Below are 115,343 nucleotides of genomic sequence, written 5' to 3'. Positions count from 1 at the left end.
ACTTTTCCATCTTTCACAACGAAAACATTATCTCCAGATCCTTCACAAACATATCCTTGTTGATTTAACATAAGAGCCTCTAGCACTCCTGCTTGTGCCGCTTCAATTTTTACAAGTACGTTATTTAAGTAGTTCATTGACTTAATACGTGGGTCTAAAGCATCTGGCGTATTACGTCTTGATGCAACAGATACAACGCTTAATCCATTATCGTAAAATTCCTGTGGGAATAACTTTAATTGTTCTGCAATGATAATAACGCTCGGTTTCACACAACTTCTCGGATCGAGCCCTAAGTCCCCTTTTCCTCTTGAAACAATTAACCGAATATAAGCATCTGCATACTCATTTTTTTGAAGTGTCTGTAAAACTGCTTCTTCCATTTCGTCAACCGTCAGCGGGATTGTAAGTAAAATAGATTTTGCCGATTCATATAATCGTTTTACATGTTCTTTTAAACAAAATACATTTCCACCGTAACTACGAATCCCTTCAAATACACCGTCTCCGTATAAAAAACCATGATCATATACTGAAACAACTGCCTTTTCTTTTTCTACAAATTCCCCATTCATATAAATGTACTGATTTCCCATCTCACATCGCTCCTCTTTTTTTCTCTCTATTTTTGCAATCTATTTCTATATCGATTGCTGAGATGAGTATTTTTTAACAGAATATTCAGTATATAAACTTTAAAAATATACTCGTCTCAACAATCGATTACATACATACTTATAGCAATCCATTGCTGAGACGAGGGAATCGTGGTACCACTCAGCTTCCTTACACTTCTCACGAAATATAAGCTCTGCAAGTCCAATTAGACTTTTGTTTTTCTATCGGAAACAACTCCGCTACTTTTTACTAGTTTTCAAAAGTAGTGCTCCGAGGTGATCTTCAATGATGACATTGTTACCACCCTCACAGCATCTGGGTAGCTCTCTGAAACAATTTTTATCATTTACTCTCCTCTTCTACGCATTCTCTTATTTTTAAAAATAAAAACTCTCGCCTCAGCAATCAACTACTACAATTTAGTAGCTTTGATTGCTGAGGCGAGAGTTTCGCGTTACCACTCAGCTTCCTTATACTTCTCACGAAATATAAGCTCTGTAGGTCCAATTAGACCCCCGTCCTTTTACCGGAGACGATGCCGTCGCCCTCTACTCAGTTTCCCTTTCGCAAGCGATGCTCCGAGGTGATCTTCAATGACTCGATTGTTACTACTCTCACAGCCTTGGAGTAGCTCTCTGAAACGATCATAATCATCTACTTTCCTCTTCTTTGCATATACAACATATAAAGTTAGAAAATTCTTAATTAACTTTCATTTGTTAAACGTATTATAGGACGTTGTTCTTTTCATTGTCAACATGTTTTTTTGTTTTTTTTTAATACTACATATATTTTCGAATCTTTTTTATTGCGCAATAAAACTTTTTATATAATACTATATAAAACATATATATTTAGGAGGATTACAACAATGTCCGAAAAAACATACGAACTCGCAACCTTCGCAGGCGGTTGCTTTTGGTGCATGGTAAAGCCGTTTGATGAACTTCCTGGTATTCATAAAGTACTTTCTGGCTATGCAGGTGGTCATGTAGAAAACCCAACATATGAACAAGTAAAAGCGGGTACATCTGGTCATTTAGAAGTTGTACAAATTACATTTGATCCTTCTATTTTCCCATATGAAAAATTACTGGATTTATATTGGCCGCAAATCGATCCAACTGATGATGGCGGACAATTTTTTGACCGTGGTCCATCTTATCGCACCGCTATTTTTTATCATACCGAAACACAAAAAGAGCTTGCTGAAAAATCAAAACAAACTCTTGCAGAAAGCGGTATGTTTAAAGAGCCAATCGTAACTGAAATTCGCCCGGCTGCACCTTTTTATGAAGCCGAGGAATACCATCAGCATTTCTATAAAAAGAACCCTGAGAAATATGCTACTGAGCAAAAAGAATCTGGCCGTGCAGACTTTATAAAAGAAAATTGGCAAAAAAAATAATAAAAATGCATCGCGCTCTCTTTTCAAAGTGCGATGCATTTTTATCTTTGAAAAAAGTACCATACAATGATAAAAACAACAGCTGTTAATGTCCAAAGTACTATCTCGTTTTTAGTTTTATTCTTTTTATTAGTCATTTTATTTTCTCCTTATAGCTATTTAACATATTCAAGATTTCCTTTGTTTCATTGTCCACCTTATATACGTGAATACATCCTTACAAATTCTTATAACAAGACCACCAACGATTCCGATTGTAATTGAAATTACTAACATCTGTACAAAACTAAGAGTAGTTGTGTATGTTATGTAGATAACAATACATATAAGTAAAACATCCGGTAAAGAAAGTAAAAACTTTTTAAACATTTCTTTAGCTCTCCTATGTTTTATTTATAAATTATATCTTTTAAAAAAGAAATCTATTACCGTTTCTTAAATAAAAAACCTCCAGTTTAAGCACTAGAGGTTTTCCATTTTATTTCTTCAATCTCTCAATAAAATCCTGCAATTTATCAAGTGATTTCATATTCTGATTACAGGCCACGGCATCTTTGCAAATATAGTTTCCCTTTTTCACGAAAGTTCCTGGTATATCACCTTTAATTTCAACTAAAAACATCCCTACTTCTTCATGTCCGTGACATAAAGAACAAATGCTCTTTTTATTTAAACTTTGAAACGTTCCTTGCAGACCAACAAACTTATTTTTATCATTTTTCGCTATAATAAATTTCCTGCTTGACCCTTTATCAATCCAGCTTAAATAAGATAATTCTTTCATGTCCATTTCTTCCATATCAGGAAGTTTTAATTTTTTCACCTTAGGAAATAATTTTTTTAATGTTTGTGCTGTAACTTCCTGAAACGGAATGACGTACGGATTTATTTTCATTAAAAACGATTCTGCATCTTCTCTATTTTGAACTGTTAATACCGTATCGATTAACTCTTTCTGCTCATCCGTTAAATTCTCAAATACATGTATTATCTTTTCAATTGCTAATGATTTTAACGCTTGAATGACACCTCTATCATTTGCCGTTGCGTGCCCATTCGCTAAAATATAAGCTTGTGATTTTATAAAATTATATTGATCACTTCTAATAAAAGCTTCCATCTTTATCACTCCATACAAATTGTTGATCTAATCTTATTGTATACAATGATTTAGCTTTTTGGTATGTAAAAGATAACTTAGAAACGAATATTACATACATCGATTATATTTTACCGCTCCATTTCCTGACAAAAGAAGCCATCATCTGTTTTCCATTCCGCATATAATACGTCTTCAAATTTAGTAATTCCTTTTTGCTTTATTTGCTTATACAGCCATCCTTCATCAAAGCCCGCTTCTCTCAAATTATCTTTCACTACTTTTCCATCACTAATTAATGAAATTGGTAAGTATACAGGCTTATGTTTTAAACTTAAATCATTTATAGTGGGAGATTCGTATTTACTTTTTTTCAGAACACTTATATTTCCGTTAGGTTCTAATATCATATATTCAACTTCTCGGATTGAAAATATATCTTTTTGTTGCCTAAGCATTTGTTGTAATTGGTTAATGTCCAAATGATTTACACTTAATTGTTCACGATCAATCTTTCCATTACGAATAATAATGGAAGGATATCCTTCAAAAAACCTTCTTGTTCCTCTTATTTTTTGCGTTATCACTTCTATTGTATAAATTAAAATTACCCATACAAATACTGAATATAAAATAGACCACACTTTAATTTTAGGATCATATATTGAATTTCCAACGAGCTCACCAAGAACAATAGCAGAAATAAAATCAAATGGCGTCAGCTGAGATATTTGTGTTTTCCCTAATATTTTTGTAGCAATTAATAGAACAAAGAAACCAATTAAAAGCTCTATCGTTATTTGTCCAATATGATTCATATATGTTCACCTTTCTACTTTTCAAGTGCTCTGTATACCATTTTATAAAAAAACGGCACATTTTTTCTATTATCATGCCCGTTCACATCTCATATATCCAATACATATAAAACAAAAAGAGTCTGATTCAAAGTAACATGAATCAGACTCTTTTCCTCTTATTTAGAATACACAATCTTTTTTATCGTTTCTCCGGAAAGAAAATACTCTTCTGCAAGTTGATGAATAGCAATTCCACTTTTAAACGCTTCTTTAATGGCTTTGTTTCTTTCATCTAACTGTTTTCTTCCTCCAGATCGTGTTCCCCATTTATAATGTTTCGTTTCTTGTTTTGGAATGTAAATTGTTTCACCTTGTATATACTTTTGAATTTCAGTAATTAAACTCTCTGGTAAAACTGCCTTAGCTTTTACGTATTTCATTTCTGCTCGCCCCTTATTTTTTATGGTTCATTTCAATAAGGTGCAAAGCCAAATACAAAAAATGATACAAGCTCATTTTGGCGATGAATTGTATATTACCTGTCTACCTCACGCAAAGTATCGCCATTTCCATACTTGGCTTTGCATGAGACGCTGCAGTGTCTGGCAATTGAATTATAATCGCCATGTAAACACCTCCTAATATACCTTTTTCATTACATTATATGATAAATTCCTTCCCCTTGCATCCACATCCTTTTTAAAGCATGAAATTACTTAGTTTGATATAATACTTTTTAGTCCAATCAAAAACTATAGTGAGGTTGCTTTATGAAAAAGAAAATAATCATTACAATCATTACATTATTCATTATTACTGTAGCATTATTCGGAACATACAAATTGATGAATGCAAGAAGCTTTCAATTATTTGGAGATTTAACAAATCGAGTAGAAACAAATGAAAAGGTGATTGCTTTAACTTTTGATGATGGCCCTACTAACAATGTAAAACAAATATTACCGCTACTAGATACATACAATGCAAAAGCTACTTTCTTTTTAATTGGAAATGAATTAGAGAAAAACCTATCGTTAGGAGAATCTATCGTACAATCTGGACACCAAATTGGAAACCATACATATTCTCATAACAGAATGGTTTTTAAAACACCTTCTTTTATTAAAGAAGAAATAGAAAAAACGAATGCATTAATCCGCCAAACAGGATTTACAGGCGCAATTGATTTTAGACCACCTAACGGGAAAAAGCTAATTGGTCTGCCCTATTATTTAAATAAAAACAATATCGAAACAATCACCTGGGACCTTGAACCTGATACTTTTTATAAATCTGCTGCTGATAAAATTGAATATGTTAATAAAAATGTAAAACCAGGTTCTATCATTTTACTGCACTCTATGTATGATGAGTCTAATGAAAGTTTACAGACCATTGAAGGTATTTTAGACTCTTTATCTAAGAAGGGCTATCAGTTCGTAACAGTAAACGAACTACAAAAAAGAACAAAGTAAGAAAGCTAGCGTATCATACAATGATACGCTACCTTTTTGTTTAAATAATGCCAAGTACATTTAAGAATACGATAATAATCGCAATTGGTGCGATGAAGCGAAGTAAGAATAACCATAATACGAATAATTTATAGCCTTTATTTTTACTTACACCAAGCTCTTTCATTAATACATCTTTCTTCATTTTTAAAGGAACAAAGATAGAAACTAATAAAACACCAAGTGGCATTAATACGTTACTAACTGCATAATCCGCTAAATCAAAGACTGTCTTTCCGAAAATCTTCAGATCGCTTAATATACCAAATGACAATGCTGATGGTACTCCTACAACGAAGATTAATAAACCTACGATTAAAGCCATTTTTTCACGTTTCCCTTTACCTTTTGCAGTTAAAGATGCCACGCTAATTTCTAACATCGAAATCGCTGATGTAATAGTAGCAAAGAAGAATAGTAGTAAGAAAACGATGAAGAAGAATTTTCCGAATGCCATTTTACTAAAAATAGCTGGCAGTACGATAAATAATAGTCCCGGTCCTTGAGATGGTTCCATTCCAAATGCGAACACTACTGGGAAAATTGCAAGTCCTGCAAGTAATGTAATCACAAGCGTTAAAGCTACGATAGAAAATGCTGAACGCGGTAAACTTTCCTCTTTCGGTAAGTATGAGCTATACGTTACCATTACTGCTACTCCGACTGATAGTGAGAAGAACGATTGTCCCATCGCATATAAAATAACTTCTGATGTTACATGTGAGAAATCAGGTTGTAAGAAGAAACGAACCCCTTCTCCTGCACCATCTAACGTAAGTGCACGAACGATTAATACAAAGAATAAAACGAATAGTGCTGGCATGAAATATTTATTTACTTTTTCAACACCATTTTGTACACCTTTACTTACGATAAAAATAGTAATAAGGATGAATAATAGCTGTGATCCTACTGCTAAATACGGATTGGAAATGATTTCACCAAACGTAGCTTCGTATGCGCCATTTCCTTCCCATAGTCTACCTGTAATTGCATTCCATAAATATAATAAAATCCAGCCTCCTACAACACTGTAGAAAGAAAGTAATATGAAACAAGTTACAATCCCTAATTTCCCTAACCATGGCCATAATGTTTTTGGTGCGATTTCTCTATACGCATCAACAGCCTCTTTTTGTGTACTTCTTCCGATAACGAATTCAGCTAATAATAGCGGTAAACCAATTAATAATGTGAAACCGATGAAAATAAGGAAGAACGCGCCGCCCCCTCCAATTCCGGCCATATACGGGAACTTCCAAATAGCCCCTAGACCAATTGCTGAACCTGCCGCAGCTAATACGAAACCTAATTTCGATGTCCATTGCTGTGAATTCATTTGTTAATCTCCTCTCTTTATCTTTTTCTGTTTTACAATTCGGTATTTATATTGTTCTATCCACACTCTTTTCTAATACGTTCACTTCCTCTCTACTAATAAAAAACGCCCCTACGTAAATACGTAGGGACGACAAAAATATCGCGGTACCACCCTAGTTATGAAGATACACCAAAGTTAGGACCTAAATAAAAAACGTCCCTACGCAAATACGTAGGGACGATAAATTATCGCGGTACCACCCTAGTTATGAAGCCACAACAAAGTAAGACCTAAATAAAAAACGTCCCTACGTAAATACGTAGGGACGATAAATATCGCGGTACCACCCTAGTTGTGAAACAATCTTCACCACTTTATTTGATAACGGTATAAACTACCGTCTTTCATTTCCTCATAATGTGAGATTTATGAAAGATGCTCCAGGACGAACTTCATGAATAATCTATATACTGATTCACACCAACCATCAGCTCTCTGTAATAGGGAGATATTCACTACTATACCCTTTCATTGCCCAAATATTATTTTCCGAATTGATTACTATCATTTTTATCACACATTAAAAATAGTGTCAACTTATATTTTGAATTTTTACGTATTACATTCTATTTGAAAATGTAAAATATGACTTTTAAGTGAATAATATTAGAATATTTATGTTCCATACTATATTAACTACTCTAACAGGTTTATAGTAATATACGATAAACGTAAGACAGCACGAGTAGGAGGAAAGAATTTTGTCTACTTCAAAAGTTTTAAAAGGAACTGCTTTATTAAGCGGCGCAACAATGATTTCACGTATATTAGGTTTTATATACTTCTTCCCTTTTCAACTATTAGTCGGAACACAAGGGGTCGCTTTATATGGATATGCATACTCTTGGTACGGAATTTTATTAAGCTTTTCAACTGCCGGTATCCCTATTGCCGTTTCCAAATTCGTTGCAAAGCATAATGCGCTTGGTGATTATAGTACAAGCAAAAAATTATACAACTCTAGCGTAAAATTAATGTTGTTTATGGGATTTTTAGGGTTTTTAGTTTTATTTATTGGAGCACCCTACATATCACAATTTATTATTCGCTCGAAAACGCCAGATCCACAATTTATCTCTGACGTAACACTTACGATGCGAGCATTAAGTTTCGCACTTATTCTCGTACCAGCAATGAGTGTGACACGTGGTTATTTCCAAGGATTTCAACATATGAAACCAAGCGCTGTTTCTCAAGTCGTAGAACAAATTGCACGCGTTGTTTTCATTTTAGTTGGTAGCTTTATCGTCTCAAAACTATTAGGAGGTTCCGTAGCCTCTTCTGTTGCAGTTGCTACGTTTGGAGCTGTTATCGGAGCACTTGCAAGCGTCTCTATTTTAATGATGTACTGGAAAAAATATAATGGGTTAAAACCTCCCGAAGGTGAATTAAAATCAAGAGCATCCAATATTCCATTAAAAAATATTTATATAGAATTACTTCGATATGCCATCCCAATTGTATTTGTCGGCATCGCAATTCCACTCTACACGTTAGTAGATCAATATACTGTAGCTGATGTCCTTAGAGCGATGGGAGAGCCGTTAGAAACAGCAAATGCAGTTTTCGCTTATATAACGAACTATGCCCAAAAGTTAATTATGATTCCAGCTTCACTTGCAACTGGATTCTCCTTAACGATCATTCCGGCTATAACGAAATCTTATACAAGCGGGAAATTAGAAGAATTACAAGAACAAATTTCAAAGATATTTCAAGTCTTGTTATTCTTCACAATCCCGGCTGCGTTTGGTCTTGCTAGCATCGCTTACGATGCATTCCGCATGGTTTATGTAAATCCTGAAATCGCACTTGGTGGATCACAATATTTAATTTCATTCACACCGTCTGCTATATTAAGTGCGATTTTCACAGTTTCAGCAGCTATTTTACAAGGAATCGATTATCAAAGAAAAACAATGATTGCATTCTCAGCCGGAATTCTCGTTAAAGTTGTAGTAAATACACCGCTCTTACATTTATTTGGCGGACACGGTGCTGTACTTGGAACCATTCTTGGATACCTCGTTTCCAATAGTATTATGTTGTACTGCATCGTTAAGTTTGCGAAATTTAAAATTGGTGAGACAGCAAAAACAATATTTCTTATTACAATTTACTCCGCAGCAATGTCTGCTGTTGTGATGGCATTAAAATCAATTTTAACATGGTTAATTCCTGGACAAACTTATATGGAATCACTTCTCATTGTCGTTATATGTGGCGCTGTAGGAGGGCTTGTTTACCTTTTATTCGTATTAACAAGTGGACTTGCTTCACATATTCTCGGTGATAGAATTCAACGCTTATCTATACTGGGGAAATTAGTAAAATAAAAAACAAAGAGATGTAACAAGGGTTACATCTCTTTGTTTTTTATTTCGCATATTGAATACGCTTTTGCTGTTCAGCGATATGTAATTCCGGAGCATGGTGTTCTACTAACTGTAATAGCTCCTCGATTAACACTTCTAACTCCTGTACACTATACTCCGGTTTTCCTATTAAAGCATTCGCCATACGCTCATATAAGTTTTCAGGCTTAATAATCATTCGTTCCACATTATATGGCATCCATTTAAACGCCGGGTGATGTACATACATTTTATTCAAACCAAATAAGACACCAAATATATTCCTTTGTGCTTCACAAATAACATCATATAGCATAAGCCAGTCTTTTCGTTTTAAAAGTGCCTCTCGATTATGCCAGCGATTGCTTAACCAAAGATTTTCTGAAATCATCCGTTTCGCTAGATTTTCTGGATATGCTACCACTCTATCTTTTAATGCATGTACTTTCTCTTCTCCATACAAACTAACACCGTCATGCACGGATGATACAATACATTGTTTTTCATAACTTATATCATATTGATCCACCACATCCGAAATCACTTTCTCTACTGTTTCTGTTAAAAAGTTACTAATCTCTAATTTAATTCCTTCTTTCGTCAAATACGTTTCCGACCATTCTTCTTCCTCATAAGGATGATATGACAAAATTGTTCCACCAATATAGTTAATAGGCCCTTTACGATCCTCATTCTCTGGTGGCATTGACCATAAAATATGTAGTTCTATATCTGAATGTTCATCTTCTAGCTTTCTAGCTACTGAACCGGCTAAAATAATAGCCTCCACTTTTGGGTTCTTCCTATAAATCTCTGACATTTCTATTGCTTTCTCTTTTAATCCCACTTCATTTCCCCCTATAATTGCATTACAGCCTTACTTCTTTTATTTATTTCGATATTACACATTTTATTCCCTTTTCAAAGTTCCACTACATCATATTTCTACCCAATAACGTTGTACAATTTCCCCAGTATGAGAAGAAACTACTTCATTTTCTAACACACCGCCAACCTTTTGAATCGTTTTAGCCGAAGCGATATTAGCTTTATCACAAGTTATTAACACTTTCTGCAATCCTAATTTTTGCGCTTCATCCAATGCAAATTGTAGTTGTTTTGTAGCGTAACCTTGGCGACGTTTATTTGGATGGACACTGTATCCAATATGACCACTTTCCCGCAATAATTCTGAGTTTAGTCGATGTCTAATATTTACAAAACCTATAAGTTCCCCTTTTTCAAAACTTAAAAATTGGCTAGACGGTACTCGATTACCTTGTAAGTTTTCTCCCGCTTCTTGTATACTCACTTTTTCAAACCATTCATCGAGAGAATCAAAATTTTGTAAAGAACTACTGCCGTGTGGTTGTTCATCAGCATGTAAAAACGCATCGCGATACTCCATAATTTGTTTGCTATATTCATATGTTGGTTTTAATAGTTTCATTGTGCTTCTCCTCTCTAAATAACCTACAACAAACCCCTTAATAGCTCTCTTTCACCATTAAGGGGTTTCTATCATTTTCATTCAAATAATCCCATACTCAAATAACGCTCACCTGTATCAGGTGCAATACATAAAACTTTTTTACCAGCACCTAATCGTTTCGCAATCATAATCGCTGCGTAAACAGAAGCACCAGAAGACGGCCCAACTAATAATCCCTCTTGTCTAGCTAAATTTCTCATTGTCGTTAAAGCCTCTTCGTCTGCAATTTGAATAATTTCGTTATACACTTCCGTATTTAAGTTTTTCGGGATAAACCCTGGACTTGTTCCTACTAGTTTATGAGGACCTGGAACACCTCCGGATAAAACAGGAGATCCTTTCGGTTCTACTACTGCAACATATAAATTGGGTAGTTTCTCTTTTAACGTTTCACCAGTCCCAGTAATCGTTCCGCCTGTTCCTGCCGTTGCTACAAATGCATCAAGCTCTCCATCCATTTGTTCATAAATTTCAAGTGCAGTTGTATAACGATGAATATTCGGGTTTGCTGGATTTTCAAATTGCTGCGGAATAAAACTATTTGGAATTTTCTCTTGCAATTCTAACGCCTTCGCAATTGCTCCTGGCATTCTTTGTTCTGCCGGTGTTAAAACTACTTCTGCACCGTATGCTTTCAATAAATTTATACGCTCTTTTGACATATTGTCCGGCATAATTAAAATCGCTTTATATCCTTTCGCAGCCGCGTTCATCGCTAAACCAATTCCTGTATTACCACTTGTTGGCTCAATAATTGTATCTCCTGGTTTGATAAGACCATTCTCTTCTGCAACGTGCAATAAATTATAGGCAGCACGGTCTTTCACACTGCGTGATGGATTAAACATTTCTAGTTTTACATACACATCTGCTGCGTCTTCTGGAATAAATTTAGATAAACGGACGACAGGTGTATCTCCTATTAATTCTGTAACATTTTTACATAATTTCATAGTGCATCCCCTATTCTATCGTTTTCTTATCACTTGGTAATAACCAAGAAGTAAGTCCAATTAATGGTAGACAACTACATAGTAACATAATGAATTGTAGACTATATATGTCAGCCAATTTCCCAAGAACTACAGAGCCTAAAGCGCCGAGTCCAAACGCAAGCCCTACAATTAATCCAGATACCATTCCTACTTTTCCAGGAACAAGCTCTTGCGCATATACAACAATTACACTAAAACTACTTGAACTAATAAAACCGATACATAAAAATAGCGGTATGACCCATACGAGCGAAACGTGGGGTAATAAAAGTGCAAGTGGGGCTGAACCTAGCATTGAAAATACAATAATTGTTTTCTTTCCAAATCGATCTGCTAATGGACCACCAAAGAAGGTTCCTAACACACCAGCAATCATAAATGCGAATACGAAATACTGAGCATTTTTTATCGATAAACCGTAATGCTCAATTAAGTAAAATTGATAAAAGTTCCCAATACCAGCACCGTACCAAGATCGTACAAAAGTAAGAAAAACAAGAAGTAAAATAACAAATTTAATATGTGTACTTACAATCGCATTTTCCGCCTCAAGCGCAGCCCTCTTTTTTCTCCTCACAGCGCCAGTCGCTAATTCATTCCTATACCAATTTGATACGAAAATTAATAATACAATTCCTACCGCCGCAAAGGCCGTAAAACCTAAAGAACCAATTTGTCCAAGCGGAACGAAAATTAACGCTGTAAAAATAGGAGCTAGAGAATTACCTGTATTTCCTCCCACTTGATAAATCGCTTGCGCTAAACCTCGTTTCGTCCCTGCTGCCATATAAGCAACTCGGGCGCCTTCTGGATGAAAGACTGCGGAACCTAATCCGATAAATAAAACAGAAATAATAACAATAATAAAGTTCGGTGCAAACGCGAGTCCAATCATCCCAAGCATACTCGAAAACATACCGAGCGGTAATAAAAATGGTGACGGCTTCTTATCCGAATACATACCAAAAACCGGTTGCATAATCGATGATGTCATATTTAACGCAAACGCAATCCACCCTACTTGCATATAGGATAAATTCATCGTTTTTTCCAAAATAGGAAACAACGCGGGCACAACTGCTTGCATCGAATCATTTAAAAAATGACCGAAACTAATCGCAAATAATATTCGATATATTGTCGGTGTTTCTACTCTGTTTTTTTGCGAAACTGCCTGCATATGTGTATTTCTCCTTCCTGTACAAAATATATATTTATTACAGTAGGTGTAATAAATTCTGACTTTTGAAACATTTCTATTCTATACTGGTTTCATTTCTTTTTCCAGAAATATCACCTTTTAAATAATATATTTTTTCTATATGCTTTATCGGATTTATTTATAGAAATTTTCTATATTTTCTTTTATACTAAGGCAGAGATGAAGGAAAGGATGACAACTATGAAGAAAAAAACAAAGGGAATCGTTGCACTCTCAATCACATTATCTATGTTTTTAACAGCATGTGGTCAAAAACAAGAGGCAACAACTACCGGAGAGAAGAAAAAAGAATCTTCGAAACAAGTATTAAACATTGTAGAAGCTGGGGAAATTTCTACACTTGATTCATCTATCGCAACCGATGGGTTTTCTTACGCTGCATTAAACAACGTAATGGAAGGATTATATATGCCTGGTCCTGACAATAAACCTGTTCCTGCAGCAGCTGAATCATACAAACTGAGCGAAGACGGAAAAACATATACATTTACATTACACGATTCAAAATGGTCAAATGGCGATCCAGTAACTGCCCATGATTTTGAATATGCATGGAAACGGGCCGTTAATCCAGAAACTGCTTCTGAATACGCACATATTATGTTCGATATTAAAAACGCTGAAAAAATAAATAAAAAAGAATTGCCAATTGATTCATTTGGTGTAAAGGCGATTGATAATAAAACTCTTGAAGTACAGTTAGAACACCCTGTTCCATACTTTTTAGGTTTAATGGGATTTGCAACATTTTATCCTCAAAACAAAAAGGTTGTAGAAGCACAAGGGAAAAATTACGGACTTGAAGCTGCAAATGTAGTTTATAACGGACCTTTCCAATTAAGTGAATGGAAACATGATACAAGTTATAAAATGACAAAAAACCCGAACTACTGGGATAATAAAAATGTGAAATTAAATGAAGTTAATGTAAATATCGTAAAAGATACTTCAACAGCCGTTAATTTATTTGAAAGTAAACAAGTAGACCGTATTACGATCAATTCAGAGTTTGTTGATAAATATCAAAAAGATCCGAGCTTAAAGAAAATGGAACGTCCTTCTGTGACATTTTTCCGATTTAGTCAAAAGAACCCTTTATTAGCAAACAAAAATGCTCGTAAAGCTATTTCGCTTGCTTTTGATAAACAAGGAATCGCAACAACGATTTTAAACAATGGTTCTATACCTGCGAATGCATTCGTTCCAAAAGGATTCGTAAAAGGACCTGACAATAAAGATTTTCGCAGTACAAGTCATGTAAAAGTAGAAACAAATGTGAAAGAAGCTAAAACACTATGGGAAACTGCGAAAAAAGAAACAAATTTACAAAACGCTTCTCTTTCAATCATAACAACAGATGAGTCTAACGATAAAAAAATTAGTGAGTTTTTAAAAGGTGAGCTGGAGAAAAACTTACCTGGATTAAAAATCACATTACAACCACTTCCAGTAAAAGCATTTTTAGATCGTGAAGGAAATGGTGATTATGACATTTCACTTTCTACATGGGGACCAGATTATCCTGATCCTACAACATTTTTAAATATGTTCGTTACAGACGGACCGTTTAATAAGATGAGTTACTCAAACAAACAATACGACGAATTAATTGAGAAAACGAGCTCTACTTTAGTAACTGACTTACCAGCACGTTGGAAAGCGTTCCAAGATGCAGAGAAAATCTTACTTGAAGATGATGCAGCTATCGCTCCAATCTTCCAATCAGGACTTGTATATTTAGAACGCCCAACAGTAAAAGGTGTTGTTGTTCGTCCATTTGCAGGAATTTATTCTTATAAGTGGGCCTCTATTACGGAATAAGAAAAAGGCGATCCTAAAACATATTAGGATCGCCTTCTTTATTAAATTGCAAAACGCTTATACTTTTCGTAATCACTCGTCTTACATTCTACTTCTAGTTTCGTACCTTCGTTTTCATAACTCGTAGATAGAACGTGCGCATGAGTATTGAAATAAGAAACTACCTGTCCTTGATCATACGGAATTAGCATTTCACACTTCGTATACTCTTTATAAATGTGTGAGCGAATCATTTCGACAAGTTCTTCAATTCCAACGTGTTTCTTCGCTGATAAATAAACGCGGTCTTCTTGTACTTTCGGAATTTCAACATCTACCATATCTGATTTGTTATAAGCATAAATTGTTGGAATATTTTCTACTCCAATTTTCTTTAACGTTTCATTTGTAATATCAATTAACTGTTCATAATTTGGATTTGCGTAATCTACAACATGAATAAGTAGGTCTGCTTCCGCTACCTCTTCTAATGTTGACCGGAATGCTTTCACAAGATGATGCGGTAATTTACTTACAAATCCAACTGTATCTGTTAATAAGAATGATTTGTTATCTGGTAACTCAATATTTCGCACCGATGTTTCTAACGTTGCAAATAACATATCCTTTTCAAATACTTGTTTTTCTTCTGTACCATTGTAAATTTCAAGCATCGCATTCATCGTCGTTGATTTTCCCGCGTTCGTATAACCTACTAATGCTACAACAGGAATTTCATTTTTCTTACGTTGTTTGCGCTGCGTTTGACGCTGCGCAACAAGAGCTTCTAAATCTTTATTTAAAACTGAAATTTGTTCTTCAATTTTACGACGATCCAACTCTAATTTCTTCTCACCGACACCTTTATTTTTCGTACCAACACCGCCGCTCTGTCTTCCTAACGATTCACGAAGACCAATTAAACGAGGCATCATATACTGAAGGTGGGCCACTTCTACTTGCAACTGCGCTTCTTTCGTTTTCGCACGTTGCGCAAAAATGTCTAAAATTAATATGGTACGGTCAATTACTTTACAATCTAAATCTGCTTCTAAATTTCGAATTTGAGAAGGCGATAATTCGTCATTAAAGATGACCATATTCGCACCTACTTCATTTACATAGGCTGCTACTTCTTCAATCTTTCCTTTTCCAATATAATGGGATGGATTTACACGTTGTAAATTTTGCGTCACTTGTCCAATTACCTCTACATCACAAGCTTCTGCAAGATTCGTTAGCTCTTCCATCGAATATGCAAAATCATCCTCATTACCTAAATTTACTCCAACTAAAACTGCTCTTTGTAATAATTCTTCCATATATTTATTCCTCCATTTCGATTACGTAAAATAAAAAACACAGGTCGCTGCCTGTGTTTTCGTAAACGGATAAGGGTTCACCAAAGAAATAGAAGAAAGTTGTGCTTTCATCCTATCTCATAGTTAAAAAGTCCCAAGATCGTATGCGTATCCACTATAAGTGTTCACCTATACAATCCCATTCTATTTATAAAGGCAAAACAAAAAGAGGGCGTATTCGTCCCTCCCTCTTTTTCACATATAAGCTTAATAAAGGGTTCCTTTAAAATAGGCAGACCAATCCCGTTCACTCTGCACACAGACAGAGCCTTTGAGCGCTATTCAATTATTGGCACAAAGTATTGAGACGTAATCTGATTAAGATCAAAGGAAGCCCCTCCGTTCATTTTAAGTTACATAAAGTGTAGCATAAGTAATTCGCTTTCACAAGATTAAACCACCTATAGAAACAGAAAGAAAATCTTTATATATTTACTTTAATCGTCATTTTTTGCGAGTTCTTCTCACAACAAAAACAATGATTAATAATAGACAAATGGAAATGATAGCAACTTGCCACCAACTGAAACCGCTCACCATCTCCCCTTTTAAATCCACTTTCTTCGTTGGAACAGACTCTTTTGCAATTTGACGTAAAGCCACTTTGTCCGCCCCTGCCTCATCTAATCTCTTCGTTCCACTACAACTATTTGTGTGTAATTGTTTTTCAGATCCTCTTTGAGAAGAATATATTAAGTACTCTCCTCCTTCCACAAAATGAAACACACAATCACCACCATTTGTATATACAATAATTTGCGAAGAATTTGTCCCTTTCCAAATTTTCTTCACTTCAAATAATACTTCAATTCCACCTCCTTCTTTCCTTCCAACCTCAATTACTTGTCCCTCAAACACTACATCGTTTTTTTGAAAAGCCTCTTCTGCTGATACGTTAATACAATCACAAGCATAAGATTTCTCTGGAAAAATAATAAAAATAAAGCTACAAATAATGACAAAAGGCAACATACGTAAAATTCTTTTCAAGGAGCCCAACTCCCTTCATTATCAATTTTAGAAACTTCTCGTATATTATTTTTACAACACTCGCTAAATTCCTCCATAGTAAGCTAAGTCGTTCAATACACTAAAAATCTATATTGACATTTTTATAACCTGATATTAGTATCAGGTTATAAAATAAAGTTAGGAGCTGTTCCTATGAATTCTAAATCCCGTATTACTGCAATTGGTACTCATGTTCCAGAACAAATATTATCAAATCATGATTTAGAAAAAATGATCGATACGAATGATGAATGGATTGTACAAAGAACAGGAATGAAGGAAAGAAGAATCGCTAGCGAAGATGAATACGCCTCAAACTTAGCCATTAAAGCAGTTGAAAATTTATGTACAACATATAAGAAAAACTTAGAAGATGTCGACTGTATCATTGTCGCTACTACTACTGCTGATTACGTTTTCCCTAGTGTTGCTTGCCAAATACAACAATACTTCAACATACCTCATACAATGGCATTTGATTTAAATGCCACTTGCGCTGGTTTCACATATGGCTTGCACGTCGGTAATAGCTTGATTACTTCTGGATCACATAAAAAAGTACTTGTCATAGCGACAGAGACATTATCAAAAGTTACTGATTACACCGATAGAACGACCTGCATTTTATTTGGCGATGGTGCTGGCGCTATTTTATTAGAAAGAGATGAAAGCAAACCAAGCTTTATTGCCGCACACATGGGAACAAATGGGGACGGTGGTATTCATCTATACAGAACAAACTTATCTACAACTATGAATGGTACACCACTGCAAGCAAATGAAAAAATCGTGCAAAATGGAAGAGAAGTATATAAATGGGCAACACGCACGGTGCCAACAGGGATAAAAGAACTATTACATACCGCAAATATGCAAAAGGATGATATAGACTGGTTCATACCACACAGTGTTAACTTACGAATGATTGAATCTATTTGTGAGAAAACCGAAATTCCAATCCAAAAAACTTTAACGAGTGTAAAATACATGGGAAATACATCTTCAGCTTCTATTCCAATCGCTCTAGATTTAGCTAGAAAAGAAGGAAAATTAAATAATGGAGACACACTTTTACTATACGGGTTCGGTGGTGGTCTTACGCATTTAGGGCTTATTGTGGAATGGGATTTAAGCTAAACATATAAAAAAGAGGTTCTAGTTAGTAACTAGAACCTCTTCTTTAATTTCTTTCTCCTTTTCGAGACCATATCACAACAGGAATAAGCATGAAAGCTAACACTCCTCCAGCTAATGACAATGCCGCATAACTTGAATTCGCTACTACCATTCCTGACATCGCTCCACCAGAAGCTCCTGCTAGTGCAATAAATACATCTATCTTTCCTTGTGTTTTTGCACGTGTCGAAGGTATAGTTGCATCAACAATTTGAGCCGTACCACTTATTAAACCAAGGTTCCAGCCTAATCCAAGTAAAGACAAAGCAACAATTAATAGTATTAAAGAATCGCTCGGTGCTAGCGCAGCTATGACACCTGCTGCTAGTAAAATTACTCCGCCAGCTATACTCATCGTAGTTCTACCAATTTTATCAATTAATATTCCTGTAACGAGAGATGGAAGGTACATTGCACCAACATGAAAACCAATTACAAGTCCTACAGCACTTAAACCGTGACCGTGGTGCCCCATATGAACTGGCGTCATCGTCATAATTGCAACCATCACGATTTGCGTAAGTATCATTACGATAGCTCCAACTGTAATACCTCTTTTATTTTCTTTCGCTTCTTCTATTACCGCTTGCCCTTTATATGTATGTTCTTGTTTATATGATTCTATCATATTAGCAATAAGTAACGGATCTGGACGTAGCATAACAAAAAGGACAAGACCCGCCAGTATAAACGCCGCTGCTGATAATATGAACGGACCAGCCAGTTCAGGAATTCCAATTGAATGAGCAAATCTTCCCATTACACCTACTAAATTTGGACCTGCGACTGCACCAAAAGTCGTCATTACCATCGTAATACTAATGGCAGTTGCTCTTTGCTTCTTATTCGCTAAATCCGTTCCAGCATAACGCGCTTGTAAATTTGTAGCTGTGCCCGCGCCATATATGAGTAAAGAAACTAGTAAAAGAATAATACTATTTGTTAAAGCTGCCATCACAACTCCAATAGCCCCTAACCCACCTACTATAAAACCCGCTGCAAGTCCTATGCGACGACCATATTTTTGCGATAACTTCCCGACAAAGAAAGCCGCTATCGCAGATCCCATCGTAAACATAGCAGCCGGTAAACCTGCAAATGCATCTGTCCCAAGCATTTGCTGCGCAAGAAGTGCACCTACTGTAATGCCAGCAGCTAACCCAGCTCCGCCAAACATTTGTGAAAAGCTTACGATTATTAATGTTCTTTTGTATAATTTTTGTTGTTCTTCTTCTGTATACATTCGATTACTTTTTAAAGCCCCCGCCCTATCTAACAATTCCTCATCCTCCCTTTAAAATTAAACCCTCTTGTTAATGTACTATGTTTAACGTTACATATTCAATGCCATTTTCCATTCTTCTCTTTCATTCTAAAAAACTTTCTAACCGAACTCGACTTCTCTCATGCTATATTAAAAATACTACCATTCACAATATGTAATCAAAAAACAAAAAACAGGCTGCTATTAGCCCGTTTTCTTTACACTTCCTCTACTACTCTTCCACTTTTCTTTTTACTCAAAACCTTTCTTTCCGAAAATAACAAACTTACTAAAGCACAAATTAAAATAATTGGCACACTCGCTTTATATAAATCTGTAAAACTCATCGCCATCTGATTCTTAGCATAATGGTTTACATCATTCGAAAATGCGAGTACTTCTTTCTTTATACTTTCCTCTTGTTTTTCAACTTCATTTGTCACTTGATTCATAACTTCTTCTCTTTTTATATCTCTATATTCTACTGGAACAGCATTTAACACTTCATCTACTTTTTGGTGAATTAATTCGTCTTTTTTCTCTTTATGTAACCCTACAAATTTTTCATTTTGATGCTTTTCTACATTCGTTTCTATACTTTGATTCTCTATTTTTTCTTTTGTCATTTGTAATATCTCCGCTTGCTGAGTATTACCTACATGAATATTACGCACCTTTTCTTCTGCATAACGATATACATTCTCTTTATTTACAGTTAAGTTGTGAGTTAAATTAGATACAAATATTGCGACCGCTAAAACAATACCTACTTGCCGCAACATTGACACGACACTTTGAGAAGCAGTTAATAATTCCCCTTCAAACGAAGAAGCACTTAAAACTGTAATTGGACCTACTACTAAACCATACCCAACACCTAGTATCATACATGGAATAATAATTTCTATATTTGTTGAATTAACATCAATCATTTGCAACCAATAATAAGATAAGCCCATCACAAGAAAGCCTGATAAAATAATAGTTACTTTTCCGAGTTTTTTAATTAAAGTTGCTGCAGCTGGTGAGACAAAAAATATCATTGCTGAAATAGGTGTCACTAAAAAAGCTGCTTCAATTTCCGTTCGACCTTGTATTTTCGTCAAGAACGTCGGAAGCAATACAGTAACTCCAATTAAAAATACATTACTTAATATGACAACGATAGATGCTCCGACAAACATTCGATCTTTAAATAAATTTAAATTCACCATGGGGTTATGAATCTTTCGCTCTACTAAAACAAATAGAATAAGAGAAATAGTGCTAATTGCATAACAAAACAAAGCTATATTACTTTGCCATCCCCATGTATTACCTTTTACTAATATGAGAGTAAAAGAAAAAATTGCTGTGCTACTTAATAGCAATCCTATCCAATCTATTTTTGAGGTAATACGTTCTTCATTTTTTATTTGTAGCATAAAGCAGCATAAAATGATTCCAAGAATACAAATTGGAACATTAACGAAGAACACCCATCTCCAACCGAAATTTTGTGTAATAATTCCGCCTATTACTGGTCCCATTGCAGCTGACAGTCCTTGTGTTACGCCTAAAATTGCTAGTGCAACATGCCTCTTAGCTAACGGCATAGCTGATACACCAATTACCATACTAGTTGGAAATAAAATCGCTGCCCCTACACTTTGTATAAAACGAGAAAAGATAAGAAAATCCCCTGTATTAGCAAAAGCACAAAGTACCGATCCACCACCAAAAATCACCAGACCAAGAATATACATCTTTGCTTTTCCAAAGATATCAGCTATCCGCCCTAGCGGGATAGCAAGTACTGCTATTGTCATTGTATAAACATTTAATACCCAAGACATTTTTTCCAATGAAGTATTTACACTCGTTTGTATCGCTGGTAAAGCTATATTCATAATTGTTGTATCAATCATACAAAGAAAAATACCTAAGCACATTAAAAAGACAATCTTAATACCCTTTGATTGCTCCATGTTCATCTACCCCTTTATTTATAATGAACGTGTTTTTCATTCTTCCATTTTATCGTGTTCTTTTGCTTCTAGTTGTTCTAGTTTTCTTTTCAATGTCTCTACTTGAGCACTATAAGATGCAATACCTACATCGAGTGAAATTTCCTCGACAAAAGTAATACCGTTTCTCCACTTTTCATATTTCAAACGAAGATCCGCAATGTATGCTTCTTTCCTTTCAATTTCATCCTCAATCCATTTTTTAATTGCCTTATCATCACTATAATTACCGAAATACATCCTCATTAAAAAATCTGAACGCAAAACATCTTTCTCTACATCCGTTTGCATGTATTGATAAAACTCTTCACGCCCTGCATCTGTAATAAAGTACATTTTCTTATTCGGTTTCCCTTCTTGCATAACAACTTCTTTTTTTATTTTCCCCTCTTTTTCCAACTGACGTAACGTTGGATAGATCATCCCAAAACTTCCATCAAAGAAATGAGTAAATACATCTTCAAACACAATTTTAATATCATAACCAGACAATTCTTTTCCCATTAACAAACCTAAAACAACATCTCTTCCTTTCAAAATAAGACCCCCACATAGTATATAATCAATAATCATATTAACATTGTTAATATGATTATTGATTATATACCTTATTCTGTTATTTGTAAAATGTTTCTAAATAAAAAACACCCTGTAATTTTATTGTTCAAAATTACAGGGTATTTCTACTTTATATTTCATAAACAAACTTTGTACTATTTTACAACTTCATCTTGGCCCGTTTCAAAGCCTTCTGTCTTTCCCTCTTTTATTTCATAATAATACGAAGGTAATTCTATATTATGTTCTAAAAGGTAATCTTCAATTAACGAAATAATCACTTTCAACGTTTTCAAACGAGCGAATAATTTATCGTTACTCGCGATAATTTGCCATTTCGCATTTGGTCTATTTGTTTTTTCAAACATTTCTTCCATCGCTTCAACATACTCGTCCCATTTTTCACGGTTACGCCAATCTTCATCTGTAATTTTCCATCTTTTTAAAGGATTGTTCTCTCTATCCTTAAACCTCTTTAACTGTTCATCTTTACTAATATGATAGAAAAACTTCCCGATTATATAATGATCATCTGTTAGTAGTTTTTCAAAATCATTAATCTCATCATATGCTCTCGTCCACTCTTCCTTTGTAGCAAAACCTTCAACCCGCTCAACTAACACACGGCCATACCATGAGCGATCAAAAATAGTAATTTGCCCGTACTGAGGAAGTTTCCGCCAGAAACGTTGCAAATAATGGTACCGTTTTTCATGAGGTGCAGGTGCTCCGATTGGAGTTACTTGAAACCCGCGCGGATCAAGATGTTCCGTCACTCGCTTAATCGCCCCGCCTTTTCCAGCCGCATCCCAGCCTTCCATAACGAGCATAACTGCAATTTTTTCCTCTTTTACAATTTGCTGAAGTGCTAATAAACGTCTTTGGTATTTTTCAAGTTTCTTATTATACTTAGATTTTGATTCAATTTTTTTCTTTAAATCTACTTTAGCAAGATGTCCATTTTCCATAAAACAAATCCCCCTTGTTGTATGACAATGTTATTTTAACATATCCATTGGGATTTTTTTCAAATTAAAAATTTTTTCGAAAAACAATCTCTACTTTTTTTATATCGATAAATTAACTTCACCAATATATTTTTAAGCACACCTATTATTAATTACAAAAACAAAAAAGGAGACTATGCAAAAAAATCTCTACACAGTTTCCTTTTTTAAGATGTATGTCGCTTACTTAGAAAGACTAACAATAAAAATAGAAACTCCATCGATTCACTCATACTACAAACGAATGACAGGCGGAATACCTCCTTCTGGTAAAAAATAAGCAAATACTGTAAATCCAATGATTAACATTGAAAATAATGTTATTATAATTCCACCTGGTAATGTTAGAAAAAGAGTATTCGGCCTTCTCTTCATAGAGAAAATCATCGAGTATACCCCCAGAAGAAGACTTATTATAGCAATAGTCACATAAACAACTACTGCATACCATGGATTGAGTTCTAATAAAACACCAGAAATAAATATATACAAAAATAATAATTGTAGAAAAATACTGCTTCCCATACTTACAAGTTCTTTCAATATATCCTCCCCCCTAAATCGCATGGTATATTATCTCAAAAAGAGAAGAAAATAACAAAAAATTCATTAAAGAATGGGAGCTCTCAAAAAATGAAACGAAAAATATTAACTCTCTTTACGCTTATATGCTTAGCACTACCAATACAAGCTAGTGCATACACATTTCAATCACTACCAATTGCATCAAAGTCTAAACAATGGTATATCGAAATTGATAAATCTCATAACGTAAACAAGCAAGCAATCCAGCCAAAACAAGGTGTATTTGATACATATAGTTTACTCGTAAAAAACATCGGTCATGATGTATCAAACGTATCCGTGGAAATACTTAATAACAATCCTACCTCTAAAGCTACCTTTAAACCTACTACCCCTAATGAAAATATTTCTAAAAGTCATACAAGCTTTGACTACATGGTATTCCCATTAGACTTTAATAGCCATAATTTTAAAGTTGTGATTACTTGGGAAGAAAAGAACTTTTCTTACAACGGCCATCCAGTAAATGAAAGTAAAAAAATGAAACAAACATTTGTATTTAATGAAGAGTAAGCCCTAATTTAATTAGGGCTTACTCTTCATTTACAAAACCAGTTTGAATGGCTTCTGTCACTTCTTTTGTTATGTCCAGTTTTGTTGCATCGGTGCTAATTTTCTTATGCCAAATATGCACGGAAGGCTTTTCGTTACAAAAATGTTTTATTAATACTAGTTGATTATATGCTAGCTTATTTTCTCTATGGGTAGCAATATAGACTGTGAAATTTTTTGCTTCAAAGATCTTTTCCTGCAAAGTATATTGGTTGTCCCATTCCTTTGCGACTATATCGTTCAAATTTTTTATAAGCATATAAGTCGTTCCCACCTTCCCTTATATCATCAATCAAATCTTCGAATACTCGGCACACATAATGCTACTCCAATTGTTACAAGTACTAAAATAGCTAATGTTATAATCGTTATCTCACCACCTATGACAGTAGCTAACCATCCTACAACTACATAACCTAGTGGCAATAAAGCAAATGAACCTAACATATCAAGGCTTGCCACTCTTCCAAATGCTTCTTCTGGCACGAGCTCTTGTAAACTCGTTTCCCAAATGAGTCCAAATATCATCATACCGAACCCTTCAATTGCCATTAATGCGATTAAAGCAGGTGCCCAAGTAATGAACGGCATTATTAAAAGCGCACAACCACTTATTAAAACACCACCATAGGCAAGTATTCCCCGCTTATACCACCGTTCTCTCCCGCCGAATATTAGCGCAGCAACTACAGCTCCAACACCAGAGGATGCCATTCCTAATCCATACACGTATGCTTCAAAATGATGATGAACATTAAATAACCATGGAATTAATACGACGATAATTCCTGCATAACAAATATTGATGAAAGAAAAGACTAAAATTGTAATCCATAGCCACGGATGACTTTTTAAAACGAAAACACCTTCCATAAACTCTTGTTTGTAATCGATCTTTCTTTTTTCAATCGTTTTTACTTTTTTAAACTTTATTTCCCTTAAAAATAATAAACAAAAAAATGATAACAAATATGTTACTGCATCTAGTCCAAACCCTATTCCAGCAGATGCAACTGAAACGATTAATCCTCCAAGAGCCGGTCCAATTAGTCGTATACCTTGATTACTCATTTGCGTTAATGCATTAGCTGCATTTCGAATGTCCGGTACAAATACTTTCGCTCTTACAGCCGCATACGCTGGTTGAAATATCCCTTCCATAAGTCCATATAATGCTATGAGGACATATAGAAGCGGAATTGTTAAATCATCCATAAATATAAGTGTTGCAAGTAATAGCATTAATATGCAGCGAACTATATCTGTAAATAACATTACTTTCACTCGATCCATTCGATCTACGATTAATCCCGCAAACGGTAACGCAAGAATATTAGGAAGCATGTACATTGCCATAGTCATTCCCATTACAACTGTTGATCCAGTTAATGAATATACAACGACTGGCAAAATAACCATCGTTATCGAACTACCTAAAGTCGAAAGCAATTGCCCAACCCATAAAAATTTAAAATGTGGTGACGCTTTAACTGGCAATAGCAATTTACCGATATAACTTAAACTTTTCTCTGTTGGTATTTCTCCTTGCATATACCTCTCCTCTTTTCAAATTAAGTTAACAATGAAACAAAAACAGAAAATTCAATCTTAAATACTTTTAATTATATATGAAACGGTTTAATTATTGGTAAAAACATAAAAAAGAAACTCATACTGAATCTAAAAATATTACATGTTAAATATAAATAAAAAAGGTGTTTTCATAAGTGAAAACACCTTTTTTATTTATATTTTTAAGTTCTTCTTCAATGTCCAATATTTTTCTTGAGCATTTTCAAATGAAAATTCTACCCAGCCGTTTGGATCTTCACGATATACATTTACTTTCTTGCCACTTTCTAATTTTCCAACTTCATTTTGCGTAATATTTGGTACGCTCTTAATTGTATAGCTAAATGGATATGGTACTTGATAGTAAGAGCCTACTAATTGAACAGTAGCTGTTGCATCTTTTGCATAATCTTTATATGGAATCGCTTCGCCTAATGCATTTACATTTAATGTATTAGGGTTTTTTGGTAATCGTTTTACATTTTCATAGTCTTTCTTGTTAAACGGTTTAATACGTTCCATAATATTAGCGATTTTGCCAGCCCATCCTTTATCTGTTGCATACTTTTCATTCATAGCAGGTAATGTGTAGCCATGGAAATGATCAGCACCTTCTTCTAAATAATTCTTTCGTACATAATCAGCATTGTATGAAATACTTTGCGCGTAAGATGGTAAGTATTTCGCATTGGCAAATGGCTCCCAATCAAATGCCTTTAAGCCAAATAAATTATGTTTACGATATGCAATTTCTGATTTACCGTAACCAGATTCTAAGATTGCATGTGCAGCTAAGTATAATGCGCTCACTCCATACTCATTTTGTGCTTGAATAAAATCTTTACCCGTCCCAATAAGCGGACTGTCAGGGTGCCATTCTTTGATAAAATTATCAATCTCTTGCGCTGTTACGTTAGATGGTAATGTCACATCTAGATTAATATATGATGGTTGTTCAACAGGAACATCCTTTTTTATTTGCATCGCTTTATATAAAAGTTGTGCATAGCCTTCACGCGTTAATACACCTGATGGATCAAATCCTCCAAGTCCATTCCCTGCCGCTACACCATTAGATTGCAATGCACTAATTGCTTCTTTTGCCCACCAATATGATGCATCTATATCATCAAATGTATGTGGTGCTTTTACTTCTAATTTAAATGCTTTTTGCAAAATAACAGACATCTCCGCACGTGTTAATGATTCTTTCGGTCTAAACGTTCCTTTATCATCACCTACGAAAATCCCCATATCTGTTAATGCTAAAATTTCCTTTGGGAACATTGTCGTTCCTGCACTAATATCAGAGTATGGATTTTTATAATCACTTTTTGCTTCTGGTTTTAATGCGCGATACATTAATGCTGCTACTTGCTCACGAGTTACAACATCTCCGAAGCCGAATTTACCATTATCGTAACCTGCAATAATCCCTTTTGACGTTAAATCATTAATTGCTTCAAGTGCCCAATGATTTTTTGGAACATCTGGAAATTCTTTTGTAGATGCAAACGAAGTTGCTGGAGCCATCACTACTTGAAGCGCGACTGTCACTGCTAACACATTAGAAATAACTTTTTTCATAAATTTTTTAACACGTTTTTTATATGCTTGTCCCGTGTTAACTTGCCTCCCTTTATCGTATAATTTTCCCTATTAAACTAACACACTCTTAAATAGTCAACAGTAAAAGTATACGTGATAAAAATCAACTAATCTACCATTATTTTATTTATAATCAACATAATACGATATATCTTTTTATTTCGATACAAAATTACATAAAATCACATAAAAAGCCCATCTCTATGTAGACGATGGACTTAGCAATCAATATTGTTATTTAGCTAAACGATATTTTTCAACATCGAAACCTTTCCATTCATAATAATCTAAAATCCCAGCATAAACTGCCTCAGCAGCAATTTGTCTTCCTGATTCAGTAGCTAATTTACCATTATCTATATCATTATCAATAAAGGCAAGCTCTGTTAAAACTGCTGGTACTGTATTATTATTTACTACATAAAGTGAGTGATTGTCTTTTATATTTCTATCTCTTGTATGTAGTGCTTCTACTACTCTATTTTGAATTTTCTTTGCTAACACTTCACTATCCTTTTCAATCTGTGTCTCTTCTCCACGCTTGGATTTTTTATAATAATACGTTTCCGTTCCATGACCATCATGATTTTCAGAAGAATTTGCATGAATGCTTACAAATATATCTGCATTGTTCTCTTGACCAAATTTCACTCGATTCGCAAGAGATTCATTTTTGTTACTTCCTGGATTTCCGTTCTCTTCACGTGTTAATAAAGCTTTTAAAGGTGTATTTTTTTCTAACAACTTCTGTAATCTTAAAGATGTATCAAATACGATTTTACTTTCCTCTACACCTTGCCCTGGATTCCCTGGATCAAATCCTCCATGACCAGGATCAATAATAACTACCTTTTCTACTAAAGGGTTACCTATTTTAAGAGAATCTGCCTTTTTTATAAATTGAGCTGCCTCTGCTTTAGTTAGAATTTTTTCGGGCTCCCATTTGTCACCAGTTCCAATAGAAATCCCTAATTCAACTAGAATGTTAGCTTTTGCTTTACCCCAACTTTTTTCTAGATCACTAAATTTAGTTGCTGGAGTACCATTTACTTTAGAATCTAATTTGTAAGCTTCTACAATAAGAGAGGCCATTGAAACTCGGTCAATTTTCCCAGTTGGATCGAATACGCCCGCTCCTTTCCCTTTTACAACGCCAGCTTTTTCTACAGCTGCGATGAATGGGGTATACCATTGGTTTTGAGAATCACCGAAAGATGGTTTAGCATTTTTATCGATTGGTAAGTTTAAGATTTGAGCCATCATTGTAGCTGCTTCTGCACGAGTGATTTCTTTTCCTGGCTCAAACATTCCTTTTTCGTTACCTGTAACTGCACCTTTCTCTACTAAATAGTAAATAGAGTCTTCTGCCCAATGTTTAGCTGGGACATCTGGAAATTTTTTCGTTTGCGCGAAACTACTAGATGAATAAGATAATATACTAGCTGCAATTACTCCTGCTGCGATTATTCTATTTTTCATAGAATATATTCCCCTCTCAAGTACGATGTATTGATGTAACAGACTAATTATAGTTCTGAAAATTAGTAATAGTCAATTGAAAATTGTATAATTTTGTATTATTATTGTATTTTTTGTCATACATAACTATAGTTAAAAACTATAAGATTTTATTAAGAGGAGAGATTCATATGAGCAACAATTGGAAAGATATAGAGCACCGTATGTATACAATGTGTATGATTCAGCGGAATAACAAAGTATTGTTAATACAGCGCCCCAATCACCTTGGCTTCCCTGGTTACATCGCTCCTGGCGGAAAAGTAGATTTTCCAGAAAGTATCGTTCAAGCTACTAAACGGGAAGTAAAAGAAGAAACTGGATTACTTGTTTCAACCTTAACCTTTAAGGGATTAGATGAATACGTAAATCCGAAAGAAAATGTTCGATATATGGTATTTAACTATTGGACAGATTCATTTGAAGGTGAGCTTCTTGTGGACCCTCCTGAAGGTAAATTATTATGGGTACCAATCGCTACAGCACTAAATCTTCCTATGCAAGATTGGTTTAAAGAAAGATTTCCATTATTTTTTGAAAAAGGTACGTTTGAAATTCAACGTGTTTGGGACAAAGACTTAGATAAACAAGTCGCTATGACAATTACCCATACGTAAAAAAAGCTTGGAATCTCTCCAAGCTTTTCTTACTTCTCCTCTATTTTCTTAATCTCATAATCAATTTCTAAAAACTTAACTCCAAATATCCACATTTTATGGTTAGCTTCTAACATTTGATTGGTGCCCTCTTTAATAATAAACGTCTCAGCTAACGGTAAACGAATTGTAAAGAAACGAGTATGTATATAAATCCCCTCATCTCCCTTACCATTTCTTCTCAGCTTACTATTGACACTCCCACGGCTAAAGCCGCAAGCTGACTAACGTCAGTGGGATTCTTGCTACCAAAGGCGAAGTCTATTTCTAGTATCGCTGACGTGCAAGATTGCGGTGTGCCATCACCACTCCATATCCAGTGCATCTAGCAGATACGGCACTCGTTCTATTACCAAACGAGTCAGATTGTGAGTTCTCAAATGTGTTTTAGCGTCTTGTACTTGACGACTCAATACATTTTACGGAGCAGAAGAATTTGTTACTCCAACCTCATATGTATTCTGTTTTCAGAGAACAAGATTGTTTTAGAGACTTTCACTTGTCTGTTATGAAAATTATACCATTTCAAATACTCGATGTACAGAACATACTTTCGGTATTTTATCTATACATTGCATTTGACCTCACTATCATCCCACCCCTAAAGGGGGTACTATCGCACCGTAGTGGGCTTTCCTATTCGGAAAATCTGTAATTTTAAAACCTCTGCCATATTCGAATATGGTAGAGGCAATGCGATATTCATATATGTCTCATTCTTATACGTATGTTTTGAGTAAAGAGCTACAAAAATAGATGCTCCTGCTTCATTTTTCCTTAACCAAGCTCTTACATTCTCCCTTCCATCCTTCTCATCCATTATCCCTATGATAGAGCCGTGCATCGTTTCCCACTTGCCGCCCATTCCTAAATGTATTTGTCCTACACGCTTACTCATTTTCTCATAGCAAAATGCAAACGGGTGGAACCAGCGAGTCCATTTAATATGCGATTGTAATTCATACTCTGTTGTATTTTCATAAAACCGAATAATGCTTAAAGGTATCTTTGTCACGTCAAATGCCTCACTATGAAAATCATTCATTTTATCAACTAAACCTTTGTATTCCTTGCTATCTATTACATTTCTGTTATGTAAAAATGCTTCACCAACTGTCGCCTCTCCTCTTAATCTGCTCATTGGTTTCCCGTAATATTTATAGTTCGGAACACTCTTTTCAATCATCCAGCCGACAAATGCCGGCAACGCTACTCCAATTCCATTAACAACACCGTGAATCCAAACCATTTGGGCAATTGTAATCGTCATTACATGTTTCAAATTCCCATACGAATATATAAGTGAAAACATAATTGTTACCATGAGCGTACTAGACGATATGATTAGGAGGATTTTTGCACTGATAGCATTAAATTTCGCCCGCCAAACATAAATTCTATACCCATAAATCGCACATAAATATAGGAACACTGCAAAAAATTCAAATACCCTTGAGTACGTAATTCCAATCGCAACTGTCATCGGTGAAATGACTATAATAAACATAATTGCATCATATACTTTACTGCTCTTTTCTCTCTTCCGCCCTATTAAACCAGCTGATAATGGCAATAGAAACGCCGAATAATGAAAGTGTGCAGCTGTGAGTAAAACAATGTCAGAAGTAAACTGCATAATCGAAATCTTTGCTACAGAAGCAAAAAACCAAAAACCACCTAAAAACAAATAAATAAACGCACTATCGATAGCTGTCTCTTCTAACGGTGTCCATCCTCTTTCTAGTAATCTATTTATACCAAATAACGCAACGATCCCCGTATATACAAACCAAATTATCGCAAAGATATATTGATTTGTTACGAAAGCTAACATTGCACAAATCGCTGCTATCGGATATAAAAACGATACGGATTTATAAAATAATACATACGATCCATTTCGTGCTCTTTTATCAATAATACAAAAAGACATCGGTATACATAACAAAATAGATAATAAAATAATTGCTTCAACTGGGTTTACATTTGACCACTCACATATTAGAAAAATAATATAACAAGCAAGCCCAACTATTATATTTTTCATATCATTTATTTCCTCTCCACAAATGTTCCCTTATATGAAAATAGCGAACCAATTAACGGATTTTGTACTTGAACATGAATTCGAAAACATTGTAATTCGTCATCATAACTTTCAACAATGTTTGCCTCTCCGTATAAAAATTTCGGTAAAGAGATTTTTCTTCCAAACATATAAAACCATTGTTTCTTTGAAGAGATATGCATTGCCCCTAACTCATCAATATAAAAATCCAATGTAGAGACGAGTAAATGTGGTTCACCAAAATAATCTACAATTTCATTTTCATCAAGTTTCATTACCGCATTAAAATATCTTTTCTTATTACGAAAGTAAAAAGTACGATTCCACCGCACAAGTTCATGTCCATGTTCATCTCGCTCAGCGGTATTATGTATTGTAAATGGCACTTTCTTCCCACGCTCAGGGAAAAACATTCGAAACTTCGATGCAATTTTTAATATCAATTTTACGAAAAAAGAACCTCCGTAAATTTCATCCATCTTTCCTTCTCCAGTAAAGCTATTTTCTTCTGTAATCTCATAGCGTTTCTGTAATTTTGGATGAAGTTTGTTATAAGAATCCCCTAATAGTCTTTCATACATATTAGCCATACATTATCCCTTTCTCTTCCTCTTGCAATTTTTTGCACTTGGTAAATCAAAACTATTTATATAACCGACAATCGATACCCCCATTAGTAAAACGTTTAATGTAATTGGATTAAACGGCTCTGTAAAGCTTACGATATTCGTAAATCCTGCCACTATCGTTAAAGCTATTAACATAAAAATATGTAGTATAAATAATTTTTGTTTTGGAACTGGAAATAGCCATATGATACCAAAAATAATTTCTAACATCCCTATTACTTTAAGAATTGCAATACTATTTCCAGTTGAATCAATAATCGCAGAAAGCATCTTCATCTCTTCTGGATGACTGAAAATTATTTTTGGGAAGATCCCTTGATACATCCATACAAATGCAAATAAAAAACATACGAGCCAATATGTCATTGTTCTTCTAATTAGCAACCTAGGATGAAGCCCCTTTTCTAACCATAATTTTAAAGCATCAAAACTCCAAGCAGTCGCCCAGCCTAATAACGGCCGAAACATATAGAAATCTATTACATTCCCTATACGACCAAACCTCGTATCATAATCATATTGCGTCTCAAAATGAATGTGTTCTTTAAGGGGTGTATACTTCCAATAACCACGCCCTATTTGAATAAGTGATAATTGATTTTCTGTCCAAAATTTTAAAGAAGAAATACGTTCTCCCGTTTCTTTTCTTATCTCACCTATCGATTCCCCTTCCCCAGCTATTTCAAGTCCAAATCCGATTTTTGTTTTATATAAAAATTTCTGTAGTTCTCCTTCTTTTTTCTCTACATATGAAATTTCAGTAAAGCGGGCATCCCATTCTGTATATATATGTGGTTCTTGCGTGTATTCCCATAATTTTTCCATTGTTGTGTTCATTTCTGCTGAAACATAAATAGGCTTTTTCCCTTTCATTCTTCCACCTCCAATGAACTATAATTTTAATGTACATGTAATAAATTTATTTTGCTACATTTTTCACAAACTTCCTCGTAAAAAAGATAGAATTTTTAAAATATATATAAAACACTTGATTCCTCGAAAAATTTAAATTATTATAAAACAAATGTTACCAACAACTTCATAAATCAAACACTCTCGCCTAAAACGTGAGATAGAGGTTGCGATACTTATGAGTATTCTAATGGAGACACAGAGATGTCTATGAAATTAGATGAAAGGAAGTATTGCCGAAATCGATATATTTCTCTGTATGTATCGATTGGGGCTGTTTTCGAATAGAAACAGAACTGTCATATGTACAGACGTGTATGTATGAAGAGCTATCTACAAAAAAGAGATATCATTTTCATGGTATTCCTTTTTTGGCGGTTTTTTTATTAGCTCCGTTTTCTGTTTCCCTTTTCCTGTAACAGCACCATCCTCACTTATTTGAGATGGTGTTTTTTGTTTTTCTCTGGTAACTACAGGAATATTGGGATTTGTATATATCCTAATCTATTCTTAAAAATGGATGAAAGAAGGAATTCGTAATGGAAACGATTGTACAAAAATTTGGTGGCACTTCTGTCGGAAGTGTTGAGCGTATTCAACATGTAGCAAATTTAATTATTGAAGAATATGAACGAGGACATAGTATCGTCTCTGTCGTTTCAGCAATGGGAAAAAGTACAGATGAACTTGTAGCACTTGCTAACGCAATTACAGAAAATCCAAGTAAACGCGAAATGGATATGCTTCTATCGACAGGAGAGCAAGTAACTATTTCATTATTAACGATGGCACTGCAAGCAAAAGGCTATAACGCGATTTCATTAACAGGATGGCAAGCTGGTATTACGACAGAATCTGTACATAGTAGTGCACGGATTACTGACATTCATACAGATCGAATTCAGTCTTATCTTACTAAAGGCACGATTGTTATTGTAGCTGGTTTCCAAGGAGTCAGTGAAGATCTTGAAATTACAACGCTTGGACGAGGTGGTTCTGATACAACTGCTGTCGCATTAGCTGCTGCACTAAACGCAAAAAAATGTGATATTTACACAGATGTGACTGGCGTATATACGACGGATCCACGAGTTGTAAAAGATGCTTATAAATTAGATGAAATTTCTTATGACGAAATGTTAGAACTTGCAAACCTCGGTGCTGGTGTATTACACCCGCGTGCTGTTGAGTTTGCTAAAAATCATAATGTCATTTTAGAAGTTCGCTCAAGTATGGAACAAGAAAACGGAACAATTGTAAAAGGAGAATGTAACATGGAACAACAATCAATCGTTAAAGGTATTGCATTTGAAGATAATATTACACGCATCACAGTGAAAGGATTAGAACAAGGTTCACTTTCAACTGTTTTCTCTACATTAGCAGCGGCACATATTAATGTAGATATCATCATTCAAAGTATTACTAATGAAGGAACTGTTCATCTCTCCTTCTCCATCCATTCTAATGATTTAAGAGAAACATTAGAAGTATTGGAACAAAATCAAGAGGCACTTCACTATGAAGCAGTAGAATATGAAAATCATTTAGCAAAAGTATCAATTGTAGGATCTGGTATGGTCTCTAATCCAGGTGTTGCTGCGAATATGTTCACTACTTTAAAAGAAGAAAATATTCATATTAAAATGGTAAGTACATCAGAAATTAAAGTGTCTGTCGTTATTGACCGCCTTCATTTAGTGACAGGTGTTGAGGCACTGCATCAATCATTTATGGCGAAAATTGTGCCTTTAGTACAAATGAGTTAATTTCCAGCGGTACTACTTAAAACAAATTATATGAATCTATTTCCTTCCTATTAAAAATAGAAAGCTGTTTGCATTATATAGAGTGACAAGAAATTTATGTGTCATTAAAAAAATACAATTAATTCTATACAACAATCGGATCATTTAATGCCGTACAGGATAGAAATATTTTTGCAAGGAAGTCTCGGTATTGTTTGTTAACAAGATACTATATGACATACTTAAAAACACCTTGTCACATTTTCCTAAACTGTGACAAGGTGTTTTTGTTTGAAAGGAATTTGTAACTTTTTAATAGTATAATGAAGATGATGATTAGATAATACACTTTTACATATAAGGAGATAAAGACAATGTCAAAAAATAAATTACTCAGAATGGACAATGTTAGCATCGTTGTAGAATCCCTTGATCATGCAATCTCTTTCTTCGAGGAGATTGGGTTAAAACTCGAAGGGCGCGCCACTGTAGAGGGGGAATGGGCTGGTCGCGTAACCGGACTCGGTTCGCAGTGCGTAGAGATTGCTATGATGGTGACTCCAGATGGCCATAGCCGAATTGAACTTTCGCGATTTCTTACCCCGCCCGCTATAGGAGATCACCGGACAGCTCCTGTCAATGCCCTCGGTTATTTGCGCGTCATGTTCACCGTTGAAGACATTGATGAAATGGTATCTAGGCTTACTACTAAGCATGGTGCTCAACTCGTTGGTGAAGTAGTTCAATACGAGAACTCTTACCGTCTCTGCTACATTCGTGGAACCGAAGGGGTTTTAATCGGTTTAGCGGAAGAACTCGGTAACAAGTAAGTGATGTATTATAAATGAAACTACTATATTTTTAACCACGTCCTCACTCCAGAACGTGGTTATGCTTGTTTGAGTTTTTAAAAATATATTTTCATTTTACACATAGATTTCAAGACTCTATCCAAACAGTTCTTTAACATATCACTAATATCCAAAAATCATTATGAAATAATTTAATTATTCGCTTTACCTTTTCCTAGGAAATATAACTGACTCTTCTCATTTTATATCTTATCGCTCTTTTCTATGAAAAAACGATCTATATTTATTCAAAATAACTTTCTTCACATCCGAGTAAAATACCATCATGAATAATGCAACGCCTAATACAATCACCTGTATTTTTTCATATTCAACGAAAGCACTCATAATTAACAAACCAAATCCAATATAAAAACCAAATTCGTTCTCTTTCTCAAAATCCTCATCTTCTTCATCAATATGTATTTTTTCTTTCATGTTTTGATTCCCTTTTATTAACTCATCGAGCGTAACATTGTACATTTCGCTTAGTAAAATTAAATTATCAATATCAGGACAACTTTTATCATTCTCCCACTTATATACCGCTTGCCTCGTCACACCAATCTTTTTAGCAACATCCTCTTGTGAAAATCCCTTTGACTCTCGTAATTTTTTTAACTGCTCTCCTAAGCTCATAACATCCCTCTCCTTTAACAAATTATTACATAAAAAGAGATATAAAAGAAAGAAACCATTAGTAAAACTCACTGTAAACCATTCGTTTACAAAGTAAAAAAAGAGAGAATAGCCCTATATTTAAGCTATTCTCTCTCTTCTATTAAAATAGATGAATGTTTTCTTTCTTGCAAGCTTCACGTAAATCGTCAGGCCATACAGAAGATTGAACTTCACCAATATGTGCTTTACGTAAGAAGTACATGCACATTCTCGATTGTCCGATACCACCGCCAATTGTTAATGGTAGTATGTCTTCTAAAATACCTTTATGGAAATCATACTCACGTTTATAGTCTTCACCTGTTTTCGTTAACTGCTCATCAAGTGATTTACTATCAACACGAATTCCCATTGATGATAATTCAAATGAAGATTGTAGTACTGGGTGCCAGAATAAAATATCACCGTTTAATTTCCAATCATCATAATCAGCTGCGCGTCCATCATGCTTTTCACCTGAACGAAGTGCATCACCAATTCCGATAATGAAGACTGCACCGTGTTCTTTTGCAATTGCATGTTCACGATCTTTCGGTGTTAATTCTGGATATTTATCTTCTAGTTCTTGAGAAGTAACGAATACAATTTCTTCTGGTAAATACTTCCCAAGGAACGGATACTTTTCAAATAAGTGGTCTTCTAAATCTTTGAATATTCCATAAATTGTTAGTACTGTTTTTTGTAAATAATCTACAGTACGCCATTCTTTTTGAACGATTTTTTCCCAATCCCATTGGTCAACGTAAATAGAATGTGTTGCATCAAGTTCTTCATCACGACGGATCGCGTTCATGTTTGTATATAAACCTTCACCAGCTTCATATCCATATTCATGGAGTGCAAATCGTTTCCACTTCGCTAGTGAGTGCACAATTTCTAATTCTTCTCCTGAGTGTAACATATCAAATTCAATTGGACGTTCTACACCGTTTAGGTGATCGTTTAATCCTGATTTTTTCGTTACGAATAATGGTGCAGATACACGGAATAATTCAAGTCGTTTTGCTAATTGATCCTCGAAAAATGTTTTAACTTCCTTAATTGCGATTTGAGTCTCTCTTACTGTCATTAATGATTGATACATGGTGGTTTCCTCCTAAAATGTTTGGATGTTGTGAAAAGAAGCCAACAAAAAAAGCCCTTCTTTCCCAAAAAACTGGGACGAAAGGCTTTGGTTCCGCGGTACCACCCAAATTAGCAACAGAGGTTGCTCACTTATACAATACGGAGATGAAATATCTCGATACTGTTCTTCTTGTAACGGCGAAGTTCCCGGCTAAGTCTACTTTCCTATCAAGGATTTCGGTTAGCAACTCCAGGAGGTTCTTCATAATAGGCTTCGTATCAGGCTCACACCATCCCTGACTCGCTTAGACTACGTCCTACTACTACTCGTCCTTTCATAGTCGTTTTGTTGTCACATCTCTGAAACATTTTATTAATGATTATTCTATACAAAAAATAAAGAAAGTCAACAAAAAGTTTTAAAATATTTTTCAATTCTTTATTTTACGGCTTTATTGATTGTTTCCAATATACCTTCTTTACTTCTTTTGCCTAGGTATTCTAAAAAACGTCTCACTAACTGAAACTAACGTATATACGACGATTAATGTAATCGTTCGAAATATAGAATCCGCAGTATTTCGTATTATTTTCATTTTCTTTGTAATTCCTTTCAGTTTACTTGCAAATTCATGATATACTATAGCATTCAAGCAGTTTGTTTTCCTTAAAGCAAACATAGTCATTTATAAAGAGTATTTTCTAAATCATTGACTATTATCAAATTAGATTTTTATATAACGGAGTGATTATATGAGTAAAACGAAAGCAAAACCGAAAAAAGGTGTAGGACAAGGTACAGGAAGTAAAGGGTGGAACCGTTGGCAATCAAGTGCAAAAAAGAAGAAAGCTGCAAAGCCATACAAAAGTAAAGGTACAAAGAAATAACATTTAGTTTCTTTACTTTGTACAAAACAAAATATAATTATTACAACGAAAAAGCTATGCCCTCATATATTTGAAGGCATAGCTTTCTTTATTAGATCATTAAAATATCTCGAATTTCTTCTTCCGTGATGGATGATAATTTCTCTTCTCCCGGCTCAATCACTTCAGCAATTAAATTTTTCTTACTCTCTTGCAGTTCATGCATTTTTTCCTCGATTGTTCCGTGAGCCACTAACTTAATAACTTGTACCGTATTTTTCTGTCCCATCCGATATGCCCGATCTGCTGCTTGTTGTTCAACAGCTGGATTCCACCATAAATCGTATAATATAACCGTATCGGCACCCGTTAAGTTAAGCCCCGTACCACCAGCTTTTAAAGAAATGAGAAATAGGTCCCCTTCCCCTTCGTTAAATCGATTACATAGCTCTACACGTTCTTGCGAAGGTGTATTTCCGTCTAAATAAAAGTATGGAATCGCTTGACGATTTAATTCACGACCAATAATGGACAGCATCTTTGTAAATTGAGAAAAGATTAAAATTCTCTTACCAGTACTTCTACATTCCTCTAGTATGTCTAACAGTTGCTCAAATTTAGCTGAACTCCCTTTATAATCATCAACGAATAAAGCGGGATGACAGCAAATTTGTCTCAATCTCGTTAAGCCAGCTAAAATTCTAATTTTATTTTTACGTAACGTGTCTTTGTCTAAATGTTTTAACGTTTCTTCTCTTAATTTCGCTAAATAAGCAGCATATAGTCTCTTTTGGTCTGGTAATAACTCCGATGACTGTAAGTGCTCTATTTTATCTGGCAGCTCCTGTAATACATCTTCTTTTAATCGTCTTAATACGAAAGGTTTTACGCGCTTCGCTATATCTTCACGCCTTAAATCACCGAACTCTTTTCTTCCTGGTAATAATTCTGGAAATACAACGTGGAAAATAGACCATAGCTCTTCTAATGAATTTTCTACAGGCGTTCCTGTTAGTCCGAAACGATATTCAGCTTGAATTGTTTTCACTGCTCTTGCAGTTTGCGTTGTCGGATTTTTAAACGCCTGTGCTTCATCAAGAAATAGCGTATGAAACGGCCTCGCATACGACCTTATATCTCTTCTTAGTAATGGATATGACGTAATTACGACATCAAATTCCGCTACGTCTTTTAAGATTTTTCGTCGTTCTGTTTGATTTCCATCTGCAATAACCGCTCTAATATGTGGGGCGAATTTTTTCAATTCACTAAACCAATTATAAACGAGCGAGGACGGTGAAACGACTAATATAGGCAGCTTCTTCTCCCGAATTTCAGGCAAAACAGAATCTATATAAGCAATACTTTGCAGCGTTTTTCCAAGTCCCATATCGTCTGCTAAAATACCGCCAAAACGGTAATAGGCGAGTGTCTTCATCCACTCAAATCCATATACTTGATACTCTCTCATTACAGCATGTAAAGTTTGTGGCACTGTAAATTTTAATTTTTTCGGGTTTTGAATGCTTTCCACTAGATCTTGCACAGATTCATCTAAACTTAAAACATTACCCTCGTGAAGTCCGTTCATCCATTTTACACTCCGAATAAGCGGAACATTCACTTCTTCCCCATGTAAAAATTCTTTTCGAATACCTGATTCTTTTACAAACTGATTAATTTCATTAAACTCTTTGCTCTCTAGTGATAATAGAGAACCATTCGCTAATCGGTAATATTTACGTTTCTCCTCAAGAGCCGCTAATACACCTTTAATTTCAGCTTCTGGTATTCCTTTTATATCAAAACGAAATGATAACCAATCAATTCTTTCTTTTCTTCTCACTCTAATAAGAGGTGCGGTATCACCTTTATGAATGCGTAATTTAATTGCTGTCGTCGCGTAAATATCAACTAAACCTTTTAACGTTGGAACGATGTGATATAAAAAGTTATACTCAGCTTCTTCATTATGCATAAAGTAACCGCCTTCTGTTTTCGCAAAGGCACTTTCACTCATAATGTCTAAAATCTCTTTTTCCTTTTTCTCATCACGATTAAAAACAGAAGGTTGCCCGTCTTCTTCTAGCGGATTAATCACGACGTTTCCATAATGAAATTCAAGACCTGCTAGCAAACGATTTTTCACACGATCTAAATATAGCTTTGCTTTTAACGATGGCGTTTCAACACGATCGGATATGACTTCATCAATGCGCACTGTTCCAAGTTTCATTAATCCAGGCACAACTTTCGCTACGAAATGTTCCATCTTATTTTCAGGAATATAAAACTGATTGCTATTTGAGCGACTCATCATCTTTTGCAATTCAATAAGTCGCATACAATCTTCCATAGATAAATGATATAATTTCCCATCGTAAAGGGCGTTGTTATACATCTCCAAAACTCGAACACGATTTAGATCGTCTATATGAAGGGTAAACCCGCCATTATTCCCTTTCGTAAACTCAAAATGTAATGGCAATAACCCTTTTGAAATGTGTAATCCCTGAAACAGTTGCTCATTTTGTTTCAGCTTTACATACTCGGCTCTAGAAAGTGCAGAGAGCATATCATTCCAAGAAGCTGGCGGTATAAATATCATACTTTTATCTTGTTTCGCATGTACTTCTAGTGCATCTTCATACATTTTTTCGTTATGATATATTTTAATGAGTTGTTGTATAATCGCGTCTGTTTCTTGTTTAAAACTGTGTACATCTGGCGTATATGTAAATTCATTGGAACAATGAAAAGCCTCTCTCTTCTCCACTTTAGAAAGAAATTCTCTAATATGATTTATAAAATATGTTTTGGCAAGTTTTAACTGAATTCCAAGAAGAGCCCCACCGCTTTTCGTCGCTACCGGTGAACATATAAACGCAACATCTAATATTTCACGTGTATCAAACCGATGTTGTTTACTTTTTGGCCTCAGTGGTTTATCTGCAAACAACTGAAACATCCCGTTTGTTAATTGATCATTTCTGCTACTAATAGAGCCCATTCCACCCGTTTGCTGGTTATAATTTATTTGTATCAATACAGCTGCTACATGTTGACAGTACGTTTGGAAAGACGCTAACGAAGGACAACTACATCTCGCAACAACATCACCTTTCTTAGCTTTTTCTACCGTAACATGAAAATCCTCGTTCCCTTTTACCGTCGCCTCACAAATTTCTTTCGTTTCATCATAGTAATTCACGATTACTTTATTTGATTTATAATAAGCTTCACCTCTTTTATATGAGGTTTCTCCACATACTTCTTTAATAATCGATTTATTTAATGTAAAACTCATTGTTTTGACACTTCCTTAATGTAAAACCATTTTCTCTTACTTAACATTTTACATGCTTCACGAGAAAATATAAAATGTTGATTTAACAAAAAAAGATGCTTATTTATAAGCACCTTTTCACTCTATCTCCATCAGTCGTTTCGCCTCAAAATACAACACTTGAATAAATTTTTTCGTATTAATTCGTATATGGCCAGAAGTCGCTACCCCATCCTTTGTCATTTCTGTCATCCGTTTTCTAACCACAGTGAAATCAAAAAACTTCGGAGCATAACTTTCAAATTTCGGATTTGAAAAGTCTGTTAGTCCAAGAGAAGCTAAATGGTTTAATGATTGATAAATTGCTCTTCTCACACGTTGTTCAGATGCTTTTTTCTCCTTCTCTATATCTGCTTCTGAAGCTAGTTCCCCTAATTTTTTTACTGTTATTTGGTGAAAGATATCTTTTAAAGCAGGAAATCCAAACTCAAATGTTTGCGCCTTTTCTTGTCCATATAAATATTCCAGCATACTAAGCAAATCTTTACTTCCATTCTCTCCCGCAATACCGAGTTCTGATAGTAAGAAGCGTCCTGAATCTGATATCTTTTTCCCTTCTTGCACTGTTTCACTACGCATTTGCGGCTTTTCCCACTGAAACACATTATTCAATGATTTTTGAATGTCATATATAGAACGTTCCAAACGAATACGTTCTATCACTTTTCGTACAACAGATACTACTTCTATTTTGTTTAGTGGTTTTGTAATATAATATTCCACACCAAGTGTATATGCCTCACCAATGAGCTGTTTCGATTCAACTTGGGAAATCATAATAATTTTCCCAGTAAATGAAGATGCTATATGACGAACTGTTTCAATGCCGTCTCTCATCGGCATTAGTAAATCAATAAATAAAATGTCCACTTTTTTATAATTTAACTGTTCTGCTTCAATAAACGCTCCATCTTCCGATTCTCCAATTACTTCCCCAAGATCGCCATCCTCAATAATTTGCGAAAGCATCGAACGGAAAACTTCATCATCATCTACAATATAATAAAACAAACCTATTCCCCTTCCCGCTTTAAACTGCACTCCGGTAAACAAACGATAAACTTACACCCGTTCCCATTTTCATTGTCTTCTAACCTTACTTCTCCGCCGAGCTCTGTTACCATTTCATCTATGTAAGAAAGTCCAATACCTGTGGACGGTGTTCCTGTTTGATCATACTTTGAAGTAAACCCGGGCTTAAATACTAATTTCTTATACTTTTGCGTTATACCTGGGCCATCGTCAATCACTTCAAAGATTACATTTTTTTCTCGTTTATATAACTTAATACGAATGAGACCTCTATCTTCAATTGCTTCAACTGCATTCGCAACTAAGTTATTAAAAATTGATAGCACTGTATACACGTGATATGCAGCGTGTTCACCTTCTATATGTTTAGAAAAACGTATATCTTTCTCTAACATTTCAGCATACTTTTCATTTATTCTTACAATCATTTCTGTAAGCTCATGACCTTCTACATACTCAGCCACATTTTTATCTAATAACAGTTTAGATAATCCTGCAAAAATCCTTTGATTATCCTTTTTTATTTCGTGCACTTCTCCTGCTATTTTCAATGCTGTTTTACTGCTGGAATCATCATTCGCTTGTAAATTCCGATATAATTGATACGCTTCTTGTGTAATTAATTCTGCATTTTGTAACGTTTTTTTCAAATGAACAGATTCTACATATAAATTTGAAAGGTGCATGAACATTTTTTCATTTTCTTTTCGAACTTGTGATTCTTTTAATTTCGTTTCATATAAATTCATCATATTTAAAAAGCCAAGTGCAAAGAAGCTACGGAAAATAGCAATAATGATGAGTTTATTTACTTCAGAAATTGTTATTGTTGTACCTAGTACTAACATGTGATAAAACGCAAGTTCCGACATACTTGCAACAATTTCAATTGAAATTCCAAGGCACCCAATAACAATTGGCTTCTGATGAAACTTATTCACCCTACAAAGTGAAAAAAGACTTCCATAAATAAAATAATAAAAGAACACAGGATAACGCAAATAAAATGATTCTGTCATATGAAATGAGCCTTGCATGACCCAGTCAAGGCATACTCGGAATAAGACTACACATATACCGACAAGAATACCCGCAGCAGCTGCTGGTATTCTTCTTAAAAATAGTAATAAAAAGAAGAATAACGGTGTCCCAAAGCTAACACGAAACGTATCATTAAAAGGATGAAAATTAAGCTCTCCAGCAATCGGAACAACAACCATTAATATAATTAAAAGAGATATATCTTTCTTCCATAATTGATTCCAATTCAAAGGTGCCACTTCCTATACTCTTTTTTCAGTAATAAAAGTGAAAGCCCGCTTATATTATAAACGGGCTTTATTTCTATATTCTAACCTTTTCTACCGCTTTTATTTGGCGATACTCAGGCTCCCAGATTGCTTCTTTCACTGCAATCTTGATATCGTTATCACTTAAGTTCTCTCTCGCAACACCTTCCGCAACGGCAACTTTCGCTACTTCAATTGCTACCATTTCCGAGATATTACGTAACTCTTCAACTTCTGGCAAAATAGGTGCTCCTGGCTGGCCTGTGTCCACCATACTTGCAACTGCTTCAGCTGCTGCTGCGAACATGCCGTCCGTCATAACGCTTGCACGTACGACAATTGTACCAAGACCAAGTCCTGGGAAAATAAGTGCATTATTTGATTGTCCAATCACATACGTTACATCGTTATATGTAACTGGTTCAAATGGACTTCCTGTTGCAACTAATGCTCTCCCTTCTGTCCACTCGATTAAATCGGCTGGTTTTGCTTCAGCAAGTGGCGTCGGATTCGACATCGGTAAAATGATTGGTCTTTCTACGTGAGAAGCCATTTCTTTAATAATTTCTTCTTTAAATGCACCAGCAACGGTTGATGTACCAATTAAAATTGTCGGTTTCACATGTTTCACAACTTCAGCAAGTCCAATCACACCATTTTGCTTCCACTCACTTACTTCCGCTTCTTTTCTTGCATACGGAATTTGGAAATCAAGAAGATCTTCCATGTTATCTGTAACTAACCCGTTACGATCAATACACCAGAAACGCTTATATGATTCTTCTTCTGATAAGCCAGCGCGGACCATCGCATCTCTAACTTGATCTGCGATACCGATTCCAGCCGTACCAGCACCAAACACAACAACGCGGTGTTCACTTAGCGGTACACCAGAAGCTTTTACTGCCGATAATACAGCCGCAAGCGAAACTGCACCTGTACCTTGAATATCATCATTAAATGTACAAATATCATGACGATATTTATCTAAAATTTTCCGTGCATTTCGAGAACTGAAGTCTTCCCAATGTAAAAGTGCTTTCGGGAATTGCTTATTTACCGCTTGTACAAATGTATCAATAAATTCATCGTAAGCTTCACCTGTTATACGAGGGTGACGATTTCCAATATAAAATGGATTGTCTAATAATTCTTCACGATTTGTACCTACATCTAAAATTACCGGTAATACGCGGCTAGGATCGATTCCAACTGCGGCTGTATAAACAGCTAATTTTCCAATCGCGATGTTAATACCACCAACGCCCCAATCACCAATTCCAAGTATACCTTCTCCATCTGTTACAACGACTAAATCAATATTTTCTGCTGTTGCACCGATATTGGCGAATGCTTCCTCAATACCTGACGGATCGTTAATTGATAAATACACACCTCGTGGTTTACGATATTCATGACTATATCTTTGAATCGCTACACCGACAGTTGGTGTATATACGATTGGTAACATTTCGCGTAAATGATCTGTTAAAATACGATAAAATAATACTTCATTTCGATCATGTAACGCTGTTAAGTATACATTCTTTAATAAATCATCCGGCTGAGAACAAAATTGTTCGTATGCTCGGCGCGCTTGTTCTTCCAATGTTAAAACCGCTGGCGGTAATAACCCTTTTAAACCTAATTCTTCTCTTTCTTCTTGCGTGAAAGCAACCCCTTTATTTAAAAGTGGTGTTGATAATACTTCTACTCCTCTTAATGTCGTTTCTAATGAACCATTAGAAGCTACTGTAAACTTACTCATAACATCCCTACCTCTATTCATATATAGCATTTCTATATTGTAAACAAAAAAGAGGGGCTTGTCCCCCCTCTTCTTTTAGTTTTTCTTTAAAAGAGTTGCTCCTGCAATCCCTGGGTGCGTCATTTCGAATGGATCTAGAATTAACTCTAAGTCTTCTTGTGACAGTACACCATTTTTCACACAAAGTTCTCGAACGGATTGCCCTGTCGCGATTGCTTCTTTCGCAACGCGAGCTGCTGCTTCATAACCGATATGAGGGTTCACGGCTGTAATAATTCCTACACTCTTCTCAACATACTCTTTTAAGCGATCTTCATTCGCTTCAATTCCTTTTAAGCAATTATCTGTAAAGGCACGGAAACCGTTATTCATAATGCTAATTGATTGTAGTAAGTTGAAAACAAGTACTGGTTCCATCACGTTTAATTCTAATTGACCTGCTTCTGAAGCAAGACAAATTGTATGGTCGTTACCAATTACTTGGAATGCAATTTGATTAATTACTTCTGGCATAACAGGGTTTACTTTCCCTGGCATAATAGATGAACCTGGTTGACGAGCCGGTAACATAATTTCTGCTAAACCAACACGTGGACCTGATGCCATTAAGCGAAGGTCATTCGCAATTTTAGACATATTCATCATACATACTTTCAGTGCTGCAGATACTTCTGTGTATGCATCCGTATTTTGCGTTGCATCTACTAAGTCTTCTGCACCAACTAGTGGTAGTTCACTAATTGCAGCTAAATGTTTTACAACAGCTTGAATATATTCTGGATCTGCATTTAAGCCTGTACCAACTGCAGTTGCTCCCATATTCACTTCATATAAGTGTTGACGTGACTGCTGAATTCGTTTCATATCACGTTCAAGTACGCGAGAGTACGCTTTAAATTCTTGTCCAAGACGAATTGGAACAGCGTCTTGCAAATGCGTACGCCCCATTTTAATCACATGATCGAACTGTTCTGCTTTTAATTCAAATACATCGTGCATATAACCCATCGTTTGTAATAAACCTTCTAATGCGTTTAATGTTGCGATATGAATCGCCGTTGGGAATGCATCGTTTGTTGATTGCGCCATGTTTACATGACTATTTGGACTAATATAATGATAGTCTCCCTTTTCCATTCCTAATAATTCAAGAGCACGATTGGCAATGACTTCATTTGCATTCATGTTCATTGAAGTACCTGCTCCGCCTTGGATTGGATCTACGATAAAATGATCATGCCATTTTCCATCGAGAATTTCTTGAGCAGCTTCTGCGATCGCGCCGCCCTTGTTCAATTCCAATCTTCCTACATCTGTATTGGCAAGCGCTGCAGCTTTTTTTACAACTGCGAACGCTCTAATTAAACCTTCATGGATTTTGTATCCTGTAATTGGGAAGTTTTCAACTGCACGCATTGTTTGTACGCCGTAGTATGCATAGTTTGGTACTTCTTTTTCACCTAAAAAGTCTTTTTCAATTCGAACACCATTTTTAACTTCAGTTAATGTTGCCATGATTATTCACTCCTTAACGATTTCTTATGCTGCTTTTGTTTCTTTGACTGTTTCTACATATTGTTTTGCTTTCTCATTATCGAATTCGCCTTCCCACTTCGACATAACAATCGCCGCTAATGCATTTCCTAATACATTGACAGATGAGCGAATCATATCTAAAATGCGGTCAATTCCCGCAATTAACGCGATACCTTCTAGTGGTAACCCCATTGAACCTAACGTTGCTAATACAACAACGAACGATGCACCTGGAACTCCCGCCATACCTTTGGATGTTAACATGAGAACGAATAATAACGTTATTTGCTCTGTCAGTGACATGTGCACACCGTACATTTGTGCAACAAATAATGCCGCTAACGCTTGATAAATAGCCGATCCAGTCAAGTTAAATGTATAACCTGTCGGAATTACGAAAGAGGCAACTGCCTTTGGACAACCGAACTCTTCCATTTTTCTCATTATATTAGGTAGAACAGCTTCTGAACTTGCTGTCGTAAATGAAAGAATAAGTTCTTCTTTTAAAATTTTCATTAATGTAAAAATGTTTACGCCAACCATTCTTGCATTAATACCTAATACAATCACAACGAATAGTATAACAGTTACGTATACAGCTAGCACTAGTTTTCCTAAAGGAAGTAGTGTTGCTACACCAAATTTTGCAACCGTAACCGCAATTAATGCGAATACACCAAATGGTGCAAATTTCATAACTTGATTTGTAACCCAAAACATCGCTTCGAGTACACCTTCAAAGAAGTTAAAAACAGGCTTTCCTTTTTCCCCAATTGCTGCGACTCCTAAACCGAATAATACTGAGAAGAAAATAATCGGTAATAAGTCACCTTGTGCAATCGATTCAAATACGTTTTTCGGTACGATATGAACAATCGTCTCAGCGAATCCTTGCTTCTCTGTAGCATCTGCTGTTTGTTTATAAGAAGAAATATCACTTTGCTGTAAGTTATTCATATCAACGCCAGTACCCGGCTGGAATATATTTGCCGCAAGTAATCCCATTAAAATAGCAATCGTCGTAATAATTTCGAAATAAAGAATGGTCTTCCCGCCCAGTTTCCCAAGCTTCTTCATATCGCCTACACCAGCTACCGCAACAATTAATGCTGAAATAACAATCGGTACTACAATCATTTTAATTAAGTGAATAAATATATCCCCAATTGGTGTAATATAAGAAATCGCCGTTTTATTGCCATAAAAGACTGCCCCTACTACAATCCCTAAAACAAGCGCGACAAAAATTTGTGTTGCCAATCCGAATTTTTTCATTTATGTTCATCCCCTTCATGCGAACGCTTTCAATTTGAATTTATAAAAGCTACTCACACATCTTATAAGCGAACCTACAAAATCATACAAAAACCTACAAGTTCGTCACAAAAAATTCAAATATTTTTCTTCTTTTTTTCATTGACACCATTTTGTTAAAAAACGATAAAATAAACTTGATAAGTAGTCAGATTGTTTCGTATAATCAAAAAGATATATACTTAAAACAAATCAAAATGAAAAGGAGTGGATGATATGAAAAACTACACAAAACAATTCGTCTTATCTTCTTCTTTTCTTTTTCATTTTCTTAAAAAGGAACAAAGGCATTCGCCTTTGTTCCTTTTTTATTGCGATCTATATAGGGGGAATTGTTATGAGACCATATAAACGTGTCTTAATTAAATTAAGCGGCGGTGCACTTGCCGATCAAACTGGAAATAGCTTTAACTCCAAACGATTAGAACATATCGCAAACGAAATTTTATCCATTGTTGATTTAGGTATCGAAGTATCCATCGTCATCGGTGGCGGTAACATTTTTAGAGGTCATCTAGCTGAAGAATGGGGAATCGATCGTGTAGAAGCTGACAATATCGGGACGTTAGGTACAATCATTAACAGCTTAATGCTACGCGGCGTTTTAACAAGTAAAACAAATAAAGAAGTGCGCGTTATGACTTCCATCCCGTTTAATGCTGTAGCTGAACCATACATTCGCCTACGTGCAGTCCACCATTTAGATAACGGGTATATCGTTATCTTTGGAGGCGGAAACGGGCAACCGTTCGTGACGACAGATTATCCAAGCGTACAAAGAGCTATTGAAATGAATAGCGACGCAATATTAGTCGCAAAACAAGGTGTCGATGGCGTCTTTACTAGTGATCCAAAACATAATAAAGCAGCAAAAATGTACAAAAAACTAAACTATAACGATATAGTTAGGCAAAACATACAAGTAATGGATCAAGCCGCTTTACTACTTGCCCGTGATTATAATTTACCAGCACACGTCTTTAACTTTGATGAGCCTGGAGTAATGAAAAGAATTTGTTTAGGTGAGCATGTGGGGACGTTAATTAATGACGATGCTTCATTGCTTGTGCATGAAAAATAATTATTTCCCATCAAAAAAGGGCGTCTTTTCTAGACACCCTTTCTTCCTTTATCATCACAAATAAAAATCAATCCATCCCGCAAATTTCTCCTTACAACGCTCCCAAAAAGATAACTTCTCAAAAAACTCTTTCGTCATTTCTTTTGAATCATGAAAATCCTCCGTTAACGCATCATTAACTTGTCCTACAATTGAACCACCATGAATATACAAGTTCATTTCATCATTTATATTGAAGCTACGCGAAGTAAAGTTTGTTGTGCCAATAACGGTTAATTCATTATCAATAAGCATTAATTTTCCATGGAACATTCCTTTTTTATACCCATATACAGTAATCCCATTATTAATAGCTTGACGTATGTATGGATACGCCGCTTCTTTTATAAGAGGTAAATCTGGTTTATATGACCAAAGTATTTTCACTGTAACACCACGCTTTTGTGCTGCAATTAAAGCATTCATTGATTCTTTATTTTTCGCTATAAAATACGGCGTTGCAATTACAATTGAGTGCTGAGCTTGTTTTATTAGCTCTATATATTTTTCAGCAACGTAATGCCCATTGTAACTGACCATAGTATGCAATGTATTCCCTTTGCTAGCCTTATTTGTGCTCCTCTTTATATCCTCTTTCGTATCTCGTTTCCAATCTAAAGCAAATTGTTCCTCTAAATCTTTTGCTCCTTCTCCTTTAAGCCGCACATGATAGTCACGCCAATATCCAAAATGCTTATCTTTACCTAAATACTCATCTCCTATATTAAAACCACCTGTATAACCAATCTCCCCATCAATTGTCGTAATACGGCGATGATTACGATGGTGAAGTGAATAAAACCCGAATGGTAATTCAGGCTTTCTACTATATGTAAAATGTACACCACTTTCCCGCAATTCACTTATCATCTTTCTTTCAAATGATAAATCATTAATGCGATCCACTGATAAATAGACGTTTACTCCTTCTTTTGCCTTCTCTTTTAATAAATTTAAAAAAGTATGGCTACTTTTATCATCCGACAAAATAAAAAAATACGTGTAAATAGATTGCTTTGCTTCTCTTATGTCAGTAAATAGCTGTTTATAAAACGACTTCCCTTCTACATATAATTGAAAATCACTATAGTGAGGAGCATACTCTGTCGGCATATTTTTGCCAGCTTCCATTTTCCTTCCTAAGGTAACGTCAATATGCATCCAAATTAAAATAAAAACGAAAATAGCAATAATAATAGAAGTAACTCGCAATATTTTTTTAATCATTTTAATTTCCTTCCGCTCGTTTTCTTTCCTCCTTTCTATTTTGTCATTCAAATTTAGATTTCATGCTTTATACAAAAAAGGATGTGACTTTACATCACACCCTTTTTGTATTAAACAAAGTTTCTCGCATCATTATTTCTTCCAAATTTATAAATGGCAATTAAGAAGAACGCAATCGCAAAAGCGAATAAAATTAATATGTTTAAATACAACTCAGAGAACGGAATTCCTTGTTGTAATTTTGCTATCGTATCTAATAACCAACGCTGCGGAAGAAAATTAGCTACTTTTTGTACTGCATTTGGCATAATGTCGTACGGGAAATAACATCCAGCAAGCAAACATGTTGGTACTATCACTAAATTTTGCATTGCATTTGAAGCAGCTGAACTTTTTGAAAAAGACACAATGACTAATGATAAACCAATTGCAATTAAAGCGAATATCATAAGCACACCAATCATTACTATGAAAGGCATATTAATATTTGTATGAAAAACATTCGTCAGAAATAGTACTGCAATGACAATTTGCAATGTTAATATCATCATATTTACTGCCACATTGGATAATATAAATTTCTTTCCGTCAATTGGTGTTGATAATAATCTAAAATACGTTCTATTCTCTTTTTCTTTTAAAATAAATCCTGATAAGTTCACTGCTGAAAACAGCATAAACATAATAAGATAACCCATCGTTTGATTTGTCATATCTTTATTTTTCGAAGTATCTTCTAGCGTCTCCGTTTTCATTTCAAATGAACTTTTTTGATACCCTGCGTACATCTTATCAAATGCACTTTGATCTGTTCCTGCTACTTTACTAATAGCTGCTACATTATCAATATAATTGTATAAATATGATTTTATAAATCCTGTTACTTGATCACCTTTAATCGATGCAATTTCAATATGATCTGGTTTCCCTTCTCGAACGCTTTTTGAAAAACCAGAAGCTAATGTAATAACTCCATCAAGTTTTTTAGAAGTGAGTTTATCTTCTATTTCAGACTCCTTAACCTTACTCACATTCACATGATTTAATCCTTCTAAAAACTTTATCGTATCGTTTGCTATCGGCTCATTTTCTTTATTTACAATCCCGATATTTAACGTTCCTTGCCCTGCATTTCCGTATATCGAAAAAGAGATGAGCGTCCCGATTATTGGCAAACTAATAATAATCAATAACCCTTTTTTATTTTTCAAAAGTACAGATAACGTTTTTTGTATGAGCCATAAAATATCTTTCATACTATAGCCCCTCCCGTCTACGTAATGCAATAATTGCAATTAATAAAAAAAGTGCTGATATTCCAATATTTAAAGAAATGACTGGTAGTGCTGCCCCTACATCATTCGCATAAATAATTTTCATAACAGCTGTGTTTGCCCACGTTAATGGTGATAAATTCGTAACGAAATTTTCTTCTATTACGAAATATGCACCGCCAAAAATAGAAGCTAATTGCACTACCACCATAATAATTGCTCTAGACGATTCAGGTGTTTTTGTAATATATCCAATCCCTAAACCGAAGCTAATCGCTAGAAAGACTTCTGTTAATAAAATAAGAAATATGATTCCAAGGTGATCTCCCCAATTCGCTTGAAAGACAAATTTACTAAATAACATAACGAGTAATATGCACAGGGCATTTGCTACTAGACTACCAAGCACTTTCCCAATGAAGATTTCAGCCTTACTTATAGGTGCAGCAATAAGGCGATCTCCTGTTTTACGTATTCGTTCGCCTCGAATTAGAAAACTTGCTCCCATCGCAGCATACAGCGCAATCATCGTCGTCATTACAACCGCATAGTAATCCATAGAACCCGGTTTATTCGCAGCTTGTAAAGATGTTTCTTTTATATAATCATTATGATTTCCATTTGAAATAACTGCGCTCACCTTACTAGGATCAACTTTTGCAACTTCGGCTGCTACATTGTACTTATCAACAAATGTTGTAAGCATACCTTCCACAATACTTCCCTCAATACTACTTTTGTCACTTCCGTAAGTTTTTGCACCATCTTTATTTAATTCTACATAAGCAGCATATTTATTTTGCTTCACTGCTTCCTTCCCATCTATACCTTCAGAAGCTTTTTTAAAATGAATCCCCGATTTATCAACTTCTTTCGCAAATGCTTCAAATGCTTGAGAAAACGTGCTACTCGCTTCATCTTTATATAGCACCTGTATATCTTTAATTGAATGACTATCACTATTAAACGCATTACTTAATGCTGTACCTAACACAAGCATAAGCACAATCGGAAAAGCTAACATAAAAACTAAAGTTCTTACGTCTCTGAAATCCCTTTTCATATGCATAATTGCAATATTGAAGATGTTCAATTGATGAACCTCCCTTTATCTTTTCTTCATTTACTCTTTATTTATCTCGTAAGTTCCTTCCAGTTAACGTAAGGAATACCGTTTCTAAGTTAGGAGCCTGCTCCTCTAACGAACGGATTTCAATGTCATGATTGATGAAGTGCTGAACAATTTTATTTAAATTATTTAATCCTGCATCAGAATTTACTTTAATTACGTTCTCTTCAATTTGAACAGCTTTCACACCGTTTATCACTTTTAATTTTTCTACATCTAAATTCTCTACCGATTTCACTTCAATCCAAATATCTTTCGTATCAGTAATAATCGCTTTTAACTGCTCTTTCGTTCCTTCTGCAATCACTTTACCGTGATCTACTATCGCTATTTTCGTACAAATCTCTTCTACCTCTTCCATATAGTGACTCGTATAAATAATCGTACTTCCCATTTCGTTTAATTTCCGAACAGACTGCAGGATATAATTTCTTGACTGTGGATCAATTCCAACTGTCGGCTCATCCATAATAATTAACTTCGGTCTATGAGCAATTGCACAAGCGATATTCAGTCTTCGTTTCATCCCACCAGAAAAGTTCTTTGGATAGCTTTTCTGTTTATCGCTAAGTCCTACAAATTGAAGAGCTTCCTCGACCCTAGCTTTTAATTCAGCTCCTCGTAATCCGTACAATCCAGCAAAGAATTTCACATTTTCATAGGCTGTTAACTCTTCATAAATTGCAATATCTTGCGGAACGATACCGATATTCATCTTCGCAAATCGATTATGTTTCTTTATATTTTTTCCTAGTATGCTAATTTCACCTTCATTACTTCTTAACAAACCAGCAATCATGTTGATTGTCGTACTCTTACCAGCACCATTCGATCCTAAAAAGCCAAATATTTCTCCTTCTTTAATAGATAAAGACATATTATCAACTGCGATGAAATCACCAAATTTTTTCGTTAAATTTTTAATTTCTAAAGTATTCATCGTTTCACCCCTATTTCGGTTTCTCTGCTTTTAGTATAAACAAAAAGAATGAACCTGCTCAGTGCAGAAGTTCATTCTTTTCACATGAGATTATTCACTTTTTTCATATGAGATGATTCATCCTCATATCGGTAGCAACATTGTTACTGAAAAACCACTTGTTCCATCTACAATAATTTTACCATTTACAGACGCCGTTCGTTCCTCCATCCCCATAATCCCGAGACCTTTTTTAACAAGTGTTGCACCTTTTCCATTATCCTTCACTTGCACTTTCACCATCTTATTAAGTACATGAATATCGATTGAAATGACTGTCGCATCAGCATATTTCATCGCGTTTGTTAATGCCTCCGTAACATTTTCACCGATAATCTTCCACTGAATCGGTGAAATCATATCTAAATTCCCTTTATATACGAAAGGAATATTTATATCATGCTTACCGGCAAATTCCTCTATGAATAATTTCATACGATGAATGCCAATTTGCTCAGTTGGTGGCTTCATATTTTTTAATGTAATCCGAATGCTTTCAATACCATCTTTTGAAATATGTATTGCATTTTGTAATAACTCAGCTGATTTTTCTTTATCTATCTCCATTAACCTCTTTGCTGCTTCCATTTGAATGAGTGCCCCTGTCATCGAGTGGCCAATTTTATCATGAATTTCCTGTGATAACCGGTTTCTCTCTTCTAACTTAAATGTGTACTCTGATTGTCTTATATACTCTTTATTTTCATTTAAGCTTTTCGTCAGCCGCTGCATATCTTTTCGCATCTGATCATTTTGTGATTCAAGCTTTAATACGCGCGATATATACCGTTCTGCCATAGTTAATACGAGAAAGGAAAATGCAACAATTAATCCATATGTCATTCTAATACTTTCATTTGTAAAGATAATAGGAATCATCATAATGATAAAGAGTTGCCATCTCTTCTCTATATAACGGAATATAATTTCATGTAAGTTCAATGGTAAAAACAATATAAAGAACGAATGAATCTTCCATGTAAATAACATAACTAAGCCAATCGATACAGAAGTTAATATGTTTTTGTACGTATCTTTTTTACATATAGAAATCAGCACGTTTACAGAAAGATATAAAAGCAAAGTAAGTATAATCCATGGTAAGTTCGCAACATTTAAATACATGTAACTAAACACAATATATATAAAGACAATTAATTTACTTACAGTTAACCAAAATTCCATAACATTAATCTACTTTCCCTGTTAAATAATAAATCGCGATTTGTGTACGATGTTCCAGTCCAGTTTTCCCTAAAACTGACGTAATATAATTTGCAATTGTTCCTTCTGATATGAAAAGTTGCTTCGAGATTTCTTTATTCGAAAAGCCTTTTGCAATTAATGCGATAATACTCAGCTCTCTTTCAGTAAAAAGACTTTTATCTATTTTACATTCTTCCTCTTTACTTTCCATTAAATTAGACTTAATTTTATCGAGAACTACATCTTGCATAACGGTTTGACCGTTATATACTCCTTTAATCGCATCTCGAATACGCTCTGGATCATTATTTTTTAATAAATAACCTTTTGCTCCGTTTTTTACTGCATCCAAAATATATTCATCGTCATCAAACGTCGTTAAAATAAGCGGCTTCGTTTTCGTCTCTTCACAAATGAATTTCGTCGCCTCTACCCCGTTCATATTTGGCATGCGAACATCTAATAGAGCGATATCAACGTCGTTCTTTTTGCAATATTCCACTGCTTCTTTCCCATCATTTACTGTATCTACTACTTCGAACTCTTCATATGTATTTAAAATAATTTTCATACCTTCTCTTATAAAAGAGTTATCATCTGCTATTAATATTTTAATTTTCATGTTTGTTAGTATGGATCTTCCCCTACTAACATTCACATCCTTTCTTCCCGTAACATTTCTTACTTGCTCATTATATACTTCTCTTTACCATTTTTTCACACCTTTTTTCATCTAGCCCCCTTCCTAAAAATATATTATTCTTTTTTTACAACATGTGTAGGGTGACTTATCATTCTTTACGTCTATATAATAGAATGCGTCAAAAAGGAGGGAGAGACCCATTGAGGAAAAACAATTAATTGAAAAAGCACAGCAAGGAAGCGAACATGCTTTTCGTATCCTTGTGCAAACATATCGTCATTATATTTTTCAAGTTATCTTTTCTATTTTAAGACATGAAGAAGATGCGAAAGATGTTACACAAGAAGTATTCGTAAAAATTCACGCCTCTCTCCCAAATTATCAATTTCGCGGATTAAAAACGTGGATGGCGCGTATTGCCACCAATCACGCTATTGATTATAAGAGAAAGAAAGCTAGAGAAAACGAAGAACTCTCTTTATGTAAAGAAACTGAGGAAAATATAAAATCCTCTCATAATATTGAGGCTTTATTATTGACGAAAGAGCAGAAATTACTCATTGCTCAAAAACTGAGAGAACTTCCCGATAATTACCGTGACGTCGTTCTCGCACATTACTTAGAAGAAAAAAGCTATCAAGAAATTGCTTTACAGGAAAACATCGAAGTGAAAACAGTCGAAATGAAACTGTATCGGGCAAGAAAGTGGATTAAAAAACATTGGAAGGAGGAAGAGTTTCTATGATGCATTATTCAAAAGAAGATTGGCGCAATTATACATTAAATGTTATAGAAAGCAATGAACGTGAATCTATGGAAGAACATCTTTATGAATGTGATCATTGTTTAGCACTTTATATGGAAAGTATTGATGAACAACAGGAAAACCTTCCAATGATAAATGATGATTCATTTACGAACGAAGTTATGACGCAAATTAATTTTGAAACGCTACAACCTAATGAAAATATAAAAACAAACTCACTAAAGCGCACCATCGTTCACTACATAATTGCGACTGCGGCTACAATTATTTTTATGGTAAGTGGTTTATTCCAATATATTTTCACAGCGACATCAAATTTCGAGAAATCTTCAAAACATAACGAGTCTTCTATCTCACAACAAATTGTAAACAAATCGGTAGACACATCAAAAAAGGACGGAGGTTCAAAGCATGAATAAAAATCCCTTTTTAGCACTTGTATTAGGGCTAATTCCTGGGCTTGGACATTTATATTTAAAGAAGTTTGGAGGTTTTATTTTATATAGCGGAGGGGCTTTATTACTATTTTCCTTTGCAGTAGTTTGGGCGACACAATTAGGAGAGCATGAGATCACCTTTCTCCTCCTATTTTTACTAGTGGTGTTATGGATAATCAATTTACTAGATTTAGTTATCACGATTGTAAATCAATCAAAAAAACAAGCACCCGGAGAATTGACAGAGTCCTCTAAAGAGAGCGAACGATTTTATATCATTCTTCTTTCCATCATCCCTGGACTTGGTCATTTTCAATTAGGACTTATGCAACGTGGCCTTACATTTTTAGTAGCTTGTACAGGCATCGGAAGTATGATTATTTTCGTTGCTCTTTTAACATCTCAAGAAAGTTTTCTTATCTTTCTCGTGACGTTACCTGTTTTATGGATTTATAATTTCTTCGATGTTGTTCAGCAACTCCAGAAAAAAGAACGTGGTGAGCAATTAATTGATCGTACCATTTTCGAAGATTTTGAAGAGCACCGTGAACAAGGAAAAAAAAGTAAAACATTCGCTTCTATTTTAGCGATGTTTCCTGGAGCAGGACATATGTATTTAGGCTTACAGCGCCGTGGTCTTCAGCTTATGGCAGCCTTTTTACTTTCAATATATTTACTCGACTTATTAAGACTTTCAGCGTTTTTATTTTTAGTACCCATCATTTGGTTCTATAGCTTTTTTGACGCTTTACAACAAACTGCAAAGTATGGGAAAGAACGTGTAAATGACGAACCTATCATTGATTATTTTATCAATCATCAAAGATGGATCGGTATCGGGTTAATTGCACTCGGTGGTTATTATTTATTAGATCAAACAGTCCTTCCTATTTTGAATGATTACTTCGCAAGTATATTTAACATTCATCTTAGCGAGCTGTATTATCGCTATTTCCAAACATCTATCGTTGCACTTCTCTTAATTGGTGGCGGCTTTAAATTATTACTTGGAAATAAAGAAAATAAAGGTGGTACAAAAGAATGAGAACATGGCGCGTTGGAACATTTTCAATGGGGCTTTCTATTATTGCATTAGGTTGCTTCTTACTATTTTCAGTTATAAAAGGTACTGAGGTATTAGATTCCTTAACCGCATGGTGGCCTGTTTTACTTATTATACTTGGCGTGGAAATTTTACTTTACCTACTATTTTCTAAGAAGGAACAATCATTTATTAAATATGATATTTTTAGTATTTTCTTTATCGGTGTTTTAGGAAGTGTTGGCATTGCTTTTTACTGTTTATTATCAACTGGATTGCTAGAAGAAGTTCGCTACGCCATTCATACAACTAGACAAACGAACACGATTCCAGAAAGCAAACTTAGCATTCCTGAATCTATCAATAAAATTGTCGTAGATGCAGGTACAGACAACCATCCTCTAACGATAGACGGAAGAAACTCAAATGAAGTTAGCCTTCTTGGAACATATGAAATGACAACAAAAGGAAATGAAAAACCAAATTTAAAACAAGAAGATTTTCTTTCAGTTCAAACGACCGGAGAAACAATGTATATAACATTAAAGTCGTTACCGTTTCATCAAAGACTGTTTGGTCATGAACCACGCGTAAAGCCGACACTTGTACTACCGCAAACGAAACATGTAGAAATTCGTGCTTCTAATCGCGATCTTTCTCTTTATCCAGGTCAATTACAAAACAATTGGTTTGTACAAGAAAGCTCAGGTGTATCTGTTCATTTAATAAAAGAAAGTGACATCTCTCTAACAGCAGTAACAAACCAAAAAGAAGCTATCGGAAATACACCTTGGGAACAAGTAGAAAATTTAACGAAAAAAGAAAATAATTCTTCAGAAGAAAATCCAGAATTCAACGGGCAAGAACATTGGTATAAAAATTCGATTAAAACTGGAAATGGAACGTACAAGTTAAATATTGAGAAAGCTTACAATTTAAATATGAGCGTTATTGAAAAATAAAAAAACCTTCCGCAATTGCGGAAGGTTTTTCTCATATAATCGCTTTAATTCCCTCTAACACTAAGCCAATCATAAATCCGCAAACAGCTCCGTTTACTCGGATCCATTGCAAATCTTTACCGACGTTATTTTCAATCATTTCAATTAACGTTTTATCATCTAACTTATCAAGATTTTCTTGCACAAGCTTTCCGATTTTCGAATGGTTATTCTCAACAAGCTTCACAACTTGTTTTTGTAACCAATCTTCTATTTTTTGAACAGTCACTTCGTCATCTTTTATTTTATTCATTTGTTTTTGTAAAAATGGAATAACATACTTATCCGCAAATTCTTCATTGTTTACAAAGACAACTGCTTTTTGCTGCACTTGTTCCAGCATCTCTTTAATTTTGTCAGTAGCGTTCCAATTGGCAATCCACTTTTCTTTCCATTTTTCTAATTCCTGTAGCAACGCTTCATTTTCTTTTACATTTATAATTTCTTGACGAATTTTCGCTAATATAAGTTGTCTCGTGCTATTATCAGCATCTTGTAAGCTGCTAATATTACTAATAATAAACTTCTGCAAAATACCGCCAATTTTATCTTCATCTACAATATTCATAAATGATTTCAAAGTAAACTGCAAGAATCCATCTACTTTTATATTTTCCATCGCCTTCATACCTAAGCTTCCGAGTTGGTAACGCGCTTCATCTTGCGCTGTCCAGTCTTTCACTTTTACTAATATGTAATCAAGTGTCTTTTCATCATATTCTTGCACAACTAATTGATCAACAAGCACTTGTAAAATGTTACTTGTATTCATTGTGTGCAAATATGTTTTTAATTCTTTTTCAATAATAACCGCTAATTTTTCCGTATCTATTGAAACAATCGCTTTCTCCGCAATCGTTACAATCCCTTTTTTCACAGCATCAGACTGCATTTCTCTCTCTGCAATTTGCAGCACCATTTGTGCTAATTGCATTTCTTTTACTTTATTCGTAATACTTTCTTTCGTTAGCCACTCATTTTCTAACGTATTGATGAGCCCTTTCGTTACTCGTTTACGGTTTTTCGGTAACAAAGCTGTATGCGGAATTGGAATTCCCATCGGGTGACGGAATAATGCTGTAACTGCGAACCAATCTGCAAGCCCGCCGACTAACCCAGCTTCAAATCCACCTTGAATAATCTCACCAGCTACCGACCCTTGAAAAGGAATAGAAGCCGCAAAACCTACCCCCATAACCCCAAGCGAAATACCCGCTATATATTTAGTCTGTAATGACATCGTATACACATCCTCTTATTATGTAAAATAAAGCTTTTTTGTTATATTTATTCGATCTTAGTAATCCTTTATATCTATACTATAAAGAACATATGTGAAAATAACAAAGATTTTTATGTACATGAAAAAATGAGACTATAACTAGCCTCATTTTCCTTACAGTATTAATTCTAAACCTTTCTTATAATACCCATTCATCACATCTTCTGGAACCATACTACCGCCAGTTCCCCACACAATATGAGTACCTTTCTTCATCTTCTCTGTTAACTGTTGTTTTTGTAAATAATCATCTTCTGCACATACTTTCACTGATCCTATCATACCAGCTAATGCAGAAGGCTCTAAATAAATCTTTTCCGTATCAGCTAGTTCTTTTAATAATCTATATAACTCTTCATCACTTACTGTGTAATTTCCACTCAAAAATGGTTCTATCGTTTTACCGACAAATCCAGACGGTCTTCCTACCGCTAGTCCGTCCGCGTCTGTTACATTATCAATCCCGATATCTTGAACGGCAATTTTATCATGAAGTCCTGTCATTAAACCGAGTAACATGCATGGAGAATGCGTAGGCTCGGCAAAGAAACAGTGTACGTTGTCTTTATACAATAACTTTAAACCAAATGCGACTCCGCCAGGCCCGCCCCCTACTCCGCATGGTAGATAAACGAATAAGGGATGTTCTTCGTCTACTACAATCTCTAACTCGTCTAATTGTTTTTGTAAACGCGAGGCTGCGACTGCGTATCCTAAAAATAAATCATGCGAGTTTTCATCATCTACAAAATAACAGCTAGGATCAGCATCTGCTTGCCTTCTTCCTTCTTCTACAGCTTTACTATAATCAGCTTCATATTCAATAACATTTACACCTTTACTTCTTAATAAATCTTTTTTCCATTGTTTCGCGTCTGCTGACATATGAACCGTTACGTTAAAACCTAGTTTCGCACTCATAATCCCAATGCTTAGCCCTAAATTACCTGTAGAACCTACAGCAATTGAGTATTTTGCAAAAAACTCTCTACATGTATCACTATCTAAAATGGAATAATCATCTTCTTCTGTTAACATACCATGCTGCAAAGCTAATTGTTCAGCATGTTTCAACACTTCATAAATGCCGCCTCTAGCTTTAATTGATCCTGATATTGGGAGATGGCTATCACATTTTAATAATAATTCTCCTAAAATAGGTTGCTCGTAATTTTTCTCTAAAGCTTGTTTCATAGAAGGGATTTTCAATAAAGGTGATTCAATGATGCCTTTCGTCTCTTTCGTTTCAGGAAAAACTTTCGCAATGTATGATGCAAAACGCTTTAACCTCTCCTCCGCATCTTTTACATTCTCTTCACTGAGTGGCGAATCTTTTATTGCCGTTTCATACTTTTCCATGTTCGGATTCACCCAAAACACTTCTTCTGTTGCGATTAATTTATTTAAGAGTGGATATCCCTCTTTTAATTTCTCTATTCCCTTCATTCTCTTCCTCCTCATCACCTTGTAGCTTACGATTTAATAAATTATAATTAAATTAATTTTAATATAGTTTAACATAAATTATCCACTTTAGTTAATTTTAATTTAACTTATTTAAATATAATTTAATAATCAGTAAGGAGATTTTCAATATGGAAAATATAGATATTGGTAAAAAAATTGAAAAACAAAGAAAAGAAAAAGGTTTAACGAGTAAAGAACTTGCAAAGATGGCTGATATTACACCATCTATGTTAAGTCAAATTGAGCGTGGATCTGCTAACCCTTCTATCCAAACATTAAAAGTACTCGCTAAAGCTCTTGATGTTCCAACATTTAGCTTTTTACTTGAAGATACAAATACAGACGATTTAATTGTACGTTCTCATAAGCGCAAAAAAATGATTATCGATAATTTATCATATGAAATGCTATCACCTGATTTCACAGGAAATTTAGCAACAGCGATTATGACCGTCCCGCCGAATACAGCTTCATCAGAAAATGTACTAGAACATAAAGGTGAAGAATTAGCATTTGTATTAGACGGGAAAATTACATTACATTTAAATGAAGAAGAATACATATTAGAAACGGGTGATAGCGTAAAAATACCCGCTTATTTAAAACATAAATGGGTAAATCAATTTGAGAAAAATGCGATTGTCTTATTTTCTGTTACTCCGCCAATTTTTTAATAGATGTAATAAAAATAGCCACGTGCGGATTCCTCCGTACATGGCTATTTTTATCTTTTCGGCACGAACAAAATCCCTAAACTCATAACACAAAAACTGAGTATTTGCTGCATCGATAAACCAAATAGAACAGAATTCTGTTCACTAACAAGCGAAATAATAATATGAGCAAACCCCTCAATAATTAGAAAAACACTTATATTCTTTCTATTTCCGAGCCTTTCATTTTTCATCCATAACAAGCCCACTATACAAAGAGCCAGGATGATCTCATATACGAATATAGGATGATATAAAAATTTAGATTCATATATTTTCACACCCCAAGGCAATGTCGTTTGTACACCTATTTTGTGGTGGAATAGAAAATAAAAAATAATACTCATACAAAACCCAATAGGCAATGCATCAAGTAAAATACGAAGCGAAAATTGCTCCTTTTTACTTTTCCAAACAATGTATACACTCGCAATTATACATCCTACTATAATATGTTTCATACTTCCTATAGCTAATAATGCTTGCAGTGGCGACCTAATAGCCCATACTGGATTTAAAATTGCCGGTGCAAATTTCCATACAAATACGATGATAAAAAAAGCATTTGTTACTGCATCCATCATTTTTTCATATGGTACACTTTGTTTCTTCATCTTTCGTTTCATCAACATAAATCCAAATAGACTTCCAATTATAAGAGATACGGGTTGTAACCTCACGATCCACTCCATCAATACAAAATCCCCTCTTAACTCTCAATTAATTTCTTAAACTTCTCTTCTAATTGATCTGGAGGTAATACGCCTCGTACTTGTTCTACGATAATTCCATCTTTATTAACAAAAAATGTCGTTGGTAAAGAAAATACTTTATAATCTAATCCAGCTACTCCGTCCATATCTAGTAAAACAGGAAACTTAAATCCGTGACGATCCGCAAAAGCGCTCGCTTCTTGCACTGGATCTCCTATTGTTGCATTTACCGCAAAGATTTCAACATCCTTTTTATATTTATCATACATACGAACTAAGTCAGGTGCCTCCATTTCACATGGACCACACCATGATGCCCAAAAATTAATAAGATATGGTTTACCTTTTGCATCATTTAACGAATACAGCTTCCCGTCTAATCCTTTTAATGTTATGTCTGGTGCTTTAAATCCTACTTGTGGTAATACTTCTGTTTTCTGTAATTCCGCTTGTTTCGCTTTTCTTTCTTTTTCTTCTTTCTTTGCATTATAAAAATTAACTCCGGCCCAAATTAGTGCTCCGGCTAGTATAATAGCAATTAGTTTCTTCACTTTTCTTCCTCCCAAAACACTACATAAAGTAGTGTTAATTCTTAAAAAAAAAGAGGCTATATGCACTCTCCGACAATCAGTACAACCGACATACAGAATAAACCTAATGTTACATATACCGAATTCGTATGTAACGGAATAGTAAGCTTAACAACTTTTTCATGTAACACTTGCTCGATTCGTAAATTTATTGCTGTTTTTGCAAATGAAGCTGTAACACATCGATTTTCCATTGTCTTTATTTTAATTAATTTTAATAACGCGCTACCTAACTCAAACGAAGACTCCATTTTTTGCATCGCATATTTATCAGCAGCTAGCTCCTGATACGTGTGATACCGCTGTAACAACCCTTTTAATATCGGTATGTACATCATTCCTTCTGCTAATAACGTAAAACAAAATAATTTTAGCGGATCTCGATTGTTTTGATGATATTCTTCATGAAAAATAATCGCATCCATTTCTTCATCTGAAAATGTTTGAAGCATCCCTTCTGACATGACAATTTTCGGACGAAATAACCCAATTGTAAATGCCGCAACTTCCGCAGTCGGCAATATATATATTTGTTTTCCTTTTCGAACGAAAGGAATAAGTACTTTTTGTAATCTTTTAGTATCGAAAAATTGTCGCCACATTCTTTTGCACACGATAAACACTGTAAGTAGTAGAAATCCAGCGATTATAATACGAATGAGCGATAATTCTTTCATATGTTTTTCTAACTGAAACAAGCAAAAATTTGAAAGAAAGAACGCCTTATTTTGAAAAAGAAATGGATATGTAACGTAATACACTAACATACTGAAAAAGACGGTACTAACAATTACTGCTAACAATACGATTTTACGCATTTGCCATTTCATTTCATTAATCCTCTTTTTTTAACTGACTCAATTTATCTTCTAACTTTTTTATTAAAGTCGGATCAACTTGCTCTAACTCATCTAGCATATGATTTACAACCAAATCTCCAAATTCCCCCATCAATTCCTGTGTCATTTTCTTCGTTTGATTGGATAAGAATTCTTCTTTTGTTTGTACAGCACGATATATGCCACTTCTTTTCACAGTCTGTTTTTCTAAATGTAATTTCTCTACTAACCTGTTCATAACTGTCATCACAGTATTAAAATTCACAGGTGATTCTTCGCTTAATTTCTGCTGTACTTCTTTAATCGTAATACCCTCGCTAGACCAAACAATCTCCATAATTTTTGCTTCAAGCGGTCCAAAGAAATGATTTAACCCTTGCTCATTTAGCTTATAGTTTTGAGTAAACATCATGCGTCTCCTTTCACACTACGAATTGTAGTATAAATTAATTGAAAGGTCAAACGTAGATGATATATACGAAAATGAACTACCTATAAATACATAGGCAATTCCATTCATTTTAAACCTAATTTTTCTCCAAATGTATCAAAGAGATACTGCTCTAATATTTGTACACTAAATTTCTCATTACGCCCAAGTGCAAACAATTCCCGATTTTTCGCTACGATCGTATCTAACGGGATAACGACATTATCTACTATTTTTGTAATTTCAATGATGTTACTTTTTACATTTACCTCTGTTTTAAATTCAATGTTTTCTAATACGATATGCGAGCGTCTTCCTGATGCAAAAAAAGTAAAGTTAGGATTTTTATAAATACCAATTTCACTCTCTAGCGGATATAAATACTGAAAAATGATATCTCTATGTCCATCTTTTATTATTTTTTCATCCTTCTCATCATCCAAGTATTCCTTCACCTTCGTTGTAAATTCGAATCGAAAATCCACTTTTCTCACGCTCCCTCTTTGTATTTTTATATTAAATAAATATATTGAAATAATTTTACCATATTGTAATACAAGTTCCTATTAAAAGTAAAAACTCATTTGTAAAATCTCTATTATTGCCGATTCCTTTTTAAAGGATAAGTACTCATTCAATATGAATACATGCTTCTTTATATCCATTTAAACATATTGTTTCCATATTTTGAAACAATAGTATGAAGTATTATATATTAATAAATTGTTTCTAATTCATTTCTCAATATAACCAGCCTTTGCTTTACTATTCCGATATATTCAAACTATATTTTCTACTTAATCATTACATCGCAGAAGGAATGTAACTCTCTTCTATCGAATTTTTATATAACGAAAATGATTAGGTGGTGCTTTACTATGAAATTAGCTGTCATTGGTGGCGGTGATTTACAAGATTCAAATCACTCGCCTATTAATGAGCGACTTATAGAATTAACAAATAAACAGTATCCGAAAGTATTATTCATTCCTACAGCTAGTCATGATGATGAAAGCTATATAAAATTATTTTTAGACACATTCGAAAAACAATTACACTGTGACGTACAAATTTTACGTATTATAGCCGATACACCTTCTAAATATGAAATAGACGAAATGATTCAGTCTGCTGATTTAATTTATCTCAGTGGCGGAAACTATATTCAAATGATTTCAGAATGGAAAGAACATAAGCTCGATGAAAAATTACTATCGGCTCTGCAGCAAGGAACGCTCATTGCAGGGTGTAGCGCTGGTGCTATGTGCTGGTTCACATCTAGCATCCGCTCAGATTATGAAGGTTCCGGTTATATAGAGAGCAACGGCTGGGGAATTGTGAACAAAAGGTTTTGTCCACATTATAATCAATTAAATAGAATGAACGCCTTCCATTCCTTTTTACAAAATCATCAAGGGAATATAGAAGGCATTGCACTAGAGGATAATTGTGCCTTATATATTACAGAAGAATCTTTTGAAATTATCGGTGAACCAGAAAAAGCGTGGGAGTTTTATATGAGTGATAACAAACTCATTAGACAACATTTTGATATTACTTTAAAAAGCTATTTGTAACCTACACTTACAAAAAATGTCCCTAAGTATAATAACTTAGGGACATTTTCAATATTTAACTCACTAATCGTGTAATTCGTTTCTTCTGCCATGAAAGCTTATAATATGCATATTGTAGTATTAAACTGACAATAAACGCTGCTGGGTACCCAATCCATATCCCTTCTATGCCAAGACTTGTATGGTAAGAAAGGTAATACGCTACAGGTACTTCTACAAGCCATATTGATACGACGCCGATAACAGTTGGCCATAATACTGTACCACTCGCTCGCATTGTCGCACTAATAATTTGCGCATGCCCGAAAATTAAATAACTCCATAATGTAATCATAACTAGGCTATGAGCAATTTCAATTGTAGTTTGACTCGTTAAAAATAGTGATAGAATGTCTCTTGAGAACAAGTAAATGAGAGATATTAGCACACCACCGATGACGTAGTTCATAATAATTCCGGCCTTCACAACTTTCTGCAATCGATCAAATTGATTCGCACCAATTGATTGGGCAGCAAAAATGGAGACTGTAATACCAAGACTAACTGCTGGCATTTGCACATAACTTGCAACTTGGTTCACAACGCCATAAGCTGCTGTTGCATCCGAACCGTAACGATTTACAAACGCGATTACCGCAATTTCTGATAATGAAACTAATATCATATTAATACTCGCTGGAATACCAAGTCGTAGTAAAAGCTTTAATAACCCCCAATCCATTCGAAGATATTTCCTTACCGTACTATCTAATTGTAGTGGGTGATTTTTTTTCTTTAAATACACTAACATGACAATAAACGTAATAACTGTAGATATAACAGAAGCATAGGCTGCTCCATACACATCTAATTTTGGAGCACCTAACCATCCAAAAATAAGGATTGGTAATAAGATCATATTTAGCGCTGTACTTACAATTAAAAAGTAAAATGGCGTTTTAGAATCTCCTGTACCTCTCATAAACGTTGTGTATGCGAAATATAAAAATAAGATTGGCATCGATATAAATAAAATACGTGCATAATGTACACTTATTTCAATAATATTTTCTGGCGTCCCCATAAGGCGCATAATATCCATCGCAAAAATACTACCTACTATCGCTAACACAACTCCAATAATAAAGGTAAATGTTAGCGTCGTACCAACAATCGCTTTTAAACGATCTTCGTTTTTTGCCCCAAACGCCTGACCAATTAAAATGGAACTCCCTGAACCAATACCAATTACGAATGAAACAAGTAAGAAAAATAATGGGAAGAATGCCGATATGGCCGCTAAATCATTCACTCCAAGCCATCTTCCTACTACTACCATACCGAATAATTGTCCAACTGATTGTAGTACATTACTTAATAGTAACGGTACTAAAAACATGGACATCGATTTCCAAATCGGTTTACTCTCACTTTCTAACTTATGTGACTCCGCACCTTCTTTATTGTTATTTGTAGGTGGTTTCAAATTTCATTTCTCCTTTTATTAAAAATCTGTTTTTCAACTTCTATCTCTTTGTATAGTTGTTATAACGATGTGCTTCTATTCATTTTCTTGTCCCTATATTATAACTTCACCCAATATTGGCTTCCATCAGCTGTTCTATCTAAAAACCCGTATTCGATTAAATATCTTCTCAAAGTTACAAAATCCGGATATACGCTTTCTATAATAGCATTTACTTCTTTTTCAGTGTACTTTTTATGACTATCAAACTTCGTCACTAAATGACGTAATATAATTAATTTACGCTTTTGCTTTTTTGGAAATTTAGAAAGCGGTCCATCTAATCCCTCTGTAAAATGTGTTTTTAACACTTCATCATTTTCTTCTTCTGTAATATTGTAACGATCATCTACCATCGTTGCTGTTCTATGAATGGGTACAAATTTCGTTTGTACTTTTGATTTTTCTTCTGACAGTTCCATTAACGCTAAAAACACTTTCGCTTGCTTCATTTTCTCTCGAAGTGTAAACCGATGATTGCGGATGGTTGAAGTACTTCCGCCATCCATCTCTTTCACAATCTCTTTATCATTCAGCCCCATATGGAAAAACTGAACCATCTTCTTTTGCAAATCCGTTAAACCCGTATACTTCTTATCAAGGTTTAATAAATAGTCAAACATAGATGTATGTTCGTTTTGCACATGCAATTGTACAAACTTCTCTGCTTCATACAAAACTTGATTATCTTGATAAATAACACCCTTAATAAACGTTTCTCCACAAGCTAAACAAATATACTCTTCCGTTTCCTCATCAAACACATACCCTTTTTTCAATTCCTCTACCGACGCATCCCAAAACTTCTCTGAAATATCGCTCATACTAAACACTCCTTTAAAATGTCCGTTTTAAAATAAACAAATTCCAATAACGTTTATTACCACTTCATCATCTTAACATAAACGAAATAAACATTTCAATGTTTCGTTTACCTATTTTTCAAACCTTTATAAAAAATGTCTATAAAATACTCTTTAAAAAGGACATGAAGCAATAAAAAGCGAATGTATTTAATAAATAAATTACGATAGGATGTGAAACAAAACATGACTATTCTGCACGACCCTTGGTTTACTGTTAAACAAATTGCCCAAAATACATATGCAATTAGTGAATATGGAGATTGGGAGAAAGTACATTCAATTTTAACTACAAAAAAGGTGTTTCCGTATAAGAAAACACCTTTTACTTTTTATATATTCTATTTAAAGTCTCAACTAAAACCTTACTTGCTTGTACAAATGTATGCTTTCGGTTTCTATCTTCAACAAATGTATTAGCACAACTCCCCATAATCATCATACAACTAATTATGACTAACACTATCTTTCTATTCTTGTAAGTCACTTCATGCCACTCCACTATTACAAAACTTCTTTTGAATGTATCCCATCAAGAAATTTTACATGAATAATAAAACGTGTGAATATGCAATTATGCATATTCACACGTTTTATTACAATGTTATGATTTAATTTAGTTAAAGTACACGTATACCGAGGTGACTAACTTGAAATTTAAAGCGAAAAAAAATCCATTTCACGTCATTTTTATTACATTATTTATCATGATTTTTTTCATTTCACTATTTTTCCAAAATGAAAATTCTATTTTTTTCACCCTCATGATGCTGCTAAATATCGTGAATCTTTCTTCATTCTATTTCTCTCACTACAACGTAACAGAATCATCTCTTTTCGTAAAACATGGTTTCATACTACGTACTGAAATTCCCTTTGAAGATATTCGCCACATTAAATACTCTGGTAAAAAACTTCATTCAAAGAAATGGACTAGACAGCAATTAGAAATCCATTATAATTTATTCGACTCTGTGACAACTTTCGTACCACAAGAAGAAGAAAAATTCATTGCACTTTTAAAAGAAAACTGCCCACATATGAAAATATTGAATATGTCTGCTAACAAATAATATATTTTGGTATTTACAGTAATAAAAAGACCAAGATTCTAAACAAAGAATCTTGGCATTTTTATTACTCTTTCGGAGCAATCATTTTTTTCGGATCGACAATTTCATCAAATTGTGCTTCTGTTAGTAATCCAGATTGCAATGCTGCTTCTTTTAAAGTTAACCCTTCTTTATGAGCATGCTTCGCAATTTTCGCTGCATTTTCATATCCGATATGCGGATTTAATGCTGTAACAAGCATTAATGAACGATTCACATTCTCTTTAATGACTTCTTCATCTGCTTCAATACCAACTGCACAATTATCATTAAATGAAACAATTGCATCTGCTAATAAGTGAGCAGATTGTAAGAAGTTATATGCAATAACAGGTTTAAATACATTTAACTCAAAATTGCCTTGGCTCGCTGCAAATCCGATTGTTGCGTCATTTCCCATCACTTGTGCTACAACCATCGTTAACGCTTCACTTTGCGTTGGATTTACTTTACCTGGCATAATAGAGCTTCCTGGCTCATTTGCTGGAATAATAATTTCTCCTAGCCCACTACGTGGACCACTTGCCAGCCAGCGCACATCGTTAGCGATTTTCATTAAATCCGCTGCTAATGCTTTTAATGCCCCATGCGTATATACAACTTCATCATGACTCGTTAATGCATGGAATTTATTTGGTGCAGAAATAAATTGCTTACCTGTAAATTGGCTAATTTCCTCAGATACCATCTCACCAAATTTAGGATGGGCGTTTATACCTGTTCCAACTGCAGTACCACCAATCGCAAGCTCTTTCATATATGTATTGCTCTCTGCAATCATACGCTCTGTTTTTTCAAGCATACGGTGCCATCCACTAATTTCTTGTCCTAATGTTAACGGTGTCGCATCTTGTAAATGTGTACGACCAATTTTTATAATATGTTCAAATGCTTTTACTTTTTCTGCTAACGTTTCTTTTAATTTCGTAATTGCTGGTAACACGTGATTTTCTACTGCGAGTACACATGCTACATGAAGCGCAGTTGGGAAAGTATCATTTGAACTTTGAGACATGTTCACATCATCATTCGGATGAATATGTACGTCAGATCCTTTCTCTTTCAAAATTTGATTCCCTCGGTTTGCAATTACTTCATTCACATTCATGTTTGACTGAGTACCACTACCTGTTTGCCATACGACAAGTGGAAAATGTTCATTCCATTTCCCTGCTATCACTTCGTCAGCTGCTGTCACAATTGCTTCTGCTTTTTCTTCTGATAGCTTTCCTAATTTTTTATTAGTAAGTGCTGCACTCTTCTTTAAAATGGCAAATGCTTTTACAATTTCAAGCGGCATTTGCTCTGTTCCAATCGGGAAGTTTTCTTTACTACGTTGTGTTTGTGCTGCCCATAATTTATCAGCTGGAACTTTAATTTCTCCTAATGTATCTCTTTCAATTCTGTACTCCATGTTTTCATCCCCTTGAAAATATAATACCTACATTTCTTATAATAACAGACTTCCCTTTAAATGATAAGAATTCTCACTCATATAAATAGATATTTTATATTTATTTTAAAAACTCCTCTTGACCTAAACTTAAGTTTAGGTTGTATTCTTTCCTTTGTAACCTACTATAACAATACTGGAGGAATTCAATATGAAAAAGTATGTTTTCATAATAAAAAATCACCTTCTACAACACGTAGAAGGTGATTTTTTATTTATGACGCTTCTTTTCCTTTTTCAGCATCATCTACATACCAAATGAACTTGCCTGTATATCCGTAAATAACTGCTAAAATTAACGATACGAAGCTTAACCACATAAATGGAATGTATGATATCGTCGCAACACCTAAAATACCAGCCATAAAAATACCGTTATCCGACCATGGAACCATACCTGAAGTTAATGTTCCACCTACTTCTGAGTTACGCGCTAATACGCGGCGGTCGATTTTTAGTTTATCATAACTTTCTTGCATAATTTTCGGTGTTAAAATAAGTGATACGTACATCGCACATCCAAATATGTTCGCTAAAAATGCAACGATTAATGTAGATAATGTTACATTACCAGCAGAATTTAATTTCTTTTCGAATTTTGATACGATTACTTTTAAAACACCTAATTTTTCAAGTAATCCACCAAACCCTAAACCGAAAATAATTACGGCTACTGAACCGAGCATACCGTTAATTCCGCCACGGTTTAATAACTTATCGACAAACTCCACGCCTGATTGAATTGAGAATCCGTTATATGCTGTTCCAATTGCGTCTCCAAAGTGCATTCCTTGGAAAACAGTTGCCCAAATTGCGCCAAGTAAAGCTCCCATTGCAATTGTAGGCATAGAAGGCTTCTTCATTGCTAATAGGACAATGACAATAATCGCCGGAACTAACATCCATATCTTAATATCAAAGTGTTTTAATAATGATTCCTTTAAAAATTCTACTCGATTTAAATCTACGTTATCTCCGCCATACATCCAACCAGCTACAGTAAACATAATGCTAGTAATAATATACGCTGGAACGTCTAATACAAGCATAGCTCGTACGTGTGCAATAACATCTACTTTTGCCATAGATGCTGCAAGTACTGTACTATCAGAAAGTGGCGATAATTTATCCCCGAAATAAGCACCTGAAAGAACTGCACCAGCAACAAGTGGTAATGGTAACCCAAGCCCTTCACCAATCGCCATCATAGCAATACCTGCTGTTCCTACCGTTCCCCAAGATGTTCCTGTTGCGATAGAAGTGATCGAACAAATAATTAATGTTGCTAATAGGAATATACTAGGGTGAATAAATTCTAATCCATAATAAATTAATGTTGGTACTATCCCACCAGCAATCCATGTTCCAATTAAAGCACCTACTGCAACTAAAATGAGTATTGCTTCTAATCCGTTAGAAATCCCTTTCGTAATTGCATCTTGCAATTCTTGATAACGAAATCCTAATCTTAATCCAAGCGCAATTACTAAAAACCATGAAATAAATAGCGCTAATTGAATTGGGAGATCAAAAATCGTTTGGAAGGAAAAGACAACAGCAAGAAATAATAATAAAAGAACTATGATTTCTAGCATCGATGGTAATCTTACACTTTTCATTTTTTTCTCTCCTTACAAGTCGATAACATGACGTGTGTCGTCTTACATGTATGTAATATACAATTAGCGAAGACAAAACAAAATTTTCATATTATTTCGATTTATTTTTCCAGTATAATATATTGGACACCTTTTCTATTGTAAAAGTAGATGCTACTTTTCGCAATGGAAAATATAAAAAATGTTACATTTTTTATATTTAACAATCAAAGAGTAACTTTTTTAATATTTGCCAACATAAAACTTTTTACTATTATCCTCACCGTTTAAAGGAATATCATTATTCCCCACACAAAAAAGCACGCATCATTCAAATGATGCATGCTCCACTTTTATTTATACATATTTTGTATTTCTTCTTTATTTTTAAGTATTTCCACAAACTTATCGCTACAACCTTTCGGAAATAATACGCCGAGTCCATATGAATGCTGGAACTGAAAATGAGGGTGCTTTGCTGTGACTTCATCCCAAAACTTATACACGCCGAAGTTTCGATCTTTCACCTCAATATCATGAAATAACACAATACCGTTATTCGCAAGTTTCGGTAACCATGTTTTATAATCATGAGAAACTGCTTCATACGTATGATAGCCATCAATATGCAACAAATTTATCGTTCCATCTTGAAATTGATCAACAGCCTCATCAAAAGTAGATTTAATTAAATTACCTATATTGGGATAGCTCATTTTCACCACTTTATCTACAATTTGGAAAACACCTTCTCCATATGGACCTGTATGCCCGTCTCCTGTCCAAGTATCTACAGCATAACATTTTGTATCTAATCCCCCATCCTTTACCCCTTGACAAAAACTGAAAAAAGAAGCGCCTAAATGTGTACCTAGCTCAACTAATATTTCTGGTTTTTCAAATCTTACTAAATCGTATGCGAACTCCAAATGCCCAAGCCACGCAGTATTCGCACGAATAAATGGACTAAAATTATCAAATTCAAATGTTGGTTTATGAGTAACCCAGTTCATCGCGTATCTCCTTCTACACATATTTTTAACAAACCAAATTACTCTTATCTTTATTTTTTTATCCGCTTGATTATGATTTAATTTTATAATTTTCTCTCACTTTATTTAACCTGCTCGCTTGTATCGTAAATATAACTGGAACTATTCAAATCTCCACCATACAACACAGAAATTTCAGTTTATTTTTTATTCATTTCGTGATATATTGCATATTGTATATAATATATTTCCTGAAAGGAGGACTCTATACATGATGGATCCAAATCGTTTAAAAGGAATCATTATGGTTGTCATCGGTGCTTGTTTATGGGGCTTGTCCGGAACAGCTGCACAACAACTTTTTCAATATGACAATATTTCTACTGAATGGTTAGTTACAATTCGATTGCTTATATCGGGCGTTATCTTACTCATTATTTCATCATTCGGAACGAGAAAAAAAGAAATATTCAGCATATGGAAACAAAGATCTGATGCTACTAAAATGATATTGTTTGGCCTATTCGGTATGCTTGCTGTACAATACACGTACTTCGCTTCTATTAAAGAAGGAAATGCTGCCGTTGCAACATTATTGCAATATTTAGCTCCTATATTTATTACTGTATACTTACTTTTCAAATGGAACGTTCGTCCATCAAAAATTGATTTTATTTCAATTGCCCTTTCATTAGTAGGCACTTTTCTCTTACTAACAAACGGGTCTGTTCATAACTTAGCTGTTTCTACACCAGCTATCGTTTGGGGTATTTTATCTGGATTATCTCTTGCTTTTTATAGTTTATATTCAAAAGAATTACTAGATAGATGGTCTTCCTCAGTTATCGTTGGATGGGGCATGATTATTGGGGGTATGGGTGTAACGATTGTACACTTTATTACTACGAAAGAATTCATTTTATTGTCAACGATGAAATATGTAAAACTAAATACCTTACCGCTCATCACATTTGTCATCATTTTCGGAACACTTATTGCCTTTTATTTATACTTAGACAGCATACGATACTTAACCCCGAAAGAAACGACATTATTCGGTTGTACAGAACCACTCGCAGCTATTATTTCTTCTGTACTTATATTACATGTACCGTTTCAATCTTTTCAGTTATTAGGGGCTTTTTGTGTCATTGTAATGGTGCTTATCTTAAGCCAAAAACCGGATGAAGGGAAACCTGAATTAAAGCTTGTTCATGAGAAAAAGAAAAATATACAATGAAAGGATTGAATTCACTATGCCTATCCCTCAAAATAATAAAAAACTTGGAAGAGTTTCAGCAAAATCACTCGTTTTAAATCAACTACAAGATTGGATTATTGAAGGTGTACTGAAGCCCGATGAAAAAATTAATGATGGGGAACTGGCTGAAGCACTAGGAGTAAGTAGAACACCTGTAAGAGAAGCACTTCAAATATTAGAGCTTTCTGGATTAGTGGAAATGGTACCTGGGCAAAAAACAAAAATTGCTCCTATTCAGTTAGACGACATACCTACTATTTATGAAACGATGGCTGGTCTTCACTCTATTATAGGTAAGCAAGCACTTCAAAACATTACAGACGCTGATCTGAAGCTACTTTCTGAAATAAATGATGACTTTCAGTACTCTATAGAGAAAAAAAACGCAAAACAAGCTTTAGAATTAGATATACAATTTCACAATGCAATTTCTTCTATTGCTAAAAATCAATATATTGAACCCTTTCTAGAAAATATGCAACTTCACGTCTTACGCCTTGAATATTTATTTTTCCAAAACTTTGTTCCAGCAAGTCAATCTATTGATGAACATCACGCTATCATTCAAGCACTGCAGAAGCAGGATGAAAAACAAATGGAACAAATGATGACTCAAAACTGGCTCCGTCCAATGAAAGAAATACAAAAAATAATTTCTACGAAATAGAAAGAGAGCTGGCTACATAAAATCGTAACCAGCTCTCTTTTTACTAATATATATAGTTATGCCTGAATATTTGCATAATCTTCCATATCTTCGTATTCTTTTTCCAATTCCTCTAAAGACAGCTCGTATAATTGTCGATCGCGAATTTTAAACACACCTGCTCCAATTAACTCATCAATTAAATGCCTCTTACGATTTTCAACAGCAAAACGGAGTTGACTACTCATCTTTTAAAAAAACTCCTTTCTACGATTATTGAAAATGATAATCTTTATCAATTACCACTTTTGATTATAAAAGATGACTCTTTATAAGTAAAGTAATTTCATGAAATATTTACCTTACAAAGTATTTGTGGCCACATTATATATATGTATGCCGCGCGAAAAATGTTATGACACTTTTTCTTATCCTTTTTCTTTCATACTTTGCAAGTTGTCTCACTATGATGAAATTCACCATCTATTTCTACTTGAATGGTGACATGTTCTACATGAAACTTCTCTTTTAATACTTCCGTAGCCTCTTTTAATACACTTTGTGTTTCATTTCCTTGAATAATCAAGTGGCAAGTTAATACTTGAAAATCCGATGTGACAGACCATATGTGCAAATCATGAACTTCTTTTACAATCGTAATATTTAACAATGTACTTTTTACCTCTTCAACATTTATGTTCTGCGGTGCACCTTCCATTAATATATGGACCGTATCACGTGTTACACGCCATCCACTAATAATGACTAAAATAGACACAAGAATACTAGCAATCGCATCCGCAGCAGTCCATCCGAAAAATTTAATAAGTAACGCAGCAGTAATCGCTCCAACTGATCCTAATAAATCGCCTAATACGTGTAAGAAAGCACTTCTTAAATTTAAATTACCCTTCACATCTCCGCCTCTCATTAATATCCCAGCTGATAAAATATTAATAAGCAGACCAAGTACAGCAATAATAAGCATTCCATTACTAGCAATCTCAACTGGCTCTTTAAAACGGCGAATTGCTTCAATAAAAATGTATATTGAAATGACAATAAGGACGACACCGTTACATAATGCCGCTAACATTTCGACTCGCTTATATCCATATGTTTTCGCAGTTGTTGCTGTTTTTTCTCCGAGTTTAAACGCAAGTAAACTTAAAGCTAAAGATACTGCATCACTTAGCATATGCCCCGCGTCAGATAGTAGTGCTAAGCTATTTGTTACAAATCCCCCAATAACTTCAGCAATCATAAAACTTGTTGTTAGTAAAAATGCAAGTAATAACGCTTTCTTATTATTAGAATTACCATGATTATGTGAATGCCCCATACTAATGCTCCTTTAAGGATAATATCTGTACATTAGTATGAAACAAACTCCCCATCTTTATCCCGCTTCCTCTGTATAAACACTTCGCTACATTTCAAACAAGTCCTTTTTCTCAACAAAAAATAAGACTACTTCTTTTTCAGCTTCATATTGTTTACTAATGAAAGAATTTTTAAGGAGGTTACGAAAATGAAACGTTTATTTCTCTGTATGGAACGTGAACTTGTTGTAGTGAAAGAACGATATGGTAACTATGAAGCGGCGTATCACTTACAAAATATGCAACCTACCTGTATCGCTGTTGATCCATTTCATACTCAAGTTCTTTTGTCTCTAAATTTAAAAAATCCATCGTCATTGCAAGAACTTTACCATCTATATTCCTTTTAGATCCCCATAAACGAACCGCTTTATTTATTTTACTGTCCTCAAAATTATTAGCATTACTAATAATTTGATTCTTAAATTAAAGCAACATCCTCTAGTAACAATACATCAAATCTAAGTTGTCATAACTGTCATAATATGTTCTACCGAAAGCATAATCTTTTTTCGATCTCTTTTTAATAATATACCCGGTTTCTATAAATGGACTTCTCCTATTTTGACAATGAGCACTACGATGCCCGTCTCCTTGTCCATGAACGCACAATATGGGCACCAAACTGCAAGATTTCCATTTTCATCTCTTTCATAGGCTAATAATACAGGCGATGATCTTTCATTTTTATTTAATCTCATATGTATCCTCCTAAAAAATAAATTATAATATACAGAAATAAAGTTTAATGATATATATGTTACTTCTAATTACAAATATTTCTTTTATAATAACTTCAGCTGAATATAGCCATCGTCGTTATCTTTTAAGTTTTCTTTATGCTCCTTTTTCTTGTTTTTTTGCTTATTTACAGCTTCAATTTCTTTTTCTTCATGTCTAAGTTTTCTTGACACAAACCATTTTGGTAATCCAGAAGTGAATGTAGGAAAGTATTTTCTTTCGTAGGCAGTACGTTCTTTTTTTGTATACATACGTATTCCTCCCAAAACCGATTTCATTTCCTGTTAAATGAGGTATCTCATCATAATCTTTGTTTAAAAGCTCTTGTTTTCTATATAATTGTTCTTTCTCTAATTGAATACGCTCTCGTTCTTCTTCCTCTTTCTTTAAATTTTCTTGTCGGATACGTTTCTCTTCTTGCTCCATTTTTATTTTTTCTTTTTTTTGCACTTTATCTAACTTTTGTCCATACTTATCCAAAAGCCCTTTATAAAACATTTTTTCTGAAGTATTATTGGTTACCTGCTCATAATGTCGCTCTAATTCTTCTACTAATTCAATTAAATTTCTACTCTCGATCCAGTTTTTATATCTATTTTGTTCTTTATTAAAATATATTTCAAAATCATTCTTGTTTCTTAAGAAAGTTGTTGGAAATCCTTTAAATAAAGTTTTTACGACTATATACCACTCATAATGCTCTTCTTTTAAATAATTCAACCAAGAATACCAATTACCAATTGAAGATAATTCAAATAGAACCTTTTCTGTCTCCAGTCGTTCTACTAACATACTAAATTCCTTTTTATATTGATTATATAAATCACACATATAATCCTTTGCCATTTGTTCAGCCAATGCTTCTTCTTGCCTTCTGCGCTCTTCAGCTTTTTGTCGTTCTATTTCTAGTAGTTTGTTAGTATAGGCTATTTTCATGTCTTCTCTTGCTTTTCTCGCTAATTCTATACTATTTAATGCTTCCTCTATCTGCCGGGCTTTATCAAATTCAATAGCAGCATCTACTAATTTCGTGGGAGCAGAATCACTTCTATGAATTTGGCCTTTAAATTCTTCATTTAATTGAATACTCTTTTTCAGCCTCGTATCTTTTTCACTATTTGGTGCACGTAATAATTCTGTTTCTAATAATACTGGTACAACATCAGACTCTGCTATTCGGTTCACCAGAAATATATCATCTTGTGTTGAATGTTCTCGGTTCTCTAACAATGCATTTACCCTTAGCTTAGAACTTTCAGGAGTTCTTCGAATTAATAATACATGCCCATTATGATCAACGGTTACAATAACATGATATACATCCATCAAATAGTTAAATGCTTTATTATTTTCCCCTGTTACAAAGAAATACTCCTCTTTTAGTGGAGAAATATATGTATACTCATAAGAATTTGTTTCTGGATTAAAACTACTAATTCTTGTACCACTATAACTATCCGTATATATTTTTTCACCATTTCCCTCTTTTTCCTTAGGTGGGAAGAAACTATCTAGTATTAACACCCATGCGGTTGGTACATTTTCTTCAAAATATATATTTGTTCTCTTCGCAATATTACTAGTCCGAATATTAGACGCCTGTACTTCGATTGCCAACTTTAGCTCTTCTTTTTCATCAATTGTTTGCAACACTGCTACATCCGCACGTGAAATGTCTTTATGCCTTTTCTCTTCTTTTACGATGTAACCAGCCTTACTAAATAATTCATATAAATATTTCTTAGTTCTAGCATGTGCCAGTGATTCAAAGGAAAAACAGTGTTTTTTATCTAAATGAAAAAAATATGGATTTTTATTAACTCTCTTAAATCCTTTATTAAACGACATGATATCTTGACATATAGGACATTTCGCTTGATATAACGATTTTTTACCTCTTATATACTTTGCTTCCTTATCATTATCTATAACCATAGAATCTAGCTCTATATATCTTTTCTTTTGAAAAACAATTAAATTACCACTAGGAAATATTTTCTTCCAACCATCAAAATAATCGATATAAGAATACTGCAATTCAATATACACCCTTTCTAAAAGGAATATCATTAACATCCGATAAATTAATTATAGTTACATTGCAACATTATGATTCATAGATATATCCATTTTTAATTATTGTTAGAAATTCTAAAATTATTTGTCTTTATTTCCTTACTTTAATTGGTAAATAGTTTAAAATTAACTTTATAGTACTTCTATTTTTCTATGATTATAATTAAATAGGATTAGGATACTTCTATAAAAGATGGGAATATAGATAATAAATTAGAAAATAAAAAGGAAAGAGGTAGAATTTATTTGTACAGAAACTTGTTGAATTTTTAATTATATTGTATTCTAAGCATTTTTATATATTTAACAATTTATTTCTTATCCTTAAAACCTGCTATTATTACTGCAACATCCACAGAATATAATAGGTTACAATTTGTTATGCTATTACTTCTACTTATTTTAGTTTCTATGATATATGGTTTAATAATAAAAAAATTAATTCGGCATAATTCTAGATCAACCCATTCTATTGCAAATGAAAGTATATTATTTATATTTAGTCATATTTTTATTGCACTTATCTTCTTTTTTATTATGTCTATTTAGGTTGTTAAACGAGTACTAAGTAAGATATACCTTTCTTCAATTTTTAGCAAATAATTACGGAGAAATGTTAAAAGATATATCACGCCGAAAATATAGTTTTTTCGGCGTGATAAAGAAAGAGATATAACCATTATAAGACTCATTTTAGGTACTGGGCTTAGAAATAGAACGTTTAGAAAGAATACAATTTGAATAGTATCTACTCACCTATGTTTATTTGTAGCTTTAAAATAAATTTTAATCAAAAATGAGTTATAAATATTGATGTTACAATACAAAAAAACCACGTATTTTGAAAAAAGATTGATTATAGTATAAATTAAATGCATTCTATTAATTCTTTAATCCTAATTTCCTTAATATATGTACTTCAACTCCAACCATGACTTATAATTTACACCGACATCTTGCCCATGACCTGCTCTGAGTTTCTTATACATTGGTGTTGTTCGTTTCCGTTTATACTAGAAACATCTTAACTATGTTTCTAGTAAAGAATTTTTGCACCAGAACCATCTCCTTTATAACCTTATGTTTCCTCTGCATTATTGAACCTTATTTAAGACTTATAATAGTATTAGTAGTTTGTACAATATCAAATTCAAAATCAATCGTTTTAAACCAATTTTGTTCATAATCAAAGAAAACATAATTTAGTGCTTGAGGGCTTGCCACGCTCCTATAAACAATTCCATGTACTCCATGATATTTCGCACATTGTGCCAGAAAATTAGGGAATATATATTCTTGTCCATTACGAGTTGTTTTTTCAAAGCTACAATATTGGACTAATGGAGATTGAGAATTTGATAGATCTAAAAATTTCACCGGTATTGAAAGTTGCCATTCAATAATGTCATATCTTAGATTAGGATTATCTGAAGCTATTTCACTTAGAGCCACTTCTTTAACATCACAAGTATATAACTCTCCTTGACCAGAAATATTATATCTACCTTGTCCTGATACACCATAAGGCGCTTTAAACATTTCCAAATCAGTATATGGTAACTTCCTCTCATTAGCATCTCGATCCCTAGCACGGAATAACGTCAATTTTTCAACAGTAATTAAGTTCGTATTAATTTCATCGAATATTCTTCTTCCAACTGCATGTTCTAAACCAAGCATCGGGAATTGAGCAAGGTATCTATAAAGACTAAAAACATCCTTTGTGCTAAGACTTGTTACAATATCTGTAATTGCTAATACTCTTGGTATTTCACGCACAGGTATGGATTCAGTATTTTCTTTATTTTCGAGAATATATTCCAATTTCTCACTATCGTCATTAAAGCTTTGACATAATTGATAAGTATCCTTCGGTATTTTACCGAATATGTATTTAGTCTCTTTTTCCTTATTTTCTAAAGACATTGCATTAACAACTGAATCTGTTAGAACCCAATTGGAACTTATTTTTGACACCGCATCCATCGCCGATTTATATCCACTTAAATCTATTCTTGACACTGCATCCATTGCTGATTTATATCCACTTAAATCTATTTTTGGCACTGCATCCATTGCCGATTTATATCCACTTAAATCTATTTTTGACACTGCATCCATTGCTGATTTATATCCACTTAAATCTATTTTTGACACTGCATCCATTGCTGTTAAACCATTAATATTATTACTAATTACGGATTCATCTATTAAATTATTCTTGTGGTTTTCAAATATTAGAGTACTCTCAACGGAATCTTCTATCTTCTTTATATCCATAATCAAATTTCCCCTTATTTTGATTTGTTACGTCTAATGATTTTCTTCTTAAATAAATAATTATACTAAGCTTGATAATTACATTTCTGATATCATGTTTAATATCTCCCCCTTATCATTTTCTTCCAATAAAATGTGTTTGTTATACGATTTATTTATTTTTCCTTTGCAATACTTTTCGACCTCGTAATCCGGAATCCAAATTTCATGTTCATAGATTTTACTCATTACAATTTCTAGAACATCCTCATATTCTCTCGGTTTCAATCTACAGTTATGTACCTTAATCTTTTCTATATAAACCTCTCTCAGCCAAGTTGATATGATTTCACGCTGTTTTTGCTTTAGGTGTGACCATTTCTTATTTGTTTGCAGTAGTTGTCCTTGTGAGCTCCTGATATGATTTCTTATTGACCTTCACTCCCCGATCGTATTTTTTCTTATTCGAACCAAAGACGCTGCAGACTTCGAATCGAATCACAGCATACGTCTTACTAATTTTACGAATTGAACCTTATGAAAACTCATCCTAGTATTAAAGCTGATAAAGACGAATTAAAGCATTTAATCAATAAAAAAAGGACTAGATGATAAATCCTAGCCCTTTTTATTATACATTAAATTAGTGTATCAACCACCGTGATCTCCAATTGAAAGACCTTGAATCACTTCGTATGATTGTGGAGTCTTCGCTGTATTCGTCACACCTATAGTCAAGGTTATAGCGGTGACAATTCCCATTAAACTCAATACTACTTTTTTCATTTTAAAGCTCCTTCCTCAAAAAATTTTCGTTTCGCTTGCAATCCTAAATGGAAATACTTACTCGCCGCATGATGATTCTTTTCATCATAAAATTTTGTTCCCAGTGTCTCATAAGACTCTTGAACATCTTCATACAATCCTTCTCTTTCGAAGTAATCAATTCCTGCTAGCACTACGGTTTCGAGTATTTGAGTAGGTGAAGCGTTGTTCAGCTCTTGTAAAATGAGATATCGATGTATGAACTCTTCTTGATTTAGTTTCTTACTAATATTTAAACCATTCTCAATGAGTTCTGCTGCGACTTCTCGCTCGTCCAGTTTGTAATGTTCCAATGCCTTTGCATACATGGCTTTGTAATGGTTTGGAGACTTTTCAATGACTTCAGATAAATAACGAATCGCTAAAGATGATAGGTTTTGTTTAGAATACATCCAACCCAAGTTATGGCGCACCATAAGAATAAACTTATCTTCTCCGACTTTTTGGAATTTGTCCATTGCAGCCGCAAAATGTTCCTCTGCTAATGACCACTCTTTTAAATTTATACAAGCTAACCCCAACAAGTTCTCACAAAAGCCGACATTGCGCTCATAATCATCATGAGCTAAAAACATTTCCTTTGCCCTTGTTGTGTACTGAAAGGAGACTAGTGAATCACAAATATCAAAATGGAATGCACCTAACTTATAATAAAATTCAGCTTTCTCAACTTCATCATGAATAAGCTCTAATAACTTTTCGGCTTGATCAAAATGTTCTTTTGCAACCTTATAACTACCAGTTCCACTAGAATGAATAGCTTTAAAGAAATGATAATAATAAGTTAAAGTGTTTTTAGAAGGAATCTCAAAGGATTCTACTTTATCAAAACTACTTGTAGAAACACCTAAGTTATCAATTACGTATTGATGACGAAAATCTAATAACGAATAGTATAATAATAAGTTCTGATCTTCTTCTATATTTTGCATTTTATCATCAATTTCTTCTTTTAAACGATGTGCATTACTTATGCGCCGCGCACGGATTTCCACATACCAATCATTTAATAAGCCCAGAATCTGTTCATTTCCTTTGACTGCTATATTCATAATCTACCCCCTCATTACCAATTATCATATATTCTTTTAATAATATAATAACAGAATTTGTAATTTAATAGGCGTATTTTCAAATATATATCAACAAAATTCAGAATATTAGAATTATATTTATCGAGACTATAGTAAAACAAGAACCCCAAAATGAAATGACATTCTTGTTTTACTGTCTAATATTCTTCTATAAACCTAGCGCACTAACAATCTGACATGCTTTTGAATTTGCAATATGATAGTACACCTCTAATCCTCTTCTTTCTGGACGGAGTACCTTGCCACACATCTTAGATAGGTGCTGAGATAAGATAGATTGAGGTACATCTAATAATTCTGTTAACTATATTGTAAGGGATTAGAGATTTGTAAAGAATTAAAAAATAAAGAGCACAATTATCACCTTCTAATCTTAGAAACATCAAATCAAAACAAGTGATACATACTCTTAAAGAGAGGAAATTATACAGTTTTCACATGCTGCTCATTTTTAAATAATAATAATAATAGATAAAAGAGATCTCAAAATAAGATCTCTTTTATTATAGGGGATTCCACTTATTATCTTTATTTTACTTCACTATTGTTTCTGTTTTTTACGGCTTATTAATTCTCTACTAAATCAATAGAAAATGTCCCTTCTGGATACTCAATAATCGCTTCTCCCTTGGCTAAAGCGAAATCTCCAGCATACGTTCCGACTTTGGAGAACTCGCAATATTTTCCGTTATCACACAAATTGGATAGTGTTCCCCCAGTTATTTTTACCATTCCTTCTTTAGGATCTAATCGATAGGTTCCATAATGAAGGTTATTAGTTATTTTCGTAGCATTACCAGAAAAAGTTTCCGTTTTAAACCTTCCACCATACATTTTTAAAATCATAGGCGTTTGTCCATAAAAAATATCACCAGAAATTTTAGTGTCAATCCCCGCTACAGTTTTTTGATTCGTGTACATTGGAGAGGTGGTTTGGAAAGGAGTTTTATTTAAAAACAGCCTAGTTCCATATGTTTTAATAAAATTTTGGTCCTCCTCCGATATCCCTTCGTTTATATCATATTTTCTGTTAATTTCATAAATTTTCAGTGAAATTTGCTCTTTAGTTAACGTCTGTCCTTTGTCTAATATACTTGCTTCTGTTGACTCTACAGAAAACATCCCTAAACCTAAAGTTAGCATAACTCCTAGTAGTAATTTATTTAATCTCATTACTATTACCCCTTTCTACTTGTAAAATAACTTCTTATTTTTAAAACAAACAAAAAATGCAATGTTTTTAACTGTTGATTGGAAATTATAGAAATAATAGTTTAATTGATATGAAAAATGAAATTCCAAACTTAATTAAAGGTTTTTAGATATTTTAGTGGAAGTCTATTATAAAAGCACACTATAACGGCTAGTACCCAACTTGGATTAGTGTTACATACGCCCCATTAGAATTTAATGCGTAGCTGTATTTTAAAGCTATTAGTTCTCCTACGTAAAAAATATTAGCAAAGGATGATTATATGTACAAAAAAATTGTTGCAGGTGTATTAACATTAGGATTTTTTGTTACAGGAGGAAGTTCTACAAAAGCGGATGAATTAAATATCCCTAATAATAATGGGACATGTGAAACCATTACGCAAAATGTAGAAGCAAACGAACTTGTGAAAGGATGTATTAAAATATTTCCGAATCCTCTTCTTGGTCCAATAGTAAAAATTCCTAATACTTTTACATATGATGACAATATTTTCCAAGGAACTCTTCAGCTCGTTTCTCAAGAACGTTCCTCATTTTCGATTGTATGTTATTATGAAGGAACGGTAAAAAAGTACAAATAAATACTAAGTTATCTTTATTCTTAGCATTTCCATAACTCACAAAAGAAATCTTGATAAAAGATTTCTTTTGCATTTTTTTAGATTATTAGATACAAATTATTATCTTTTAGAATCAACTAAGTTACTTGGATTTGAATGGAATGTATATGCTATAAATTTTACAAATTCAATCGAGAAATCTTTTTCGGATTTCTGGGGTAGGCAATGAACAACTTGTTTGTTTACCAAATAATTTATATCTATTTTCCGCAAATTTTTCATACAAATAATCACGGAAGGACCTTGGTATTAATAAAAAAAGCGTTGTCACTTTCCAAAATCCATTAAATTTTTTACAGATATTTATTATAGCTTCGGATCTAATGTGAGCAGTATCATTTTCAATTAACACAATACTATCAGTATTAGCATCAATATGATATTTTTTTAGTAATTGTCTTCCAATCTGACCCTGTAACGAAGCAAATTGAAAATAAGCGTTATGATCCCGTTTTATAATAAATTGAATACTTCGATTACAAAAACTACACTCACCATCAAATAGAACAATACCAGTCATAATTGATCCTCCTTTATAGGATATACTTTTAGATAATCTCTAAGGATCACTTATTTGTTATTTCTCCTAATTATTTCATCCATTTTAACATTCTACTAAATATGAAAATTCCTGATTTTAATTTGATATTTTAGGCATTAGAGTCCTATGAAACATCAAGTAAAGGAATGCGTACTTCTTTTAATACGAATAAGTAGTTTTTCTTTTTTGGATGATTGTATTAATTAGCAAAACAATCTCAAATTCAACAAGAGACTGTTTTGCTAAAATAAATGAATTTTCATCTCATATTTGCTAATCCATTAGTTAACTTAGACTAGGTTGTTAATTCTCGAGTGCTATAATAACATTGTGGATAAGCTGCTCTTTATTAAATTTATTATCTGATTTTAAAGTATCTCTTTCTGCATAGTGCATTGCAGTTTTTTGATCAAGCTTTTCACCAGAACGTTCTACTGTTTTTTGATAGCTTTTCCAAACAACTGCAATAATTTCGAAACCTGCCCCCTGTGTTGAAATATAAGAATCCTTAAAATCCTTAAGATCTAAATTACGATTCGGCTCATATAAAGCTTTGTGCAAAATTTCTCCACCCTTTTGTAACTGTTCATCAATTTTATTAGGGTTTTCTTCATAAATTGCTGCAGACAATTCTTTGAGGTAATTCGGATTTTCTTCCTTTACATATTCAGTAATATCCTCTACTACTTTCACTAATTTCTTTTCATTGTCATTGTTGTTACTGTTTATTTGAGAATCACTGTAAATCTTTTCGCCAAATTTTCCAACACCAAAAAATACACCTTTAAAAATATCTTCACTAGTATATTTAGATAATTGTTGTTTTTGCTCATCCGCTTTAACTTGGTTAACATTCGAATTACCTAATGTAGTGATACTAAATAAGCATGTAGCAGCTATTGCTAACGGTACACATTTTTTTGTAATTTTCATCTTATTAGCTCCTTTTATTATGCAATTTTTCAATTGTAATTTTTATTAATAGAAGTTGGCTTATTAATTGAAGTGTGATAAGTCCTTATAAATAAGTGACGGAAATTATTTATAAAAATAAAATGAACATTTCAATCAAAAGGACTACACCACGATTAAATAACACAATACTAGTTATAATTTATTTGTCTTTAGAGTTTTTTGTTTTTTCTAGCCACTCTTTAAAGACTTCTGACTTATTATCTCCCACTAATCTATCGATTTCCTTGCCGTTTTGGTAGTGAATAATTGTAGGTGTACCTTCAATTTTAAAATCATTCCAACCATTCTGGTGTTTTTCTAAATTTAAAGTTTGTAAATTAATATCCATTTCGCTAGCCATTGGAATTAGTACAGGAGATACTTTAGAACAATATGAACAATTTGTTTGATAAAAATATATAATTTTATCTTTTTTATTAGTAATATCTTCTTGAAGCTGTTTTGTGTTAATATTATTAGTGTAATAATTTTTTTCTTCTTTGTTTATGAAAAAAGTTATGGCTCCAAATAAAAATAGGGTTACTATTACAAATATAATGATTTTTTTCACGAACTTACCCTCTTTTTTGTGTTTTGATAATGATAATGCTACCACTAATTATTATGATGAACGCAATAAAAGCTAATAACGGAATTGTAATAATCCCATACCAATCCAAATAATCTGTATTGCAAGGAACTCTTCCACAAGTAGCTTCATCATTTGACAACAAAGGAAGTTTTTGCATTAAATAATGATAGAAAGATATAAAACCACCAATAATTGAAAGGATTAGACTATAAATACTAATACTTTAATTATCAAGGTCTAAAATTGATTTCAAAGTGCTACAATAATATTATGGACCAATTGTTCTTTAGTGAAAGTGTCAGCTGACTTTGATGAATTTTTGTCTAAATAATGCATTGCTGTTTTAGGTTCTGGCATATCACTAGGCGGTGAAGATGTAACTTTAACGTATTTCCAAACAACCACATAAATAGCTAAAACTAGACATAAACCTGTTCCTTGTAACCAACTATTTAATGCTTTTGAGTCTTCAACAGTTAAGTTATTAGTGGGTTCTGTTAAAGCTTTATTTAGAATTTCTCCGCCTTTCTGTAATTGTTCATTTATTTTATTTGGATTTTTGCTGTATATTGTTGCAGATAAATCGTCCAGGTAACTAGGGTTTTCTTTTTTTATATACTCAGTAATATGATCCACTGTTTCTAAAAAATCTCTTTCTTCTTTACTTTCACTAATAGTTAGTGGAGTGTCATTGTAGACTTTTTCACCATATTCTCCAATCCCAAAAAATATCCCTTTAAAAATTTCTTCTTTCGAATATTGTGTAGGTGCTTCCGCAGCATATACTTTGTCTTTTACACTTTGTAAATTGAATAACATGCCGACAATAAGCGAAAAACATAGTATAATTATTATAGGTTTACGTTTCTGTTTTATCATTTATTATCACCTCAAATTATTATTAAAATCTTTTTATAATGAATAGTATAATAGTAGTAATTATTTAAATTAGGGGAGTGTTTCTTGTTTTTCATTAATAGACAAGTTACACCTTTATAATAACGATGTAACTTGCCCACAATATTACATTATAATTCTGTTAACTTATTCTTTTAAAAATGTTGGCAATGTTATCTTCTCTCTTTTGTTGAATTTCTTCTTTAGATAAACTTGGATCAAGGAATTCTGGGGCTGATTGAATAGATACTTTCCAATAGATAGTTGCTACAACCGCAGCTGTTGTTACAACTGCTGCTGCATGAAATGCAACTCCATATGTAACTAGAGCTAGCGCACAAACTGTTGGACCACATACCTCTTGTTTATCATTTTCAACTATTCGTCCATTTTTTTTAGCAATTTCCATAAGTGCAGTTGAACCTTCCTCTAATAATTTATCAACTTTTTTTGGATTTTTTTGTTGCACGGCTTGTTCAAGTTTAGTGAAATATTCAGGATTTTGTTCTTTGAATTGGCTAATTAACACATTAACTGCTTCTTGGGATTCTTTAGAAGACATAACTTTCAAAATTTTAGGGTCCCACATATCAGCGAAATTTTCGGATAATTCACCCTGCCCGAAAATAACTCCTTTGAAAATTTCTTCACCGGAATATTTAGATAGATTTTGTTCTTGCTCGGCTGCTTTAACTTGATTAATATTCAAACTTCCTACTGGAGAAATACTAAATAAGCATGTAGCAGCTATTGCTAAAGGCACACATTTCTTAATAATTTTCATCTAATTCGCTCCCTTAATCATGAAATTTTTTCGTTTAATACTTTTAATCTCTTTTTACTTTTCTTAAAAGACAGTGGCTTGTTAATAGGATGTAAATACAAAATTAAACATCCTATCATAATTAGAGAAAAGCTAAACAATCCTAAGAATAATGCAATTCCAGCATGTAATGAAATACCCAAATACAGATAATATTTCCAATGTTTTTTAGGGGTGAATAGAGCCGCAAATAATAGTAGTTCTACAATTGTTGTGCCCCATGTAGGTATTACTACAAGCCATGATGTTAAAATTGGTTCCAAAATAGATTTAAGCCCATCAGGAAGACCTAACATCGCATCGTTAAAGAAATAATATAGAGCTGTACCATTTTTCCATTCAATATTTTTTAACCTTGTAATAGCTGCACTTGCATATAAGAAACACATTTGAAATCTTATCGCCATCCAAACACAATAAACAGTAACATTTTTATAGACCGAAACAACATCTTCTTTTCCCTTTATATTTTCCCAATGCCACTTTCTACTATCTAGTAGAGTGATAGGAATTAGAAGTAATGTTATTACAGTTCCAATTTGTTCTCCACCATCAATACTTGTAGCTGCATTTTGTATACTATATAAAATATAGTAGTGAAGCACACCAGTAAATCTTGGTCTCCAACCAATTACAACTAATACTAATATTAGAATACACGCCCATTTTAATAGATTTAGATATAAATAATCATTGGGAACTAAACAAAATAAACTAAAACTATTTGTACAAAATGGGTATTTTTCTACACCTGCAACAGGTCTTAAAAATATTGAAATATCATTGAAAAGTAATGTAACTAATGTTGCAAAACCAATTAATGATCTGCAAAATCCATAAACGTTTGTCCAAGGGTTAAAATCAGAAAGCTTATTTTGTAGTTTATTGTTTAGGTTTTCGAGCATTTTACATTCACCTTTACTATTTTTGTTGGGTAGTTTTCACCATCTGTTATTTTTGCCCATGCCCATGGCACAGGTTCCCTCGTTTCAACGATATAAGGGCCACAAACATTAGGTACTGGTGTAGAATTTTCAACTTCAATTGCATTTAACTTTTCTTTTTTCTTACACTCTTTTATTCCATCATCACATGTTATCCAATCTTCCTTCTTTAGACTACTAGTTATAAGTCCTAATTCAATCCCTTGGCCTCGCCCCTTACGACTGATCCCAAAAAGGTTCTCAGCTGTATTATTAGGCCACTGTATATGATTAGATCCTTGTAACTCGTGAACAAAAATTGTTTCATCACGGGGACTTTTACTAAAGAACCCCCAGCCTTGCGGCATAAATTGGATAGCCATATTAAACCCTTTTTCTTCTTTTCTTATTGGGCTGTCTGGCAATGCGTTAAAAAGTGCAAATGTAAATAAAATTGTAAGTAAAATTGTAACCATAGAAAAAGAGATTAGATATGGATACTTTTTCATAGCACTAAACTGCCACCTCCTATTATTTTTTCCTTTTTACAGGATTTAACATGTGATAAAATAAATATAGGACATAAAATCTGATAAATCAATATTTTTTAAATATTCACACTTTAATATGGAGAAATATTGATTTATCCTTCATCAAGTAAATTAATTTAGAAAGGATGAATTTGATGCCAACTACAAAAACTGTTCCAAAAGCTCCTTTAACTATTATTGAAAAACTTTTTATTGTGCTATCATTTTTTTCGCTACTTATAATGGGAGGGCTTGTACTATGGGGGTATAACAATACTTCGGGTGATGTTCCAATGCATTTTAATGGTCAGGGGAATGCAGATAGATATGGAGATAAATCAGAAATGATACTATTTTTCGGGATATCTATAGTTGTTTTTGTATCCTTGTTACTTTCTTCTAAGCTAACTAAGAATCACTTTTTTTCTTCACCTAGTTCATTTAAAAAATCTATGAAGCTTTATAAAAATGACCGTTTAATGAGAGTCATACTAGGTTTTGAAACAGTAATTTTATCTTTATATATACAATGGCGAACAATTAAAGGGATCATCGGTGACAGTGACGGCCTAAATCCTTTTATTGTTTTTGGGTTAGTAATTATTATGTTTATAACGATATTTGTTTTTTTGAGGAACTCTCACAACATAAAGAAACACATTTGATATATCACCAAACCTCATAAAATTCTATTAGAAAATTAATAAGAAAAACTCCTAACAGTAAAGGAAGATTACAATATGTTTTATGCTGGAAAGATAGATGGATACTCTGTCTTTCCCTTTTGTCTATTAACTTTTTTAAATCTATGCTTAAAGAAAAATTAAAAAGAAATCGAAGTATCGTGTATATGGAGTGTTAATCTAGTTCTATTTTTACTTGGAAGACGAGAATTACACGTGTTTTTTATTGGTTTAAATATTAGTAAAGATTAAAATAGTATTTAAAGGCGAATAAGGAATATTCGCCGCTTGGTTTGTTACATAAAAATTATTTTATACTTAAATAATAAAAGGGAATAAAATTTCATATAACAATATACAAAAAAATCTTCATTAAGGTGTCATTATCATAGAAAAATCTATAAAGCGCATCAAAATATCCGCTATACTTTTACCACTTCCGAAAAAAATTTCCTCTCTTGTATTAATGTCTATATATTGTCCTAATCCCTTACCTAGTATTATTTCTAATTGCTTATTACCTGAGACTTGACATGATAAAATAGTAGAATGTTTACTAAATTGATGATATGAATATAAAATTTGGCCCAGAGAAGTAATTAAAGGTTGCAACAATTCATTGTGATAAGGAGTTATAACTTCCTCTATTTTGTTATTTAAAATAAAATCTATTTTATTATTTTTTAATTCAAATCGAAATAAACAAATCACCTTTTCCCCTCCCTGAATATTTGTTATTAGTTAGTTAACAAGCTTACAGTACTTATTTTATATCTGTCATTATAACTCATATATAATTCATTGAGTATTTACTTTTTTTCGGTATTATCCATTTAATATTATCATTCAAATCTTACAATACTCTATTTAATCATTCCGCTATCGTATAAGTTAGTATAATCTATATATAGATTTCACGAATTGAAATTCAACATAAAAACTCCCCTCATATGTGAGTTTACTCAAACTGAAATGTTCGTATTGATAATGGATGATTTGTTATAATGGCATAAATATCAAAGATATTCCAATCTTCTACAACACGGTTTATCTAATATTGATAACTATATAATTCTAATCTAAATTCATTTAACATCATAACATTTATATTAACTAAACATTTTAACTCAAAACAGCAGTAGAAGGGAATGAACTTTTTTGTTACAACAACACAGTGATAGAATGCTTATGGTAGGTGTTAATTTAGAAATAATGAGAGAACACATAAAAAAAACAAATTCTTATTTAACATCTTTGCAAGATAAAGTTTGGCATGAGTATAAGCATGCACGTTACGCAGGTTCTTTAAATGAAATGGTTGAACGATCATTAGATACTTTAGAACATATAAACATTGATATAAAATATCAAAGAATTATGTATAGGGATATGGAGAGATTACCACAGTTATTTTATTCATCATTTGTAATTACTCTGTGCGCTTTTATCGAAAATGAACTATATGAATTATGTATGTATTATTGGGAAAATTACACAAAAGAAAAGAATCCACCAAATCTAAATAGCTACTACAAAACGAAAAAATATATAACTAAAACAATGAATTTAGAAATTGATAAAAAGTTATGTGATGAATTAGAAACGTGTATAAAAAAATTAAGGAATCAAATCGCACATAAAGGTCCTGCATTTGATAGAAAACTTGCCGAATACCAAAAGGAGAAAAGTTTATCGGAAATGTTGAAGCATATTCAAAATCACAATCTAGTAAATACAAATGGTACATACACCTACATTAAAATCTCATTTGAATACTGTATATATTTAATAGAATTTACAGCAGATTTTTTTGAAAAACTATTCAATAATTTTAATCAATTACATCTAATAAAGACCAATAGATAGTTATATATAATGTTGATCTTATACTTTTGGAAGCAACTTATCTTTAAACACCTTAGTCATACATTTAGATTTCTATACAAAAAAGAATGCAGATGTTTTAATCTGCATTCTTTTTTGTATAGAAAATTCACCTCATCGGTCTCCTCATTTATTTTAGGTACCTTTAAATCGACTCTGTTGTTACATCTCCTATAAACGCAAACTGTTCAACAATTTATCTTGATGGTACATCCAATCCTCTAATACATGAATTTTCTGTCCTTTTTGGAAGAGGTAAATCTTCTTTGTTTTTCAGCTTTTCTCATATTTGGATGAGACTTAAAGGCGGAATATGAAAGTTTTTAATTTGTTTAATTCGTTTTCCAATTTTGTTTTTATTCAACGTTAATTATCTACCAACTTTTATTAGATAAATTAACCTTCATACAATCACCTTACTCATGAATTTCTACAAACTTAATACATTAACAATCTGACATGCCTTGTAATTTACAATATGATAGTACATCTCTAATCCTCTTCTTTCAGAACGCAAAATTTTCCCACGCATCTTAGATAAATGCTGAGATACAGTTGATTGAGGGACATCTAATAGCTCTGTTAATTGTGTTACATTACAAATTTTGCGGTGTTCTAGCTCCTTCACAATTTGTAACCTAACTGGATGGGCCATAATCTTTAATAATTCTACATCCGCCTCTGGGATCTTGTACATTTCATTACTTGCTTGAATAGTTGGCATTTTAATTTCTCCTTTTTAGTTTCTTTTTTATTTTTAAGTATTTTATGTTTGTATGAGTATATTGATCATAATCGCTGTGTTATTTGTTCTTTTGCCTCTCTATCAGGTTTAATATATATAAGTATTATGATGGCTAAAAATCCAACAAAAGATAGCATAGGTATTGAAATGAAGCCAAACAAATCCAAGTAATCTTCTGTACAAGAAACTCCTACTGAACATATCTTCAATTCACTTGTAGGAAAAGCCTGAATCGTGATTTGATAAACGGCTATTAATAAGCCAATACATGCAAACGGAAATGCATATGTACTTACGTATGGGTCTTTTCTATACATACCTATACCTAATATTAATACTAATGGATACATGGCCATCCTTTGATACCAGCACAAATCACATGGAGGCAGCTTCATCCATTCACTAAAAATCAAACTTATGAGCATAGCACTAGTAGCTATCGTCCAAGCAATTGCAATGTGATACTTTTGAATGATCGACATCTTATTTTCGCCTCACCTGTTTTTTACAATGCAAAACATTTGCTAATATATGACTAGTTTATTTCCGTGTTTCGAATAGCCAGTTTCAATAGACAGTATCCAATCGTTGAGATCTTCCCAGTCATAACCCTTCTCTTTTAATTCTAAAGGGAAAAGATTCTCAAAATCATCACGCATTACATACATGGCTTCTAACGCTTTTGCTAGCGGACCAAATCTATATACAATTTGTGTATGCACTCTTTTGTTCTTCTTTTTTGCTACAGCCAAATATACATACCGTCTTTCTTTCGCTAAAACAAATTTCAAGAATCCAGGTACTTGACTCACCTATCGCATCTCCTTTTAGGTTTTCCTTACCTATTCTTTTTAATAATGGTAAGGAAAACTATTGAACCCTACTGTATTAATTTAATAAATGTCCCGTCTTTTTGATTTGAAAATACAAGAAGACGCTCATCATTACAATATTTATTACACCAGCTGCAGCACCAATTTTGGAGATCACATACACATATTCATTACTACTAAAAGGTAATAGACTCACAAAAATAAATAAACTTGAAATGATAAAGGATAAGAGCATATTTCTTTTGTTTTCATTCATGCAAAAAACCTCCATTTAGTACGAATATTTGAATTGCAATGGATTAGGGTGCTAAGCCGCATCATTACGGTTATAATGATGTTTCTCTTCATCCACATACCCTTTTATGCTCCACACACCAGTTTTTGACGCCTTTGCTTCTTTTTCGCTTTCTAGCATTTGTGGAAGCAGTGAAGTGTTAGGTTTTGAAATGTAAGCTACAATACCATATCCTGATTTGACCATTAATTCGTTGATATGTATCCCTTCACAAAATACATATGCCAATTTCCTGCCATACTTGTCCTCTTTTGGTCCACGATCATAGACCAATGTTACGCTTTTTCCTTTTAATTGTTTCTTTAGAAATAACGACGCTTCCTTCCCCATCTTTTGTGGTGGAATCTTCTGTGATACAGACTCAGGGGTATCCAATAACAGTAACCTTACCGTCTGTTTCTGCCCCTTTACGTCCACGTCTATCGTATCTCCGTCCTTTATATGTAATACCTTCCCTTTAGCAGTCTCTAAGCCTTTTATTTTCCCCTTATAAGCTTCTGGAATATCACCAATACCTTTCCCTTCCACGTGCTGTTGTATCCCGTTTTGTACTGCTTGGGCAGGTCTCGAATCATTTTTTGTTTGCGTGGAACTACTATATGCTGCCATTTGAAATACGAATGATGTTAAAAAAATAGCCTTAATCCATATTTTCATATCGAAATTTCTTCCTCCTAATCAAAATACGTAAATAGCTGCACCTAATAAACAAACGGACTCTCTATTGTATTTACTTCTCGATTATTACAACATAGGCAAAACTGTATCCATTTTGGATAATCATTATAAAGTGCTCTAAACGAGCGTTTCTTACAATTCGGACATATTGACACTATGTTTTTTTCATTCTCTTCCTGACTTTTCAATTTTTCAAAAGAAATATTAGTAGATGCTATACTAGTGGTACACAATATATATCCCCCTTTTGAGTCTTGAAATCTCATAACAAACAAAAAAGGACACACCTATGCTATGGTTATGCGTAGGTGTGTCCTTTTGCAATATGATTTTTTAGTATTGGATTACTCTAACTATACCAAAATTCTAACTTTATAACATGCGCTACTAAAAAAGATACACACTTGTATTATATTTAAAAGCATTTTCGTTGATGCTATCTTTACCTAAGTTCTCATCCCTAAACTTTAGCTTAAGATTTGTAAAACGATGGGGATAATAATTCTTTAGTAATAAGCTTTCACCATGACCAATCTGATCTTTTTGATATATCTCAGATGCTTTTTTACAATTGATTCTCTACTGGTCATATTCAAAGTAGATACTTCCTGACTAATTAAATATTTACCTATTTCTTTCTTTTCAACATCAGATGAATTGGCTTCGAACAAGGGATGACAGGAAGTCACCTTAATTGTTGGACATACATAAAGTGTTACTTTACCATCTACCAAACTTACCTTTGTTATGTAATAGTCATATACAGAAATAGAGCTGAATCAAATGATGATTAATAAAGCCTATAAGTTTCGTATCTATCCAAATTAAGCACAAGCAATTCAAGAATATATTCAATTCTATAATACAAAAAAGTTCCAAGAAAAACTTCACGGTCTTTCCTCGATAGAATATCAGGAAAAGACCGTGGCATAATACTCTTTTTACTACTGTCTACTTAACAGGGAGATGACCACTCATTATTTCAGGCAGTCCTTTTTTATTATTTCTTTAAATCAATTACAATATCATCTAAAACAAACTCTTTCTTTTTCGCTTCTTTATTCGGCACTTCAATTTTTTTCTCTTTTCCATTCACATACTCCACCCCACCAAAGTTTTCTGGTGTATGTACTCGTAAGTTCACATGAGGTGTAACGATAAGCTTCGTAGCGTTTTTGTTCAATTTTTGGAATGTAGCGCTCCAACTACTTTTATATGGCTCTGCTACTGTACCCATACCTCCATTTCCTTGACCTACATATTTATTTCCTAAATCATCTTTTATTTCTAGCTCAACATCTGCACTATCCCATTTGCTTCTTAATGCCTTAGATTCTTCTTGATTGTAAAAAACGATAAAGGACATAGGTGTTACTTCCATTTTGTCTATATTTACTTTAATACCTTCTTTTTCGGAAATCCCATTAACCTTTACTTCTTTACTATCCATCGCCTTTAAAGTAAGTGCAAAATTCCAATCCCCTTTTATTGATTTTTTTTCTTCGTACATGTTAATTGATTCCATATTCCATCTAACATTTGCAACGTCCATTCTTTTACTACCAAGGTCACTTGTTGTAATAATACCTACATATTTTTTATCTCCTACTTTTGTAGTTTTAGAACTTCCAGCCGATCCATTAGACATACTTACTTGTGGGGAACCAAATATGCTCGGATTCTCTCCTAACTCTTTATCACTTTCGATAGAATACGTTATCGTTACGGTCCTACCGTCAAAAACAGCATCATTAATGGTAACCTTAACCCCATTACTCTCCCTCGTCATATTCAATTCAGTCGAAAACTCTTTATAATTTTCATATAACCCTGTTCTACCATTATCTAAAAATCGGAATATGTCACCTACTATTGGTAATCCTCCAGCGTATGTCGGAAATCCGATGCCAAGCATGGCAACCGATACGCCGACTAAAATAGATGCAGCAGCAACGCCTTTTTTCCAACTTTTCATCTTTTTCTTCGTACGCATCGATTGTTTTACATTGCGCTTTACTTTTTCTTTTTCAATTTCAGAAGCCTCAATTTCCTCAAGTTCTTTCTCATCTATATCAATATCATTTAATAGTTCATAAATGTCTTTCATATGACACTACCTCCAAAACTAATTTTCGTAGCATTTTGTTGTAGTTTCTTTTTTCCACGATACACACGATTATCTATCGCTGCCCGAGTTAACCCTAACTTGTCTCCTATTTCTTCTGTCTTCATACCAAGAAGATATTTCATAATGAACACCTTTTGATCTAACGGTTCTAATTGATTAATAAGCTTCAATAACTCTTCCCTATCTTCCATAACGATTAATTCATCTTCTGCTGACTTTTCCGTACTAATATGAAACTCATCCGAAATAATCTCTACTTTTTTAGTTGCCTTCCGGTAATAATCAATCGCCTTAAATTTCGCAATTGCCGCAATCCATTTTTTAAAATCATTTGGTTCTCCATGAAATTTATTTGCGTTATTCCATATGGAAAGAAATATATCGTTTACACATTCCTCTATGAGTCCATCATTTTGAACCGGAAGAAGAAATTTGTGGGTTATTCCTTTTATGAGCGGTAAGTATGTATCGACAACAAATTCTAGCGCATCTTCTTTTTGTCGCTGTAATCTTTTTATATAATTTTTCTCATTTGATTTCATGTAGCGATTCCCCTTATTTTTTTGTAAAAGCTTTTACACCCTATATAACGTCTAAAAAAATATTTTCTCTCATATTTTTATTATTTTTTATATGTAATGGAATACTTTCCCTTAGCCATTGTCTCACGTAACTATGCGTTCAAAGAAAATTTTCTCAAGTCTGCAATTTGATTCATGTAGTACACTATTTATATAGTCATTCTTTAACTTAGTGTACATTTTATTTCGTTAATCTACTATTTAAAATTAGGAGATGAGATGTGTATGTGTGGAATTACAGGTTGGGTAGATTGGAAAGAAGACCTTTCAAATCAACATGTTATTTTAAAAAAGATGGCAAATCGTATTCAGCATCGCGGTCCGGATGCTGAAGGGTTTTGGCTTTCACCTCGTGCGGCCTTTGCACACCGTCGGTTAATCGTAATTGATCCAGAAGGCGGAACGCAACCGAAGACATTTCGTACTGGTGATTATACGTATGCTCTTACGTATAATGGAGAAATTTATAATTTCCGTGAGCTGAGAGAACAACTTAGGAAATGTGGTCATACATTTGAAACGCATTCAGATACAGAAGTGTTACTACATGCTTATTTAGAATGGAAAGAAGACTGCGTACAACATTTAAACGGCATTTTCGCTTTCGCCTTATGGGATGATCAGAAGCAACAACTGTTTTTAGCACGTGATCATTTAGGCGTAAAACCACTCTTTTATACAGAAAGAAATGACAGTATTATTTTCGGATCTGAAATTAAAGCATTATTAGCTCATCCATCTGTCCCTGCTGAAATTGATACGGATGGCATAAATGAAATATTTGGATTAGGGTTATTTCGAACTCCAGGATGTGGCGTCTTTAAACATATTCAAGAAGTGCGTGCTGGACATTCTATAACGTTTACACGTGATAAAAAAGTAGTTACGAAGTATTGGAATTTAGAAAGTAAGGTCCATACAGATTCTATAGAAGATACATCATCGCATATTTTATCTATTTTACAAGATACAGTAAAAAGACAATTAATTGCCGATGTCCCTCTCGTTTGCATGTTATCAGGAGGATTAGATTCTAGCGGTATTACTGCACTAGCAGGAAAAGAATTTGCTGCTGAAAATAAAACACTTCATACGTATTCCGTTGACTTTGTAAATAGCGCAAAAGATTTCGAGCTGACATTTGCTCGCACTGGTTTAGACGCTCCTTGGGTAAAACGCGTTTCTGAACATGTAGGGACATCTCATCATGATATTATTGTGAATGCTGAAGAATTAGCTAATCACTTATTCGTTCCCCTCCGTGCAAAAGATTTACCGAGTGCTGGCGAAATGGAAACTTCACTATATTTACTATTTTGCGAAATGAAAAAAGATGCGACCGTAGCTTTATCGGGAGAATCTGCTGATGAAGTATTCGGTGGATATCCTTGGTTTCATCAAGAAGAATTACTATATATAGATAAATTTCCTTGGCTAACAAATTGGAAAAATACATCTCCTCTTCTACTACATGAAATAAGTAACCAATGTAATCTAGAAAACTATATTGATACACGATTCCAAGAAGCGATACTTGAAGTACCTACTCTTGAAGGTGAAAGTAAAAAATCCGCGAAACAACGTCAAATGTTTTATTTATTTTTAACGAGATTTCTTCCGTTCTTACTTGACCGTAAAGACCGTATGAGTATGGCTGTAGGATTTGAAGTTCGTGTACCGTTTTGCGATTATCGATTAGTTGAATATTTATGGAACGTTCCTTTCAACATAAAAAGCATTGATAATATTGAAAAAGGTATTTTACGTAGAGCACTGAAACCTGCTTTACCTGACGATGTACGCAATAGAAGAAAAAGTGCGTATCCAACTTCACAAGACCCACATTATTTACAAAAAATTCGTCATTTATCACTCGACATGTGCAGTAATAAAAACAATCCTATTTTCTCACTTATTAATCATTCCACATTACTTGCTATTGCCGATCAGAGTAATAAAGAAATTAACAATTTCGAAGCAAGAAGTGCTATGGAATACATGCTACAAGTAAATGAATGGTTAAAAACGTATCACATCCATATTGCTTAAAAAAAGGAGTTCAAGGATAAAAACCTTGAACTCCTTTTATATTAATTAGCACATCGTTTATTTTCAGTGTCAATGGACCATCCAATAATTGTGGCACAATCTCTACCTTTCCACTGCAGTACATTTGTTAATACTGGCTCAATCTGTAAGCAACTTCCGTCGTGTAATATTTCTATTAAAGATTGGTCATCATCAAACCTTCGTTTATCACACTCTAAAATACCGTCCGTTGCCATTACGATGTGATTCATTCCTTTTTCTAATCCTCTTACACCTGACGTAAAGCAAGGTGTATTTGCTGCAAAAATATTTTTCCTACCGATATATTCGTAATTCTTCCGTTTATTTAATCGCCCTTTCCCATTCTTCGTTTTCTCAGAATGGAATAAATATGCGAAACAATTACCAACTGATAACCAATATAAAAATTCGCCTTTTCGCAAACATATTAAACATGCGAGTTCCTCATCATCTTGATCACATTTTTCAATAAACAGCTCATCTGTAAATAAAGCTAACAAATACATATGTGTATGATGAAAAGCTAAATGTATTGGGTAGGAAAATAACTCTTTTAGTTTCTCTTTTCTTTCCGAAATTGCTTCTACTATATAATCTATATTTTTTGTTTTGTGATGTGTATCAAAAATCATAACAAATTCAAATTGTAATTCAGGATCCCACCAAGCAAGCACCGCATCTCCTCGTTCATATGCATCACTCTCTTGATTTCCCCCATATACGCCGACTGAAAGAGGACCACATTTTTCAACATGTATTTCATCTACATACATCTGTTCATGACTCATCCATTTGAATGTATTCACAGCTATCATCCTCTCTCTTGCTAAATGTATACCTTTACACATAGATTACCTTATATTTCAATAAAAATAAACTTTTTCAACATTTTTTATCCAAATAAAAGGATTTTATTTCTACACTAACGAATATATCTTAATATACGATATAAAAACAGGAGGATTTATTATTATGAAAGACATCAATCAGCATTGGGAGAACATTTATTATCACTTACGATATGAATATGAAGACAATCTTTCTCACCAAGCTATTCGTATTTTACAAATCGTTTCTCGTGAGAAAGAAATAACAATTGGAAAAGTTGCTACTGAGCTTACTCTCTCTCATAACACAGCTTCTGAACACGTAAAGCGCCTTATTCAAAAAGGCTATATCATGAAAGAAAGAAACAAACAAGATGAAAGAGTTGTGAACCTTACTTTAACAAAAGAAGGCATTGAAGTATTAGAAAAGCATACTTTACTAGATAAAGAAAAGATAAAAATATTAGAATCGCAGTTATCGAAAGAAGAACAACAATTAATTGAAAAAGCTTTTTCATTATTAGCGAAGGAGGCAAAGTATGCATTTCCTCGTTAAAGTAATCGTTTCGGCACTTATTATCGGTGTTATTACTGAAGTAGCTAAACATTATAGTACGATTGGCGGGTTTATCGCTGCCCTTCCTCTCGTTAGTTTACTGAGCCTGTTTTGGATTTCTTTCGAAGGCGGGAACAAACAAGAATTAAGTCAATTTGCTTTAGGTGTATTATATGGATTTCCTGCATCCGCACTACTATTATTTATCGTTTATATCGGTTTAAAAAACTCATTTGCACTTAGTACATCTGTCCTATTCGGTATAGGTGTCTGGTGTATTGTTTTCGCTTGTCAAAAATTACTTCAATCTTAGTTAGGAGGGTTTACTATTTATAAATTTGTAGAGGTATTGGGGCAAACTATAGAAGTATATATGAAAGGAAGTAGTAAACAAACTGTAGTCATTCAAACCGGAATGGGTTGCTCATTTTATGATTGGCTTCCTATTATAGAAAAGCTTTCACAGCACTTTACAGTCGTTTCCTACCATCGCCCAGGTTACGGAAAAAGTGAACTAGGGAATTATTCACGTACTACGTTACAAGTAACAAAAGAACTTCATTTGTTGCTACAAAAATTGGATATTCACGAGCCAATCATTCTAATCGGTCATTCCTATGGAGGTTTATGTGCACAACATTTTGCGATGTTACATGAAGATAAGTTGCAAGCACTTATTTTAGTTGATTCTACATCCATGAACTTACACCGATTAGATGAACTTCATTTACCAATTTCTGATCAGACTGATTCGGATGATATGTGGCTTCAAAAATATAATACATACTCTAAAATGGATGTAGACATGCTTTCTAATGAACTAAAGCCAATACTCGCTAATCAATCAAGACAGTACATTGAATTTTCTACCTCTCCTACATTATATAAAGCGACAGCTTCTGAACTATCTACGTGGAAAAATTGTGCTCGCTCAATAAAAGAACTCTATAAAACATTAGAAGTACCTTTAATCGTTATCGGTAGAGACCCTCAATATTCTATTACTCAGTTGACTGAGGGCGGCATGCAAAAAGAGGAAGCGACACAACTTGAAGCAATGTGGCAAGAACTGATTCATGAACAATTACAACTCTCAATAAACAGCCAATATATACTTGCTGAACATGCTGGTCACGGAATAGAAAATGATCGACCAGATATTATTATTGAGGCTGTTCAATCTGTACGAATAAAAAAAGGAAGCAACTAAAGTTGCTTCCTTACTTATCTATTCATAATCTTCTTCATCATCGATTTCTTCGTAATACGCATTCCCATTACTTACATATATAGGACCATTCGCAACGTCAATACGTAATACCCATGCCCATGGCACAGCTAAACGCTTATGTATTGCTCGCCAAAAGCTCATTGATTTTCTTTCGTACTCCTGGAACTCCTGAAGTAACTCTTTGTAGGAGGAACCGTCTAACTGAATATTTGTTTCTAACAAACGAGAATGGGCATAGTACTGCAGCTCTAGCTCAGCAGCAATTTCCATTTCTTCTTCCGTTGCCATACCTATAATTGTTCCATCTGCTGGTGCAATTTCATATACGTTGTGAACTTCAATAAGCCCTTCTTTCTCTTTCTCAAACATGTAAACAGCCTCCTTTAACATATATTTTTTATGTTACAAAGTCATACTTCTACAATAACATCTCTCTTTCCTCTTTTTTTGATAAACTTTTACAAATTATTTATCTGATAATCTGTAGACTCTATTCTTTCAGCAGAACTGAAACAATTATTATCAAAAGTTAATTTATACACATCAGGCATATGAAGGGTTTTCCAAAACTGAAAATCATATTTCGAGTCAAAATAATTCATAAGTAATACCATAATATTCCCATGCGTACCTATTACAATATTCTTACCTTTATATTTTTTTAATATACTTTGCATACATATTACAGCGCGTCTTTGTGCTACATCATTTGATTCTCCACCTTCGTATGCAAAACTCCAATCTTCCCACACATTCTCGATAGCATCATTAAAATCTGCTACCGGCTCTGAACTTAATAACCTTTCTCTTGACACTCCCACGGCTAAAGCCGCAAGCTGACTAACGTCAGTGGGATTCTTGCTACCAAAGGCGAAGTCTATTTCTAGTATCGCTGACGTGCAAGATTGCGGTGTGCCATCACCACTCCATATCCAGTGCATCTAGCAGATACGGCACTCGTTCTATTACCAAACGAGTTAGATTGTGAGTTCTCAAATGTGTTTTAGCGTCTTGTACTTGACGACTCAATACATTTTACGGAGCAGAAGAATTTGTTACTCCAACCTCATATGTATTCTGTTTTCAGAGAACAAGATTGTTTTAGAGACTTTCACTTGTCTGTTATGAAAATTATACCATTTCAAATACTTGATGTACAGAACATACTTTCGGCATTTTATCTATACATCGCATTTGACCTCACTATCATCCCACCCCTAAAGGGGGTACTATCGCACCGTAGTGGGCTTTCCTATTCGGAAAATCTGTAAATCTTCTTCTATTTCTATTGATACATGATATGTATTCGCAATTCCTTGTACAGTTTGAATTGCTCTTTTGTACGGGCTAGAAATCACTAAATCAATATGTCTATCTTTTAATAAGTGTGTTACATTCTCTGCATCCAATTGTCCTTTTTCAGATAAAGGTCGCTCCCGTTCTTCTTTTGTATATGTAGAATGGGCATGGCGAACGAAATATATTGTTGTCATTTATTCATCTCCTTTTTCCGTTTCTACCCAAATTCAATACATTATTATCAAATCCCTTTACCTTTATAATAAGTGCTGTCAATTTTAAATGTTGATTTTCATATTAATAAAAGGGAAACACCCCATATGGTGTTTCCCTCATTTAAAATAGACTACATTCAATTAAATACTTTATCGATTTTATTTCGATCGTAATCTAATATCCAATCATTATATGTATGATACATATCCCTAATTGTATTAGGAGAGGTAGCTAATACATCACAACCTCTATCATCATAAATGTGAAATATAGTATTCTTGTTAATATTTATGAAATACACCATATGAAAAATACGCGGTTTTATCCCCATATCTTGATTACAAATTGCTTTTATCATAGGAATGTATTTCAAGTCTGAAACTTTACATTTCAAAGTATATCTATGTGTTTTATATACCCCGTCTTCATCGTCTTCTGGAAAAACATAAGGGATTGTATTTTTCTGTAACTTAAATAAATCAGACTTCTCTTTTACATACTTAGAAAAGATATTCAATTTGTGTTTGAAAGTTTCACCATCTGCATAATCATTTACATCCACTACAATATACATATCATCTGTTTTGGAATGTAAAGACTGAAATAAAGTAATGGCTCTATTATAAACGCCTTCTAAATATGGACAGTTTTCATAAATATTAGTGCAATCATAGTTCACACCTAATTTAAAGCGAATACCAATATCCCCATTATAAAATAGAGGTGGTCTAAGTTCTAAATTTGGAAACGTTTCAAGCATATACTCCCTCAACCTCATCTCAACACCTACCTTTAATAGCATCTTGTTTACATAATAAAATTATTCTATTATAATTTTATTCTAAATTCCTCACTTGTTATAATGTCTCGAATAAAATAATCTATATTATTTCGCAGCTTTTGATATGCAACTTGATCTTCTATATCGTTAAACATAATGACAACTTCTACTTTATTCCCTTTCTTATCTGTAGTATACAAGCTTTTTGTCAATACGAATGCGGTAGAACCACCTTTTTGACCAGCATATTCGAACTTACTATTTTTAACTGTTCCTTGGAAAATGTTCTCGATTTCTTCTTGCATTGATTTTGGAAAATACTTTCTACTATTTATCTTTTCCATTATACTCATATAATCTTTAGCGTTTGCACCCACTAATCGATCTGACCAAATTCGCTGAAATTCCATATCTACCTTTAATGGAATATCCCGTTTTTTCCATTCTTCTTCATCTTTCATCCATTCCTGTATTTGTAACACATGTTTATTATATTCATCTTTTGACATGTTACGTAACGTTTTTAATGACTGATTTTCTGGCACATGAAGTTCTTTTTCTACGTATCCTCTCATATATAGTGCAGCCGTATAAGAAGTAAACTTATCATGACTAGTAAGCTCTAACTCTTTTATACTCTCATTTACTCTTTCTATTCCAAGCTTATCTAACAAATATGTTGTATTTGCATTAGAACTATAATGAATCATGCCTTTAGCTACTTCTTCTAAATTAATCTGTCCATTTTTCACTAATTCTCTCTCTCTAGCATCTTCTAACCAGTCAGGATGTGCTCCACCATCAGTATCTTTAACGTAATATTTTTCTAGCTCGTGCAATGAAATTTGTTCATCACGACTTATTTTTCCTTCTGACACTTGCTTAGCAAATTCAACTGCTATTACGATTTTTGCCATACTCGCTAATGGCAATTTTTTATTTTCATTTATAGAAGTTAATACTTCTCCATTTCTTTTAATAAGTAATGAACATGTTTCATCTTCTTTATGTTCTTTTATGTACTTTAATACGTAATCAGGATCTTCTTTTGACAAATAGTAATTCATAATAACGAAGAAAGCTATAACAGCTACTATAATGACTCCTACAATTATTCCTATAACCTTTAATATGTTCACAATATCCCCCCTCTAATACATTCCCTTCTATCTCATAATTATAACGAATTAAATTACAAAATTATACAAATAGAGTAACTCTTCCTAAAAAGAAAGAGTTACTCTATTTCACATGATGTTATTTGTCCATTTAACGTAACGACTATATTTGATTCGTCACTTTTTTTCACACTATTTATTCGATTTGAGTTAGTAGGACTAATTACAACTGATTCCTTAATTGGCGAAAGGTCCTTCTCTAATTTTTCTGCACTTACACCATATGCAGCTTGAAATACTTCTGGCGGTGTTAATCTAAGTATGTCTGATCCTTCTGCTGTTTCAAACTGATCGTTATTAAAGAACAAATGTAATTGCACTTCTTCTGTTACCGCTGTGATCCAATGCCACCATCCCATTGGAATAAAGACAGTTTGCCCCGCTTTCACATGATAATTTTGCAATTGATTCGTTTCGGGATTTAAGATGGATGTAACTGCTTCTCCTGATACTACAACATCCAATTCCCACGCATTCGGATGCCAATGTGGTTCCCGCATATGCCCTTTTGTCATAAATAAATCAACAAACGCACCACCTATCATTGCTGGTAACTGCGTTGACGTAACTTCATATGCAACGTTTTTCTCATTCCTCTTAAAAAAGATATTTTTTCGTGAATCAAAGAAAAGATTTGGAGTTCCTGAACTTTTCTTTAAATTTTTATTATCTGGAACATAACCTGAACTACTCATTTTATCCCTCTTTTCCACTCCGAACATTTCGGCTTTCACACTGTATCGTATGGAAAAAATGTATGAATGTGCCTATCATTCACATAACAAAAAAACATGCCTCATAATGAGAACATGTTTTGTGATATCCTTCACATTATTTAGCTAAAAATAAACCTTTTACTTACCATGATGTAACATTAAATCACTAAGTTCTTCTTCAATGTGATTTAATTTCGCAACGCCTTCTTTCCATTTGTGAATGTAACGTGAAACCCCAACGAAAAATAAAACGATAATTGTGGAAAGAATAATACCATACACGATTGTTACAGTACTCATAGTTACACTTCCTTATAATTAGTAATGTGGTTATTAGTTATATTTTTATTATAAACCTTTTTCTTTTAAAATACTTCAATTTCAACTTTTTGTAACAAAATTGATTTTTCTAATAATAATATTACATAACATGATAATGCTAGAAGAAATCTCTTTCAGATTTCTTCTAGCGTTATCATTCAAAGAACTAAAACTCTCATTCATAATCCTTTTACTTTACACCCACTGAAACCGTTTCTGGCAATGTACTACCACCATCAATGACAATGTGTGTACCTGTTATGTAGCTTGATTCATCGGATGCTAAAAAACCTGCTAACTGACCTACTTCTTCAATTTTCCCTAAACGTCCTAAAGGAACACCTGAAGCAATTCCATCGATTACATTACTCGGCTCATTTGGATCAGATTCATTTGCTATTTGCTCTGCCATTGGTGTCATAATGTAACCTGGACAAATTGCATTTACGGTAATATGATGTTTTGCAACTTCTCGTGCTAACGCTTTTGTAAATCCCCAAATTGCTGCTTTCGTCGTTGCATATGCAGTTTCACCTTCATCAGCAACCAATGTTCCTGTTACAGAAGACATATTCACAATCTTTCCGTAATTTTTCTCAACCATATATGGCAATACCGCTTTAGAAAAATTCCATACCCCATTAATATTTACTTGAAATTGAAAATCACGCATTTCATCTGACATATCTAAAAAATTTGCAAGTCGAATAACACCGGCGTTATTTACTAACACATCAATCTTTCCGTACTTCTCATATGCATCTTTCGCTACTTCTTTTACAGCATCCATATCAGCTACATCGACTACATAACTTGCAGCATCTAACCCTTTACTTACAATATTTTTGGCTGTCTCATGAACTGTCTCTGAAATATCAACAAGTAATACTTTCGCCCCTAGCTCTGCAAATACATGAGCAATTCCAGCTCCGTTCCCCATCGCAGCTCCTGTAACAAAAGCAACCTTACCATCTAATTTCCCCATTTCATAACCCCCTTATAATATATAGAAAGCTTCTACACTTTTATCATACCAAATATTCCCTCTCATTCTTTACAAAGCTCCATTTGTTAAAAAACGTTCAAAAACAGGAAAATTTTTCACAAATTATACAAAACTTCACCATATGTACTATTACCATATGAGTTATATTATTAAATAGAATAAAGGGGATGATATACTATGACGACTTGGTTTATTGTAATGTTAGTTGTATTTGGAGCATTTAAAATTATCGTTTCTAGCCTTCCTAACACTGTTATTGAATCCATTATTAGCAAGTACGAAACACATCCAAAACTTGAAGAAGAGAATGTGACTATTACAATTCACGGAAATAACGTAGAAGGCGAACAGAAATCAAAAATTATTCATGATTTTAACGAAGGTTTATTTTTAGATCGCTATTATGCACCACCCCATAATGAAGGCACTCCTTTAATTATCCATGCAAAACGTGGTAAAAAAGATTTCACATTTTATATTTACAGTCATGAAGAGCATGTTGATGTTGTAAAACAATATAAAAAGAAGGTAGTTGCTTATAGTTTACGCTCTAAAAATCTTCAAAATAGTGATATGTTCGTGTCAGCTGATTTGTATAGTGATAATAAAGTTATTGAATTTTGACTAAAAAAGATAAGAGGCTTACTACATTCTATATGCAGCAAGCCTCTTTAAAGTTGTTTCAAATTATATCCATCTGCTTATGTAATGCTTAAAAAACGAATAATAAAGTTGTTTACTTCTTATTGAACTAACGCCCCCGTTAGTTTAAGTGTAACTCTTCACAATTATTTCATATTATATAGGTAAATAGAAAGGTAAATTAGAATTTAGTTTATAGTTATAAAAATAAGTTATTTATATCCTTATAATTCTTCAAAAAGGAGAGTGTATGAAAAAGACTATTGTTTTTGTATTAACGATATTTATATTATTCCCAGGATTCGCATCACAAAGTTATGCGTTGTCAGATTCGAAATCTGAGGCAATACAAGCATTGCTAGATGATGCCCGTCGTACATCAGGTGTGCCTGGAATGTCAATCTCAATACTTGCTGATGGTGAAGTGTTCTACTTTTCTTCTGGGTATGCAGATCTTGAAAAGGGATTGTCTGCAAGTGAAAATACACTCTATGAGTTGGCCTCGGTGAGTAAAGCTTTTACTGGTATGGGGATTTTGCTATTGGAAGAGCAAGGGCTGCTATCAATGACTGATCCTATCCAAAAATATTTACCTTGGTTTACGTTAAAGTATCAAGGTAAACCTGTTGATATGCAAAACCTTACACTAAATAATTTTCTTCACCATACCAGCGGCCTAACAAATATTAGACATACTCAAAATATTCCACAAGGTAATACGCCTGATATGTTGCAAAAGACTGTGGAAACGCTGGTAGATGCAGAATTGGCGTTCTCTCCCGGTGAACAATATAACTATGGAACCGTTAATTATGATGTATTGGGTTTAGTTATTGAGATTGTATCACGACAAAGCTATGAAGACTTTATGAAGGAACAGGTATTTCTACCCTTAGGTCTTCACCAGACGTATGTTTATAAAGAAGATGCTCAAGCCACTGGACAGTTAGCACAGGGCTACCGTTCTTCTTTTTTTATAACAACTCCATTTAACGCTCCGGATTATGCTGGGAATAAACCTGCCGGCTATATCATTTCTAATACAAAAGATATGGCGCGTTGGATGGGCATACAGATGGGTATCGTGCAGGACATACCCGAAATATTTCACAGGGCCATCGAAAAATCACATAGGGGTGATATGTCTGTTTCGGCTGTCAATGATATGTATTATGCGGCAGGTTGGTCGGTAAACGCCGAACAAACGTTTATAGAACACAATGGGGGTAATCCAAATTTTAGTACCAAAGTAGCCATACTGCCAAATGAAAGAACAGCCATCTGCTTACTGAGCAACGGCGCAAATACCAATATAAACCTGGTACTAAAAGTTAAAAATATATTAAACGGCAATCTAACTCAGTCATATGAGATAAGCGGCACACAGCTTTTGGACATCATTTTGTCGTCTACCACAATTATTCTTTGCCTATTAGCCGTTCTGTTATTTTTCTTAGGATTAAGAAAAAGGAAAACGAATGAGCAGCAGCCGATGACAAAAAAGAGAACAATCGTAACAATTATTTTCCTAATCGCTACGATTGCCCAGTGTATAATGTTTTTTGCCTTCGATTGGTCAACGATACTTATTTGGCAAACATATAGTGTTCTTACAGCTTTAATTTCGTCAACATTATTAACAACAAGCATTACTTGGTTTGTATATACTCAGCGATTAGATGCCTCGGTCCAAAAATAAGTATAATGTTAAGTAAATAAATCCTAATTTATCGATATTTTTAATTTAAAAAACAGAAGACACCTCGGTGTCTTCTTTAATGTCATCGACACTTCTCCTAGTTAAACCCACTTGCTATTTCTTCCACTAACCTGCCTCGTTAGTAGAAGAAGGATTTTTAAACAACTATATTATTTTTTAAATGACTTTATTGTAAATTAAACAACTTTATTATCTCTGTACATGATTTAGCTTAATACTCATATATAAAAAGGAATCCATGGCATATGGATTCCTTTTTACTATTTACTGAAAAATAAGCTCTGTCTTCAAACTATCTTTTGGTAACAGCCATCCTTTTTGTTCTAAACTCTTCATTAATAATTCTCTTTTTTCTTTTGCAATACTTTCCTCATTTGTTTTAAACGACACTTCTATTACGAAATCATCTTCTATTTTCCCTGTATTACTTAGTGGCCACACTTCAATATTCGTTTTACTATTTTCAAACTCCCCTGTATACCGTTTCATTAATACAGGACCGTAAATACGGGAATCCCTTAACATCTCTTCTCCCCAATTCGTATACAACCATTTGTTCATTTTCCCTGGTAACTTTTCTACTAACATGTTTTGAGCAGCTTTTTCGTTTGGTAAATCAAGTACTCCATATCCTTTCGCACTGTAACTTTTCTTATTTGAAATACTTAACGTTTTCTTTTCAAATCCCCAGTCTATTTCCGCCTCATAACTATCCGTATTACTATCGAATCCTTCTTTTTTAGCTACTTCTAGTGCATCTTGAATTACACCATTTGGAATAGGATATCTTTTTTTATATGTTAGCTCAAAATCTTTACTAAATTCTTTCTTTCGTATTCTGGCAAACCAGCCTTCATTACTTAAATTTTTATTTGCAGTATCTAAAAACTGTACTTGTATTCTTTCATAATTTGTACCAGCCTGGAAATGCTCTAGTACATCTTGCTTCATCTCTTTGTTAGGACCTAGTACTTGTTCTGGCTTTAATAATAACTTCACTTCAAAACTAGGTGTCATTGGACTAGCGGCAAATCCTTCCTTAACGTTATAAAGGAAACAACAAAAGAAAATACTTACGAATACAAATACGCTTTTCATATACCTATCCCCTTTACATTTCAAATGACTTCTATTCGTTCCATAGTAAGTGAATATACATTTTCATACCCTGCGGTGCTAAGCTTTTTCTGTAATCGATCCGTATCCTCTTTCAAAGCGTGTACTAACACCGTATGTTCTGGTGATAATGTATTTAACATCTCTTTCACATCTCTTATACTTTGGTGAACTTTATATGGAACTCGCTTCACCCTACATTCTTTACCTACACGTTCCTTCAAAACTTTTTCTGCAAAACTCCCTTTCGCAATATGTCCAGTAAAGATAATAGAATTTCGTTCGTCATGCCGAAGTTGTTCATAATATAACTGCGCTCGCTTCGTTTGCATATTCGCATCACTCATTACAACTATTCCATAACTATGTTGCGTACCGCTGTCATCATCCATAACTATTATGTTTCTTTTTAAACTCTCCATTAGCTCTTCAAGTTCTTCATTATTTTTGATCCAATCTTTATATGCGAACATCTGTTGAAATCCATCCAAAATTTCTTGATCTACTATAATAGGGAGTTCTTTATATTTTTTATATAAATACAATACGATATCTTGCGCCCTACCAAGGGGGGGCAATGGTAGTAATGTTATCCCTTTATTCCCGGCGGCGCGTTCAATTTCTGTACATAGTTCGTTTATTCGTTCATGTTGCGAAACATCATCAGTATGATAAGCGGCATCTACGATTGCGACTTTTATATCGCCGTGCAACTTCTCAGGTAAATTAGCTCGCAATATGTTAGACTCTGCTGAGTAATCGCCAGAATAGAATACATATGTATGACTCATATCCACTAAAAACCAAACAGCTCCTAATACATGCCCACTATACCCCCATTGAAAACGCAATGTAGGAGTAATCTGTACCCATTCATTCGGATTGCTAATCTCATCAATATATACATAATTTAAATCTTTCACATTTTGGTCGGTATAAGGTACATGCCATCCTTGCGCCAAATTGTAGTTTCTCCATTTTTCATAGTAAGCTGGGAGTTGCTCCTTCGTATAACGAGTTGTCCATATTTTTTTCTTATATCCATACTTCGCTAATAAAGGTAAGCCCATCGTATGATCTTCATGAATATGTGACAAAAATACTGCATCTAAAAACGGTACAACTTCTCGTTCTATTTTTGGATAACTATCCTTATATGACCGATTAATACCACAATCAAATAATATTTTTGTCTCTTTATTTTTTACGAAGTAGCAGGAGCGACCGTATTCTCCCGCTCCTCCCCATACTTCTACCCTCATCATACTACCCCTTTTCGTTTGTGCTCCATATGCTGCAGAAGTAATAAACATAGTGTTGTAAGTCCAACTGAAACGACAGCCATTGCCATTCCAATAGATACTTCTCCTTGTTCAAATTGAGCAAAAATAAATGTTGCTGACGTTTCTACCGATGGAGGTAGTACGAGAAGCGATGCTACTAACTCCCTTATCGAGATTGTAAATGTCATCGCCCATCCGGCAAGAATACCCGGGATAATAAGAGGGAATATTATTTTTCTAAAAATATACATATAATTCCCAGAAAAAATACTTCCTGCCTGCACGAGAGAATCATCAATTTGCCCGAGCGATGCTTTTACATACTGCACTGTATAAGGTAAAAAAAGAACAACGTACGTTACGATTACCATGACTGGTGTATTGTAAATGGACAGGGGCATATAGGGGGAATTCCAAAATAAAATAAGCCCTACAACCATTACGATTCCTGGTACCATGTTCGGTAACATACCGCACATATCCAGCCATTTTTCAGAGGACTTTTTCCCCTTTCGAATCATAAGTGCTAAAAAGACGCCAATCATAACAGCAATA

Annotated in this window: 116 protein-coding genes, 8 pseudogenes, 1 riboswitch and 4 other annotated features (2 of these 129 running past the window's edge); of the genes and pseudogenes, 34 read left to right on the top strand and 90 right to left on the bottom strand. The window is 33.8% G+C overall.

What is annotated here, in order from left to right; all coding sequences use genetic code 11:
- Positions 1 to 596, bottom strand: partial view of a branched-chain-amino-acid transaminase gene (ilvE, locus tag ACTFR9_RS01830; protein WP_000528129.1) — the 5' portion only. 304 nt of this gene lie to the left of the window's left edge; 596 of the gene's 900 nt are visible here — the first part of the coding sequence; its start codon is at positions 594 to 596; its stop codon lies off the left edge, out of view.
- Positions 597 to 749: 153 nt separating this feature from the next.
- Positions 750 to 989 (bottom strand) — a binding site (T-box leader).
- 62 nt (positions 990 to 1,051) lie between these two features.
- Positions 1,052 to 1,297, bottom strand: a binding site (T-box leader).
- 192 nt (positions 1,298 to 1,489) lie between these two features.
- Here ilvE and msrA point away from each other — a divergent pair.
- A complete protein-coding gene (gene msrA, locus ACTFR9_RS01825; RefSeq protein ID WP_001291872.1) occupies positions 1,490 to 2,026 on the top strand; it encodes a peptide-methionine (S)-S-oxide reductase MsrA in 537 nt (178 codons plus the stop codon).
- A gap of 168 nt (positions 2,027 to 2,194) precedes the next feature.
- Here msrA and ACTFR9_RS01820 read toward each other — a convergent pair whose 3' ends face one another.
- The 4 genes from ACTFR9_RS01820 to ACTFR9_RS01805 all read right to left on the bottom strand — a co-directional run bounded on the left by ACTFR9_RS01820 (position 2,195) and on the right by ACTFR9_RS01805 (position 4,365).
- On the bottom strand, positions 2,195 to 2,395 hold the full coding sequence (locus tag ACTFR9_RS01820; RefSeq protein WP_000473064.1) for a hypothetical protein: 201 nt from the start codon (positions 2,393 to 2,395) through the stop codon (positions 2,195 to 2,197).
- A gap of 109 nt (positions 2,396 to 2,504) precedes the next feature.
- The gene (locus ACTFR9_RS01815; protein WP_000387076.1) at positions 2,505 to 3,146 is read right to left on the bottom strand and encodes a FusB/FusC family EF-G-binding protein; all 642 of its coding nucleotides are present in this window, start codon (positions 3,144 to 3,146) and stop codon (positions 2,505 to 2,507) included.
- Between the two features lie 110 nt (positions 3,147 to 3,256).
- A complete protein-coding gene (locus ACTFR9_RS01810) occupies positions 3,257 to 3,943 on the bottom strand; it encodes a DUF421 domain-containing protein (RefSeq protein ID WP_001015532.1) in 687 nt (228 codons plus the stop codon).
- Positions 3,944 to 4,101: 158 nt separating this feature from the next.
- Positions 4,102 to 4,365 carry a CD3324 family protein gene (locus ACTFR9_RS01805; protein WP_000878319.1) on the bottom strand — a complete coding sequence of 88 codons (264 nt, stop codon included), beginning with the start codon at positions 4,363 to 4,365 and terminating at the stop codon, positions 4,102 to 4,104.
- A gap of 330 nt (positions 4,366 to 4,695) precedes the next feature.
- On the opposite strand from ACTFR9_RS01805, the gene ACTFR9_RS01800 reads away from it, so the two are divergent.
- Positions 4,696 to 5,400, top strand: coding sequence for a polysaccharide deacetylase family protein (locus ACTFR9_RS01800; RefSeq protein ID WP_000726849.1), 705 nt, complete (start codon positions 4,696 to 4,698; stop codon positions 5,398 to 5,400).
- A gap of 40 nt (positions 5,401 to 5,440) precedes the next feature.
- On the opposite strand, the gene ACTFR9_RS01795 is transcribed toward ACTFR9_RS01800, so the two are convergent.
- Positions 5,441 to 6,778, bottom strand: coding sequence for a sodium-dependent transporter (locus ACTFR9_RS01795; RefSeq protein ID WP_001088182.1), 1,338 nt, complete (start codon positions 6,776 to 6,778; stop codon positions 5,441 to 5,443).
- A gap of 300 nt (positions 6,779 to 7,078) precedes the next feature.
- Positions 7,079 to 7,301, bottom strand: a binding site (T-box leader).
- A 220-nt stretch (positions 7,302 to 7,521) separates the two neighbouring features.
- On the opposite strand from ACTFR9_RS01795, the gene ACTFR9_RS01790 reads away from it, so the two are divergent.
- Positions 7,522 to 9,156 (top strand): putative polysaccharide biosynthesis protein, encoded by a 1,635-nt coding sequence (locus ACTFR9_RS01790; RefSeq protein WP_229136420.1) that lies wholly within the window; start codon positions 7,522 to 7,524, stop codon positions 9,154 to 9,156.
- Between the two features lie 40 nt (positions 9,157 to 9,196).
- Here the strand turns inward: ACTFR9_RS01790 and ACTFR9_RS01785 are convergent, their stop codons facing one another.
- The 4 genes from ACTFR9_RS01785 to ACTFR9_RS01770 form a co-directional block, all read right to left on the bottom strand.
- Entirely contained in the window at positions 9,197 to 10,021 is an 825-nt protein-coding gene (locus tag ACTFR9_RS01785; protein WP_000523167.1) for a DUF4037 domain-containing protein, read from the bottom strand.
- A gap of 90 nt (positions 10,022 to 10,111) precedes the next feature.
- Entirely contained in the window at positions 10,112 to 10,624 is a 513-nt protein-coding gene (locus tag ACTFR9_RS01780; protein ID WP_000771318.1) for a GNAT family N-acetyltransferase, read from the bottom strand.
- A 77-nt stretch (positions 10,625 to 10,701) separates the two neighbouring features.
- The gene (gene cysK, locus ACTFR9_RS01775; RefSeq protein WP_229136422.1) at positions 10,702 to 11,619 is read right to left on the bottom strand and encodes a cysteine synthase A; all 918 of its coding nucleotides are present in this window, start codon (positions 11,617 to 11,619) and stop codon (positions 10,702 to 10,704) included.
- A 10-nt stretch (positions 11,620 to 11,629) separates the two neighbouring features.
- Positions 11,630 to 12,841 carry an MFS transporter gene (locus tag ACTFR9_RS01770; protein WP_001149408.1) on the bottom strand — a complete coding sequence of 404 codons (1,212 nt, stop codon included), beginning with the start codon at positions 12,839 to 12,841 and terminating at the stop codon, positions 11,630 to 11,632.
- Positions 12,842 to 13,063: 222 nt separating this feature from the next.
- Between ACTFR9_RS01770 and ACTFR9_RS01765 the strand changes: the two genes are divergently transcribed.
- The gene (locus ACTFR9_RS01765; protein ID WP_229136424.1) at positions 13,064 to 14,704 is read left to right on the top strand and encodes a peptide ABC transporter substrate-binding protein; all 1,641 of its coding nucleotides are present in this window, start codon (positions 13,064 to 13,066) and stop codon (positions 14,702 to 14,704) included.
- 41 nt (positions 14,705 to 14,745) lie between these two features.
- Here the strand turns inward: ACTFR9_RS01765 and hflX are convergent, their stop codons facing one another.
- Together hflX and ACTFR9_RS01755 are read right to left on the bottom strand one after the other, a co-directional pair.
- The gene (gene hflX / locus ACTFR9_RS01760) at positions 14,746 to 16,005 is read right to left on the bottom strand and encodes a GTPase HflX (RefSeq protein WP_061184703.1); all 1,260 of its coding nucleotides are present in this window, start codon (positions 16,003 to 16,005) and stop codon (positions 14,746 to 14,748) included.
- A gap of 483 nt (positions 16,006 to 16,488) precedes the next feature.
- A complete protein-coding gene (locus ACTFR9_RS01755; protein ID WP_000821911.1) occupies positions 16,489 to 17,034 on the bottom strand; it encodes a hypothetical protein in 546 nt (181 codons plus the stop codon).
- A 174-nt stretch (positions 17,035 to 17,208) separates the two neighbouring features.
- Between ACTFR9_RS01755 and ACTFR9_RS01750 the strand changes: the two genes are divergently transcribed.
- Complete coding sequence (locus tag ACTFR9_RS01750; RefSeq protein WP_229136425.1) at positions 17,209 to 18,192, top strand: ketoacyl-ACP synthase III; 984 nt, start codon at positions 17,209 to 17,211, stop codon at positions 18,190 to 18,192.
- 43 nt (positions 18,193 to 18,235) lie between these two features.
- Here ACTFR9_RS01750 and ACTFR9_RS01745 read toward each other — a convergent pair whose 3' ends face one another.
- From ACTFR9_RS01745 to ACTFR9_RS01725, 5 genes are all read right to left on the bottom strand, one after another.
- On the bottom strand, positions 18,236 to 19,510 hold the full coding sequence (locus ACTFR9_RS01745; protein ID WP_229136427.1) for an MFS transporter: 1,275 nt from the start codon (positions 19,508 to 19,510) through the stop codon (positions 18,236 to 18,238).
- A 203-nt stretch (positions 19,511 to 19,713) separates the two neighbouring features.
- On the bottom strand, positions 19,714 to 21,462 hold the full coding sequence (locus ACTFR9_RS01740) for an MFS transporter (RefSeq protein ID WP_076855735.1): 1,749 nt from the start codon (positions 21,460 to 21,462) through the stop codon (positions 19,714 to 19,716).
- A 36-nt stretch (positions 21,463 to 21,498) separates the two neighbouring features.
- Entirely contained in the window at positions 21,499 to 22,038 is a 540-nt protein-coding gene (locus ACTFR9_RS01735; RefSeq protein ID WP_000678336.1) for a PadR family transcriptional regulator, read from the bottom strand.
- Between the two features lie 176 nt (positions 22,039 to 22,214).
- Positions 22,215 to 23,027, bottom strand: coding sequence for a polyphosphate kinase 2 family protein (locus tag ACTFR9_RS01730; protein WP_000427307.1), 813 nt, complete (start codon positions 23,025 to 23,027; stop codon positions 22,215 to 22,217).
- 273 nt (positions 23,028 to 23,300) lie between these two features.
- On the bottom strand, positions 23,301 to 23,609 hold the full coding sequence (locus ACTFR9_RS01725; protein ID WP_000661601.1) for a hypothetical protein: 309 nt from the start codon (positions 23,607 to 23,609) through the stop codon (positions 23,301 to 23,303).
- Between the two features lie 90 nt (positions 23,610 to 23,699).
- On the opposite strand from ACTFR9_RS01725, the gene ACTFR9_RS01720 reads away from it, so the two are divergent.
- Positions 23,700 to 24,164 (top strand): hypothetical protein, encoded by a 465-nt coding sequence (locus ACTFR9_RS01720; RefSeq protein WP_048557498.1) that lies wholly within the window; start codon positions 23,700 to 23,702, stop codon positions 24,162 to 24,164.
- A 19-nt stretch (positions 24,165 to 24,183) separates the two neighbouring features.
- Here ACTFR9_RS01720 and ACTFR9_RS01715 read toward each other — a convergent pair whose 3' ends face one another.
- From ACTFR9_RS01715 to ACTFR9_RS01700, 4 genes are all read right to left on the bottom strand, one after another.
- A complete protein-coding gene (locus tag ACTFR9_RS01715) occupies positions 24,184 to 24,462 on the bottom strand; it encodes a hypothetical protein (protein ID WP_000905834.1) in 279 nt (92 codons plus the stop codon).
- 29 nt (positions 24,463 to 24,491) lie between these two features.
- Entirely contained in the window at positions 24,492 to 25,754 is a 1,263-nt protein-coding gene (locus ACTFR9_RS01710) for an MFS transporter (RefSeq protein ID WP_076856430.1), read from the bottom strand.
- A 195-nt stretch (positions 25,755 to 25,949) separates the two neighbouring features.
- Positions 25,950 to 27,362, bottom strand: a complete 1,413-nt coding sequence (locus ACTFR9_RS01705) for an S-layer homology domain-containing protein (protein WP_076856431.1) — start codon at positions 27,360 to 27,362, stop codon at positions 25,950 to 25,952.
- Positions 27,363 to 27,617: 255 nt separating this feature from the next.
- The gene (locus ACTFR9_RS01700; RefSeq protein ID WP_000797228.1) at positions 27,618 to 28,862 is read right to left on the bottom strand and encodes an N-acetylmuramoyl-L-alanine amidase; all 1,245 of its coding nucleotides are present in this window, start codon (positions 28,860 to 28,862) and stop codon (positions 27,618 to 27,620) included.
- A gap of 170 nt (positions 28,863 to 29,032) precedes the next feature.
- Here ACTFR9_RS01700 and ACTFR9_RS01695 point away from each other — a divergent pair, with 170 nt between their 5' ends.
- Positions 29,033 to 29,518, top strand: a complete 486-nt coding sequence (locus ACTFR9_RS01695; RefSeq protein ID WP_000070008.1) for an 8-oxo-dGTP diphosphatase — start codon at positions 29,033 to 29,035, stop codon at positions 29,516 to 29,518.
- 29 nt (positions 29,519 to 29,547) lie between these two features.
- Here ACTFR9_RS01695 and ACTFR9_RS01690 read toward each other — a convergent pair.
- From ACTFR9_RS01690 to ACTFR9_RS01675, 4 genes and pseudogenes are all read right to left on the bottom strand, one after another.
- Positions 29,548 to 29,754 (bottom strand): annotated as a pseudogene (locus ACTFR9_RS01690) (YndJ family protein); the annotation flags it as partial.
- Between the two features lie 455 nt (positions 29,755 to 30,209).
- Positions 30,210 to 31,604, bottom strand: a pseudogene (locus ACTFR9_RS01685) (YndJ family protein); the annotation flags it as partial.
- Between the two features lie 5 nt (positions 31,605 to 31,609).
- Positions 31,610 to 32,215, bottom strand: a complete 606-nt coding sequence (locus tag ACTFR9_RS01680; RefSeq protein ID WP_000002643.1) for a DUF4166 domain-containing protein — start codon at positions 32,213 to 32,215, stop codon at positions 31,610 to 31,612.
- A 3-nt stretch (positions 32,216 to 32,218) separates the two neighbouring features.
- Entirely contained in the window at positions 32,219 to 33,127 is a 909-nt protein-coding gene (locus ACTFR9_RS01675) for a DoxX-like family protein (RefSeq protein ID WP_000676660.1), read from the bottom strand.
- Between the two features lie 192 nt (positions 33,128 to 33,319).
- Positions 33,320 to 33,506: riboswitch (Lysine riboswitch) on the top strand.
- Between the two features lie 199 nt (positions 33,507 to 33,705).
- Here ACTFR9_RS01675 and ACTFR9_RS01670 point away from each other — a divergent pair.
- Both ACTFR9_RS01670 and ACTFR9_RS01665 read left to right on the top strand, forming a co-directional pair.
- Positions 33,706 to 34,935 carry an aspartate kinase gene (locus ACTFR9_RS01670; protein ID WP_229136858.1) on the top strand — a complete coding sequence of 410 codons (1,230 nt, stop codon included), beginning with the start codon at positions 33,706 to 33,708 and terminating at the stop codon, positions 34,933 to 34,935.
- Between the two features lie 353 nt (positions 34,936 to 35,288).
- Entirely contained in the window at positions 35,289 to 35,744 is a 456-nt protein-coding gene (locus ACTFR9_RS01665; protein WP_061130797.1) for a VOC family protein, read from the top strand.
- A gap of 231 nt (positions 35,745 to 35,975) precedes the next feature.
- Here ACTFR9_RS01665 and ACTFR9_RS01660 read toward each other — a convergent pair whose 3' ends face one another.
- The 3 genes from ACTFR9_RS01660 to ACTFR9_RS01650 all read right to left on the bottom strand — a co-directional run bounded on the left by ACTFR9_RS01660 (position 35,976) and on the right by ACTFR9_RS01650 (position 38,164).
- Entirely contained in the window at positions 35,976 to 36,404 is a 429-nt protein-coding gene (locus tag ACTFR9_RS01660) for a helix-turn-helix domain-containing protein (protein WP_229136857.1), read from the bottom strand.
- 142 nt (positions 36,405 to 36,546) lie between these two features.
- Entirely contained in the window at positions 36,547 to 37,530 is a 984-nt protein-coding gene (gene asnA, locus ACTFR9_RS01655; protein ID WP_000284909.1) for an aspartate--ammonia ligase, read from the bottom strand.
- 70 nt (positions 37,531 to 37,600) lie between these two features.
- Positions 37,601 to 37,859, bottom strand: a binding site (T-box leader).
- Positions 37,860 to 37,990: 131 nt separating this feature from the next.
- The gene (locus ACTFR9_RS01650; RefSeq protein WP_001983127.1) at positions 37,991 to 38,164 is read right to left on the bottom strand and encodes a hypothetical protein; all 174 of its coding nucleotides are present in this window, start codon (positions 38,162 to 38,164) and stop codon (positions 37,991 to 37,993) included.
- A 100-nt stretch (positions 38,165 to 38,264) separates the two neighbouring features.
- On the opposite strand from ACTFR9_RS01650, the gene ACTFR9_RS01645 reads away from it, so the two are divergent.
- Positions 38,265 to 38,399, top strand: a complete 135-nt coding sequence (locus ACTFR9_RS01645) for a DUF3934 domain-containing protein (protein ID WP_000047591.1) — start codon at positions 38,265 to 38,267, stop codon at positions 38,397 to 38,399.
- A 91-nt stretch (positions 38,400 to 38,490) separates the two neighbouring features.
- On the opposite strand, the gene ACTFR9_RS01640 is transcribed toward ACTFR9_RS01645, so the two are convergent.
- From ACTFR9_RS01640 to ACTFR9_RS01615, 6 genes are all read right to left on the bottom strand, one after another.
- Entirely contained in the window at positions 38,491 to 41,685 is a 3,195-nt protein-coding gene (locus ACTFR9_RS01640) for an SNF2 helicase associated domain-containing protein (RefSeq protein WP_229136856.1), read from the bottom strand.
- Positions 41,686 to 41,802: 117 nt separating this feature from the next.
- A complete protein-coding gene (locus tag ACTFR9_RS01635) occupies positions 41,803 to 42,735 on the bottom strand; it encodes a response regulator (protein WP_000500322.1) in 933 nt (310 codons plus the stop codon).
- 2 nt (positions 42,736 to 42,737) lie between these two features.
- The gene (locus ACTFR9_RS01630; RefSeq protein ID WP_001997204.1) at positions 42,738 to 44,036 is read right to left on the bottom strand and encodes a sensor histidine kinase; all 1,299 of its coding nucleotides are present in this window, start codon (positions 44,034 to 44,036) and stop codon (positions 42,738 to 42,740) included.
- A 64-nt stretch (positions 44,037 to 44,100) separates the two neighbouring features.
- Positions 44,101 to 45,813, bottom strand: a complete 1,713-nt coding sequence (gene malS, locus ACTFR9_RS01625) for an oxaloacetate-decarboxylating malate dehydrogenase (RefSeq protein WP_140385442.1) — start codon at positions 45,811 to 45,813, stop codon at positions 44,101 to 44,103.
- Positions 45,814 to 45,888: 75 nt separating this feature from the next.
- Positions 45,889 to 47,328, bottom strand: a complete 1,440-nt coding sequence (gene aspA / locus ACTFR9_RS01620) for an aspartate ammonia-lyase (RefSeq protein ID WP_000224208.1) — start codon at positions 47,326 to 47,328, stop codon at positions 45,889 to 45,891.
- A gap of 24 nt (positions 47,329 to 47,352) precedes the next feature.
- Positions 47,353 to 48,624 carry a cation:dicarboxylate symporter family transporter gene (locus ACTFR9_RS01615; protein ID WP_000713289.1) on the bottom strand — a complete coding sequence of 424 codons (1,272 nt, stop codon included), beginning with the start codon at positions 48,622 to 48,624 and terminating at the stop codon, positions 47,353 to 47,355.
- A gap of 376 nt (positions 48,625 to 49,000) precedes the next feature.
- Here ACTFR9_RS01615 and pyrH point away from each other — a divergent pair, with 376 nt between their 5' ends.
- Positions 49,001 to 49,744, top strand: coding sequence for a UMP kinase (pyrH, locus tag ACTFR9_RS01610; RefSeq protein ID WP_001248049.1), 744 nt, complete (start codon positions 49,001 to 49,003; stop codon positions 49,742 to 49,744).
- A gap of 54 nt (positions 49,745 to 49,798) precedes the next feature.
- Here pyrH and ACTFR9_RS01605 read toward each other — a convergent pair whose 3' ends face one another.
- The 6 genes from ACTFR9_RS01605 to ACTFR9_RS01580 all read right to left on the bottom strand — a co-directional run bounded on the left by ACTFR9_RS01605 (position 49,799) and on the right by ACTFR9_RS01580 (position 56,220).
- Complete coding sequence (locus tag ACTFR9_RS01605; protein WP_141491371.1) at positions 49,799 to 51,010, bottom strand: phospholipase D-like domain-containing protein; 1,212 nt, start codon at positions 51,008 to 51,010, stop codon at positions 49,799 to 49,801.
- 110 nt (positions 51,011 to 51,120) lie between these two features.
- A complete protein-coding gene (locus ACTFR9_RS01600) occupies positions 51,121 to 52,266 on the bottom strand; it encodes an ABC transporter permease (protein WP_000651872.1) in 1,146 nt (381 codons plus the stop codon).
- 1 nt (position 52,267) lies between these two features.
- Positions 52,268 to 53,377 carry an ABC transporter permease gene (locus tag ACTFR9_RS01595; RefSeq protein ID WP_001020167.1) on the bottom strand — a complete coding sequence of 370 codons (1,110 nt, stop codon included), beginning with the start codon at positions 53,375 to 53,377 and terminating at the stop codon, positions 52,268 to 52,270.
- Between the two features lie 37 nt (positions 53,378 to 53,414).
- Positions 53,415 to 54,353, bottom strand: coding sequence for an ABC transporter ATP-binding protein (locus ACTFR9_RS01590; protein WP_001093821.1), 939 nt, complete (start codon positions 54,351 to 54,353; stop codon positions 53,415 to 53,417).
- A 123-nt stretch (positions 54,354 to 54,476) separates the two neighbouring features.
- Positions 54,477 to 55,577: a sensor histidine kinase gene (locus ACTFR9_RS01585; RefSeq protein ID WP_440048933.1), complete on the bottom strand. Its 1,101-nt coding sequence runs from the start codon at positions 55,575 to 55,577 to the stop codon at positions 54,477 to 54,479.
- A gap of 4 nt (positions 55,578 to 55,581) precedes the next feature.
- A complete protein-coding gene (locus ACTFR9_RS01580) occupies positions 55,582 to 56,220 on the bottom strand; it encodes a response regulator transcription factor (protein ID WP_000694106.1) in 639 nt (212 codons plus the stop codon).
- Between the two features lie 283 nt (positions 56,221 to 56,503).
- On the opposite strand from ACTFR9_RS01580, the gene ACTFR9_RS01575 reads away from it, so the two are divergent.
- Genes ACTFR9_RS01575 through exsE form a run of 4 tightly spaced genes read left to right on the top strand, consistent with a single transcriptional unit; the run spans position 56,504 to position 59,448 of the window.
- Positions 56,504 to 56,986 (top strand): RNA polymerase sigma factor, encoded by a 483-nt coding sequence (locus ACTFR9_RS01575; RefSeq protein ID WP_001195469.1) that lies wholly within the window; start codon positions 56,504 to 56,506, stop codon positions 56,984 to 56,986.
- Positions 56,983 to 57,426, top strand: a complete 444-nt coding sequence (locus ACTFR9_RS01570; RefSeq protein WP_000972367.1) for a hypothetical protein — start codon at positions 56,983 to 56,985, stop codon at positions 57,424 to 57,426. The genes ACTFR9_RS01575 and ACTFR9_RS01570 overlap by 4 nt, the downstream gene beginning before the upstream one ends.
- Entirely contained in the window at positions 57,419 to 58,489 is a 1,071-nt protein-coding gene (locus ACTFR9_RS01565) for a hypothetical protein (protein ID WP_001039078.1), read from the top strand. The genes ACTFR9_RS01570 and ACTFR9_RS01565 overlap by 8 nt, the downstream gene beginning before the upstream one ends.
- Complete coding sequence (gene exsE / locus ACTFR9_RS01560; RefSeq protein WP_001261401.1) at positions 58,486 to 59,448, top strand: exosporium protein ExsE; 963 nt, start codon at positions 58,486 to 58,488, stop codon at positions 59,446 to 59,448. The genes ACTFR9_RS01565 and exsE overlap by 4 nt, the downstream gene beginning before the upstream one ends.
- A gap of 31 nt (positions 59,449 to 59,479) precedes the next feature.
- Here the strand turns inward: exsE and ACTFR9_RS01555 are convergent, their stop codons facing one another.
- Positions 59,480 to 60,727, bottom strand: coding sequence for a DUF445 domain-containing protein (locus ACTFR9_RS01555; protein ID WP_000058288.1), 1,248 nt, complete (start codon positions 60,725 to 60,727; stop codon positions 59,480 to 59,482).
- Between the two features lie 156 nt (positions 60,728 to 60,883).
- A complete protein-coding gene (gene dsdA / locus ACTFR9_RS01550; RefSeq protein WP_229136854.1) occupies positions 60,884 to 62,215 on the bottom strand; it encodes a D-serine ammonia-lyase in 1,332 nt (443 codons plus the stop codon).
- A 149-nt stretch (positions 62,216 to 62,364) separates the two neighbouring features.
- On the opposite strand from dsdA, the gene ACTFR9_RS01545 reads away from it, so the two are divergent.
- Positions 62,365 to 62,910 (top strand): helix-turn-helix domain-containing protein, encoded by a 546-nt coding sequence (locus ACTFR9_RS01545; RefSeq protein ID WP_000427636.1) that lies wholly within the window; start codon positions 62,365 to 62,367, stop codon positions 62,908 to 62,910.
- 50 nt (positions 62,911 to 62,960) lie between these two features.
- Here ACTFR9_RS01545 and ACTFR9_RS01540 read toward each other — a convergent pair whose 3' ends face one another.
- From ACTFR9_RS01540 to ACTFR9_RS01520, 5 genes are all read right to left on the bottom strand, one after another.
- Positions 62,961 to 63,641: a prolipoprotein diacylglyceryl transferase family protein gene (locus ACTFR9_RS01540; RefSeq protein ID WP_000454858.1), complete on the bottom strand. Its 681-nt coding sequence runs from the start codon at positions 63,639 to 63,641 to the stop codon at positions 62,961 to 62,963.
- 17 nt (positions 63,642 to 63,658) lie between these two features.
- Positions 63,659 to 64,213 carry a TlpA family protein disulfide reductase gene (locus tag ACTFR9_RS01535; RefSeq protein ID WP_000733159.1) on the bottom strand — a complete coding sequence of 185 codons (555 nt, stop codon included), beginning with the start codon at positions 64,211 to 64,213 and terminating at the stop codon, positions 63,659 to 63,661.
- Positions 64,214 to 64,269: 56 nt separating this feature from the next.
- Positions 64,270 to 65,082 (bottom strand): M56 family metallopeptidase, encoded by an 813-nt coding sequence (locus tag ACTFR9_RS01530; RefSeq protein WP_000871960.1) that lies wholly within the window; start codon positions 65,080 to 65,082, stop codon positions 64,270 to 64,272.
- 4 nt (positions 65,083 to 65,086) lie between these two features.
- On the bottom strand, positions 65,087 to 65,500 hold the full coding sequence (locus ACTFR9_RS01525) for a BlaI/MecI/CopY family transcriptional regulator (protein ID WP_000495065.1): 414 nt from the start codon (positions 65,498 to 65,500) through the stop codon (positions 65,087 to 65,089).
- A 107-nt stretch (positions 65,501 to 65,607) separates the two neighbouring features.
- Positions 65,608 to 66,006, bottom strand: a complete 399-nt coding sequence (locus ACTFR9_RS01520) for a DUF3942 family protein (RefSeq protein WP_000347533.1) — start codon at positions 66,004 to 66,006, stop codon at positions 65,608 to 65,610.
- A gap of 393 nt (positions 66,007 to 66,399) precedes the next feature.
- Between ACTFR9_RS01520 and ACTFR9_RS01515 the strand changes: the two genes are divergently transcribed.
- A complete protein-coding gene (locus ACTFR9_RS01515; RefSeq protein ID WP_000762143.1) occupies positions 66,400 to 67,098 on the top strand; it encodes a peptidase E in 699 nt (232 codons plus the stop codon).
- Positions 67,099 to 67,153: 55 nt separating this feature from the next.
- Here ACTFR9_RS01515 and ACTFR9_RS01510 read toward each other — a convergent pair whose 3' ends face one another.
- Together ACTFR9_RS01510 and ACTFR9_RS01505 are read right to left on the bottom strand one after the other, a co-directional pair.
- Complete coding sequence (locus ACTFR9_RS01510) at positions 67,154 to 68,563, bottom strand: MATE family efflux transporter (RefSeq protein WP_000804168.1); 1,410 nt, start codon at positions 68,561 to 68,563, stop codon at positions 67,154 to 67,156.
- Between the two features lie 98 nt (positions 68,564 to 68,661).
- Positions 68,662 to 69,426, bottom strand: a complete 765-nt coding sequence (locus ACTFR9_RS01505) for a DUF2087 domain-containing protein (RefSeq protein ID WP_001280289.1) — start codon at positions 69,424 to 69,426, stop codon at positions 68,662 to 68,664.
- Between the two features lie 225 nt (positions 69,427 to 69,651).
- On the opposite strand from ACTFR9_RS01505, the gene ACTFR9_RS01500 reads away from it, so the two are divergent.
- Positions 69,652 to 69,885 (top strand): hypothetical protein, encoded by a 234-nt coding sequence (locus tag ACTFR9_RS01500; protein WP_002193851.1) that lies wholly within the window; start codon positions 69,652 to 69,654, stop codon positions 69,883 to 69,885.
- Positions 69,886 to 70,115: 230 nt separating this feature from the next.
- Positions 70,116 to 70,538 carry a PH domain-containing protein gene (locus tag ACTFR9_RS01495; protein ID WP_000669080.1) on the top strand — a complete coding sequence of 141 codons (423 nt, stop codon included), beginning with the start codon at positions 70,116 to 70,118 and terminating at the stop codon, positions 70,536 to 70,538.
- 64 nt (positions 70,539 to 70,602) lie between these two features.
- Here ACTFR9_RS01495 and fumC read toward each other — a convergent pair whose 3' ends face one another.
- From fumC to ACTFR9_RS01480, 3 genes are all read right to left on the bottom strand, one after another.
- On the bottom strand, positions 70,603 to 71,991 hold the full coding sequence (gene fumC, locus ACTFR9_RS01490; RefSeq protein ID WP_000456630.1) for a class II fumarate hydratase: 1,389 nt from the start codon (positions 71,989 to 71,991) through the stop codon (positions 70,603 to 70,605).
- A 254-nt stretch (positions 71,992 to 72,245) separates the two neighbouring features.
- Positions 72,246 to 73,649, bottom strand: a complete 1,404-nt coding sequence (nhaC, locus tag ACTFR9_RS01485; RefSeq protein ID WP_000843974.1) for a Na+/H+ antiporter NhaC — start codon at positions 73,647 to 73,649, stop codon at positions 72,246 to 72,248.
- 332 nt (positions 73,650 to 73,981) lie between these two features.
- Positions 73,982 to 74,641, bottom strand: coding sequence for a class I SAM-dependent methyltransferase (locus ACTFR9_RS01480; RefSeq protein ID WP_074532024.1), 660 nt, complete (start codon positions 74,639 to 74,641; stop codon positions 73,982 to 73,984).
- Positions 74,642 to 74,894: 253 nt separating this feature from the next.
- On the opposite strand from ACTFR9_RS01480, the gene ACTFR9_RS01475 reads away from it, so the two are divergent.
- Complete coding sequence (locus tag ACTFR9_RS01475; RefSeq protein WP_229136860.1) at positions 74,895 to 75,860, top strand: DMT family transporter; 966 nt, start codon at positions 74,895 to 74,897, stop codon at positions 75,858 to 75,860.
- Positions 75,861 to 75,876: 16 nt separating this feature from the next.
- The gene (locus tag ACTFR9_RS01470) at positions 75,877 to 76,548 is read left to right on the top strand and encodes a GntR family transcriptional regulator (protein ID WP_002163700.1); all 672 of its coding nucleotides are present in this window, start codon (positions 75,877 to 75,879) and stop codon (positions 76,546 to 76,548) included.
- A gap of 56 nt (positions 76,549 to 76,604) precedes the next feature.
- On the opposite strand, the gene fbpA is transcribed toward ACTFR9_RS01470, so the two are convergent.
- Together fbpA and ACTFR9_RS01460 are read right to left on the bottom strand one after the other, a co-directional pair.
- Positions 76,605 to 76,775 (bottom strand): Fur-regulated basic protein FbpA, encoded by a 171-nt coding sequence (gene fbpA, locus ACTFR9_RS01465; RefSeq protein ID WP_000098302.1) that lies wholly within the window; start codon positions 76,773 to 76,775, stop codon positions 76,605 to 76,607.
- Positions 76,776 to 76,969: 194 nt separating this feature from the next.
- A complete protein-coding gene (locus ACTFR9_RS01460; RefSeq protein WP_095843052.1) occupies positions 76,970 to 77,869 on the bottom strand; it encodes a cation diffusion facilitator family transporter in 900 nt (299 codons plus the stop codon).
- 189 nt (positions 77,870 to 78,058) lie between these two features.
- Between ACTFR9_RS01460 and ACTFR9_RS01455 the strand changes: the two are divergent.
- Positions 78,059 to 78,181, top strand: a pseudogene (locus tag ACTFR9_RS01455) (glycosyl hydrolase); the annotation flags it as partial.
- Positions 78,182 to 78,451: 270 nt separating this feature from the next.
- Here the strand turns inward: ACTFR9_RS01455 and ACTFR9_RS01450 are convergent.
- The 3 genes from ACTFR9_RS01450 to ACTFR9_RS01440 form a co-directional block, all read right to left on the bottom strand.
- On the bottom strand, positions 78,452 to 78,610 hold the full coding sequence (locus ACTFR9_RS01450) for a hypothetical protein (protein WP_372464932.1): 159 nt from the start codon (positions 78,608 to 78,610) through the stop codon (positions 78,452 to 78,454).
- 84 nt (positions 78,611 to 78,694) lie between these two features.
- Positions 78,695 to 78,823: a hypothetical protein gene (locus ACTFR9_RS01445; RefSeq protein ID WP_264675722.1), complete on the bottom strand. Its 129-nt coding sequence runs from the start codon at positions 78,821 to 78,823 to the stop codon at positions 78,695 to 78,697.
- A complete protein-coding gene (locus ACTFR9_RS01440; RefSeq protein ID WP_229136853.1) occupies positions 78,807 to 80,687 on the bottom strand; it encodes a competence protein CoiA in 1,881 nt (626 codons plus the stop codon). The genes ACTFR9_RS01445 and ACTFR9_RS01440 overlap by 17 nt, the downstream gene beginning before the upstream one ends.
- A gap of 321 nt (positions 80,688 to 81,008) precedes the next feature.
- Here ACTFR9_RS01440 and ACTFR9_RS01435 point away from each other — a divergent pair, with 321 nt between their 5' ends.
- Both ACTFR9_RS01435 and ACTFR9_RS01430 read left to right on the top strand, forming a co-directional pair.
- Entirely contained in the window at positions 81,009 to 81,275 is a 267-nt protein-coding gene (locus tag ACTFR9_RS01435) for a hypothetical protein (RefSeq protein ID WP_313929705.1), read from the top strand.
- Positions 81,276 to 81,306: 31 nt separating this feature from the next.
- Positions 81,307 to 81,437: pseudogene (locus ACTFR9_RS01430) on the top strand (tyrosine recombinase XerS); the annotation flags it as partial.
- 393 nt (positions 81,438 to 81,830) lie between these two features.
- On the opposite strand, the gene ACTFR9_RS01425 reads toward ACTFR9_RS01430, so the two are convergent.
- The 6 genes and pseudogenes from ACTFR9_RS01425 to ACTFR9_RS01400 all read right to left on the bottom strand — a co-directional run bounded on the left by ACTFR9_RS01425 (position 81,831) and on the right by ACTFR9_RS01400 (position 86,077).
- Positions 81,831 to 83,006, bottom strand: a complete 1,176-nt coding sequence (locus ACTFR9_RS01425; RefSeq protein WP_193635156.1) for an RES family NAD+ phosphorylase — start codon at positions 83,004 to 83,006, stop codon at positions 81,831 to 81,833.
- A gap of 78 nt (positions 83,007 to 83,084) precedes the next feature.
- Entirely contained in the window at positions 83,085 to 83,417 is a 333-nt protein-coding gene (locus ACTFR9_RS01420; RefSeq protein WP_229136859.1) for a transposase, read from the bottom strand.
- A gap of 219 nt (positions 83,418 to 83,636) precedes the next feature.
- Positions 83,637 to 83,771, bottom strand: a complete 135-nt coding sequence (locus ACTFR9_RS01415) for a hypothetical protein (protein WP_000758231.1) — start codon at positions 83,769 to 83,771, stop codon at positions 83,637 to 83,639.
- Entirely contained in the window at positions 83,768 to 84,862 is a 1,095-nt protein-coding gene (locus ACTFR9_RS01410) for a Rap family tetratricopeptide repeat protein (RefSeq protein WP_229136852.1), read from the bottom strand. Before ACTFR9_RS01410 ends, ACTFR9_RS01415 begins: the two co-directional genes overlap by 4 nt.
- 190 nt (positions 84,863 to 85,052) lie before the next feature.
- A pseudogene (locus ACTFR9_RS01405) lies at positions 85,053 to 85,208 on the bottom strand (ArsR/SmtB family transcription factor); the annotation flags it as partial.
- 263 nt (positions 85,209 to 85,471) lie between these two features.
- Complete coding sequence (locus ACTFR9_RS01400; protein WP_193635154.1) at positions 85,472 to 86,077, bottom strand: hypothetical protein; 606 nt, start codon at positions 86,075 to 86,077, stop codon at positions 85,472 to 85,474.
- Between the two features lie 302 nt (positions 86,078 to 86,379).
- Here ACTFR9_RS01400 and ACTFR9_RS01395 point away from each other — a divergent pair, with 302 nt between their 5' ends.
- Positions 86,380 to 86,700: a hypothetical protein gene (locus ACTFR9_RS01395; RefSeq protein WP_193635153.1), complete on the top strand. Its 321-nt coding sequence runs from the start codon at positions 86,380 to 86,382 to the stop codon at positions 86,698 to 86,700.
- Positions 86,701 to 86,866: 166 nt separating this feature from the next.
- Here the strand turns inward: ACTFR9_RS01395 and ACTFR9_RS01390 are convergent, their stop codons facing one another.
- The 7 genes from ACTFR9_RS01390 to ACTFR9_RS01360 all read right to left on the bottom strand — a co-directional run bounded on the left by ACTFR9_RS01390 (position 86,867) and on the right by ACTFR9_RS01360 (position 91,978).
- Entirely contained in the window at positions 86,867 to 87,259 is a 393-nt protein-coding gene (locus ACTFR9_RS01390) for a thiol-disulfide oxidoreductase DCC family protein (RefSeq protein ID WP_193635152.1), read from the bottom strand.
- 324 nt (positions 87,260 to 87,583) lie between these two features.
- Complete coding sequence (locus ACTFR9_RS01385) at positions 87,584 to 88,213, bottom strand: hypothetical protein (protein ID WP_193635151.1); 630 nt, start codon at positions 88,211 to 88,213, stop codon at positions 87,584 to 87,586.
- Positions 88,214 to 88,394: 181 nt separating this feature from the next.
- The gene (locus ACTFR9_RS01380) at positions 88,395 to 88,805 is read right to left on the bottom strand and encodes a thioredoxin family protein (RefSeq protein ID WP_193635150.1); all 411 of its coding nucleotides are present in this window, start codon (positions 88,803 to 88,805) and stop codon (positions 88,395 to 88,397) included.
- A gap of 270 nt (positions 88,806 to 89,075) precedes the next feature.
- Entirely contained in the window at positions 89,076 to 89,705 is a 630-nt protein-coding gene (locus ACTFR9_RS01375) for a hypothetical protein (protein WP_193635148.1), read from the bottom strand.
- A gap of 160 nt (positions 89,706 to 89,865) precedes the next feature.
- Positions 89,866 to 90,507, bottom strand: a complete 642-nt coding sequence (locus ACTFR9_RS01370) for a sporulation delaying protein family toxin (RefSeq protein ID WP_193635147.1) — start codon at positions 90,505 to 90,507, stop codon at positions 89,866 to 89,868.
- Positions 90,508 to 90,524: 17 nt separating this feature from the next.
- Complete coding sequence (locus tag ACTFR9_RS01365; protein ID WP_193635146.1) at positions 90,525 to 91,451, bottom strand: sporulation-delaying protein SdpB family protein; 927 nt, start codon at positions 91,449 to 91,451, stop codon at positions 90,525 to 90,527.
- Entirely contained in the window at positions 91,436 to 91,978 is a 543-nt protein-coding gene (locus ACTFR9_RS01360) for an SdpA family antimicrobial peptide system protein (protein ID WP_002166918.1), read from the bottom strand. The genes ACTFR9_RS01365 and ACTFR9_RS01360 overlap by 16 nt, the downstream gene beginning before the upstream one ends.
- Before the next feature lie 176 nt (positions 91,979 to 92,154).
- Between ACTFR9_RS01360 and ACTFR9_RS01355 the strand changes: the two genes are divergently transcribed.
- Entirely contained in the window at positions 92,155 to 92,664 is a 510-nt protein-coding gene (locus tag ACTFR9_RS01355; RefSeq protein ID WP_193635145.1) for a DUF1648 domain-containing protein, read from the top strand.
- Positions 92,665 to 93,054: 390 nt separating this feature from the next.
- On the opposite strand, the gene ACTFR9_RS01350 is transcribed toward ACTFR9_RS01355, so the two are convergent.
- The gene (locus ACTFR9_RS01350; protein WP_193635144.1) at positions 93,055 to 93,393 is read right to left on the bottom strand and encodes a hypothetical protein; all 339 of its coding nucleotides are present in this window, start codon (positions 93,391 to 93,393) and stop codon (positions 93,055 to 93,057) included.
- A 447-nt stretch (positions 93,394 to 93,840) separates the two neighbouring features.
- Between ACTFR9_RS01350 and ACTFR9_RS01345 the strand changes: the two genes are divergently transcribed.
- Positions 93,841 to 94,548, top strand: coding sequence for a hypothetical protein (locus tag ACTFR9_RS01345; protein ID WP_193635143.1), 708 nt, complete (start codon positions 93,841 to 93,843; stop codon positions 94,546 to 94,548).
- 448 nt (positions 94,549 to 94,996) lie between these two features.
- On the opposite strand, the gene ACTFR9_RS01340 is transcribed toward ACTFR9_RS01345, so the two are convergent.
- The 5 genes from ACTFR9_RS01340 to ACTFR9_RS01320 all read right to left on the bottom strand — a co-directional run bounded on the left by ACTFR9_RS01340 (position 94,997) and on the right by ACTFR9_RS01320 (position 97,096).
- Entirely contained in the window at positions 94,997 to 95,290 is a 294-nt protein-coding gene (locus ACTFR9_RS01340; protein ID WP_193635142.1) for an ArsR/SmtB family transcription factor, read from the bottom strand.
- A gap of 65 nt (positions 95,291 to 95,355) precedes the next feature.
- The gene (locus ACTFR9_RS01335) at positions 95,356 to 95,793 is read right to left on the bottom strand and encodes a disulfide bond formation protein B (RefSeq protein ID WP_193635141.1); all 438 of its coding nucleotides are present in this window, start codon (positions 95,791 to 95,793) and stop codon (positions 95,356 to 95,358) included.
- Positions 95,794 to 95,835: 42 nt separating this feature from the next.
- Positions 95,836 to 96,123, bottom strand: coding sequence for a hypothetical protein (locus tag ACTFR9_RS01330; protein ID WP_088060810.1), 288 nt, complete (start codon positions 96,121 to 96,123; stop codon positions 95,836 to 95,838).
- Positions 96,124 to 96,199: 76 nt separating this feature from the next.
- Positions 96,200 to 96,400 (bottom strand): hypothetical protein, encoded by a 201-nt coding sequence (locus ACTFR9_RS01325; RefSeq protein ID WP_193635140.1) that lies wholly within the window; start codon positions 96,398 to 96,400, stop codon positions 96,200 to 96,202.
- Between the two features lie 51 nt (positions 96,401 to 96,451).
- The gene (locus tag ACTFR9_RS01320) at positions 96,452 to 97,096 is read right to left on the bottom strand and encodes a thermonuclease family protein (RefSeq protein ID WP_193635139.1); all 645 of its coding nucleotides are present in this window, start codon (positions 97,094 to 97,096) and stop codon (positions 96,452 to 96,454) included.
- An 852-nt stretch (positions 97,097 to 97,948) separates the two neighbouring features.
- Here ACTFR9_RS01320 and ACTFR9_RS01315 point away from each other — a divergent pair.
- A pseudogene (locus tag ACTFR9_RS01315) lies at positions 97,949 to 98,050 on the top strand (IS3 family transposase); the annotation flags it as partial.
- 67 nt (positions 98,051 to 98,117) lie between these two features.
- Here the strand turns inward: ACTFR9_RS01315 and ACTFR9_RS01310 are convergent.
- Both ACTFR9_RS01310 and ACTFR9_RS01305 read right to left on the bottom strand, forming a co-directional pair.
- On the bottom strand, positions 98,118 to 99,224 hold the full coding sequence (locus tag ACTFR9_RS01310; RefSeq protein WP_193635138.1) for a DUF4179 domain-containing protein: 1,107 nt from the start codon (positions 99,222 to 99,224) through the stop codon (positions 98,118 to 98,120).
- Positions 99,221 to 99,787, bottom strand: coding sequence for a sigma-70 family RNA polymerase sigma factor (locus ACTFR9_RS01305; RefSeq protein ID WP_048557479.1), 567 nt, complete (start codon positions 99,785 to 99,787; stop codon positions 99,221 to 99,223). The genes ACTFR9_RS01310 and ACTFR9_RS01305 overlap by 4 nt, the downstream gene beginning before the upstream one ends.
- A gap of 264 nt (positions 99,788 to 100,051) precedes the next feature.
- Between ACTFR9_RS01305 and asnB the strand changes: the two genes are divergently transcribed.
- Positions 100,052 to 101,875, top strand: coding sequence for an asparagine synthase (glutamine-hydrolyzing) (asnB, locus tag ACTFR9_RS01300; RefSeq protein WP_229136851.1), 1,824 nt, complete (start codon positions 100,052 to 100,054; stop codon positions 101,873 to 101,875).
- Positions 101,876 to 101,916: 41 nt separating this feature from the next.
- On the opposite strand, the gene ACTFR9_RS01295 is transcribed toward asnB, so the two are convergent.
- Positions 101,917 to 102,744, bottom strand: coding sequence for a protein phosphatase 2C domain-containing protein (locus ACTFR9_RS01295; protein WP_002163702.1), 828 nt, complete (start codon positions 102,742 to 102,744; stop codon positions 101,917 to 101,919).
- Positions 102,745 to 102,868: 124 nt separating this feature from the next.
- Here ACTFR9_RS01295 and ACTFR9_RS01290 point away from each other — a divergent pair, with 124 nt between their 5' ends.
- From ACTFR9_RS01290 to ACTFR9_RS01280, 3 genes are read left to right on the top strand one after another with little or no spacing between them, the layout of a single operon-like run.
- Positions 102,869 to 103,279, top strand: a complete 411-nt coding sequence (locus ACTFR9_RS01290) for a MarR family winged helix-turn-helix transcriptional regulator (protein WP_000651919.1) — start codon at positions 102,869 to 102,871, stop codon at positions 103,277 to 103,279.
- Positions 103,263 to 103,592, top strand: coding sequence for a DUF3147 family protein (locus tag ACTFR9_RS01285; protein ID WP_000545637.1), 330 nt, complete (start codon positions 103,263 to 103,265; stop codon positions 103,590 to 103,592). The genes ACTFR9_RS01290 and ACTFR9_RS01285 overlap by 17 nt, the downstream gene beginning before the upstream one ends.
- A 60-nt stretch (positions 103,593 to 103,652) precedes the next feature.
- Positions 103,653 to 104,489 carry an alpha/beta hydrolase gene (locus ACTFR9_RS01280; protein WP_411266976.1) on the top strand — a complete coding sequence of 279 codons (837 nt, stop codon included), beginning with the start codon at positions 103,653 to 103,655 and terminating at the stop codon, positions 104,487 to 104,489.
- An 18-nt stretch (positions 104,490 to 104,507) separates the two neighbouring features.
- On the opposite strand, the gene ACTFR9_RS01275 is transcribed toward ACTFR9_RS01280, so the two are convergent.
- The 8 genes and pseudogenes from ACTFR9_RS01275 to ucpA form a co-directional block, all read right to left on the bottom strand.
- Entirely contained in the window at positions 104,508 to 104,879 is a 372-nt protein-coding gene (locus ACTFR9_RS01275) for a hypothetical protein (protein ID WP_000461770.1), read from the bottom strand.
- Positions 104,880 to 104,968: 89 nt separating this feature from the next.
- Positions 104,969 to 105,319 (bottom strand): annotated as a pseudogene (locus tag ACTFR9_RS01270) (histidine phosphatase family protein); the annotation flags it as partial.
- Between the two features lie 456 nt (positions 105,320 to 105,775).
- Positions 105,776 to 106,003, bottom strand: a pseudogene (locus ACTFR9_RS01265) (histidine phosphatase family protein); the annotation flags it as partial.
- A 158-nt stretch (positions 106,004 to 106,161) separates the two neighbouring features.
- Entirely contained in the window at positions 106,162 to 106,803 is a 642-nt protein-coding gene (locus ACTFR9_RS01260) for a DUF3885 domain-containing protein (protein ID WP_098947385.1), read from the bottom strand.
- A gap of 50 nt (positions 106,804 to 106,853) precedes the next feature.
- On the bottom strand, positions 106,854 to 107,945 hold the full coding sequence (locus ACTFR9_RS01255) for a serine hydrolase (protein WP_229136575.1): 1,092 nt from the start codon (positions 107,943 to 107,945) through the stop codon (positions 106,854 to 106,856).
- A 98-nt stretch (positions 107,946 to 108,043) separates the two neighbouring features.
- A complete protein-coding gene (locus ACTFR9_RS01250) occupies positions 108,044 to 108,679 on the bottom strand; it encodes a cupin domain-containing protein (protein ID WP_000098971.1) in 636 nt (211 codons plus the stop codon).
- A gap of 159 nt (positions 108,680 to 108,838) precedes the next feature.
- Positions 108,839 to 109,000, bottom strand: coding sequence for a hypothetical protein (locus tag ACTFR9_RS01245; protein WP_000109006.1), 162 nt, complete (start codon positions 108,998 to 109,000; stop codon positions 108,839 to 108,841).
- Positions 109,001 to 109,211: 211 nt separating this feature from the next.
- Positions 109,212 to 110,006, bottom strand: a complete 795-nt coding sequence (gene ucpA, locus ACTFR9_RS01240; RefSeq protein WP_000517016.1) for an SDR family oxidoreductase UcpA — start codon at positions 110,004 to 110,006, stop codon at positions 109,212 to 109,214.
- Between the two features lie 198 nt (positions 110,007 to 110,204).
- Between ucpA and ACTFR9_RS01235 the strand changes: the two genes are divergently transcribed.
- Both ACTFR9_RS01235 and ACTFR9_RS01230 read left to right on the top strand, forming a co-directional pair.
- Complete coding sequence (locus tag ACTFR9_RS01235; RefSeq protein ID WP_000214587.1) at positions 110,205 to 110,651, top strand: YfmQ family protein; 447 nt, start codon at positions 110,205 to 110,207, stop codon at positions 110,649 to 110,651.
- 268 nt (positions 110,652 to 110,919) lie between these two features.
- On the top strand, positions 110,920 to 112,368 hold the full coding sequence (locus tag ACTFR9_RS01230; RefSeq protein ID WP_000751379.1) for a serine hydrolase domain-containing protein: 1,449 nt from the start codon (positions 110,920 to 110,922) through the stop codon (positions 112,366 to 112,368).
- 285 nt (positions 112,369 to 112,653) lie between these two features.
- On the opposite strand, the gene ACTFR9_RS01225 is transcribed toward ACTFR9_RS01230, so the two are convergent.
- The 3 genes in view from ACTFR9_RS01225 to ACTFR9_RS01215 are tightly spaced (at most 20 nt apart) and all read right to left on the bottom strand, a layout consistent with a single transcriptional unit that may run on beyond the window.
- Positions 112,654 to 113,487, bottom strand: a complete 834-nt coding sequence (locus tag ACTFR9_RS01225; protein WP_000843592.1) for a hypothetical protein — start codon at positions 113,485 to 113,487, stop codon at positions 112,654 to 112,656.
- A 20-nt stretch (positions 113,488 to 113,507) separates the two neighbouring features.
- The gene (locus tag ACTFR9_RS01220; RefSeq protein WP_033671937.1) at positions 113,508 to 114,770 is read right to left on the bottom strand and encodes an MBL fold metallo-hydrolase; all 1,263 of its coding nucleotides are present in this window, start codon (positions 114,768 to 114,770) and stop codon (positions 113,508 to 113,510) included.
- Positions 114,767 to 115,343, bottom strand: the 3' end of a protein-coding gene (locus ACTFR9_RS01215; protein ID WP_229136573.1) for an ABC transporter permease. It continues 1,094 nt past the right edge of the window; the window shows 577 of its 1,671 coding nt (coding positions 1,095-1,671); its start codon lies off the right edge, out of view; its stop codon occupies positions 114,767 to 114,769. Before ACTFR9_RS01215 ends, ACTFR9_RS01220 begins: the two co-directional genes overlap by 4 nt.

The organism is Bacillus cereus group sp. MYBK222-1 (assembly GCF_051916425.1).
Taxonomy (GTDB): domain Bacteria; phylum Bacillota; class Bacilli; order Bacillales; family Bacillaceae_G; genus Bacillus_A; species Bacillus_A paranthracis.
The sequence above is the reverse complement of the archived record's forward strand: the minus strand, read 5'-3'. Positions and strand labels throughout refer to the sequence as shown.

What these genes read in the sequence shown, in the direction of transcription:
- msrA (WP_001291872.1), top strand. Translation starts at nt 1,490, where the DNA reads ATGTCCGAAAAAACATACGAACTCGCAACCTTCGCAGGCGGTTGCTTT.
- ACTFR9_RS01820 (WP_000473064.1), bottom strand. Translation starts at nt 2,395, where the DNA reads ATGTTTAAAAAGTTTTTACTTTCTTTACCGGATGTTTTACTTATATGT.
- ACTFR9_RS01815 (WP_000387076.1), bottom strand. Translation starts at nt 3,146, where the DNA reads ATGGAAGCTTTTATTAGAAGTGATCAATATAATTTTATAAAATCACAA.
- ACTFR9_RS01810 (WP_001015532.1), bottom strand. Translation starts at nt 3,943, where the DNA reads ATGAATCATATTGGACAAATAACGATAGAGCTTTTAATTGGTTTCTTT.
- ACTFR9_RS01805 (WP_000878319.1), bottom strand. Translation starts at nt 4,365, where the DNA reads ATGAAATACGTAAAAGCTAAGGCAGTTTTACCAGAGAGTTTAATTACT.
- ACTFR9_RS01800 (WP_000726849.1), top strand. Translation starts at nt 4,696, where the DNA reads ATGAAAAAGAAAATAATCATTACAATCATTACATTATTCATTATTACT.
- ACTFR9_RS01795 (WP_001088182.1), bottom strand. Translation starts at nt 6,778, where the DNA reads ATGAATTCACAGCAATGGACATCGAAATTAGGTTTCGTATTAGCTGCG.
- ACTFR9_RS01780 (WP_000771318.1), bottom strand. Translation starts at nt 10,624, where the DNA reads ATGAAACTATTAAAACCAACATATGAATATAGCAAACAAATTATGGAG.
- cysK (WP_229136422.1), bottom strand. Translation starts at nt 11,619, where the DNA reads ATGAAATTATGTAAAAATGTTACAGAATTAATAGGAGATACACCTGTC.
- ACTFR9_RS01770 (WP_001149408.1), bottom strand. Translation starts at nt 12,841, where the DNA reads ATGCAGGCAGTTTCGCAAAAAAACAGAGTAGAAACACCGACAATATAT.
- ACTFR9_RS01765 (WP_229136424.1), top strand. Translation starts at nt 13,064, where the DNA reads ATGAAGAAAAAAACAAAGGGAATCGTTGCACTCTCAATCACATTATCT.
- hflX (WP_061184703.1), bottom strand. Translation starts at nt 16,005, where the DNA reads ATGGAAGAATTATTACAAAGAGCAGTTTTAGTTGGAGTAAATTTAGGT.
- ACTFR9_RS01750 (WP_229136425.1), top strand. Translation starts at nt 17,209, where the DNA reads ATGAATTCTAAATCCCGTATTACTGCAATTGGTACTCATGTTCCAGAA.
- ACTFR9_RS01740 (WP_076855735.1), bottom strand. Translation starts at nt 21,462, where the DNA reads ATGGAGCAATCAAAGGGTATTAAGATTGTCTTTTTAATGTGCTTAGGT.
- ACTFR9_RS01730 (WP_000427307.1), bottom strand. Translation starts at nt 23,027, where the DNA reads ATGGAAAATGGACATCTTGCTAAAGTAGATTTAAAGAAAAAAATTGAA.
- ACTFR9_RS01720 (WP_048557498.1), top strand. Translation starts at nt 23,700, where the DNA reads ATGAAACGAAAAATATTAACTCTCTTTACGCTTATATGCTTAGCACTA.
- ACTFR9_RS01715 (WP_000905834.1), bottom strand. Translation starts at nt 24,462, where the DNA reads ATGCTTATAAAAAATTTGAACGATATAGTCGCAAAGGAATGGGACAAC.
- ACTFR9_RS01710 (WP_076856430.1), bottom strand. Translation starts at nt 25,754, where the DNA reads ATGCAAGGAGAAATACCAACAGAGAAAAGTTTAAGTTATATCGGTAAA.
- ACTFR9_RS01705 (WP_076856431.1), bottom strand. Translation starts at nt 27,362, where the DNA reads ATGAAAAAAGTTATTTCTAATGTGTTAGCAGTGACAGTCGCGCTTCAA.
- ACTFR9_RS01700 (WP_000797228.1), bottom strand. Translation starts at nt 28,862, where the DNA reads ATGAAAAATAGAATAATCGCAGCAGGAGTAATTGCAGCTAGTATATTA.
- ACTFR9_RS01695 (WP_000070008.1), top strand. Translation starts at nt 29,033, where the DNA reads ATGAGCAACAATTGGAAAGATATAGAGCACCGTATGTATACAATGTGT.
- ACTFR9_RS01680 (WP_000002643.1), bottom strand. Translation starts at nt 32,215, where the DNA reads ATGGCTAATATGTATGAAAGACTATTAGGGGATTCTTATAACAAACTT.
- ACTFR9_RS01675 (WP_000676660.1), bottom strand. Translation starts at nt 33,127, where the DNA reads ATGAAAGGGAAAAAGCCTATTTATGTTTCAGCAGAAATGAACACAACA.
- ACTFR9_RS01670 (WP_229136858.1), top strand. Translation starts at nt 33,706, where the DNA reads ATGGAAACGATTGTACAAAAATTTGGTGGCACTTCTGTCGGAAGTGTT.
- ACTFR9_RS01665 (WP_061130797.1), top strand. Translation starts at nt 35,289, where the DNA reads ATGTCAAAAAATAAATTACTCAGAATGGACAATGTTAGCATCGTTGTA.
- ACTFR9_RS01660 (WP_229136857.1), bottom strand. Translation starts at nt 36,404, where the DNA reads ATGAGCTTAGGAGAGCAGTTAAAAAAATTACGAGAGTCAAAGGGATTT.
- asnA (WP_000284909.1), bottom strand. Translation starts at nt 37,530, where the DNA reads ATGTATCAATCATTAATGACAGTAAGAGAGACTCAAATCGCAATTAAG.
- ACTFR9_RS01645 (WP_000047591.1), top strand. Translation starts at nt 38,265, where the DNA reads ATGAGTAAAACGAAAGCAAAACCGAAAAAAGGTGTAGGACAAGGTACA.
- ACTFR9_RS01640 (WP_229136856.1), bottom strand. Translation starts at nt 41,685, where the DNA reads ATGAGTTTTACATTAAATAAATCGATTATTAAAGAAGTATGTGGAGAA.
- malS (WP_140385442.1), bottom strand. Translation starts at nt 45,813, where the DNA reads ATGAGTAAGTTTACAGTAGCTTCTAATGGTTCATTAGAAACGACATTA.
- aspA (WP_000224208.1), bottom strand. Translation starts at nt 47,328, where the DNA reads ATGGCAACATTAACTGAAGTTAAAAATGGTGTTCGAATTGAAAAAGAC.
- ACTFR9_RS01615 (WP_000713289.1), bottom strand. Translation starts at nt 48,624, where the DNA reads ATGAAAAAATTCGGATTGGCAACACAAATTTTTGTCGCGCTTGTTTTA.
- pyrH (WP_001248049.1), top strand. Translation starts at nt 49,001, where the DNA reads ATGAGACCATATAAACGTGTCTTAATTAAATTAAGCGGCGGTGCACTT.
- ACTFR9_RS01605 (WP_141491371.1), bottom strand. Translation starts at nt 51,010, where the DNA reads ATGATTAAAAAAATATTGCGAGTTACTTCTATTATTATTGCTATTTTC.
- ACTFR9_RS01600 (WP_000651872.1), bottom strand. Translation starts at nt 52,266, where the DNA reads ATGAAAGATATTTTATGGCTCATACAAAAAACGTTATCTGTACTTTTG.
- ACTFR9_RS01590 (WP_001093821.1), bottom strand. Translation starts at nt 54,353, where the DNA reads ATGAATACTTTAGAAATTAAAAATTTAACGAAAAAATTTGGTGATTTC.
- ACTFR9_RS01585 (WP_440048933.1), bottom strand. Translation starts at nt 55,577, where the DNA reads ATGGAATTTTGGTTAACTGTAAGTAAATTAATTGTCTTTATATATATT.
- ACTFR9_RS01580 (WP_000694106.1), bottom strand. Translation starts at nt 56,220, where the DNA reads ATGAAAATTAAAATATTAATAGCAGATGATAACTCTTTTATAAGAGAA.
- ACTFR9_RS01570 (WP_000972367.1), top strand. Translation starts at nt 56,983, where the DNA reads ATGATGCATTATTCAAAAGAAGATTGGCGCAATTATACATTAAATGTT.
- ACTFR9_RS01565 (WP_001039078.1), top strand. Translation starts at nt 57,419, where the DNA reads ATGAATAAAAATCCCTTTTTAGCACTTGTATTAGGGCTAATTCCTGGG.
- exsE (WP_001261401.1), top strand. Translation starts at nt 58,486, where the DNA reads ATGAGAACATGGCGCGTTGGAACATTTTCAATGGGGCTTTCTATTATT.
- ACTFR9_RS01555 (WP_000058288.1), bottom strand. Translation starts at nt 60,727, where the DNA reads ATGTCATTACAGACTAAATATATAGCGGGTATTTCGCTTGGGGTTATG.
- dsdA (WP_229136854.1), bottom strand. Translation starts at nt 62,215, where the DNA reads ATGAAGGGAATAGAGAAATTAAAAGAGGGATATCCACTCTTAAATAAA.
- ACTFR9_RS01545 (WP_000427636.1), top strand. Translation starts at nt 62,365, where the DNA reads ATGGAAAATATAGATATTGGTAAAAAAATTGAAAAACAAAGAAAAGAA.
- ACTFR9_RS01540 (WP_000454858.1), bottom strand. Translation starts at nt 63,641, where the DNA reads ATGGAGTGGATCGTGAGGTTACAACCCGTATCTCTTATAATTGGAAGT.
- ACTFR9_RS01530 (WP_000871960.1), bottom strand. Translation starts at nt 65,082, where the DNA reads ATGAAATGGCAAATGCGTAAAATCGTATTGTTAGCAGTAATTGTTAGT.
- ACTFR9_RS01525 (WP_000495065.1), bottom strand. Translation starts at nt 65,500, where the DNA reads ATGTTTACTCAAAACTATAAGCTAAATGAGCAAGGGTTAAATCATTTC.
- ACTFR9_RS01515 (WP_000762143.1), top strand. Translation starts at nt 66,400, where the DNA reads ATGAAATTAGCTGTCATTGGTGGCGGTGATTTACAAGATTCAAATCAC.
- ACTFR9_RS01505 (WP_001280289.1), bottom strand. Translation starts at nt 69,426, where the DNA reads ATGAGCGATATTTCAGAGAAGTTTTGGGATGCGTCGGTAGAGGAATTG.
- ACTFR9_RS01500 (WP_002193851.1), top strand. Translation starts at nt 69,652, where the DNA reads ATGACTATTCTGCACGACCCTTGGTTTACTGTTAAACAAATTGCCCAA.
- fumC (WP_000456630.1), bottom strand. Translation starts at nt 71,991, where the DNA reads ATGGAGTACAGAATTGAAAGAGATACATTAGGAGAAATTAAAGTTCCA.
- nhaC (WP_000843974.1), bottom strand. Translation starts at nt 73,649, where the DNA reads ATGAAAAGTGTAAGATTACCATCGATGCTAGAAATCATAGTTCTTTTA.
- ACTFR9_RS01480 (WP_074532024.1), bottom strand. Translation starts at nt 74,641, where the DNA reads ATGAACTGGGTTACTCATAAACCAACATTTGAATTTGATAATTTTAGT.
- ACTFR9_RS01475 (WP_229136860.1), top strand. Translation starts at nt 74,895, where the DNA reads ATGGATCCAAATCGTTTAAAAGGAATCATTATGGTTGTCATCGGTGCT.
- ACTFR9_RS01470 (WP_002163700.1), top strand. Translation starts at nt 75,877, where the DNA reads ATGCCTATCCCTCAAAATAATAAAAAACTTGGAAGAGTTTCAGCAAAA.
- fbpA (WP_000098302.1), bottom strand. Translation starts at nt 76,775, where the DNA reads ATGAGTAGTCAACTCCGTTTTGCTGTTGAAAATCGTAAGAGGCATTTA.
- ACTFR9_RS01460 (WP_095843052.1), bottom strand. Translation starts at nt 77,869, where the DNA reads ATGGGGCATTCACATAATCATGGTAATTCTAATAATAAGAAAGCGTTA.
- ACTFR9_RS01450 (WP_372464932.1), bottom strand. Translation starts at nt 78,610, where the DNA reads ATGAGATTAAATAAAAATGAAAGATCATCGCCTGTATTATTAGCCTAT.
- ACTFR9_RS01425 (WP_193635156.1), bottom strand. Translation starts at nt 83,006, where the DNA reads ATGGATATAAAGAAGATAGAAGATTCCGTTGAGAGTACTCTAATATTT.
- ACTFR9_RS01415 (WP_000758231.1), bottom strand. Translation starts at nt 83,771, where the DNA reads ATGAAAAAAGTAGTATTGAGTTTAATGGGAATTGTCACCGCTATAACC.
- ACTFR9_RS01410 (WP_229136852.1), bottom strand. Translation starts at nt 84,862, where the DNA reads ATGAATATAGCAGTCAAAGGAAATGAACAGATTCTGGGCTTATTAAAT.
- ACTFR9_RS01400 (WP_193635154.1), bottom strand. Translation starts at nt 86,077, where the DNA reads ATGAGATTAAATAAATTACTACTAGGAGTTATGCTAACTTTAGGTTTA.
- ACTFR9_RS01395 (WP_193635153.1), top strand. Translation starts at nt 86,380, where the DNA reads ATGTACAAAAAAATTGTTGCAGGTGTATTAACATTAGGATTTTTTGTT.
- ACTFR9_RS01390 (WP_193635152.1), bottom strand. Translation starts at nt 87,259, where the DNA reads ATGACTGGTATTGTTCTATTTGATGGTGAGTGTAGTTTTTGTAATCGA.
- ACTFR9_RS01385 (WP_193635151.1), bottom strand. Translation starts at nt 88,213, where the DNA reads ATGAAAATTACAAAAAAATGTGTACCGTTAGCAATAGCTGCTACATGC.
- ACTFR9_RS01375 (WP_193635148.1), bottom strand. Translation starts at nt 89,705, where the DNA reads ATGATAAAACAGAAACGTAAACCTATAATAATTATACTATGTTTTTCG.
- ACTFR9_RS01370 (WP_193635147.1), bottom strand. Translation starts at nt 90,507, where the DNA reads ATGAAAATTATTAAGAAATGTGTGCCTTTAGCAATAGCTGCTACATGC.
- ACTFR9_RS01365 (WP_193635146.1), bottom strand. Translation starts at nt 91,451, where the DNA reads ATGCTCGAAAACCTAAACAATAAACTACAAAATAAGCTTTCTGATTTT.
- ACTFR9_RS01360 (WP_002166918.1), bottom strand. Translation starts at nt 91,978, where the DNA reads ATGAAAAAGTATCCATATCTAATCTCTTTTTCTATGGTTACAATTTTA.
- ACTFR9_RS01355 (WP_193635145.1), top strand. Translation starts at nt 92,155, where the DNA reads ATGCCAACTACAAAAACTGTTCCAAAAGCTCCTTTAACTATTATTGAA.
- ACTFR9_RS01340 (WP_193635142.1), bottom strand. Translation starts at nt 95,290, where the DNA reads ATGCCAACTATTCAAGCAAGTAATGAAATGTACAAGATCCCAGAGGCG.
- ACTFR9_RS01335 (WP_193635141.1), bottom strand. Translation starts at nt 95,793, where the DNA reads ATGTCGATCATTCAAAAGTATCACATTGCAATTGCTTGGACGATAGCT.
- ACTFR9_RS01325 (WP_193635140.1), bottom strand. Translation starts at nt 96,400, where the DNA reads ATGAATGAAAACAAAAGAAATATGCTCTTATCCTTTATCATTTCAAGT.
- ACTFR9_RS01320 (WP_193635139.1), bottom strand. Translation starts at nt 97,096, where the DNA reads ATGAAAATATGGATTAAGGCTATTTTTTTAACATCATTCGTATTTCAA.
- ACTFR9_RS01310 (WP_193635138.1), bottom strand. Translation starts at nt 99,224, where the DNA reads ATGAAAGACATTTATGAACTATTAAATGATATTGATATAGATGAGAAA.
- ACTFR9_RS01305 (WP_048557479.1), bottom strand. Translation starts at nt 99,787, where the DNA reads ATGAAATCAAATGAGAAAAATTATATAAAAAGATTACAGCGACAAAAA.
- asnB (WP_229136851.1), top strand. Translation starts at nt 100,052, where the DNA reads ATGTGTGGAATTACAGGTTGGGTAGATTGGAAAGAAGACCTTTCAAAT.
- ACTFR9_RS01295 (WP_002163702.1), bottom strand. Translation starts at nt 102,744, where the DNA reads ATGTGTAAAGGTATACATTTAGCAAGAGAGAGGATGATAGCTGTGAAT.
- ACTFR9_RS01290 (WP_000651919.1), top strand. Translation starts at nt 102,869, where the DNA reads ATGAAAGACATCAATCAGCATTGGGAGAACATTTATTATCACTTACGA.
- ACTFR9_RS01285 (WP_000545637.1), top strand. Translation starts at nt 103,263, where the DNA reads ATGCATTTCCTCGTTAAAGTAATCGTTTCGGCACTTATTATCGGTGTT.
- ACTFR9_RS01280 (WP_411266976.1), top strand. Translation starts at nt 103,653, where the DNA reads ATGAAAGGAAGTAGTAAACAAACTGTAGTCATTCAAACCGGAATGGGT.
- ACTFR9_RS01275 (WP_000461770.1), bottom strand. Translation starts at nt 104,879, where the DNA reads ATGTTTGAGAAAGAGAAAGAAGGGCTTATTGAAGTTCACAACGTATAT.
- ACTFR9_RS01260 (WP_098947385.1), bottom strand. Translation starts at nt 106,803, where the DNA reads ATGAGGTTGAGGGAGTATATGCTTGAAACGTTTCCAAATTTAGAACTT.
- ACTFR9_RS01250 (WP_000098971.1), bottom strand. Translation starts at nt 108,679, where the DNA reads ATGAGTAGTTCAGGTTATGTTCCAGATAATAAAAATTTAAAGAAAAGT.
- ACTFR9_RS01245 (WP_000109006.1), bottom strand. Translation starts at nt 109,000, where the DNA reads ATGAGTACTGTAACAATCGTGTATGGTATTATTCTTTCCACAATTATC.
- ucpA (WP_000517016.1), bottom strand. Translation starts at nt 110,006, where the DNA reads ATGGGGAAATTAGATGGTAAGGTTGCTTTTGTTACAGGAGCTGCGATG.
- ACTFR9_RS01235 (WP_000214587.1), top strand. Translation starts at nt 110,205, where the DNA reads ATGACGACTTGGTTTATTGTAATGTTAGTTGTATTTGGAGCATTTAAA.
- ACTFR9_RS01230 (WP_000751379.1), top strand. Translation starts at nt 110,920, where the DNA reads ATGAAAAAGACTATTGTTTTTGTATTAACGATATTTATATTATTCCCA.
- ACTFR9_RS01225 (WP_000843592.1), bottom strand. Translation starts at nt 113,487, where the DNA reads ATGAAAAGCGTATTTGTATTCGTAAGTATTTTCTTTTGTTGTTTCCTT.
- ACTFR9_RS01220 (WP_033671937.1), bottom strand. Translation starts at nt 114,770, where the DNA reads ATGATGAGGGTAGAAGTATGGGGAGGAGCGGGAGAATACGGTCGCTCC.